This is a genomic window from Paenarthrobacter sp. NPDC018779 (genome assembly GCF_044391085.1).
GTDB lineage: Bacteria > Actinomycetota > Actinomycetes > Actinomycetales > Micrococcaceae > Arthrobacter.
On sequence record NZ_JBIRZS010000002.1, the window covers coordinates 1 to 109,834 of the forward strand.

General features: G+C 61.7%; 133 protein-coding genes and 2 tRNA genes (1 of these 135 cut by a window edge). 58 read left to right on the plus strand and 77 right to left on the minus strand.

Annotated elements, in window-relative coordinates; translation table 11 throughout:
- Window positions 1-333: 333 nt before the first annotated feature.
- Window positions 334-2,022, minus strand: a complete 1,689-nt coding sequence (locus ACH488_RS02180; protein ID WP_397321960.1) for a formate--tetrahydrofolate ligase — start codon at window positions 2,020-2,022, stop codon at window positions 334-336.
- 71 nt (window positions 2,023-2,093) lie between these two features.
- Entirely contained in the window at window positions 2,094-3,338 is a 1,245-nt protein-coding gene (gene mshA, locus ACH488_RS02185) for a D-inositol-3-phosphate glycosyltransferase (RefSeq protein WP_397321962.1), read from the minus strand.
- Window positions 3,339-3,420: 82 nt separating this feature from the next.
- Between mshA and ACH488_RS02190 the strand changes: the two genes are divergently transcribed.
- Complete coding sequence (locus ACH488_RS02190) at window positions 3,421-3,939, plus strand: GNAT family N-acetyltransferase (RefSeq protein WP_397321964.1); 519 nt, start codon at window positions 3,421-3,423, stop codon at window positions 3,937-3,939.
- Here the strand turns inward: ACH488_RS02190 and ACH488_RS02195 are convergent.
- Entirely contained in the window at window positions 3,936-5,330 is a 1,395-nt protein-coding gene (locus ACH488_RS02195; RefSeq protein WP_397321966.1) for a 6-phospho-beta-glucosidase, read from the minus strand. The genes ACH488_RS02190 and ACH488_RS02195 overlap by 4 nt on opposite strands.
- Before the next feature lie 46 nt (window positions 5,331-5,376).
- On the opposite strand from ACH488_RS02195, the gene ACH488_RS02200 reads away from it, so the two are divergent.
- The 6 genes from ACH488_RS02200 (at window position 5,377) to tsaD (ending at window position 10,637) form a co-directional block, all read left to right on the plus strand.
- On the plus strand, window positions 5,377-6,471 hold the full coding sequence (locus tag ACH488_RS02200; protein WP_397321968.1) for a carbohydrate kinase family protein: 1,095 nt from the start codon (window positions 5,377-5,379) through the stop codon (window positions 6,469-6,471).
- Window positions 6,472-6,534: 63 nt separating this feature from the next.
- The gene (alr, locus tag ACH488_RS02205) at window positions 6,535-7,776 is read left to right on the plus strand and encodes an alanine racemase (protein WP_397321970.1); all 1,242 of its coding nucleotides are present in this window, start codon (window positions 6,535-6,537) and stop codon (window positions 7,774-7,776) included.
- Window positions 7,773-8,348 (plus strand): tRNA (adenosine(37)-N6)-threonylcarbamoyltransferase complex ATPase subunit type 1 TsaE, encoded by a 576-nt coding sequence (tsaE, locus tag ACH488_RS02210; RefSeq protein WP_397321972.1) that lies wholly within the window; start codon window positions 7,773-7,775, stop codon window positions 8,346-8,348. Before alr ends, tsaE begins: the two co-directional genes overlap by 4 nt.
- Window positions 8,348-9,019, plus strand: a complete 672-nt coding sequence (gene tsaB, locus ACH488_RS02215; RefSeq protein WP_397321974.1) for a tRNA (adenosine(37)-N6)-threonylcarbamoyltransferase complex dimerization subunit type 1 TsaB — start codon at window positions 8,348-8,350, stop codon at window positions 9,017-9,019. The genes tsaE and tsaB overlap by 1 nt, the downstream gene beginning before the upstream one ends.
- Entirely contained in the window at window positions 9,019-9,522 is a 504-nt protein-coding gene (gene rimI, locus ACH488_RS02220) for a ribosomal protein S18-alanine N-acetyltransferase (RefSeq protein ID WP_397321976.1), read from the plus strand. Before tsaB ends, rimI begins: the two co-directional genes overlap by 1 nt.
- Window positions 9,519-10,637: a tRNA (adenosine(37)-N6)-threonylcarbamoyltransferase complex transferase subunit TsaD gene (gene tsaD, locus ACH488_RS02225; protein ID WP_397321978.1), complete on the plus strand. Its 1,119-nt coding sequence runs from the start codon at window positions 9,519-9,521 to the stop codon at window positions 10,635-10,637. The genes rimI and tsaD overlap by 4 nt, the downstream gene beginning before the upstream one ends.
- Here the strand turns inward: tsaD and ACH488_RS02230 are convergent.
- The gene (locus ACH488_RS02230; protein ID WP_397321980.1) at window positions 10,634-11,788 is read right to left on the minus strand and encodes a glutamate--cysteine ligase; all 1,155 of its coding nucleotides are present in this window, start codon (window positions 11,786-11,788) and stop codon (window positions 10,634-10,636) included. The genes tsaD and ACH488_RS02230 overlap by 4 nt on opposite strands.
- Window positions 11,789-11,933: 145 nt before the next feature.
- On the opposite strand from ACH488_RS02230, the gene ACH488_RS02235 reads away from it, so the two are divergent.
- From ACH488_RS02235 to ACH488_RS02260, 6 genes are all read left to right on the plus strand, one after another.
- Window positions 11,934-13,064, plus strand: a complete 1,131-nt coding sequence (locus ACH488_RS02235) for a GTP-binding protein (RefSeq protein WP_397321982.1) — start codon at window positions 11,934-11,936, stop codon at window positions 13,062-13,064.
- Window positions 13,065-13,089: 25 nt separating this feature from the next.
- The gene (gene ykgO / locus ACH488_RS02240; protein WP_021472472.1) at window positions 13,090-13,212 is read left to right on the plus strand and encodes a type B 50S ribosomal protein L36; all 123 of its coding nucleotides are present in this window, start codon (window positions 13,090-13,092) and stop codon (window positions 13,210-13,212) included.
- Window positions 13,213-13,289: 77 nt separating this feature from the next.
- A complete protein-coding gene (locus ACH488_RS02245) occupies window positions 13,290-14,102 on the plus strand; it encodes a shikimate 5-dehydrogenase (protein ID WP_397321984.1) in 813 nt (270 codons plus the stop codon).
- A 115-nt stretch (window positions 14,103-14,217) separates the two neighbouring features.
- Window positions 14,218-14,625, plus strand: coding sequence for a DUF6507 family protein (locus ACH488_RS02250; RefSeq protein ID WP_397321985.1), 408 nt, complete (start codon window positions 14,218-14,220; stop codon window positions 14,623-14,625).
- A gap of 64 nt (window positions 14,626-14,689) precedes the next feature.
- Complete coding sequence (locus ACH488_RS02255; protein ID WP_397321986.1) at window positions 14,690-16,585, plus strand: alpha/beta hydrolase; 1,896 nt, start codon at window positions 14,690-14,692, stop codon at window positions 16,583-16,585.
- Between the two features lie 152 nt (window positions 16,586-16,737).
- Window positions 16,738-17,118, plus strand: coding sequence for a hypothetical protein (locus ACH488_RS02260; RefSeq protein WP_397321988.1), 381 nt, complete (start codon window positions 16,738-16,740; stop codon window positions 17,116-17,118).
- A gap of 597 nt (window positions 17,119-17,715) precedes the next feature.
- On the opposite strand, the gene ACH488_RS02265 is transcribed toward ACH488_RS02260, so the two are convergent.
- Entirely contained in the window at window positions 17,716-18,939 is a 1,224-nt protein-coding gene (locus ACH488_RS02265; RefSeq protein WP_397321990.1) for an SAM-dependent methyltransferase, read from the minus strand.
- 67 nt (window positions 18,940-19,006) lie between these two features.
- Between ACH488_RS02265 and ACH488_RS02270 the strand changes: the two genes are divergently transcribed.
- From ACH488_RS02270 to ACH488_RS02310, 9 genes are all read left to right on the plus strand, one after another.
- Entirely contained in the window at window positions 19,007-19,429 is a 423-nt protein-coding gene (locus ACH488_RS02270; protein WP_397321991.1) for a hypothetical protein, read from the plus strand.
- Between the two features lie 197 nt (window positions 19,430-19,626).
- Entirely contained in the window at window positions 19,627-19,923 is a 297-nt protein-coding gene (gene groES, locus ACH488_RS02275) for a co-chaperone GroES (RefSeq protein WP_018776625.1), read from the plus strand.
- Between the two features lie 86 nt (window positions 19,924-20,009).
- Window positions 20,010-21,623 (plus strand): chaperonin GroEL, encoded by a 1,614-nt coding sequence (gene groL / locus ACH488_RS02280; protein ID WP_397321993.1) that lies wholly within the window; start codon window positions 20,010-20,012, stop codon window positions 21,621-21,623.
- A 168-nt stretch (window positions 21,624-21,791) separates the two neighbouring features.
- The gene (locus ACH488_RS02285; RefSeq protein ID WP_397321994.1) at window positions 21,792-23,426 is read left to right on the plus strand and encodes a LuxR C-terminal-related transcriptional regulator; all 1,635 of its coding nucleotides are present in this window, start codon (window positions 21,792-21,794) and stop codon (window positions 23,424-23,426) included.
- Window positions 23,427-23,697: 271 nt separating this feature from the next.
- Window positions 23,698-24,825 carry a flavin-containing monooxygenase gene (locus ACH488_RS02290; RefSeq protein WP_397321995.1) on the plus strand — a complete coding sequence of 376 codons (1,128 nt, stop codon included), beginning with the start codon at window positions 23,698-23,700 and terminating at the stop codon, window positions 24,823-24,825.
- A gap of 264 nt (window positions 24,826-25,089) precedes the next feature.
- A complete protein-coding gene (locus ACH488_RS02295) occupies window positions 25,090-27,153 on the plus strand; it encodes an acyltransferase family protein (protein WP_397321996.1) in 2,064 nt (687 codons plus the stop codon).
- Window positions 27,150-29,219 carry an acyltransferase family protein gene (locus tag ACH488_RS02300; protein ID WP_397321997.1) on the plus strand — a complete coding sequence of 690 codons (2,070 nt, stop codon included), beginning with the start codon at window positions 27,150-27,152 and terminating at the stop codon, window positions 29,217-29,219. The genes ACH488_RS02295 and ACH488_RS02300 overlap by 4 nt, the downstream gene beginning before the upstream one ends.
- 213 nt (window positions 29,220-29,432) lie before the next feature.
- Window positions 29,433-30,944, plus strand: coding sequence for an IMP dehydrogenase (guaB, locus tag ACH488_RS02305; protein ID WP_397321999.1), 1,512 nt, complete (start codon window positions 29,433-29,435; stop codon window positions 30,942-30,944).
- A 105-nt stretch (window positions 30,945-31,049) separates the two neighbouring features.
- Window positions 31,050-32,933, plus strand: a complete 1,884-nt coding sequence (locus ACH488_RS02310; RefSeq protein WP_397322000.1) for an ABC transporter ATP-binding protein — start codon at window positions 31,050-31,052, stop codon at window positions 32,931-32,933.
- On the opposite strand, the gene ACH488_RS02315 is transcribed toward ACH488_RS02310, so the two are convergent.
- The 3 genes from ACH488_RS02315 to ACH488_RS02325 are packed head-to-tail and all read right to left on the minus strand — an operon-like array spanning window position 32,930 to window position 35,164.
- Window positions 32,930-33,580, minus strand: a complete 651-nt coding sequence (locus ACH488_RS02315; RefSeq protein ID WP_397322001.1) for a hypothetical protein — start codon at window positions 33,578-33,580, stop codon at window positions 32,930-32,932. The two genes, ACH488_RS02310 and ACH488_RS02315, sit on opposite strands and share 4 nt — an antisense overlap.
- A gap of 5 nt (window positions 33,581-33,585) precedes the next feature.
- The gene (locus tag ACH488_RS02320; protein ID WP_397322002.1) at window positions 33,586-34,215 is read right to left on the minus strand and encodes a hypothetical protein; all 630 of its coding nucleotides are present in this window, start codon (window positions 34,213-34,215) and stop codon (window positions 33,586-33,588) included.
- Window positions 34,216-34,264: 49 nt separating this feature from the next.
- Entirely contained in the window at window positions 34,265-35,164 is a 900-nt protein-coding gene (locus ACH488_RS02325; RefSeq protein WP_397322004.1) for a WXG100 family type VII secretion target, read from the minus strand.
- A 181-nt stretch (window positions 35,165-35,345) separates the two neighbouring features.
- Here ACH488_RS02325 and ACH488_RS02330 point away from each other — a divergent pair, with 181 nt between their 5' ends.
- From ACH488_RS02330 to ACH488_RS02360, 7 genes are all read left to right on the plus strand, one after another.
- The gene (locus tag ACH488_RS02330) at window positions 35,346-36,482 is read left to right on the plus strand and encodes a GuaB3 family IMP dehydrogenase-related protein (RefSeq protein ID WP_397322005.1); all 1,137 of its coding nucleotides are present in this window, start codon (window positions 35,346-35,348) and stop codon (window positions 36,480-36,482) included.
- Between the two features lie 184 nt (window positions 36,483-36,666).
- The gene (locus ACH488_RS02335) at window positions 36,667-38,421 is read left to right on the plus strand and encodes a glycerol-3-phosphate dehydrogenase/oxidase (RefSeq protein ID WP_397322006.1); all 1,755 of its coding nucleotides are present in this window, start codon (window positions 36,667-36,669) and stop codon (window positions 38,419-38,421) included.
- Between the two features lie 63 nt (window positions 38,422-38,484).
- On the plus strand, window positions 38,485-38,973 hold the full coding sequence (locus ACH488_RS02340; protein WP_397322007.1) for a PTS sugar transporter subunit IIA: 489 nt from the start codon (window positions 38,485-38,487) through the stop codon (window positions 38,971-38,973).
- Between the two features lie 81 nt (window positions 38,974-39,054).
- A complete protein-coding gene (locus tag ACH488_RS02345) occupies window positions 39,055-39,918 on the plus strand; it encodes an SURF1 family protein (RefSeq protein ID WP_397322008.1) in 864 nt (287 codons plus the stop codon).
- A complete protein-coding gene (locus tag ACH488_RS02350) occupies window positions 39,915-40,415 on the plus strand; it encodes a DUF3817 domain-containing protein (RefSeq protein WP_397322010.1) in 501 nt (166 codons plus the stop codon). Before ACH488_RS02345 ends, ACH488_RS02350 begins: the two co-directional genes overlap by 4 nt.
- 110 nt (window positions 40,416-40,525) lie before the next feature.
- Window positions 40,526-42,115, plus strand: coding sequence for a glutamine-hydrolyzing GMP synthase (guaA, locus tag ACH488_RS02355; protein WP_397322011.1), 1,590 nt, complete (start codon window positions 40,526-40,528; stop codon window positions 42,113-42,115).
- 147 nt (window positions 42,116-42,262) lie between these two features.
- Window positions 42,263-46,582, plus strand: coding sequence for an AAA family ATPase (locus ACH488_RS02360; protein ID WP_397322012.1), 4,320 nt, complete (start codon window positions 42,263-42,265; stop codon window positions 46,580-46,582).
- 13 nt (window positions 46,583-46,595) lie between these two features.
- Here the strand turns inward: ACH488_RS02360 and ACH488_RS02365 are convergent, their stop codons facing one another.
- From ACH488_RS02365 to ACH488_RS02375, 3 genes are all read right to left on the minus strand, one after another.
- Window positions 46,596-47,171 carry an RcpC/CpaB family pilus assembly protein gene (locus ACH488_RS02365; RefSeq protein ID WP_397322014.1) on the minus strand — a complete coding sequence of 192 codons (576 nt, stop codon included), beginning with the start codon at window positions 47,169-47,171 and terminating at the stop codon, window positions 46,596-46,598.
- Window positions 47,172-47,415: 244 nt separating this feature from the next.
- Window positions 47,416-47,685 carry an FmdB family zinc ribbon protein gene (locus ACH488_RS02370; protein WP_397322015.1) on the minus strand — a complete coding sequence of 90 codons (270 nt, stop codon included), beginning with the start codon at window positions 47,683-47,685 and terminating at the stop codon, window positions 47,416-47,418.
- A 147-nt stretch (window positions 47,686-47,832) separates the two neighbouring features.
- Window positions 47,833-48,432: a 5-formyltetrahydrofolate cyclo-ligase gene (locus tag ACH488_RS02375; RefSeq protein ID WP_397322016.1), complete on the minus strand. Its 600-nt coding sequence runs from the start codon at window positions 48,430-48,432 to the stop codon at window positions 47,833-47,835.
- A gap of 104 nt (window positions 48,433-48,536) precedes the next feature.
- On the opposite strand from ACH488_RS02375, the gene galU reads away from it, so the two are divergent.
- The 10 genes from galU to ACH488_RS02425 all read left to right on the plus strand — a co-directional run bounded on the left by galU (window position 48,537) and on the right by ACH488_RS02425 (window position 55,644).
- On the plus strand, window positions 48,537-49,469 hold the full coding sequence (gene galU / locus ACH488_RS02380) for a UTP--glucose-1-phosphate uridylyltransferase GalU (protein ID WP_397322017.1): 933 nt from the start codon (window positions 48,537-48,539) through the stop codon (window positions 49,467-49,469).
- A gap of 7 nt (window positions 49,470-49,476) precedes the next feature.
- Window positions 49,477-50,103, plus strand: a complete 627-nt coding sequence (locus tag ACH488_RS02385) for a GNAT family N-acetyltransferase (protein ID WP_397322018.1) — start codon at window positions 49,477-49,479, stop codon at window positions 50,101-50,103.
- 152 nt (window positions 50,104-50,255) lie between these two features.
- Window positions 50,256-51,122 (plus strand): hypothetical protein, encoded by an 867-nt coding sequence (locus tag ACH488_RS02390; protein ID WP_397322512.1) that lies wholly within the window; start codon window positions 50,256-50,258, stop codon window positions 51,120-51,122.
- Window positions 51,123-51,128: 6 nt separating this feature from the next.
- Complete coding sequence (locus ACH488_RS02395) at window positions 51,129-51,929, plus strand: SDR family oxidoreductase (RefSeq protein ID WP_397322019.1); 801 nt, start codon at window positions 51,129-51,131, stop codon at window positions 51,927-51,929.
- Window positions 51,930-51,965: 36 nt separating this feature from the next.
- Window positions 51,966-52,038, plus strand: a tRNA-Ala gene (locus tag ACH488_RS02400).
- 147 nt (window positions 52,039-52,185) lie between these two features.
- Window positions 52,186-52,425, plus strand: coding sequence for a hypothetical protein (locus ACH488_RS02405; protein WP_397322020.1), 240 nt, complete (start codon window positions 52,186-52,188; stop codon window positions 52,423-52,425).
- Entirely contained in the window at window positions 52,418-52,843 is a 426-nt protein-coding gene (locus ACH488_RS02410; protein WP_397322021.1) for a DUF6221 family protein, read from the plus strand. Before ACH488_RS02405 ends, ACH488_RS02410 begins: the two co-directional genes overlap by 8 nt.
- On the plus strand, window positions 52,836-54,002 hold the full coding sequence (locus tag ACH488_RS02415) for a tyrosine-type recombinase/integrase (protein ID WP_397322023.1): 1,167 nt from the start codon (window positions 52,836-52,838) through the stop codon (window positions 54,000-54,002). Before ACH488_RS02410 ends, ACH488_RS02415 begins: the two co-directional genes overlap by 8 nt.
- A gap of 236 nt (window positions 54,003-54,238) precedes the next feature.
- Entirely contained in the window at window positions 54,239-54,409 is a 171-nt protein-coding gene (locus ACH488_RS02420) for a hypothetical protein (RefSeq protein ID WP_397322024.1), read from the plus strand.
- Window positions 54,409-55,644, plus strand: coding sequence for a glycosyltransferase (locus ACH488_RS02425; protein WP_397322026.1), 1,236 nt, complete (start codon window positions 54,409-54,411; stop codon window positions 55,642-55,644). Before ACH488_RS02420 ends, ACH488_RS02425 begins: the two co-directional genes overlap by 1 nt.
- Here ACH488_RS02425 and ACH488_RS02430 read toward each other — a convergent pair.
- The 10 genes from ACH488_RS02430 to ACH488_RS02475 form a co-directional block, all read right to left on the minus strand.
- Window positions 55,641-57,146, minus strand: coding sequence for a hypothetical protein (locus ACH488_RS02430; RefSeq protein ID WP_397322028.1), 1,506 nt, complete (start codon window positions 57,144-57,146; stop codon window positions 55,641-55,643). The genes ACH488_RS02425 and ACH488_RS02430 overlap by 4 nt on opposite strands.
- 9 nt (window positions 57,147-57,155) lie before the next feature.
- Window positions 57,156-57,782, minus strand: coding sequence for a hypothetical protein (locus tag ACH488_RS02435; RefSeq protein ID WP_397322030.1), 627 nt, complete (start codon window positions 57,780-57,782; stop codon window positions 57,156-57,158).
- Window positions 57,783-57,849: 67 nt separating this feature from the next.
- Complete coding sequence (locus tag ACH488_RS02440) at window positions 57,850-58,116, minus strand: hypothetical protein (RefSeq protein WP_397322031.1); 267 nt, start codon at window positions 58,114-58,116, stop codon at window positions 57,850-57,852.
- A 1-nt stretch (window position 58,117) separates the two neighbouring features.
- On the minus strand, window positions 58,118-58,825 hold the full coding sequence (locus ACH488_RS02445) for a M23 family metallopeptidase (RefSeq protein WP_397322032.1): 708 nt from the start codon (window positions 58,823-58,825) through the stop codon (window positions 58,118-58,120).
- Complete coding sequence (locus tag ACH488_RS02450) at window positions 58,822-59,157, minus strand: hypothetical protein (protein ID WP_166188055.1); 336 nt, start codon at window positions 59,155-59,157, stop codon at window positions 58,822-58,824. Before ACH488_RS02450 ends, ACH488_RS02445 begins: the two co-directional genes overlap by 4 nt.
- Window positions 59,158-59,171: 14 nt before the next feature.
- Window positions 59,172-59,774: a hypothetical protein gene (locus ACH488_RS02455; RefSeq protein ID WP_166188087.1), complete on the minus strand. Its 603-nt coding sequence runs from the start codon at window positions 59,772-59,774 to the stop codon at window positions 59,172-59,174.
- Window positions 59,774-60,808, minus strand: coding sequence for a hypothetical protein (locus tag ACH488_RS02460; RefSeq protein ID WP_397322033.1), 1,035 nt, complete (start codon window positions 60,806-60,808; stop codon window positions 59,774-59,776). Before ACH488_RS02460 ends, ACH488_RS02455 begins: the two co-directional genes overlap by 1 nt.
- The gene (locus ACH488_RS02465; protein WP_397322034.1) at window positions 60,748-62,043 is read right to left on the minus strand and encodes a hypothetical protein; all 1,296 of its coding nucleotides are present in this window, start codon (window positions 62,041-62,043) and stop codon (window positions 60,748-60,750) included. Before ACH488_RS02465 ends, ACH488_RS02460 begins: the two co-directional genes overlap by 61 nt.
- Window positions 62,044-62,052: 9 nt before the next feature.
- Complete coding sequence (locus ACH488_RS02470; protein WP_397322035.1) at window positions 62,053-62,892, minus strand: hypothetical protein; 840 nt, start codon at window positions 62,890-62,892, stop codon at window positions 62,053-62,055.
- Window positions 62,892-65,825 carry a phage tail tape measure protein gene (locus tag ACH488_RS02475; RefSeq protein WP_397322036.1) on the minus strand — a complete coding sequence of 978 codons (2,934 nt, stop codon included), beginning with the start codon at window positions 65,823-65,825 and terminating at the stop codon, window positions 62,892-62,894. The genes ACH488_RS02470 and ACH488_RS02475 overlap by 1 nt, the downstream gene beginning before the upstream one ends.
- Before the next feature lie 44 nt (window positions 65,826-65,869).
- Between ACH488_RS02475 and ACH488_RS02480 the strand changes: the two genes are divergently transcribed.
- Window positions 65,870-66,130 carry a hypothetical protein gene (locus ACH488_RS02480; protein WP_397322038.1) on the plus strand — a complete coding sequence of 87 codons (261 nt, stop codon included), beginning with the start codon at window positions 65,870-65,872 and terminating at the stop codon, window positions 66,128-66,130.
- Between the two features lie 343 nt (window positions 66,131-66,473).
- Here the strand turns inward: ACH488_RS02480 and ACH488_RS02485 are convergent, their stop codons facing one another.
- The 17 genes from ACH488_RS02485 to ACH488_RS02565 form a co-directional block, all read right to left on the minus strand.
- Entirely contained in the window at window positions 66,474-67,010 is a 537-nt protein-coding gene (locus tag ACH488_RS02485; RefSeq protein ID WP_397322039.1) for a hypothetical protein, read from the minus strand.
- Between the two features lie 636 nt (window positions 67,011-67,646).
- Complete coding sequence (locus ACH488_RS02490; RefSeq protein ID WP_397322039.1) at window positions 67,647-68,183, minus strand: hypothetical protein; 537 nt, start codon at window positions 68,181-68,183, stop codon at window positions 67,647-67,649.
- A 98-nt stretch (window positions 68,184-68,281) separates the two neighbouring features.
- Window positions 68,282-68,794, minus strand: coding sequence for a hypothetical protein (locus ACH488_RS02495; RefSeq protein ID WP_397322040.1), 513 nt, complete (start codon window positions 68,792-68,794; stop codon window positions 68,282-68,284).
- 637 nt (window positions 68,795-69,431) lie between these two features.
- Window positions 69,432-69,812: a hypothetical protein gene (locus tag ACH488_RS02500; protein WP_397322041.1), complete on the minus strand. Its 381-nt coding sequence runs from the start codon at window positions 69,810-69,812 to the stop codon at window positions 69,432-69,434.
- On the minus strand, window positions 69,812-70,204 hold the full coding sequence (locus ACH488_RS02505) for a DUF6093 family protein (protein WP_397322042.1): 393 nt from the start codon (window positions 70,202-70,204) through the stop codon (window positions 69,812-69,814). Before ACH488_RS02505 ends, ACH488_RS02500 begins: the two co-directional genes overlap by 1 nt.
- A complete protein-coding gene (locus ACH488_RS02510) occupies window positions 70,201-70,587 on the minus strand; it encodes a hypothetical protein (protein ID WP_397322043.1) in 387 nt (128 codons plus the stop codon). Before ACH488_RS02510 ends, ACH488_RS02505 begins: the two co-directional genes overlap by 4 nt.
- 14 nt (window positions 70,588-70,601) lie before the next feature.
- A complete protein-coding gene (locus ACH488_RS02515; RefSeq protein WP_397322044.1) occupies window positions 70,602-70,805 on the minus strand; it encodes a hypothetical protein in 204 nt (67 codons plus the stop codon).
- Window positions 70,806-70,823: 18 nt separating this feature from the next.
- Window positions 70,824-71,726: a phage major capsid protein gene (locus ACH488_RS02520; RefSeq protein ID WP_397322045.1), complete on the minus strand. Its 903-nt coding sequence runs from the start codon at window positions 71,724-71,726 to the stop codon at window positions 70,824-70,826.
- Between the two features lie 29 nt (window positions 71,727-71,755).
- The gene (locus ACH488_RS02525; protein ID WP_397322046.1) at window positions 71,756-72,232 is read right to left on the minus strand and encodes a DUF4355 domain-containing protein; all 477 of its coding nucleotides are present in this window, start codon (window positions 72,230-72,232) and stop codon (window positions 71,756-71,758) included.
- A gap of 66 nt (window positions 72,233-72,298) precedes the next feature.
- Complete coding sequence (locus ACH488_RS02530) at window positions 72,299-73,297, minus strand: hypothetical protein (protein ID WP_397322047.1); 999 nt, start codon at window positions 73,295-73,297, stop codon at window positions 72,299-72,301.
- Window positions 73,266-74,642, minus strand: a complete 1,377-nt coding sequence (locus ACH488_RS02535; RefSeq protein ID WP_397322049.1) for a phage portal protein — start codon at window positions 74,640-74,642, stop codon at window positions 73,266-73,268. The genes ACH488_RS02530 and ACH488_RS02535 overlap by 32 nt, the downstream gene beginning before the upstream one ends.
- A 9-nt stretch (window positions 74,643-74,651) precedes the next feature.
- Window positions 74,652-76,385, minus strand: coding sequence for a hypothetical protein (locus ACH488_RS02540; RefSeq protein WP_397322051.1), 1,734 nt, complete (start codon window positions 76,383-76,385; stop codon window positions 74,652-74,654).
- Window positions 76,375-76,932 (minus strand): hypothetical protein, encoded by a 558-nt coding sequence (locus ACH488_RS02545; protein WP_397322052.1) that lies wholly within the window; start codon window positions 76,930-76,932, stop codon window positions 76,375-76,377. The genes ACH488_RS02540 and ACH488_RS02545 overlap by 11 nt, the downstream gene beginning before the upstream one ends.
- Window positions 76,933-77,708: 776 nt before the next feature.
- Window positions 77,709-78,122, minus strand: a complete 414-nt coding sequence (locus tag ACH488_RS02550; protein ID WP_397322054.1) for a DUF3307 domain-containing protein — start codon at window positions 78,120-78,122, stop codon at window positions 77,709-77,711.
- 13 nt (window positions 78,123-78,135) lie between these two features.
- Window positions 78,136-79,452: a hypothetical protein gene (locus ACH488_RS02555; protein ID WP_397322055.1), complete on the minus strand. Its 1,317-nt coding sequence runs from the start codon at window positions 79,450-79,452 to the stop codon at window positions 78,136-78,138.
- A 124-nt stretch (window positions 79,453-79,576) separates the two neighbouring features.
- Window positions 79,577-79,651: transfer RNA gene (locus ACH488_RS02560), tRNA-Thr, on the minus strand.
- Between the two features lie 387 nt (window positions 79,652-80,038).
- Complete coding sequence (locus tag ACH488_RS02565; RefSeq protein WP_397322056.1) at window positions 80,039-80,215, minus strand: hypothetical protein; 177 nt, start codon at window positions 80,213-80,215, stop codon at window positions 80,039-80,041.
- A gap of 37 nt (window positions 80,216-80,252) precedes the next feature.
- Between ACH488_RS02565 and ACH488_RS02570 the strand changes: the two genes are divergently transcribed.
- Complete coding sequence (locus ACH488_RS02570) at window positions 80,253-80,447, plus strand: hypothetical protein (protein WP_397322057.1); 195 nt, start codon at window positions 80,253-80,255, stop codon at window positions 80,445-80,447.
- A 271-nt stretch (window positions 80,448-80,718) separates the two neighbouring features.
- Here the strand turns inward: ACH488_RS02570 and ACH488_RS02575 are convergent, their stop codons facing one another.
- From ACH488_RS02575 to ACH488_RS02725, 31 genes are all read right to left on the minus strand, one after another.
- Window positions 80,719-80,940, minus strand: a complete 222-nt coding sequence (locus ACH488_RS02575; protein WP_397322058.1) for a DUF3310 domain-containing protein — start codon at window positions 80,938-80,940, stop codon at window positions 80,719-80,721.
- Window positions 80,937-81,122, minus strand: a complete 186-nt coding sequence (locus ACH488_RS02580; protein ID WP_397322060.1) for a hypothetical protein — start codon at window positions 81,120-81,122, stop codon at window positions 80,937-80,939. The genes ACH488_RS02575 and ACH488_RS02580 overlap by 4 nt, the downstream gene beginning before the upstream one ends.
- Window positions 81,119-81,838, minus strand: coding sequence for a hypothetical protein (locus tag ACH488_RS02585; RefSeq protein WP_397322061.1), 720 nt, complete (start codon window positions 81,836-81,838; stop codon window positions 81,119-81,121). Before ACH488_RS02585 ends, ACH488_RS02580 begins: the two co-directional genes overlap by 4 nt.
- Window positions 81,835-81,993: a hypothetical protein gene (locus tag ACH488_RS02590; RefSeq protein WP_397322062.1), complete on the minus strand. Its 159-nt coding sequence runs from the start codon at window positions 81,991-81,993 to the stop codon at window positions 81,835-81,837. The genes ACH488_RS02585 and ACH488_RS02590 overlap by 4 nt, the downstream gene beginning before the upstream one ends.
- Window positions 81,990-82,238, minus strand: a complete 249-nt coding sequence (locus ACH488_RS02595) for a hypothetical protein (protein ID WP_397322064.1) — start codon at window positions 82,236-82,238, stop codon at window positions 81,990-81,992. The genes ACH488_RS02590 and ACH488_RS02595 overlap by 4 nt, the downstream gene beginning before the upstream one ends.
- A gap of 130 nt (window positions 82,239-82,368) precedes the next feature.
- Entirely contained in the window at window positions 82,369-82,572 is a 204-nt protein-coding gene (locus ACH488_RS02600) for a hypothetical protein (protein WP_397322065.1), read from the minus strand.
- Between the two features lie 100 nt (window positions 82,573-82,672).
- On the minus strand, window positions 82,673-82,879 hold the full coding sequence (locus ACH488_RS02605; RefSeq protein WP_397322066.1) for a hypothetical protein: 207 nt from the start codon (window positions 82,877-82,879) through the stop codon (window positions 82,673-82,675).
- A complete protein-coding gene (locus ACH488_RS02610; RefSeq protein ID WP_397322067.1) occupies window positions 82,876-83,016 on the minus strand; it encodes a hypothetical protein in 141 nt (46 codons plus the stop codon). Before ACH488_RS02610 ends, ACH488_RS02605 begins: the two co-directional genes overlap by 4 nt.
- Window positions 83,017-83,023: 7 nt before the next feature.
- Window positions 83,024-83,221, minus strand: coding sequence for a hypothetical protein (locus ACH488_RS02615; protein WP_397322068.1), 198 nt, complete (start codon window positions 83,219-83,221; stop codon window positions 83,024-83,026).
- Between the two features lie 3 nt (window positions 83,222-83,224).
- On the minus strand, window positions 83,225-83,461 hold the full coding sequence (locus tag ACH488_RS02620) for a hypothetical protein (RefSeq protein ID WP_397322069.1): 237 nt from the start codon (window positions 83,459-83,461) through the stop codon (window positions 83,225-83,227).
- Window positions 83,462-83,584: 123 nt separating this feature from the next.
- Complete coding sequence (locus tag ACH488_RS02625; protein ID WP_397322071.1) at window positions 83,585-83,893, minus strand: hypothetical protein; 309 nt, start codon at window positions 83,891-83,893, stop codon at window positions 83,585-83,587.
- Between the two features lie 50 nt (window positions 83,894-83,943).
- Window positions 83,944-84,315, minus strand: a complete 372-nt coding sequence (locus tag ACH488_RS02630; protein ID WP_397322072.1) for a hypothetical protein — start codon at window positions 84,313-84,315, stop codon at window positions 83,944-83,946.
- A 2-nt stretch (window positions 84,316-84,317) separates the two neighbouring features.
- Window positions 84,318-85,220 (minus strand): hypothetical protein, encoded by a 903-nt coding sequence (locus tag ACH488_RS02635; protein ID WP_397322074.1) that lies wholly within the window; start codon window positions 85,218-85,220, stop codon window positions 84,318-84,320.
- A 33-nt stretch (window positions 85,221-85,253) separates the two neighbouring features.
- The gene (locus ACH488_RS02640) at window positions 85,254-85,535 is read right to left on the minus strand and encodes a hypothetical protein (RefSeq protein WP_397322075.1); all 282 of its coding nucleotides are present in this window, start codon (window positions 85,533-85,535) and stop codon (window positions 85,254-85,256) included.
- Window positions 85,536-86,031: 496 nt separating this feature from the next.
- Window positions 86,032-86,343 carry a hypothetical protein gene (locus ACH488_RS02645; protein ID WP_397322076.1) on the minus strand — a complete coding sequence of 104 codons (312 nt, stop codon included), beginning with the start codon at window positions 86,341-86,343 and terminating at the stop codon, window positions 86,032-86,034.
- A 2-nt stretch (window positions 86,344-86,345) separates the two neighbouring features.
- Window positions 86,346-86,516 carry a hypothetical protein gene (locus tag ACH488_RS02650; RefSeq protein WP_397322077.1) on the minus strand — a complete coding sequence of 57 codons (171 nt, stop codon included), beginning with the start codon at window positions 86,514-86,516 and terminating at the stop codon, window positions 86,346-86,348.
- Between the two features lie 65 nt (window positions 86,517-86,581).
- Window positions 86,582-87,043, minus strand: coding sequence for a single-stranded DNA-binding protein (locus tag ACH488_RS02655; RefSeq protein WP_397322078.1), 462 nt, complete (start codon window positions 87,041-87,043; stop codon window positions 86,582-86,584).
- 178 nt (window positions 87,044-87,221) lie between these two features.
- The gene (locus tag ACH488_RS02660) at window positions 87,222-87,749 is read right to left on the minus strand and encodes a hypothetical protein (protein WP_397322080.1); all 528 of its coding nucleotides are present in this window, start codon (window positions 87,747-87,749) and stop codon (window positions 87,222-87,224) included.
- A gap of 3 nt (window positions 87,750-87,752) precedes the next feature.
- Window positions 87,753-88,292 carry a DNA N-6-adenine-methyltransferase gene (locus ACH488_RS02665; RefSeq protein ID WP_397322081.1) on the minus strand — a complete coding sequence of 180 codons (540 nt, stop codon included), beginning with the start codon at window positions 88,290-88,292 and terminating at the stop codon, window positions 87,753-87,755.
- Window positions 88,292-89,152: a YqaJ viral recombinase family protein gene (locus ACH488_RS02670; protein ID WP_397322083.1), complete on the minus strand. Its 861-nt coding sequence runs from the start codon at window positions 89,150-89,152 to the stop codon at window positions 88,292-88,294. Before ACH488_RS02670 ends, ACH488_RS02665 begins: the two co-directional genes overlap by 1 nt.
- Window positions 89,153-89,288: 136 nt before the next feature.
- On the minus strand, window positions 89,289-89,537 hold the full coding sequence (locus ACH488_RS02675) for a hypothetical protein (protein WP_397322084.1): 249 nt from the start codon (window positions 89,535-89,537) through the stop codon (window positions 89,289-89,291).
- Complete coding sequence (locus ACH488_RS02680) at window positions 89,534-89,716, minus strand: hypothetical protein (RefSeq protein WP_397322085.1); 183 nt, start codon at window positions 89,714-89,716, stop codon at window positions 89,534-89,536. Before ACH488_RS02680 ends, ACH488_RS02675 begins: the two co-directional genes overlap by 4 nt.
- 164 nt (window positions 89,717-89,880) lie before the next feature.
- Window positions 89,881-90,021, minus strand: a complete 141-nt coding sequence (locus ACH488_RS02685; protein ID WP_397322086.1) for a hypothetical protein — start codon at window positions 90,019-90,021, stop codon at window positions 89,881-89,883.
- A complete protein-coding gene (locus ACH488_RS02690; protein WP_397322087.1) occupies window positions 90,018-90,206 on the minus strand; it encodes a hypothetical protein in 189 nt (62 codons plus the stop codon). Before ACH488_RS02690 ends, ACH488_RS02685 begins: the two co-directional genes overlap by 4 nt.
- Window positions 90,203-90,328, minus strand: coding sequence for a hypothetical protein (locus ACH488_RS02695; protein ID WP_397322088.1), 126 nt, complete (start codon window positions 90,326-90,328; stop codon window positions 90,203-90,205). Before ACH488_RS02695 ends, ACH488_RS02690 begins: the two co-directional genes overlap by 4 nt.
- On the minus strand, window positions 90,325-90,564 hold the full coding sequence (locus ACH488_RS02700; RefSeq protein ID WP_397322089.1) for a hypothetical protein: 240 nt from the start codon (window positions 90,562-90,564) through the stop codon (window positions 90,325-90,327). The genes ACH488_RS02695 and ACH488_RS02700 overlap by 4 nt, the downstream gene beginning before the upstream one ends.
- Window positions 90,561-90,710, minus strand: a complete 150-nt coding sequence (locus ACH488_RS02705) for a hypothetical protein (RefSeq protein ID WP_397322090.1) — start codon at window positions 90,708-90,710, stop codon at window positions 90,561-90,563. The genes ACH488_RS02700 and ACH488_RS02705 overlap by 4 nt, the downstream gene beginning before the upstream one ends.
- Window positions 90,707-90,904 carry a hypothetical protein gene (locus ACH488_RS02710; RefSeq protein ID WP_397322092.1) on the minus strand — a complete coding sequence of 66 codons (198 nt, stop codon included), beginning with the start codon at window positions 90,902-90,904 and terminating at the stop codon, window positions 90,707-90,709. The genes ACH488_RS02705 and ACH488_RS02710 overlap by 4 nt, the downstream gene beginning before the upstream one ends.
- 155 nt (window positions 90,905-91,059) lie before the next feature.
- Window positions 91,060-91,395: a hypothetical protein gene (locus ACH488_RS02715; protein WP_397322093.1), complete on the minus strand. Its 336-nt coding sequence runs from the start codon at window positions 91,393-91,395 to the stop codon at window positions 91,060-91,062.
- 4 nt (window positions 91,396-91,399) lie between these two features.
- The gene (locus ACH488_RS02720; protein ID WP_397322095.1) at window positions 91,400-91,621 is read right to left on the minus strand and encodes a helix-turn-helix domain-containing protein; all 222 of its coding nucleotides are present in this window, start codon (window positions 91,619-91,621) and stop codon (window positions 91,400-91,402) included.
- Window positions 91,618-91,962 carry a helix-turn-helix domain-containing protein gene (locus ACH488_RS02725; protein WP_397322096.1) on the minus strand — a complete coding sequence of 115 codons (345 nt, stop codon included), beginning with the start codon at window positions 91,960-91,962 and terminating at the stop codon, window positions 91,618-91,620. The genes ACH488_RS02720 and ACH488_RS02725 overlap by 4 nt, the downstream gene beginning before the upstream one ends.
- A gap of 329 nt (window positions 91,963-92,291) precedes the next feature.
- Here ACH488_RS02725 and ACH488_RS02730 point away from each other — a divergent pair, with 329 nt between their 5' ends.
- The 14 genes from ACH488_RS02730 (at window position 92,292) to ACH488_RS02795 (ending at window position 99,978) form a co-directional block, all read left to right on the plus strand.
- A complete protein-coding gene (locus tag ACH488_RS02730) occupies window positions 92,292-92,840 on the plus strand; it encodes a hypothetical protein (RefSeq protein ID WP_397322097.1) in 549 nt (182 codons plus the stop codon).
- 102 nt (window positions 92,841-92,942) lie between these two features.
- On the plus strand, window positions 92,943-93,374 hold the full coding sequence (locus ACH488_RS02735) for a hypothetical protein (protein ID WP_397322098.1): 432 nt from the start codon (window positions 92,943-92,945) through the stop codon (window positions 93,372-93,374).
- Window positions 93,375-93,437: 63 nt separating this feature from the next.
- Window positions 93,438-93,830 carry a hypothetical protein gene (locus tag ACH488_RS02740; protein ID WP_397322099.1) on the plus strand — a complete coding sequence of 131 codons (393 nt, stop codon included), beginning with the start codon at window positions 93,438-93,440 and terminating at the stop codon, window positions 93,828-93,830.
- The gene (locus tag ACH488_RS02745) at window positions 93,827-94,090 is read left to right on the plus strand and encodes a hypothetical protein (protein ID WP_397322101.1); all 264 of its coding nucleotides are present in this window, start codon (window positions 93,827-93,829) and stop codon (window positions 94,088-94,090) included. Before ACH488_RS02740 ends, ACH488_RS02745 begins: the two co-directional genes overlap by 4 nt.
- Window positions 94,087-94,362 (plus strand): hypothetical protein, encoded by a 276-nt coding sequence (locus ACH488_RS02750; RefSeq protein ID WP_397322103.1) that lies wholly within the window; start codon window positions 94,087-94,089, stop codon window positions 94,360-94,362. The genes ACH488_RS02745 and ACH488_RS02750 overlap by 4 nt, the downstream gene beginning before the upstream one ends.
- A gap of 175 nt (window positions 94,363-94,537) precedes the next feature.
- On the plus strand, window positions 94,538-94,732 hold the full coding sequence (locus ACH488_RS02755) for a hypothetical protein (protein WP_397322104.1): 195 nt from the start codon (window positions 94,538-94,540) through the stop codon (window positions 94,730-94,732).
- Entirely contained in the window at window positions 94,729-94,986 is a 258-nt protein-coding gene (locus ACH488_RS02760; protein ID WP_397322106.1) for a hypothetical protein, read from the plus strand. Before ACH488_RS02755 ends, ACH488_RS02760 begins: the two co-directional genes overlap by 4 nt.
- Window positions 94,987-95,251: 265 nt before the next feature.
- Window positions 95,252-95,692: a VOC family protein gene (locus ACH488_RS02765; RefSeq protein ID WP_397322108.1), complete on the plus strand. Its 441-nt coding sequence runs from the start codon at window positions 95,252-95,254 to the stop codon at window positions 95,690-95,692.
- A gap of 88 nt (window positions 95,693-95,780) precedes the next feature.
- Entirely contained in the window at window positions 95,781-96,317 is a 537-nt protein-coding gene (locus ACH488_RS02770; protein WP_397322110.1) for a PadR family transcriptional regulator, read from the plus strand.
- 5 nt (window positions 96,318-96,322) lie between these two features.
- The gene (locus ACH488_RS02775; protein WP_397322111.1) at window positions 96,323-98,029 is read left to right on the plus strand and encodes an ABC1 kinase family protein; all 1,707 of its coding nucleotides are present in this window, start codon (window positions 96,323-96,325) and stop codon (window positions 98,027-98,029) included.
- A 37-nt stretch (window positions 98,030-98,066) separates the two neighbouring features.
- On the plus strand, window positions 98,067-98,582 hold the full coding sequence (locus ACH488_RS02780; protein WP_397322113.1) for a universal stress protein: 516 nt from the start codon (window positions 98,067-98,069) through the stop codon (window positions 98,580-98,582).
- 23 nt (window positions 98,583-98,605) lie between these two features.
- Entirely contained in the window at window positions 98,606-99,034 is a 429-nt protein-coding gene (locus ACH488_RS02785) for a fluoride efflux transporter FluC (RefSeq protein WP_397322114.1), read from the plus strand.
- Window positions 99,031-99,402: a fluoride efflux transporter CrcB gene (gene crcB / locus ACH488_RS02790; RefSeq protein ID WP_397322116.1), complete on the plus strand. Its 372-nt coding sequence runs from the start codon at window positions 99,031-99,033 to the stop codon at window positions 99,400-99,402. Before ACH488_RS02785 ends, crcB begins: the two co-directional genes overlap by 4 nt.
- 45 nt (window positions 99,403-99,447) lie before the next feature.
- Complete coding sequence (locus tag ACH488_RS02795) at window positions 99,448-99,978, plus strand: ferritin (RefSeq protein ID WP_397322117.1); 531 nt, start codon at window positions 99,448-99,450, stop codon at window positions 99,976-99,978.
- Window positions 99,979-100,011: 33 nt separating this feature from the next.
- Here ACH488_RS02795 and zapE read toward each other — a convergent pair whose 3' ends face one another.
- The 4 genes from zapE to ACH488_RS02815 form a co-directional block, all read right to left on the minus strand.
- Complete coding sequence (zapE, locus tag ACH488_RS02800; protein WP_397322119.1) at window positions 100,012-100,713, minus strand: AFG1/ZapE family ATPase; 702 nt, start codon at window positions 100,711-100,713, stop codon at window positions 100,012-100,014.
- Between the two features lie 277 nt (window positions 100,714-100,990).
- A complete protein-coding gene (gene corA, locus ACH488_RS02805; protein WP_397322121.1) occupies window positions 100,991-101,986 on the minus strand; it encodes a magnesium/cobalt transporter CorA in 996 nt (331 codons plus the stop codon).
- 10 nt (window positions 101,987-101,996) lie between these two features.
- Complete coding sequence (locus ACH488_RS02810; RefSeq protein WP_397322122.1) at window positions 101,997-102,422, minus strand: DUF1761 domain-containing protein; 426 nt, start codon at window positions 102,420-102,422, stop codon at window positions 101,997-101,999.
- A 10-nt stretch (window positions 102,423-102,432) separates the two neighbouring features.
- On the minus strand, window positions 102,433-102,948 hold the full coding sequence (locus tag ACH488_RS02815; RefSeq protein ID WP_397322124.1) for an Lrp/AsnC family transcriptional regulator: 516 nt from the start codon (window positions 102,946-102,948) through the stop codon (window positions 102,433-102,435).
- A 169-nt stretch (window positions 102,949-103,117) separates the two neighbouring features.
- Between ACH488_RS02815 and ACH488_RS02820 the strand changes: the two genes are divergently transcribed.
- Complete coding sequence (locus ACH488_RS02820) at window positions 103,118-104,350, plus strand: MFS transporter (RefSeq protein ID WP_397322125.1); 1,233 nt, start codon at window positions 103,118-103,120, stop codon at window positions 104,348-104,350.
- Window positions 104,351-104,362: 12 nt separating this feature from the next.
- Here ACH488_RS02820 and ACH488_RS02825 read toward each other — a convergent pair whose 3' ends face one another.
- From ACH488_RS02825 to ACH488_RS02835, 3 genes are read right to left on the minus strand one after another with little or no spacing between them, the layout of a single operon-like run.
- Window positions 104,363-104,869: an Lrp/AsnC family transcriptional regulator gene (locus ACH488_RS02825; protein WP_397322126.1), complete on the minus strand. Its 507-nt coding sequence runs from the start codon at window positions 104,867-104,869 to the stop codon at window positions 104,363-104,365.
- Between the two features lie 52 nt (window positions 104,870-104,921).
- Window positions 104,922-105,560, minus strand: coding sequence for a TMEM175 family protein (locus tag ACH488_RS02830; protein WP_397322128.1), 639 nt, complete (start codon window positions 105,558-105,560; stop codon window positions 104,922-104,924).
- Window positions 105,561-105,591: 31 nt separating this feature from the next.
- A complete protein-coding gene (locus ACH488_RS02835) occupies window positions 105,592-106,818 on the minus strand; it encodes an MFS transporter (protein WP_397322130.1) in 1,227 nt (408 codons plus the stop codon).
- 92 nt (window positions 106,819-106,910) lie between these two features.
- Here ACH488_RS02835 and ACH488_RS02840 point away from each other — a divergent pair, with 92 nt between their 5' ends.
- Entirely contained in the window at window positions 106,911-107,885 is a 975-nt protein-coding gene (locus ACH488_RS02840; RefSeq protein WP_397322513.1) for a LysR substrate-binding domain-containing protein, read from the plus strand.
- On the opposite strand, the gene ACH488_RS02845 is transcribed toward ACH488_RS02840, so the two are convergent.
- Complete coding sequence (locus tag ACH488_RS02845; RefSeq protein WP_397322132.1) at window positions 107,860-108,885, minus strand: nitronate monooxygenase; 1,026 nt, start codon at window positions 108,883-108,885, stop codon at window positions 107,860-107,862. The two genes, ACH488_RS02840 and ACH488_RS02845, sit on opposite strands and share 26 nt — an antisense overlap.
- A 39-nt stretch (window positions 108,886-108,924) precedes the next feature.
- Here ACH488_RS02845 and ACH488_RS02850 point away from each other — a divergent pair, with 39 nt between their 5' ends.
- Window positions 108,925-109,834, plus strand: the 5' portion of a protein-coding gene (locus ACH488_RS02850) for an N-acetylglucosamine kinase (protein WP_397322134.1). Its footprint extends 35 nt past the window's final position; 910 of the gene's 945 nt are visible here — the first part of the coding sequence; the start codon lies at window positions 108,925-108,927; the stop codon falls past the right edge of the window.

The window sequence follows — 109,834 nt, forward strand, 5'->3', positions numbered from 1 at the left end:
CTGCGACACCCTCTACGCCATGCTCCGCGACGGCACCCTCTACCAAGCCCAAACACCCAAAACCGCTTGACGAAAAACATAGGGACACTCTCACCGAACCGCCCGTTCCAGCCGACGCTCTCTCCGAATCGCCCGTTCCAGCCGACGCTCTCTCACCGCGGTGGGAGAGGGATCGGAGATGGGGGCGGTTTCGTGAGAGAGCGATCGCCAAATGGGGGCGGTTTGGTGAGAAAGGGTTCGCCAAATGGGGGCGGTTTCGTGAGAGAGGGATCGGAGATGGGGGCGGTTTGGTGAGAGAGGGTTCGCCAAATGGGGCGGTTTCGTGAGAGAGGGTCAGAAGAGGCCGGTGGGGTTGCCGTCGGGGCCGACGTCCATTCGCATGGCCGCAGGCTCCTTGGGCAGGCCCGGCATGGTCATGACGGCTCCCGTCAGCGCCACGATGAAGCCCGCACCCGTCTTGGGAATCAGATCCCGGACATGCACGCGGAAGCCCTTGGGCGCGCCCAACTGCGAGGCATCGTCGGTAAACGAGTACTGGGTCTTGGCCATGCAGACGGGCAGCCCGCTCCACCCGTTCTTCTCGATGTCCGCAAGCCTCTTCAGCGCGGGCACGGAGAACTCGACGCCGTCGGCACCATAAATCTCCTGGACGATGGTCCGGATCTTGTCCTCCACGGGCATTTCCAGCGGGTAGAGATGGTGGAAATTCGACGGCGACTCCAGCGCGGCTGCCACCTTCGCGGCGAGCTCGTCCCCGCCGTCGCCTCCGCCTCCACGGCCCCACACATCGGCGACGGCGGCCTGCACGCCTTCCGCGGCGCACCACGCAAGCAGCCAATCGATCTCTTCCGGGGTATCCGTGCCGAACTTGTTGATGGCCACCACGGGTGAGATCCCGAATTTGGCCACATTGCCCACATGCCGCTTGAGGTTCTCGACGCCGGCGGCCAGGGCTTCCACGTTGGGAACCTTGAGGTCCTCCTTGGGTACGCCGCCCTGCATCTTGAGCGCCCGGATGGTGGCCACAACCACGACGGCGGACGGCGCCACGTCCGCGATACGGGACTTGATGTCCATATACTTCTCGGCGCCGAGGTCCGCGCCGAACCCCGCTTCGGTCACGACGATATCCGCCAACTGCTGGGCGGTGCGCGTGGCGATAAGTGAGTTGCAGCCGTGGGCGATGTTGGCGAACGGTCCGCCATGGACCAGGGCCGGGGTCCCGGCGATGGTCTGCACCAGGTTCGGTTTGATGGCGTCCTTCAACAGGAGCGTCAAAGCACCTTCCACGCCGAGGTCCGCGACAGTGACGGGCTTTCGGTCGAAGGTGTAGCCAAACGTGATCCTGCCCAGTCTGGAGCGCAAGTCGTCCAGATCGGTGGCGAGGCAGAAGACAGCCATGATTTCGGAAGCGACCGTGATGTCGAAGCCGTCCTGCCGGGGCACGCCCTGGGCCGGCCCGCCGAGGCCAATGACGACGTCCCGGAGCGCGCGGTCGTTCATGTCCAGAACGCGTTTGAAGGTCATGCGCCGGGGATCGATCCCGAGCTCGTTGCCCTGGAAGATGTGGTTGTCCACCAACGCCATCAGCGCGTTGTTGGCTGAGGTGATCGCATGGAAGTCGCCGGTGAAATGCAGGTTGATATCGTCCATGGGCAGCACTTGGGAGTAGCCGCCTCCCGTCGCCCCGCCCTTCATGCCGAGGATGGGTCCCAGGGAAGGCTCACGCAAGGCGATCATCACCTTATGCCCGGCACGCGCGAGGGAGTCCGCCAAGCCTACAGTGGTGGTGGATTTGCCTTCGCCTGCCGGGGTAGGGGACATGGCCGAGACGAGGACCACCTTTCCCGCGGGCTTCGCGGTGGGGAGGGTGAGCAGGGCCGGATTGATCTTGGCCTTGTAAGGTCCGTAGAGCTCCAGCGCCTCCAGGTTGATGCCCGCTTGTTCGGCGATTTCCTCAATGGGCCTGATCCGTGCGCGCTTGGCGATCTCCAGATCTGACAGGACGTTGTTTTCAGACATCGTTGTCCTTCGACTCGGTGCTTACGCTGTGCGCGTCAATCTACCAGCCGGCATACGTTCACCAGCGGATGTCAGCGCCCGGGAACCAGCAACCCGGAGACGGACTCGCGGTAGCTTTCCAAAGTGATGGCGGCAGTGCGTTGCCAACCGAAGGATTCGGCGTGGGTTGCCGCAGCCCTGCCCATGTCCTCCCGGGTCCGGATATCGTCGTAGAGCTCTTCCAAGGCATCAGCCCAGTCGGCGGGATCATGCCCGTCCACCAGGATGCCGGTCCGGCCATCGGAGACGGCGCGGGACAAGCCGCCAACGTTGGTGGCCACCACCGGGGTACCGCACGCCTGTGCTTCCAAGGCCACCAGTCCGAAGGATTCACTGAAGGAAGGCATCACCACCACGTCCGCTGAACGGAACCAGCCAGCCAGCTCCGGTGCCACAACAGGCGGCCGGTGCGTGACGACGTCGTTCAATCCGGCCTCTTCGATGTAGTGCTGCAGGTCGAAATCCTTGGCGCCGCTGAGGGAACCCAAGATGGTCAGCTCAAGGTCGATGTCCGGGCGGCGCTGCCTCAACAGCCCCGCTGCCTTGACGAACACCTGCGGCCCCTTGAGGCGTTGGATCCGGCCGGCGAAAACCAGGTGGAAACTGTCCGGCCGCACATCCCGTTCCCTGCGGGACCTTCGCCGGAAGGAGGGCGTGAAGACGCGAAGGTCCACGCCGGGAGGTGCCACATCGATGCGGTCCATGTCCGCGCCATAGTGCGAAACCAGCTCCTCTGCCTCTGCGGGCGTATTGGCAATGAGCCGGCTGGCGCCGTCGACAATCCGCTGCTCGCCCTCTTCGCGGCGCCGGGGCTCGGGCCGTTCGCCGGATTCCAACACCAGGTTCTTGACCTTGGCCATGGTGTGCATGGTGTGGACCAGCGGAACGCCCCACAGCTGGGACAGCTCCAGGCCCGCAACTCCGGACACCCAGTAGTGCGAATGGACGGCGTCATAACGGCCACGCGGTTGTTCCTGCCGGATCCGGTCGATCTCCTCCACCATCTGGTGCAGCAACGCGGGCAGTTCTTCCTTGGGCAGTTTGCGGCGCGGACCGGCCATGACGTTGTGGACGCAGACGTTCGGACCGGGATGTTCGACGGCGGGCTGCCCGGCCTTGGTGGCACGGGTGAAGATCTCCACCTCCACGCCGGTTTCAGCCAAGGCCATGGCCAGTGCACGCACGTAGACGTTCATGCCACCTGCATCCCCCGCCCCCGGCTGCTCCATGGGGGAGGTGTGCAAGGACAGGAACGCGACCCGACGGATCAATGTCACGGTTGACTCCTGCCCTTCATCGCAAAACCGGCTTTCCCTGCAGAAAACACTACTCCTGCCCGGAACCCACAAGGCTGCTACCGTGTCCGCTGTGAGCCAAGAAAACAGCTATGACATCCGCCCAGCCACGGACAACGACTGGCCGGGCATCTGGTCCGTCCTGGAACCGGTGATCCGCGAGGGTGAAACGTTCACGTGGGACAGGGACACCGATGAAGAAACCGCGAGGGCCAAATGGATGAAGGACGCCCCCGGGCAGACGTTCGTGGCCGTGCGTTCAGCGGACGGTGCGATCCTTGGTACCGGTGAGTTCCATGCCAACCAGGCCGGCGGCGGCAGCCACGTGGCAAACGCAGGCTACATGGTGGGTGCCCAACATTCGGGCCAAGGCATTGCGCGGGCACTTTGCGCTTACTCCCTTAAGGAGGCCAAGGCAGCCGGATTCCGTTCCATGCAGTTCAACGCAGTGGTGGAAAGCAATGTCCGCGCCGTGTGGCTGTGGCAGTCCATGGGCTTCAAGATCCTTGCCACGGTTCCCGAGGCGTTCAACCACCCCGAGATTGGCTACGTGGGCCTGCACGTCATGTATCAGAAGCTCTAGCGTCCCACCCACAACTGCGCCAGCTCAGGGAATCCATCCTCGTAGCCCTCCAGGAGTTGCCGGCCCAGGTCTGTCGAACCCACCAGGGGGTGGGCCGCAAAGGCTTGCAGGGCAGCCTCCCTGTCGCCTTCCCGAACGGCCTGGATGGTGAGCCGTTCCACCTCTTTGACGTGCCGCATCAAGGTGAGGAACTGCCCAGCGGGAGGGTCCTGCGGGAGCGGCAAGGCGCCGTCGGACGTCACCTGACAGGGAACCTCGACGACGGCGTCCGCCGGCAACCCGGGCACGGCAACCTCCGCGGTGCCCACCCGGGCGTCGGGCGCCACGGGGGAGTTGGGGACGTTCAGGATCAACTCAGTGGTGGCCCCGGACGAGGAGCCGGAGAGCGCCCGCATCACTGCCAAAGCCACCCGTTCGTAGCCGCCACCGGCCAAGTCCGACTCGTCCCGCTGTTCGCCCTCTTCGCGCGACTCAGCCAAATAGCCCTTCTCGCGGGACAGCCGGGCAGCGTCCCATCGCGCATACGCATCGGGAGAACCCGCCAAGCCAGGATAGAGCGTTGCCTGCTGTCCATGGATGGAGGCTCCGCGCGTCTCGGACTGCCTGCGGATGGCCTGCGTGGCGTGATGGGTTTCGTAGTAGTAATACAGGTACTCGTTGGGGAGGCAGCCAAGCAGTTCCAGCATGTGCTGTCCAAACAGCCGGCCCTCCTCCATCGAGGCAAGCGCGTCGTGGCTGGACAGCAACCCGGGCAGCAGGTCCGTTCCTGACGGTGCCAACCGGTAGAGCCAACCGAGGTGGTTCAGCCCGTAGTAGCCCACGCCGTCGAGCCGTCCGTCCGGTAGCGGCGCCCCCGCAGCCGCCGCGGCCCTCTTCACGAGACCACCAGCCGAATCGCAGATGCCGATCACCCGCTTGCCCAGCACAGGCGCCAAGGCCTCGGTGACCATCCCGGCGGGGTTGGTGAAGTTGATGAGCCACGCATCGGGGCAGTGGAGCCGCATGGCTTCGGCGAGTTCGAGCATCCGCGGGATGGAACGCAGTGCGTAGGAGATGCCGCCCGCTCCGGTTGTTTCCTGGCCCAGCACGCCCAGGTCCAAAGCCACGCGTTCGTCGATCATCCGGCCCGCCGTCCCGCCTGGACGGATCGCCGCGAACACCATGCGCGTCCCGGCCAGCGCCTCGCCCAGGTCCGTGGAAACCACGACGGCGGGACGGGAGCCTTCCGGTACCGGCATGGCCGCCAAGACAGACTCGATTGCCACCAGGCGGGAGGCATCCACGTCGTAGAGGACCAGCTCGTCCACGAGCCCGGCAAAGGGGCCCGAACACAAGGCACGGTACACAAGGGGAACCCGGAATCCGCCGCCGCCGGCGATCATGAGCCGCATGGTCCGAGTCTATGCAGCCCGGAACGTGCAGCGTAGTCTGCCGTGCATGGATGCCATGCCCCAGCGTCGCTATGATCCCCTTGCCTCCGTTCGGTCCGATGGCGAAAACCAGTGCGATCTCCTGCTCACCGGAACGGTCTTCCAGGACATCATCTTCACGGGCCTCCCGCACGCGCCCGAACCCGGCACCGAAGTGTGGAGTGAAGGCATGGGCAGTTGCCCTGGCGGTGTGGCCAACCAGGCGATCGCTGCGGCCCGACTGGGACTGCGGACCAATCTGGCGGCGACGTTCGGGGACGACGGCTACGGGGACTACAACTGGGAGATCCTGGAAACCCAGGAGCACGTGGATCTTTCCTTATCCCGGCGCGTTCCCGGCTGGCACTCGCCGGTGACGGTGTCCATGTGCGTCAACCAGGACCGTTCCATGGTGACCCACGGGCACCCGGCACCGGTGAACGCCTCGGAACTCATCGGACGGCCACCCAAGGCGCTCGCCGCCGTCGCGGACCTCGGCGAGGAACTGGAACCGTGGATGCTCGCCGCCAAGACGGCCGGCACCAAGCTGTTCGGTGTGGTGGGCTGGGACCCCAGTGGCGAATGGTCACAGCGCAGGCTGGAGCAGTTGGAGCATTATCACGCGTTCTTGCCCAACGCGCCCGAGGCCATGGCCTTCACCGGGAAAGCCGACCCCTGGGCGGCGCTCTACTCGTTGGCGGACCGAGTTCCCGTGGCCGTGGTGACTCTCGGACCGCAGGGTGCCATGGCCGTGGACTCTGAGACCGGCGAGGAGGAATGGGTGCCCTCGTTGCCCGTGTCCGCCTCGGACCCCACGGGCGCCGGGGACTGCTTCGGGGCAGCGTTCATTGTGGGCAGCCTCGCGGGTTGGAAGCTGGGGGACCGCCTGAGGTTCGCGAACCTCTGTGCCTCCTTGGCCGTACAGCAAGTGGGCGGTTCGCTTGCGGCCCCGGGCTGGGGAGACATCGCCGACTGGTGGCAGCGGGCCAACGCACGGAAGGAGCGCCAGTCGAGCCAATGGCTGCGGCGGTTCGCTTTCCTTGAGCCGATCGTGCGGGACATCCCGGCCGAGGCCCAGCGGCGGGCCCGGGCAACCATCGCGCACCTGTCCGACGCACAGTAGCCAGGCAAGCCGGGGAAGCAGCGCAGTTAACCCGGGTTCACCCACCCCACTAGAATCTCTAGGGTGACTTACGAAGCAGCAGCAGATATCGGGATCGGTTCCAAGCCCTCCATAGCAAAGTCGGCGATGCTTGAACGCTCGGCCGTGATCGACCTCGAAGCTGTTCGGCACAACGTTCGCCAGTTCGTCGGTATCGCTTCGCCCGCCTCCGTCATGGCCGTCGTCAAGGCCGACGCCTATGGACACGGAGCGGTGCAGGTGGCCCGTGCCGCCCTTGACGCCGGGGCCACCTGGTTGGGTGTTGCCCACATTTCCGAAGCGCTCGCCCTGCGCGCAGCAGGCATCGATGCGCCCCTGCTTGCCTGGTTGCACACCCGCGAGAGCAACTTCCAAGCGGCAGTCGCCGCCGGCATCGACGTCGGAATCTCCGGCTGGGAACTGGACGCCGTGGTGGCGGCAGCCCGGGACCAGGAACGCCCTGCACGCGTGCACCTGAAAATCGATACCGGCCTGGGCCGCAACGGCTGTACCATCGCCGACTGGGACCAACTCCTGGGCCAGGCCATGGAGTACCAGGACGAGGGACTGCTGCGCGTGGTAGGGATCTTCTCCCACTTGGCAGTCGCCGATGAACCGCAGCGGCCCGAAACCGACGAACAACTTACCGTCTTCCGCGAGGCCCTGGCCATGGCCGAGGACGCCGGGGTGGACACCGAAGTCCGGCATATCGCCAACACTCCCGCCACGTTGTCCCGGCCCGATTCGCACTTCGACCTGGTCCGCGTAGGCCTGGGCGTCTACGGCCTCTCGCCCTTCCAGGGAGCTACGTCCGCCGAACTCGGCCTCCGGCCGGCCATGACCGTTCGGACCCTGTTGTCCAACTGCAAGAAAGTTCCCGAAGGCCAAGGCGTGTCCTACGGACTGAACTACCACACCACCACGGAGAGCACGCTTGGGCTGATCCCGCTGGGATACGCGGACGGTGTGCCACGTGTTGCCACGGGCGGACCGGTCCGCGTGAACGGTGTCACCTACCCCGTGGTGGGACGGATCGCCATGGACCAGATGGTCATTGACCTTGGACCCCTCACGGAGGAGGAAGCTGCCGGCCTCAAGGGCAGCGAAGCGGTGATGTTCGGCGACGGCACGGATGGTGGACCCACGGCAGACGACTGGGCTGCCGAAGCCGGCACCATCAACTACGAGATCGTCACCCGCATCAGCCCCCGCGTTCCCCGAACCTATGTCAACGAGGTTCCCTCGGCGGCCGAGGTCGCGGCTGCATCCAAGGCAGCCGCCCTGTGAACAGCACACCCGCGAATTGGGAACGCAGCGTCAAAGTCACGACGGCGGACCAGACCCACGCGCTCGCCGCATCGCTCGGTGGGGTGCTTGAAGCCGGAGACCTGCTGGTCCTGACAGGTGAACTGGGGGCCGGAAAGACCACCTTCACCCAGGGGCTCGGAGAAGGCCTCGGGGTGCGGTCCGGCATCATCTCACCCACGTTCGTGCTGGTCAGGATCCATCCAAACCTTGCCGACGGTCCGCGCCCGGGCGGTCCGGACCTGGTCCACGTGGACGCCTACCGGCTTGAGTCGTCGGGGGAGATTGACGACATCGACCTTGAAAACACCATGGACACCTCCGTGACCGTGGTCGAGTGGGGGCGCCACCGGGTGGAGCATTTGTCCGAGAGCCGGCTGGAAGTGGACCTGCACCGCGCAGTTGGCGGCGAGGCCGCGCCCGGTGGGGACGTCTTCGACTTCGACACCGAGGACGACGACGAGCCACGCACCATCGTCTTCCGTGGCTTCGGCCCACGCTGGCCGGACGCCCCGGAGCTCCTTGAAACCACACTCCCCGAAGGAGGCAACTGATGCTGATCCTGGCCATCGACACCTCAGCCGTGGCAAGCGCCGCACTGATTTCCGAGGACGCCATGGAAGGCGTGGTGGACTCCTTCGCCACGGAAGACACGCGCAGCCACGCCGAGGTCCTTGCTCCGGGAATCGAGAAGCTCCTGGCGGGCGCCGGAGTCACGGGAGCCGATATCGACGCGATCGTCACCGGTGTGGGGCCGGGCCCCTTTACGGGTCTCCGCTCCGGCATCGCCACAGCCCGGACGCTGGCCTTCGTCTGGAACAAGCCCCTGTACGGCCTGATGAGCCTCGACGCGATTGCGTTGGAAGTTGCCGAGTCCACTGCTGCTGTCCCTGAGTTCCTCGTGGCAACGGATGCCCGGCGCAAAGAGGTCTACTGGGCCCGCTACACCCTCGCCGAGGGCCAACTTCCGGAGCTGGTGGACGGACCCCATGTGGGCTTCGCGGCGGACCTCCCGGACCTTCCGGTCTTCGGGGCTGGTGCCGGGCTCTACGCAGAGGTGCTCAACGCGAACGAGGATTTTGCGGAGACGCAACCGGACGCCTCCTCCTTGGGCCAGTTCGCGCTGGCCAAACTCTCGGCAGGCCAGCCGCTGCTTGACTCAACGCCGCTGTACCTGCGGGAGTCCGATGCCCAGGTCCCCGGCCCACGGAAGCGTGCGCTCTGATGAAGCTCTCACCCAAACTTGAACTCGAGGGTGTCTCCCTGCGGGACATGACCGAGGCGGACGTCGCTGCCGTCGATGCCCTCGAACGCCGCCTGTTCCCGGTGGATGCTTGGCCGCGGCAGATGTTCTTCGATGAACTCTCCCAGCCGGAAACCCGTCGCTACGTCGTGGCCGAGGCCGCGGGCGAGATCATCGCCTACGCCGGATTGATGTGCATCGAGCCCATTGCGGATGTCCAGACGATCGCCGTCGTTCCTGAATTTGAAGGAAAGGGCATCGGCTCGGCGATCCTTACCGAACTGATCGAGGAAGCACGGCGCCGCCGCGCGGCCGACGTCCTGCTGGAGGTGCGCGCGGACAATCCCCGGGCCCAGCAGCTGTATCTGCGTTTCGGCTTCGAGCAGATCCACGTCCGGCCCCGCTACTACCGCGACGGCACGGATGCCCTGATCATGCGCTTGCCGCTGAACAACTCCACACCAACAGAAGGAGCCTCCGAGTGAGCGCCGCACTTTCCACGCAGCCGCTGGTGCTGGGCATCGAGTCCTCATGCGACGAGACCGGCGTCGGAATTGTTCGTGGAACCACGCTCCTGACCAACACGGTGTCCTCGTCCATGGACGAGCACGTGCGGTTCGGCGGTGTCATTCCCGAGATTGCCTCGCGCGCCCACTTGGACGCCTTCGTTCCCACCTTGCAGGAATCCCTCCATGAAGCGGGGGTGACGCTTGAGGACATCGACGCAATCGCCGTCACCTCAGGACCCGGCCTGGCCGGTGCGCTGATGGTGGGCGTCTGCGCGGCCAAGGCACTCGCCGTTGCTACCGGCAAGCCGCTCTACGCGATCAACCATTTGGTGGCGCACGTGGGAGTCGGGCTGCTGGATGCAAGGAACGACGCCGGTGCTGCCGCCGGCCTCGGTGCCGGGGAACTGCCGGAGAACCTCGGCGCACTCCTGGTTTCAGGAGGCCATACGGAAATCCTGCGGATCCGCAGCATCACCGACGACGTAGAGCTCCTGGGCTCCACCATCGATGACGCCGCGGGCGAGGCCTATGACAAGGTGGCCCGCATCCTCGGCCTCGGCTATCCCGGCGGTCCCGCCATCGACAAACTGGCACGGCAGGGAAATCCGAAGTCCATCCGCTTCCCGCGCGGCCTGATGCAGCCCAAATACATGGGCACTGTGGAAGAGAAAGGCCCGCACCGCTACGACTGGTCCTTCAGTGGCCTGAAGACCGCTGTTGCCCGCTGCGTGGAACAGTTCGAAGCCCGCGGCGAGGACGTTCCCGTGGCTGATATCGCTGCGGCGTTCCAGGAAGCCGTGGTGGACGTCATTACGTCCAAAGCGGTGTTGGCCTGCAGGGAACACGGAATCACGGACCTCCTGCTGGGCGGTGGCGTCGCCGCCAATTCGCGGCTTCGCGAACTGACGGGTCAGCGCTGCACCTCGGCGGGCATCAAGCTCCACGTCCCGCCCCTGAACCTGTGCACGGACAACGGTGCCATGGTTGCTGCCCTGGGAGCCCAACTGATCATGGCTGGAATCGGACCCAGTGGAGTGTCCTTCGCCCCGGATTCGTCCATGCCGGTAACTACGGTGTCGGTCCCCGCCTAGCCGGCGTCCGGTCCTTTGCGCATTTGCTTCACGAGGTCCATCACGACGGCCTGGAGGTCGCCGTTGTGCTCGGCGGCCACGCGGCGCTGGCGCTGGTAGCTCGCGCCCCGTTCGATGATCCGGGCCACGTCCGCGAGTTCCTCGGAGCAGCCGAGCTCGGCAGCGATGGGCCCCAGCCGTTCGAGGGTCTCGGTCAGGTGTTCGGTCACGAGCTTCTCGTTGCCCTCGGCGTCGAGGATGATGATCGCTTCCATCCCGTACCGGGCAGCGCGCCACTTGTTCTCCTGGACGTGCCATGGCGGCATGGTGGGGATGGTGCCGCCAGCATCGAGGATGCCGGAGAACTCATGGACCAGGCACTGCGTCAGCGCTGCGATCGCGCCCACTTCTTCAAGCGTGGCAAGGCCATCGCAAATGCGCATCTCGATGGTGCCCAGGGCGGCAACCGGGCGGATGTCCCAGCGGATCTCCGAGATCGCATCGATGACACCGGTGGTAAACATGTCCTGGACGTAGGCCTCGTACCCATCCCAGGCGTCGAACTGGAACGGAAGTCCCGCCGTCGGAAGCTGTTGGAACATCAGGGCGCGCTGTGACGCGTAACCTGTTTCTTCGCCCGCCCAATAGGGGCTGGACGCGGACAGTGCCTGGAAGTGCGGGAAGTAGTTGACCAGGCCGTCCAGGATGGGGAGGACCTTGTCCTTGCGGTCGATGCCCACATGGACGTGCACGCCGTAGATCACCATCTGGCGCCCCCACCATTGGGTGCGCTCAATCAGCTTTGCGTAGCGCTCCTTGTCCGTGACCGGCTGGAGCAGCGGAGGGCTGAAGGGGTGGCTGCCGGCGCAGAACACCTCCACGCCCATGGTGTCTGTGACTTCGCGGACGGCGGCCAGGGAGCGGCTGAGGTCTTCCTTGGCTTCCTTGACCGTTTCGCAGACCCCGGTGACGAGTTCCACGGTGTTGAGGAGGAGTTCGCGCTTGATGTGCGGGTGCTCGTCGTCCTCGTTGAGGTCGGGGTGGTTGGCGGCGACGCCCTTCAGGACATCGTTCGCGACCGAGACCAGTTCCCCTGTCCGTGCGTTGACGAGCGCCAGCTCCCATTCCACACCCAGTGTCGATTGCCTGGATGGCGCAAAATCAATCTGCACGTAGTCCCCTCGTTATGTTCGTCGCGCTTCCCCGCTGCGGGGCCGCCAGCGGTCGGCTCAAGTCTAGTGCAGCGGCCCGCCCGGAGATGTTGCAGCTACGCTTAGTGAATTGCTAATGAGAATGATTCTTAACTAGGATGGTGGCATGCACCTCTCCATCGTCAGTTCCCTGGACAGTCAATGCCGCGAAGTGGCGGCAGCCCGGCTCGGCCGGACCCACAGCAACTCCGCCGTCGTTTTCCACGACCTCCTGGATGGGTCTGTGGTCCTCCGGCGCGTGTACCGCGACGGTCAACTCTTTGAGCGCGAAACCACCGTCCTGGAACATGGGTGCCTGAGCTGCACTGTCCGGCTGGACGTTATTCCGACGGCGGAGCGGCTCGCCTCGTGCGGCTTCGACCATGCGGTCCTTGCCTTGCCGCCGGGGGTGGCCGTGGGCATGGTGGTAGCTGAACTCCGTCAACTTTCGGGGAATTCGCTGGTGATCGACAATGCGGTACTGGCCCTGGATCCGGCCGACATGGAAGACCATGTCTGGGACCGCCATACCTTGTTCGAATCCGGATTCACGTCCATGCCGCAGGATGACCGCACCAGCGGGGAATTCCTCATTGGCGAATTCGGTCAGGTGGACACTGTCATGCTCTATGCGGGCCTGGGAGCGGAGCTCGCGGGTGATCCGCGGGTGGATTCGGAGGCTTGGGGATGCGGAGTTGAATTGCTCGGTGAGCTGGCTCCGCATGCCGCTGTGGTGGGCTCCTCCGATGAGTTCAGGCCGGGATGCTATGACGATGCCGAAGCCGCCGCCCGGACCAGGCCTGGCACGGTGCGCGTTCCGTTGGACGAAGCCCCCGGGCTCTTCAGTACCGTCCTGCACAAGGCATCAAGGCCACTTCATCCTGGGCGCTTTCGGGAGGCGCTGCCCCAACTGGCGGCCGGAACCCACTGGATGCGGGGCCGTCTATGGATCGCATCAGCGGCGGGGGTCCGGATTGCCATCCAAGGCATTGGTCCCCGCGTGTGGCTGGAAAGCACGGGGCCTTGGCTGGCGGACGTGGTCGGCACCGCAGGTGCGGGAGCCGATGTCGACGCTGTCCTCGACTGGCATCCGCACCATGGTGACCGCGGTACCGTCCTGGCCATCACTGGACGCTCGGAGGACGTCGACCCCGGGGAGATTCGTCGCTTGCTGGACGATTGCCAGGTTACCGAGGCAGAAATGGTGCTGCATCCCGGGGAATGGAACGACCCCTTTGAGCTCAGTGAAACCCTCTGATCCCTACAACATAAGGAGAGCAACCATGAAAGTCCGGAACTCGCTTCGCGCGCTCAAGAAGATCCCCGGAGCACAGATCGTCCGTCGCCGCGGACGGACCTTTGTGATCAACAAGCAGAACCCGCGCATGAAGGCGCGGCAGGGCTGATGTATCCAGTGGGCAAGCCGGCAAAATAAATATGACTTATTATACCGGCTTGCCCATCGTGGTTGTTTAATGGGTGCATGCCCATCCTGAACAAAGACATGGCCCTCTGCATCTCGCTTGCTGCCCGACCCAGCAACATTGGAACCAGGTTCCACAACTATCTCTACGACCTGCTCGGCCTGAACTTTGTCTACAAGGCCTTCGCACCCGCGGACATTGCCCTCGCCGTGGCCGGAATCAGGGGCCTTCCCATTCGCGGTGCGGCGGTATCCATGCCCTACAAGGAGGCCGTCATCCCGCTGGTGGATGTGATGGACCCGTCCGCCAGGGCCATCGACTCCGTCAACACCATCGTCAACAACGATGGCGTGCTGACTGCTTACAACACCGACTACATCGCTATTGCCCGACTCTTGAAGGATCATGAAGTGCCCACAACGCACTCGGTCCTCCTGCGGGGAGCGGGCGGCATGGCCAAGGCTGTGGCCGCTGCTTTGCGGGATGCCGGCTTCACCAACGTGACCATCGTGGCCCGTAACGAAACCGCGGGCAGGGCGCTCGCTGGCCTCTACGGCTTCGGATGGCAGGATGACGTCAACGGGGCCACTGCCGATCTCATCATCAACGTCACGCCGCTGGGTATGGCCGGCGCTGACGAGACTGCCCAGTCCTTCGACGATTCCACTATCGCTGCGGCGACGGCGGTGTTCGATGTGGTGGCATTGCCCCCGGAAACGCCACTCATTGCTGCGGCGCGGGCCTTGGGTAAATCTGTGATCACGGGAGCGGAGGTCATCGCGATCCAGGCAGAGGAGCAGTTTGTCCTTTACACGGGCGTCAGGCCTACGCCGGAACAGGTCCGTGAAGCCTCGGAGTTCTCCCGTCGCTGACGTTCGGATGTCCTAGCCCGATCCAGTTGAGAGTCTGCTGTCGGTATACGCTTCTTGAGGGATTAATCATTTCGATGGATTAATCAGAATCCTTACGAAGTTGGTGGGAGAAGCAGTGACGTTCGACATTGATACGGGCAGGACTCTGGCGGTGGTGGCTGCCTCGAAGCAGCGCATGGAACAGCTCCCGGCCGTTCAGGCCAAGCTGAGGCATGTGTGTGATGACATTCGTGGCGCACTGCGGAGTGGGCCTGTTTACTCGGCGATGGAGAGTTACGAAGACTCGGTACTCACGGTGGATGTCCATGGGTTGGCGCGACGAACGGCCAACATCTTTGGTGGTACCCGCGAGGCGGTAGCTGCCTACGTGGCGTGCGACGAGGCCATGGCGGCCACGGCCCTGGCGAACGCTCGGAGCATCGTGGTGTTGCGTCCCGGAGATTTGCCGCTGGACGTGTCCTACTGGATTCCCAACTCCAGGGATTTCCCACGTGACATGTCCCCCTGGAATCCGGCGAAGTAGGGCTGTCGTGTATCAAGTTGATGCATCCGCGATGGACGGATGGCCGGACCCTGAGGCGTTGGAGATGGCGGCGAATCCTCTGACCGAGAACGCGCCGGGCATCGTGAACATTGTGCAAATGGCGGCGTCGGAGTGGTCTGCCATGGCTGATGCGTACCGGGCTCCGGAGGCACCGGAATTGTTGGCTTTGTTCAAGCCGGTAACCCAAAAGAGTGAGGGGATCCGGGCCGGTCTTGCTGTGGTGTATCGGGCGTTGATGGCGTATGCGGATGACATCCGGGACCTGAACCGGCGCAGGGGTTTGCTGTTGGATGAGATCGGGCAGTTCCATCGCGAGCAGGACCGGTATGAAGAACGAGCGGCGTTCATGGAGCAAACGGGTGATCTGATGGCTTCGTCGGGCAGTGTTGCTTTTGCTTTGCAGGCCGCAGACCTGGAACGTCGGGCGCGGTTGCTTGACTCGGAACATGAACAAGCGCAGCAGGACTGCGCCCGCCAGATCAAGCGCGTGTATTCGATCGACCCGTCAGTTCCGGTGTATTACGACGGCGGAGCGGCGAGGGAGTTCCGGGCGGACTTCACCAGGTTCCGGTTGCAAAAGTTGGAGGCCAGCGGTGGGGGCGGCATTGAAGGTGCTGTGGAGACGTTGGCCCTGCTGAAGTCCATGTCGGCCGGGGAGTTGCTGGACTACGGCTCGGCTGAGACGGATTACCTCCGCAACGGGCTCAAGGCCCAGCCAGCCGTTGCCTACGTCCAAGGCTGGTGGGCTGGGTTGTCTTCAGAGCAGCAGGCGGCGTTGTTGGTCGCGGCGCCTGGGATCATCGGAAACCTCAACGGGATCCCTTATGCGGTCAGGGCGAAGGCTAACCGTGCCAACCTTGACGCCATTTATAACGACACCCGGACGAGCGAGGGGGACAAGGCAGTGCTGCGGGTGATCTACGATTCACTCCTTCCTGCCGACGACAGGACGGATGCTCCGCCGCGAAGCATCGTGTCCTTCACGCCGGATGACAACGGCAAGCCACTGGTGGCCATCGCGATCGGGGACCTGGACACAGCAGCCAATGTGACCTGGAATGTCCCGGGCATGAAAACCACCGTGGCTGACGGCTTGGAATCATGGACGAAGTCGGCACAGGACCTCTATGACGGACAAGGGCGTGCAGTCGAGGGGACCGGGAACTTGAGTCGTGCTGTTGTCTCTTGGGTTGGCTATGACACTCCCGAGGCTCCCCCGAGTGGTGAGGTGTTGTCGACAGACTTGGCGAAGGCTGGAGGGGTGAAGCTGGCCGCGGCGTTGGATGGCTTCAGCGAGACCCGCGCCGTATTAGGGGAGAACGCCGTGAAACTGAACGTTGTGGCCCATTCCTATGGGACCACTACGGCCTCTTATGCCTTGAAGACCATCTCGCATGAGGTCGCGACGGCTACGTTCTTTGGCTCTGCTGGGATTGCAGGGCAGGATGTCGGGTCTACAGAGGATCTGCATGTTTCTAAAGACATCGACGGCGGGGCCGAGGTTTATCTGACCGCGGCGAGCGAGGACCGGGTGGCGCCCTGGGGGATCATGGGGAGTGGGATGCGGGGTCGCGAGGGGCGCCTCGATCCAACGGGTGAGTGGTTTGGGGGCAAGACCTTCTCATCCGAAGGCGGCTACGACCCCGACACGGGTAACTTTTATATGCGGACCACCGGCCACGATGCCAAAGGGTGGGCAGTGAATGGCAGCGGAAACTCATTGTTCGCCGCCACTGAACTCCACGGCTACCTCGACCCGGACACCGAGTCTGCGCGCAACATCGCCATGACCTCAACTGGACGAGGCGGCCAGATCAAGCACCTTTTACCTCTGCGCCGCGAAACACAGGCAGGCTACGGCGGCATGTACTTTTCGAATGGGTCGTGGATCGAACGTGACCTGACTCTTGAGGAACTTGCGGAGGAACGAGGCAAATGACAGCGACAAAGTTCAACCGCAAAGCGTGGTTGGTATCGGTGATGGTGGGGTGCTTCATGGTGTCAGGGTGCGGTGCAAACCAAGCGGGTGGTGGCCAAGGCGGCGGTCCGGGGCCAGGACAGCGGAGCGCGGCGGAGGTGTTCACGGACTTCATGGATGCCATGGACGACACGGTGCAGCATTCGGGAGCGACCTGGCCCAACTGGAATGCCAACGACACTTCCGGCTACTTTCCGCCACCGTGTTCGGTGAATGCACGCGATGATGGCAGGGCCTATCAGACGCAGATCGAAGGCGGCCCGGTCGTGGATCCGCAGGCTTCCGTGGAAGCCATGAAGGCCCACTGGGAGTCGAAGGGGTACAGGATTACACATGTCTTCGACAACAGGGGCCCAAACACCACGGGAATTGAGATTCATGCCGTGACTCCGCGGGGCATGCTCCTAATTTTCACGCCGACGAAAACTGTTTCGTTTATCAAAGTTGTCGGTGAATGTACATTGGACCCTGCGGCCGCCAAGAAAACGACGTAGTTATGGTTCGTGAATTCACTGTCCCCGCGCGGCCGACGCGGCAGCGCTCAAAGGTCTTCGCAGTGATGGCCGTGGTGTGTTTGATAATGGCAGGATGCAACGCAAACCCGGCGACTGGCAGTCAGGGTGGCGAGCGGGCGCCAGGCGAGCGAAGTGCGCAGAAAGTATTCACGGAGTTCATGGAGGCCATCGATGACACGGTGCAGCAGTCTGGCGCAGATTGGCCCATTTGGGATCGCAATCACACCGCAGGATTCTTCCCCGGGCCGTGCTCGGTGCATGCTCGTGAGGATGGGAGGGCCTACCAAACACAGATCGAGGGCGGCCCTGTCGAGGATCCGCGGGCTGCCGTGGACGCTATGAAGGCCCATTGGAAATCGAAGGGTTACAGGATTACACACGTCTTCGACAACATGGGTGGAAACACCACTGGCATTGAGATTCATGCTGTAGCCCCGCGAGGCATGCTCCTGATTTTCACGCCGTCGAAAGGTACGTCATTCATAAACGTGCACAGCGAATGCACCCTGGATCCGGCGGCCCGGATAAAGACGACATCATTGTGACGGGGACTGGCGGCGATGGGGCGAGCCCCGGCTAAGCGCCGACCGGCTCCACCACCACAACCACCCGCTCCTCGCCGATCCTGGTGAGCACCAGCGTGGCTGTCTTCGCCTTCCCGGACGCCTTACCGGGCAGCAGCTGTTTCCTGAGTTCCTCGGGCGTGACCGCGGTGCCGCGTTTCTTGATGTCCAGCACGGTGATGCCGTTCGCTTTGACCCACGCCTTGAGGGCCTTGACGTTGTAGGGCATCACCTCGATCACGCGGTAGGCGCGGGCGAAGGGGGTGTCATGGAGTTCGGCTGCACAGATGTAGGCGATGTGCTCGTCCACCAGGTGTCCGCCCAGCCGGTCTGCAACATCGGCCACCAGCCCTGCCCGGATGACTGCACCGTCCGGTTCGTACAGGAACCCTTCCACGGGCCCGACGGCGGCCACCGGACCGCCGTCGAAATCCTCGCCGCTGGTGATTTCGGCAGCGCCCTGGGCGCCGATCACCAGCGCTGCGCGGCGAACCCCGGGACGGGCAACGGCGTTGAACCAGAGGGTCACCTCGGTGACATCGCCACCCACGGAGACCCACTGCGCCTCGCAATCGGCCGGGACGGAATCGTGGGGCATGCCAGGGCCCATTTTGACCCCCACTGCGCGGCCGGTTGCTGCCAGGCCCTCGACGAACGAGAGCGGGGGAGAGAACGCCTCGGGGTCCCAGATCCGCTTTGTTCCGGAGGTTGAGGTGGTCCGCCGGGCAGGATCGAGCCACACGCCGTCCACTCCGGAGAGGTCCACGGACGTGGCATCGGAATGTACCACCGTGGCGTGCGGGAACGGCATCAGGTTGATGGTGGCGCAGGCGGCTGTGGTTTCGTCCATCTCCACCGCAGTGACGTTGACGTCCATGGATGCCAGCGCGAGGGAATCGGCGCCCAGCCCGCACCCCAGATCAGCCACGTGGGAGATTCCTGCCTTCACGAAGCGCTCGGCGTGCCGGGCTGCAACATTGAGTCGCGTGGCCTGTTCCAAGCCCGCCTGGGTAAACAGCATCTGGTGGGCAAACTCGCCGAATTTGGCCTCGGCCTTGGTCCGCAGGCGCGATTGCGTCAGGACGGCGGCTACAAGCTCGGGGGAGTGCCCGGCCTTGCGCAGGGACGCGTTCAGGGCCAGTGCGTCGGCTTCCCGGTAAGGTCCCAGTGAGCCAAGCAGTTCCCATCCTTCGGCGGTGAGCAAGGGCGCGAGGTGTTCCTGGGGAGCGTTGGGCATGGCATCCAGCTTAACGTTTCGCGCCCGGGGCTGAGACCGGAGCGATCAGCCCGATAGGGTTGATTTCATGGAAGACACCGCAGCTCCGCAGCCCTCCCACGCCGACAACCCGGACAATAACCAGCCCGTCCGTCCCGGAGCCGATGGACATTCCGCCGGTCGTTCCCTCACGGCGTACGCGCGGCCCGCCTTGATTGCGGGCGTCGTGATCGCCGTGATCTGCGCGGGGCTGCTCATTGTGATCTTTGCGTTGGACTCCTTCAACGCTGCCGCCTATTCGGTGACGGGCAAGAGTGTCAATGACGCTACCGACGAGGCCCGTGACATCCGGGAGTTGTACAGCGGAGTACGCGCCGGCGGGATCATCGGCCTGGTGGTTTCCGGCGTCGTGGCCGTTGCTGCGGGTGTTGTTCTCTACCTCAACCGCGGGGCCACGACAGTCGACGCTGACGACGAGGACTACGACCTGGACGACCTCAGGGACCAGTAAGCCGGGTTCACCCATGACGAAATGCTGGCACTCACCTTGACCGAGTGCTAACGCCTTACATAGAGTCGTGGTTAGCACTCTCCCTAGGTGGGTGCTAACACCACCGCCAGGCAGCTGCCGGCACCGCGACGACGGTTGCACGCCTCGGCACCCTTGTTCTTAGTCCATGAATCAGCTCATGAAAAGGAGAGATCCGAGTGTCGGTCTCGATTAAGCCTCTTGAGGATCGTATTGTTGTTCGCCCGCTCGAAGCAGAGCAGACCACGGCTTCCGGCCTGGTCATTCCGGACTCCGCACAGGAGAAGCCGCAGGAAGGCGAAGTTGTTGCAATCGGCCCCGGCCGCTTCGATGACAACGGCAACCGCGTACCGGTGGACGTAGCCGTTGGCGACGTCGTTATCTACTCCAAGTACGGTGGAACCGAAGTCAAGACCGGTGGCAGCGAGTACCTCGTTCTGTCCGCCCGCGACGTCCTCGCGATCGTCGTCAAGTAACTTCCTGGAACCCCGCACCGCAGGCATCGTTGGAATTTTCTCCAGCAGCCAGTGGTGCGGGTTTTCCGTTCTGAAAGGACACAACCATGGCAAAGCAGCTTGCGTTTAACGACGCTGCCCGCCGGTCGCTTGAGGCCGGTATCGACAAGCTCGCCAACACCGTCAAGGTGACCCTCGGCCCCCGTGGTCGCAACGTGGTGCTGGACAAGAAGTGGGGCGCCCCCACCATCACCAACGACGGCGTGACCATCGCCCGCGAAGTTGAGCTGGACGACCCCTACGAGAACCTTGGCGCACAGCTGGCCAAGGAAGTCGCCACCAAGACCAACGATGTTGCCGGTGACGGCACCACCACGGCCACCGTGCTCGCACAGGCCTTGGTCAAGGAAGGCCTGCGCAACGTCGCAGCCGGCGCCGCTCCGGGCGAGATCAAGCGCGGCATCGAGGTTTCCGTTGAAGCCATCGCCGCCCGCCTGCTGGAGAACGCCCGCGAAGTCGAAGGCACCCAGGTTGCCAACGTCGCAGCGATCTCCGCACAGAGTGATGAGGTTGGCGAACTGCTGGCCGAGGCTTTCGGCAAGGTGGGCAAGGATGGTGTCATCACCATCGAAGAGTCCTCCACCACGCAGACCGAACTGGTCCTCACCGAGGGCATGCAGTTCGACAAGGGCTACCTTTCCCCGTACTTCGTCACCGACGCAGAGCGCCAGGAAGCAGTCCTCGAAGACGCGCTGATCCTGATCAACCAGGGCAAGATCTCCTCGCTGCAGGACTTCCTGCCGCTGTTGGAGAAGGCCCTCCAGGCTTCCAAGCCGCTCTTCATCATCGCCGAAGACATTGAAGGCGAAGCCCTGTCCACGCTGATCGTCAACCGCATCCGCGGCACGCTCAACGTTGTGGCCGTCAAGGCCCCGGGCTTCGGCGACCGCCGCAAGGCCATGCTCCAGGACATCGCCACCCTCACCGGTGCGCAGGTTGTTTCCCCGGATCTCGGCCTGAGCCTGGACACCGTTGGGCTTGAGGTACTGGGTACGGCACGCCGCATCACGGTCACCAAGGACAACACCACCATCGTTGATGGTGCCGGGACCGAGCAGGACGTAGCTGACCGCGTTGCACAGCTCCGCGCCGAGCTCACCCGCACGGATTCCGACTGGGACCGCGAGAAGCTCCAGGAGCGCCTGGCCAAGCTGGCCGGCGGAATCGGCGTCATCAAGGTTGGCGCAGCCACCGAGGTTGAGCTCAAGGAAAAGAAGCACCGCATTGAGGACGCTGTCTCCTCCACGCGTGCGGCCCTTGAGGAAGGCATCGTTTCCGGCGGCGGTTCCGCCCTGATCCACGCCCTCAAGGCGCTGGATGAGGCTCCCGCCGTCAAGGCCCTCGAGGGTGACGCAGCTGCCGCTGTCGGCATCGTCCGCCGCGCCCTGACGCAGCCGCTGCGCTGGATCGCCCAGAACGCGGGCTTCGATGGCTACGTGGTGGTTTCCAAGGTCTCCGACCTGGACGCCAACCACGGCTTCAATGCCAAGTCCGGTGAATACGAGGACCTGATCGCCGCCGGGGTGATCGACCCCGTCAAGGTCACCCGCTCCGCTCTCCGCAACGCCGCTTCGATCGCTGCCCTGGTTCTCACCACCGAGACCCTGGTTGCCGAGAAGCCGGCTGAAGAAGAAGACGCACACGCAGGCCACCAGCACTAAGCTGCCTGCTCAAAGAAACCCCGGTCACACCTGCGTGGCCGGGGTTTCTTTATGTCTCCTGCGGGGTGCGGGATGGCTATTGTCCGCGTACGACGGCGGGCGGTAACCTGACGCTGGAAGCGGCGGTTGGGTACGCCAAGGGTGCCGCTTCCACCGGAGAAGTGAGACATGACAGCACCTGTCACTGCCCTGGACCTGGGTCGCTCGGCTTTCACGGAACGCCGCTGGAGCGACGCTTTGGAGTGCCTGGTCCGCGCGGATTCGGAGGGCGGGCTGCCGCCCCAGGACATGGAGCTCCTTGCCTCCGTTGCCATGTTGCTTGGGCTCAACCGTGACGGAGTGGAGTACCTCGGCCGGGCGCACGAAGAGTACCTGACCGTGGGGGACACCGACAGCGCCGCACGTTGCGCCGCGTGGCTGGTGATGTTCCTCATGGATATGGGCGAACACGCCCACGGCAGTGGATGGCTGGCGAAGGCCAAACGGCTGGTTGAGGGAATCGGACATCCTTCCGCGGGAGAAGGGTATCTGCTGATCCCGACTGGACTCGGCACCCTGCGCGGCGGTGACCCGGACACCAGTTACCGCTTCTTCAGCAGGGCTTTGGAGATTGGTGAATCGCTCGGGGAAAAGGACCTCCAAGCCATGGGGCGCCTTGGCTTGGGGACGTCCCGCCTGGCGCTCGGCTACCCCGAGGAAGGCCTGCAACTGCTGGACGAGGTAATGGTGTCGGTGACTGCCGGCGAAGTTTCGCCCATACCTACCGGGATCATCTATTGCGCCGTCCTGGGCAGTTGCCGGTTGGCCCAGGACGTAGGGAGGGCCCAGGAGTGGACGGCCGCACTGGAGCGGTGGTGTGGCGAACGCCCGGACATGGTGATGTTCGGGGCGCAATGCCAGGCCTTCCGCGCCGAGCTGCTGATCCTTCACGGTGCCTGGGACGAGGCCTTGGCCGTTGCCCGCGCCGCCGAGGGACGCATCCGCAAAGGCGATCCCGACGCGACCTTTGGTGCGTGGTACCAAGAGGGCGACGTCTTCAGGCTCCGTGGCCAGTGGGAAGAAGCTGAACAAGCCTTCAAGATGGCATCGGAGACGGGCTTCGAACCGGAACCAGGCCTTGCCTTGCTTCGGCTCGCGGCCGGCAAGACGGCAGAAGCGCGGGCACGCATTCACCGTGCCACGGCCAGCGCTGACCCGGCCAACCGGCGACGGTTGCTTCCCGCCGTCGTCGAGATTGACCTGCAGGCTGGTGACGTGGCAGCGGCGAGAACCGCCGTCGACGAATTGGCAGGCTGGCTTATTCCCGGAAGCCGGCCGTTGGAGGTGGCACTCGCCGCCCAGGCCGAGGCCGCGGTCCTGCTGGCAGAGGGGGAAGCGGAGCGTGCCTTGGGAGCGGCCCGGCGGGCTTGGCGGCTGTGGTACACCCTTGAAGCGCCCTACCACGCAGCCGGGGCCCGGGTCATGGCGGGCCAAGCGTGTGCCGCGCTGGGGGATGCCGATTCGGCAGCCATGGAATTCGAGGCAGCCCGCGCCGATTTCGCGGACCTTGGTGCGGGGCCGGCGATGGCCCGGGTCCAGGAACTCTGCGATGCGCAACCCGGAAACAAATCACTGCTCTCGCCCAGGGAGTCCGAGGTCCTGGCGTTGATCGCGGCAGGGCATTCAAACAGATCCATTGCGAGGCTGCTCTACCTCAGCGAAAAGACCGTTGCCCGCCACGTCAGCAACATCCTGGCCAAACTCGGCGTCCCCTCCAGGGCGGCAGCAACCACGTACGCCTTTGAACACCACCTCATCCCCTGAATCCCCCGCAATCCCGCTCAACACAACCCCACCCACCCCCGGACCCTCTCTCACCGAACGCCCCTTTCCGGCGATCGCTCTCTCACCGAACGCCCCTTTCCGGCGGACCCTCTCTCACCGAACGCCCCTTTCCGGCGATCGCTCTCTCACTGCGCACAAATACCCACATCCTCTCCGGCGGACTGGGCAATCCTCCCGACGCGCCGGGAATACCTAACGCCATACCTTTGCCGTATCAGTACTCGCAGCACTATTCAGGAGGACAATTGCCATGCAAGGGAACCAGCGCACTGAGGTGGACACCGTCGTGGTGGGCGGCGGGCAGGCCGGACTGGCGATGGGCTATTACCTCGCCAGCCAGCATCGGAACTTCGTCATCCTCGACGAGAACCCCAGGGCCGGAGCGGCTTGGCGAGAGCGGTGGGACTCACTCCGGCTCTTCACCCCGGCCAAATACGACGGCCTTCCGGGAATGCCGTTCCCGGGCGACCATCTGGCCTTCCCCACCAAGGATCAACTGGCGGACTTCCTGGAGGACTACTCCCGACGTTTCGAACTGCCTCTGGTCCTCGGTGCCAGGGTGGATGAGGTCCGGCAGGATGACGACGGCTTCGTCGTGGCATCGGGGGAGCGGAGGTGGCATGCGCGGAACGTTGTGGTTGCCACAGGCGGGCACCAGTTGCCCAAGCGGCCGGATTTCGCCAAGTTCCTGGACCCGGGGATCGTCCAAATGCATTCCAACGACTATCGAAACGCACAACAGCTCCAGCCCGGACCAGTGCTGGTAGTGGGACTGGGCAATTCCGGAGCGGAAATTGCTTTGGAAACCAGCCGCACCCACCCAACGGCCGTGTCCGGAAAACCAAGCGGCGAACTTCCCGTCCGCCATGGCCGGGCCGGGGCACGGTTCTTCCTTCCGGTGATCAGGTTCCTCGGTTTGTATGTCCTTACGCTGAACACCCCGATCGGACGCAGGGCAGCACCTGGATTCAAGGCCATGGCAGCACCGCTGATCCGGACCCGCAGCCAGGAGCTCCGCGCGGCGGGCGTCCAGATGGTGTCGAGGGTGGCCGGCATTGATGCAGGTAAGCCGGTGCTTGAGGACGGAACCACCCTGGACGTGGCAAATGTGGTGTGGTGCACCGGATACCGGGAAGACTTCTCATGGATCAAACTGCAGGACGCAGGCTCCTTGGACCACCCTCGCGGCGTGGTGGAATCCGTACCCGGGCTTTACTTCCTGGGCCAGGAATTCCAATTCGCTGCCGCCTCCGCCACGCTCCCCGGAGTTGGCAGGGATGCGCGGTATTTGGCTGGCGTCATGGCATCGGTTCGGCCTGCCAAGCAACGGGGAAGCACGGAGGTGCAACCCCAACCAGCGGAGAAGAAGAGCGCCTGAGGGCGCATTAATGTCCGTGGAATAGGTCACATAATTTTTCAGTACGATTGAGATAAGGCAACTGAGGATCGTTTGCCCCTGTCAGGCCCGGAATCGGCTTGGAAGGGCACAGCCAGAACACAGGTTCAACTGTGCTGTTCCATAGCGATGGATGAACTAATTGATCTCCGGAACCGGGTCCGTCCGCCCCACTTGACTGGGTTGCATGCGCGAAAACGCATATGATGGAACCTTTGTGAATGAGCCTTTGAGGAATCGCCTAACGTGACTGCACCAACGATCCAACAGCCCGCCCGTCCCAACAGGCGGGCCGCCGGACCCGTTGCAAAGTCCAAGTTCCGCCCGGAAATCCAAGGCCTTCGCTCCCTCGCAGTCCTCATGGTGGTCAGCTACCACATCTGGATTGGACGCGTCTCCGGAGGCGTGGACGTTTTTCTGCTGATCTCAGCATTCCTCATGACATTGCAGTTCACGGGCCGCTATAAACAGCGGAGGTCCATGGACCTCATCCGGCACTGGCTCCACTTGTTCCGCCGTTTGCTCCCGGCCGTGGTGGTGGTCCTCCTCAGCACCCTCGCCGCAACGTTCGTCTTCCTTCCGCCTACACGGTGGGTGGAAGTGGTGAACCAGGCGTGGGCTTCCCTCTTCTACTTCGAGAACTGGCTGCTCCAGACCCTCGCGGTCAACTACTACGCAACCGACCACAGCCTAGCAAGCCCCGTCCAGCACTTCTGGTCGCTCTCCATCCAAGGTCAGGTCTTCATTCTGTGGCCTGTCATCTTCGCCACCATGGCGGTCCTCTGCCGGAAGTTCAACCTCCGCTACCGTGCCTCCCTGGCATACATCTTCGCGATCATCTTCATCGCATCGCTGACCTACTCCATCATTTTCACCGCCAACAACCAGGCTGTGGCTTACTTCGACACCTTCGCCCGGCTGTGGGAATTCGCCCTGGGCACGCTGGTTGCCCTCATACTTCCGGCCCTCAACTTCTCAAAGCCCGTGCGCGTAGTCATGGGTTGGGTTGGCGTGGTGGCCATGCTCAGCTGCGGCATCATCCTGCAGGTGCAGACGGCCTTCCCGGGCTTCGTTGCGCTCTGGCCCACGCTCGCTGCCGTCTTCGTGATCGCGGCCGGCCAAACCGGAAGCCGCTTCGGCGTGGACCGGATCCTCAGCTCCAAGTTCCTGGTCCGCTTGGGTGACAACTCCTACGCCCTCTACCTGTGGCACTGGCCCATCCTGGTCATTGCGCTTGCCTGGAGCGGAAAGGACCACGCTGGCTGGTTGTCAGGGTCAGCGATCGTCGCTTTGGCCCTGGTCCTGGCCTTCCTGACCACCAAGTTCGTGGAGAAGCCCTTCCGTGAGTGGAAGTGGCCTGAAGTGAAGAAGTGGCGGGCTGCGGTCTCCATCGCTGCCTGCCTGGCCATTGCCTGCACGCCGCTCCTGGGCTTCCAGTACAAGCAATACCTTGACCAGAAGGCCGCCGAGACCCAGGCCTTCAACGACAACCCCGGGGCGCACGCCCTCCTTCCGGGCTACGTGGACTTGGTGGGCGACGGCGCGAAGACGCTTCCGACGGCGGAACAGTTGCCGGAGGACTGGGCGCACCTTGGAGACTCCTGCGAGGGAGATACCAAGCCGGATGACAAACTCCTGGCGGACAACTGCCAGACCAACGGTGTTGGCGACGACGCCGTGAAGAACATCGTGGTCCTGGGCGATTCGCATTCCCAGCAATGGCTGGCAGCGATTGGTCCCTTGGCCGAGGCTGAGCATTGGAAGGTCACTGCGCTCCTCCTGGGCGGGTGCCACTTCATGCCGCAGAATCCGGATGCCGAAGCGCAGTGCAACGAGTTCAATGCCGCGGCCTTCAAGTACGTGGCCTCGAAGACGCCGGATGCTGTGTTCATGGTGGGAACCATGGCTTCGCCGTCGTCGCCGGACGAGAAGCTCGTGTATGGCTTTGACCAGACGGTGACCAACTTCAACGATTTGGGGATCCAGGTTGTGGCCATCCGCGACAACCCGCGCTACGACTACAACGTCACCGAGTGCGCCCTGGCCAAGGGCGTGGACAGTTCAGAGTGCAAGTCGGATGAGCCGGACGTGCTGGCCGCCGAAAGCCCGTTTGCCGCGGTGCAGGGGACCTTCGGCAACGCCGCGTTCCTGGATATGACCGACCTCCTGTGCGACGGCGTGACGTGCCCCAGCGTCATTGGAAACGTGTTCGTCTATCTGGACGACAACCATTTGTCCAAGACGTACGTCACCAGCATGGGGGACATGTTTGACGAGAGGTGGTTTGCCGCGACGGGGTGGACGCGATGATGGCTAAAACAGTGATGGATACGGCACAAAGCACGACGGCGGAACGCGCCTTCCGTCCGGAGGTCCAGGGCCTGCGGGCCTTGGCGGTGCTGATGGTGGCCGCGTACCACATCTGGCTGGGCAGGGTGTCCGGCGGCGTGGATGTGTTCCTGCTCATCTCGGCATTCCTGCTGACCTTGTCCTTCACCCGGAAGCTGGAGAGCCACAAGCCGCTCCAACTCCTGAGGCACTGGCTGCACGTCTTCAAGCGGCTGCTGCCCGCCGTCGTCGTGGTTTTGCTCGCGGTCCTCACCGCTACCTGGACCTTTATTCCGCAAAGCCGCTGGCCGGACGTCCTCGCCGAGGCGTGGGCCTCCCTGCTGTACCGGCAGAACTGGCAGCTTGCTGAATCCGCGGTGGACTATTACGCCCAGGACCATTCGGGCGCGAGCCCGCTGCAGCACTTCTGGTCGCTGTCGGTACAGGGACAAGTCTTCATTCTTTGGCCGCTGGTGTTTGCTGCCGTGGCTCTCCTCCAGCCGCAGCTGGCCAGGCTGTTCCCGCACAACAAGGCCGTGGCCCACAGGCAGTTGCTGTTCATCGCGTTCGGGCTGATCTTTGTGGCTTCGCTCATTTTCTCGATCGACCAAACGGCCACCAATCAGGAGATTGCGTACTTCGACACCCGCACCCGGCTGTGTGAGTTCGCACTCGGCTCCTTGCTGGCCTTGGCGTTGCCCTACCTTAAACCGGGGCGCCGCCTGCGTGTGTTCCTGGGTTGGGCCGGGCTGGCCGCCATGCTGTCGTGCGGGCTGATCCTGACGGTTGACCGCTCGTTCCCGGGCTTCGTCGCTTTGTGGCCTACGCTGGCCGCCGCGGCAGTGATCGTGGCCGGCCAAAGCGGCAGCCGTTTTGGCGCGGACCGTTTCCTCAGCTCCAAGCCGCTGGTCCTGGTAGGCGACAACTCCTACGCCCTGTACCTGTGGCACTGGCCCGTGCTGGTGTTCTTCCTCCTGGTCACCGAAACCAGCACGCCCAACATCCTCCAGGGCCTGGCCATCATGGCAGTTTCCATGGTGCTGGCCGTTGCAACCACCCGCTATGTGGAACGCCCGCTGCGCCGCTGGGAGTGGCCGAACGTGCGCTCCTGGCGTGCCGCCGTCGTGATTGCGTCATGTGGTGCGCTGCTCGCCTTGCCGGTCACCGCCTGGCAGGGGGCCATTTCTTCGGAGAGCGCTGCCATCGCCGATCAGCCCATGGAGTTGACTCCCGGTGCGGCCGCACTGGCGCCGCAAAACGCCGGCCAACCAACACCAGACGCCAAGATCATCCCTGCCCCGGCAGCCATGAAGGACGAATGGGCGGATATCGACGGTCTGTGCACGGGGGACAACGTGCCGTCCGATCCCTTGTTGGAGGGTTGCCTCCAGAATGACGAGCCCGAGGTAGTTACCAAGCGGATCGTGGTCCTTGGCGATTCGCACGCCCAGCAGTACATGGCGGCCCTCGGCCCCATTGCCAAAGCGCACGGCTGGGAAGTCGTGACACTTCTGAAGGGCAGTTGCCGCTTCGGGGCGGAGTCGGAGGAACGGACCGACGAATGCAATGACTTCAACAAGGCCAGCGCCCAGTACGTCATGGAACACAAACCGGACGCGGTGTTCACCGTGGCCTCGCTGACGCATGTGACAGCACCGTTCGAGACGGAAGTGCCGGGCTACCTGGACGGGATCAAACCGTTCACGGATGCCGGAATCGACGTGGTTGGAGTCCGCGACAATCCACGCTTCAGTATCAACATGCCCGAGTGCGTCCAGAAAAAGGGCCCGGATTCACCCGATTGCAACGCGCCGCTGGAAGAGTCACTGGCCGCGTACTCGCCTCTGGATGACTACGTGGGCAAGGTGGACCGGCTCTTCCTGATGGACATGAGCGACTTCATTTGCGAGCAGGGAACTTGCCCTGCCGTGGTGGGGAACGTCTACGTCTACAAGGACGACAACCACCTCACAAAGACCTACGTTCAGAGCATGATTCCCATGTTCGAGGAGCGGTTGCTGGCGGCGACGGGCTGGTCGGCCAGCTAGCCCCACCAGCCGCTTGCGTACCAGGGGAAGCACGACGGCGGTCTGCCGCCAGTGCTGTTGCTCACACTCGGCCGCCGCGGAATATGGCGACGGGCGCTGAGGTTCTAGTATTTATCCAACACTTCTGCACAGGCCAGTCCCGTAATGACGGGCTGGTCATCAGCTGCAACCCCTACCAGTTCCAGTCCCCAAACCCAGGTAAGAGGCGCACTCATGACCCAGCCCGAACACGATCCTTTTGGCTTCATTGGCCTGACCTACGACGACGTCCTGCTGCTTCCCGGACACACCGACGTCATTCCGTCCGACGCTGACACCTCCTCCCGCCTGTCCCGGCGCATCTCCGTCCAGACGCCGCTGCTCTCCGCAGCCATGGACACCGTGACCGAGTCCCGCATGGCCATCGCCATGGCGCGCCAGGGTGGCCTCGGGGTAGTCCACCGCAACCTGTCCATCGACGACCAAGCCGAACATGTGGACCGCGTAAAGCGCAGCGAGTCCGGCATGATCACCAACCCGCTGACCATCAATCCCGAAGCCACGTTGCAGGAGCTCGACGAACTGTGCTCCCGCTACCGTGTTTCCGGCCTCCCTGTGGTGGATCCCGAAGGCCGCCTCCTGGGCATTGTCACCAACCGCGACACCCGTTTCATTCCCGAGTCCGAGTTCCCCACGCGCCGCGTCAGTGACGCTATGACCAAGATGCCCCTGGTCACCGGCCACGTGGGCATCAGCCGGGAAGAGGCTTCCCACAAGCTGGCCACCAACAAGATCGAGAAGCTCCCCCTGGTCGATGACCAGGGACGCCTTAAGGGCCTGATCACCACCAAGGACTTCACGAAGGCTGAGCAGTACCCGCTCGCCACCAAGGATGACGAGGGCCGCCTCCGCGTTGGCGCTGCCATCGGCTTCTTCGGCGACGGCTGGGAGCGCGCCATGAAGCTCATCGACGCCGGCGTTGACGCGTTGTTCGTGGATACGGCCAACGGACACTCCCAAGGTGTGCTGGACATGATCGCCCGCCTGAAGTCGGATCCCGTTGCGGCGCACGTGGACATCATCGGTGGCCAGGCAGCCACCCGCGAAGGTGCCCAGGCACTCATCGACGCAGGCGCAGACGGCATCAAGGTTGGCGTGGGCCCCGGTTCCATCTGCACCACCCGCGTGGTGGCCGGTGTGGGCGTTCCGCAGATTACGGCCATCTACGAGTCCGCCAAGGCTGCGATTCCGGCCGGCGTACCTCTGATCGCCGACGGCGGCCTGCAGTACTCGGGCGATATCGGCAAGGCCCTCGTGGCCGGTGCCGATACCGTAATGCTCGGCTCCCTGCTGGCCGGTTGTGAGGAGTCCCCGGGCGACCTTATCTTCGTCAACGGCAAGCAGTTCAAGAGCTACCGCGGCATGGGTTCCCTCGGCGCCATGCAGTCGCGCGGCAAGAACACGTCCTACTCCAAGGACCGCTACTTCCAGGCGGACGTCTCCGGCGACGACAAGCTGATCCCCGAAGGCATCGAAGGCCGCGTGGCCTACCGCGGCCCCCTGGCATCGGTTGCCTACCAATTGGTGGGCGGCCTCCGCCAGACCATGTTCTACACGGGTGCACCCACCGTTCCCGAACTCAAGGCCCGCGGCAAGTTCGTCCGCATCACGCCGGCCGGTTTGAAGGAATCGCACCCGCACGACATCCAGATGACCGTCGAAGCGCCGAACTACAACTCGCGCTGACACACTCAAGGTTCCCCGTGGTCTTCCACGGGGAACCTTTGTTTTGTGCCGGATCCGGGTTCGGCCGGCCTCCTGGCTGACAGGGGGCAGGCATAGGCTGGCAACATGTCTGAAATACCGTCGGGACCACGTCACCCGGAATCCGTCCGGGTGACCAAGGCGCCGCCCCGCAAGCTGGCACTGCGCCCGTACGCACGCGCCGTCGGGCAGGTCCTGAAAGTGAGTTTCAAGGCTTCTCCGGCAGCCGTCATCATGAAAGTGGCCGGCTCCCTGATCTCGGCCACTTTGCCGCTGGTCACCACCTATTTCGCCGCGCTCACCACTACGGCTTTGGCGGCTGGTTACGCGGGAGACCCCGACGCCGGTCCGCGGGCAGTTTTGTACGTCGTCATCACCGCTGCGCTGGGGTTGTTCTGGGGCGGGTTCAGCAGTGTGGACCGCTACATCCAGCAGCTCATGAGCTTCCGCGTGGGTGCGATCGTGGGGGACCTGATGTACCAGAGGTTCCTCGCGTTGGAGTTCTGGCGCTATGACGACAAGGAAACCGTAGACCTTTACGACCGTGCCAAGCGCTTCTCCGATTCCTACGCCCGGGTGCTGGACCGCATAGCCGCCATCTTTACGCAGCTCGTTTCCGTCATCCTGGCCATTGGTGCCCTGGTGTTGGTCAGTTGGTGGATTGCCGTGATTGTCCTGATCGCGATCGTTCCCAGCGTCTACCTGCAGTTCAAGCTCTCCCGCGAGCAGATTGCCCACTGGAACACCCAGGTTGATTCCCGTCGCCAGCGCAGGATGATCGAACAGAACCTGCTCCGGCCGCAGCACATCGCGGAGATGCGGCTCTACGGGATCGTGAATTACCTGATGGATCTCCGTTCCAGGCTGCGCGACGCAGACGAACGCCGCCGGCTCGATTTCCAGAAGCGCTACATCCCCAAGCAACTCGCCGCCGACGCCCTGCAGTATGGCGCGGAAGTTGTCTCGTTGGTCTGGGTGGTGGGCCAGATCATCGCCCGCGCCCAACCTGTGGGGCAGTTCCTCTACGTCCAGCAGATTGTGAGCCGGGCACTGTCCACGGCCAACAACCTGGTCTCTTCCCTCAGCTCCATCGACGAGGACCTGGCCAACCTCAAGGACTACGAACTGTTCATGGCACTCCCGGTTCCCAGTGGGCACGAGCCGCCGCTGACCCGGTCCCCGCAGACGGTGGAGATGCAGGACATCCGCTTCAGCTACACGGGCAGCGACATCGAAGTCATCAAGGGCATCTCGTTGACCATCAAAGCGGGCCAGCACATAGCGATCGTGGGGGAGAACGGAGCTGGTAAGTCCACCCTGATCCGTATCCTGGCCGGGCTCTACCGGCCGGATTCCGGCCGTGTACTGCTCGACGGCGTGGACCTCGCCCATGTTGACGTGACCAGTTGGCACCGGCACCTGGCCGTCCTGAGCCAGGAGTTCCTCAAATACGAGTTCGCCACAGCGGCCGAAAACATCTACCTCGGCGACGTTGAACAGCCCCGCGACGAGCAGCGCGTCCAGCGCGCGGCCTCGGATGCGGAGGCCATGGAATTCATCAGCAAATTGCCCAACGGCCTGGAGAACCACGTCAGCAACTGGATGGAGGATCCCCGCGGCCGGAAGGGCAGCGGATTGTCCGGCGGCCAGTGGCAGCGCCTTGCCATGGCCCGGAACTTCTACCGCGATGCGTCCTTCATGGTCATGGATGAGCCCACCTCGGCCATCGACGCCTTGGCCGAACACCGGATCTTCACCCGGCTGTTCGCCGACCGGAGCAGCACCATCATCGCCATCAGCCACCGGCTGGCAACCATCGAGAAGGCAGATGTGGTGTACATGCTGGAAGACGGGCGGATCGCCGAGCAGGGGACACACAAGGAACTGGTTGCCCTACGCGGACGCTACTTCCGGATGTTCGAGTCCCAGCTCACCGTGGAGGAGACCAGTCGTCACGATCCTGCGGCCTAGAGCGGGCCGTATCCGGCGTTGCCGTAGGGATCACGCCACGTTACGAGGTCCTGTTCCAGGAGCGCCCGGAAGCGGGGATCAGTCGCTGCCTTGCGGCGAAGGGATTCGCGTGAACGCCCCATGATGGTGGCCGGGACAATGATGGCGCCCACCAGAAGGCAGACGACGAACACCAGCACCATGGCCAACGTCAGCAGAACCCCGGGATCCTGCCACGTGGATGGTTTGGCCGTGAAGGCAAACAGTCCAATGAAGACGATCAGGATGAACGCCACGAAGGACAGTGCGCCCCGCAGGTTCCCGGGCCCGCGATTGACCAGGGCCCGGTCTGTCCGCGGCAAGCGATCCCGCACCCTGACGTAGAAAACGCCGCAGAGCACTGCAAGTGCCGCGCCCGGGATGCCGAAGGAGGGAAGGAGCGCGAACGTGCCGAGGCGAACGGCCAGGAGGACGCCCATAAGCACCAGGACTGTGCCGATCCCCACTCCGGCAGCCCAGGCGCCCATATAGGAGCCCCGTGCCCCGGCGATTTCGCGCAGGCGTGAGCGCGCACCCGCGGGGGTGACCGCTGCGAGTTCCGGGGAAAGCCAGTAATCCAGCGGACGGTCAGCAGGGGAGAGGGGGGACGGGCCTGTTTGGTAGCTCACCCGGGTTATCGCTCCAGCCCCGCGCGGATCAGGGAGTCAAGTTGCCCGCGCTCAAACGCCGACGACTTGAGGTTCTCGCCTTCCCCTGTGGCGATGGACAGGGCACCGTCCGCTTCCGCTTTGACGTGGACCGCGCGGGATGTTCCGTCAAGGAAGTGCTGGCGGGTTGTGGCGGCTGCGGGGAAGCCGTCCGGCGCCTGGCTCAGGTAGTAGTCCGCCATCTGCACGGCCGTGGTGATCATGCCCTCTGTGCCCGTGATGGGGTGGAGTTCGTGAACTCCGTACTTGCTCAGGTTGAGCAGCAGCGCGCCCTGCTCGGCGCCGAACATGAACGAGACGTGCTCCGACGAAGGCGTCACGAGGGCGGTTTCCAGCCACGACGTGGAATCCGCCAGGACGGCCGTCACCGTGGCGGCCGGCCCCACCGGCAAGAGTGCGTCGTTTTCGATTTTCATCAAACCGCGCTCCAGCAGCGTGGAGACACCGGCCTGTTCCAATGGTGAGCCGGCGGCGTGGTCGAGGCGGAACAGGGTTTGGCACCTCAGCGCGCCGTCGGTGCCGGCCAGCGCAATCAGGGCAATGAGCTCATGCTCGGTAATGAGCAAAGCCTGGGTTTCTTCGGTCTGGGTGGTCATTTCTGCCCTCTCTTGAGCGATTCTGTGTCCAGTCTAGGAAATGGGTGGTTCAGGTGAGCCATCCCCAGACCTTCTTCGCGCCGTCGGCTATGGATTCCCCCACGTCCTTGGCGCCTTCCCAGACATGCTTGGCGCCGTCGACCACCATGGAAGAAGCGGAGTCGTAACCCAGGTGCGTGGCCAGGAGGCCGAGGCCGCCCCACGCGATGCCGGCGACGGCGCAGGCGGGGCCGATGACGGGAACGAAGCTGCCTACGGCCAAGGCAGCGGAGATTCCGCCATCAACGGCCATTCCGGGATGTCCTGTCTGGATCCCTTGGTAGACCTGCAAACCACCGGTGACGATGCCCAGGGCTCCGGAAAGCCGGCCCAGCATCGACGTGCCGTTGAGCAATTGGGTGCCCTTGACGTATCCGGCACCGGCGGCCTGACCGTATTGGGCACTCAGCCAGGGCCACCTCGTCAGTTCCGTGACCAATCCGCCCTTGGCCATCTGGGCAAGGATGTTGTCCGCAAACAGGCCGCCGGCGGTCACCAGGCCGTTTCCGGCCCACCATCCCTCGCTGCCGGTGACGCCGAACAGTCCTTCGAGACCAGTGGTTGGAGTTGGCTGGTTTTCGCTTCCGCCGGGGATCGGCGGATGAGCCGGTCCACTTGGCCCATAGCCGACGGCACCGCCGGGGGCGCTCGCCTTGTCCTGTTCATCCGCTTGGGTGCGGAGGGTTTTGGACGCGTCATCCAACGAACGCGCCGTTTTGTGCAGGAGGGGCCGCAGGGTGCTGCTCCATTCGCGGCGGAACCGGTCTCCGTCGGTTCCCTTCCAGGCAACGCTGGAGATCAGGCCGGTGATCTGGAGTTCCTGGTTCTGGAGCCGGCTGCCGGCCTGTCCCATTTGTTTGGATAACGAGCGGAGCTGTTCAATGTCGGCTCCGTAGAATCCAGGCGCCATGGGTCCCCCTTGCATGGTGTGGTTGTGTTTTCGCAGGCTATCGGATACTTCCTGGACTCTGCCATGGGCAGCCCTGCCCATGTGGAGGGGCAGTTCCGGCGTGTTCCTTGGCGCGCTTTGTGAAGCGCTCCCTCCGATGGGCGAACCGGCGTTCCGGGAGCGGTCCAGTAAAGTAAGAGCCGTGACTTATGAGATTGAGATTGGCCGTGGCAAGCGTGGGCGTCGTGCCTACTCCCTGGATGACATCGCGATCGTCCCGAACCGCCGGACGCGCGACCCGAAGGACGTCTCGGTCTCGTGGCAGATCGACGCCTACAAGTTCGATACGCCGGTGATCGGCGCTCCCATGGACTCCGTGATGTCTCCCGAAACCGCGATAGCCCTGGGCCGCTTGGGTGGCCTCGGTGTCCTGGACCTCGAAGGCCTCTGGACCCGCTACGAAAATCCGCAGAAGGTGCTCGACGAGATCGCGGGCCTGGCGGACGAGACCAGCAGCCCGGCCGTCACCCGCCGGATGCAGGACCTGTACCAGGCTCCGGTCCAGCCGGAACTCATCAGCTCCCGCTTGGCCGAGATCCGCGCCGCCGGAGTCACCGTAGCCGGGTCCCTGACCCCGCAGCGTACCCAGGAACACTACAAGACCGTGGTGGCTGCCGGCGTCGATATCTTTGTGATCCGCGGTACCACCGTCTCCGCCGAGCATGTCTCCAAGAACCACGAGCCGCTCAACCTGAAGCAGTTCATCTACGAACTGGATGTTCCCGTCATCGTTGGCGGTGCAGCCGGTTACACGCCTGCCCTCCACTTGATGCGCACCGGCGCGGCCGGCGTCCTCGTCGGCTTCGGCGGCGGTGCCACCACCACCACCCGCCGTGCACTTGGCATCCATTCGCCCATGGCTTCCGCCATTTCCGACGTCGCTGCCGCCCGCCGCGACTACATGGATGAGTCCGGCGGACGCTACGTGCACGTCATCGCCGACGGCGGCATGGGTAGCTCCGGCGACATCGTCAAGGCCATCGCCATGGGCGCAGACGCCGTGATGCTGGGCAGTGCCCTTGCCCGCGCCGAGGAAGCCCCCGGCCGTGGCTGGCATTGGGGACCCGAAGCGCACCACCTCGAGTCCCCGCGTGGTGACCGCGTCAACGTTGGCACCGTGGGTCCGCTTGAGGAAGTGCTGTTCGGACCGGGCCACCACACCGATGGAACGTCCAACCTGATCGGTGCCCTGCGCCGGTCCATGGCCACCACGGGCTACTCCGACCTCAAGGAGTTCCAGCGCGTGGACGTAGTGGTCTCGCCCTACGCAGGCAACTAACACCGCGGTATCGAAAGCCCCCGCCGGGTCCGGAGCAATCCGGACCCGGCGGGGGCTTTGCTTTGCTTGCGAAGGCGCCGTGCCGTCCCTGCCTCGCCTTTCCGGCCGGGCCGGCACTGCCCACGACGGCGGCCAGCAAGTAGGGTAGGGGGACTACCAGCAATTGCGTTTGAGGAGGAGTCCGATGAGCAATGTCGCAGGCGGGCCACAGGTGAATCCCTCCGGAGCCCTGAGCCCGGAGTCCCGTGCCGCTTCCATCGAAGCCCTGAAAGCCACGGCGGAGTCAGGCAAGGAACTCGACATCCTGATCGTCGGTGGTGGCGTGGTGGGTGCGGGGGCTGCGCTGGATGCCGTGACACGCGGCCTGACGGTGGGCATCGTGGAAGCCCGGGACTGGGCCTCCGGAACCTCGTCGCGTTCCTCCAAGCTCATTCACGGCGGGCTTCGCTACCTGGAGATGCTGGACTTCGCGCTGGTCCAGGAAGCCCTCCAGGAACGAGGCCTCCTGATCCAGACCATCGCCCCGCACTTGGTACGCCCCGTGCCCTTCCTGTACCCGCTGACCCGGCGGGTGTGGGAGCGCCCTTATGTTGGCGCGGGCATCATGCTGTACGACACACTCGGCATCACCTCGGGCCACAGCCGTGGCGTCCCCATGCACAAGCATTTGTCCAAACGGGGCACCTTGCGGGCAGCTCCCAGCCTGAAGGACGACGCTTTTGTGGGTTCCATCCGCTACTACGACGCCCAAGTGGATGACGCCCGCCTGGTGGTGAACGTGGTCAGGACCGCGGCTCATTACGGCGCCTACGCCGCCAACCGGCTCCGGGTAGTGGATTTCCTTCGCGAGGGCGAACGCGTTGTTGGGGCCAAACTGGAGAACCAGGAAGACGGCAGCGTCTTCGAGGTCCGTGCCAAGCAGGTGGTCAATGCCACCGGCGTCTGGACCGATGAGACACAGGCCATGGTCACCGACAGGGGCCAACTGAAGGTCAGGGCGTCAAAGGGCATCCACCTGGTGGTCCCGCGGGACAGGTTCCAATCCACCGTGGGGCTGATCCTTCGCACGGAGAAGTCGGTGCTCTTCGTCATACCCTGGGGCCGGCATTGGATCATTGGCACCACGGACACCGACTGGAAGCTGGACAAAGCGCACCCGGCGGCGTCCAGCAAGGACATTGACTATGTCCTGGAACACGTCAACCGCGTCCTCAAGCGGCCACTGACCCGGGAAGACGTGGAAGGCGTCTATGCGGGGCTCCGGCCGCTGCTCGCCGGCGATAACGACTCCACCGCCAAGCTGTCCCGCGAACACGTGGTGGCACACCCGGTCCCTGGGCTCGTGGTGGTGGCTGGCGGCAAGTACACAACGTACAGGGTCATGGCCAAGGATGCTGTGGACGAGGCAACCCGGGCCATGGACGAGCGCGTTCCCCCAAGTTGCACCGAGACCATTCCGCTGCTCGGCGCCGAGGGCTTCAAAGCGGCGTGGAACCGTCGCGCCCGTTCTGCTGACGAGGCCGGAGTCCATGTGGCCAGGGTGGAGCACCTGCTCAACCGTTATGGGTCCATGGCATCGGAAGTGTTGGAACTGATCGCCCGCCAACCCGGGCTGGGAGAACCGCTGCCGGGTGCGGACGACTACCTGGCGGCCGAGGTGGTCTACGCCACCACGCACGAGGGCGCACGTCATGTTCATGACGTTTTGACGCGCAGGACGCGGATTTCCATCGAAGCATGGGACCGGGGTGTGTCCGCCGTGCCCGTAGTGGCTAAGCTGATGGGAGAAATCCTCGGCTGGAGCGAAACCCAGCGCGAAAGCGAAATCAAGCACTATCTGGCGCGGGTAGAGGCCGAACGGCTGAGCCAGGAGCAACCCGACGACGAGTCGGCAGATGCTGCGCGCATGGGAGTGGATGACATCGTGCCCCTTCGCTGACGCGTCGGGAACCATGAAGCCGGGGAGCTGCGGCCGGGAGGCCACACTGGAGGGAAACACGACTTGGCCGAACCACTTGACCGGTATGACGCGGAACTGACCACGCCGGACACCGTCATTCTTGAACTTGTTGCTGCAGACAAGAGTGATGCCGCGGCCCAGCTTGCGGAAAAGCTCTACGCCGCCGGCCGGATCTCCAACCTGGAAGGCTTCCTGGAGACCGTCAATTCGCGCGAACACCAATTGGCCACCGGCTTGCCGGGCGGCATAGGGCTCCCGCACGCCCGCAGCGAGTACGTGGACCGGATTTCCATCGCCGTGGGCGTCACCAAGTTCGGGCATTCCCTCGACTTCGGTGCCAGTGATGGTCCGGCCACGGTGGTCCTGTTGATCGCGACCCCCGCTAGCTCCTTCTCCGACCACTTGGAAGTCCTGGCCACCCTGGCCCGTTCACTGTCCAAGGAGTCCTTCCGTGAATCGCTCCGCCGGGCGCACGATCCCGAGGTCATCTCCGAACTCATCAACTCAAGCCTGGTGTTCTTCGACCACTGAAGATTGGGGCAGCAGGGACCCTGCTGCCCCACTCCAAGCCCCGTTTCGTTGTTCTACAGCCGGACGAAGTACGGTTAAGGGGTGTTGAAAACTGCGTTGAAACCCCGTTGGATCGCAGGACTGGTCTTTGCGCTCCTGCTGTCCGGGGTGTTCGTGCTGCTCAGCCAGTGGCAGCTGAGCCGCTCCACGCAGCACGAACCGCCGGAGCCGTCCAGCGTGGAGGATGTCAAACTGTTGGTGGACGTCCTCAAGCCGGGACAATTCTTCCCCGGATCGGTCCAGGACCAGATGGTCAGCGCTACCGGACACTACGACGCCGGTAAGCAGGTCCTGGTGGAAGGCAGGCTTTACAACAACCAAAAGGGCTATTGGATCGTCTCGGCGTTCGCAGTGGACAGCGCTCCCAAGCTCAGCGGCGTCGCAGCCACGCCCCAGACCTGGATTCCGGTAGCCCGCGGTTGGGTGGCCGATCCCGCCCAAGCCGACCGGCCGCCGTCGGGCGCTGTTTCGGTGACCGGCCGCCTGCTGCCGTCCGAGGCTCCGGTGCCAAATGTCGACGCCGGTCCAGGCCGTGCGTCTGCCGTCGCCGTTGCGGAACTCATCAACGACTGGGGAGTGTCCAGCTACCCCGGGTTCGTTGCCGCAACCTCCCAAACCACGGACACTGGACCCGTTGCCGTGAACGACGCCGTCAAGGCCCTGAACATTCCCGCCCAACCCCCGGCCCAACAGGTCAATTGGCTCAACCTGTTCTACTCCGTGGAGTGGGTGGTCTTCGCAGGATTCGCCCTGTACATCTGGTGGCGGATGGTGGCCGACGACTATCGCCGCGGCCTCGAAGGCGATGACGACGAGTACGACGACGAGCCGGATGACCATCCGGCCCCGAAACAACAAGCAACTGAGCCAAACAACAGTGAGCCAGAACAAAAGGTGCAACCATGATTGAGCCCAAACCGGCAATCCAGCCCGAACAGTCCGGGCCCAAGCCCAAGAAGCGGCGTTTTGGCGGAACGGAAGCCCAGATCCGTTCGGCGTTGAAGTTCTACAAGGTCATGGCCTACCTCACCGGTGCCATGCTTCTCCTCTTGTGCGCTGAACTGATCGCCCGTTACGGCTTTGGGGTGTCCCTCTTCGCCGGCGGAACAGACGCAGTGACCGGCCAGCCGTTCGCTTTCGGGTTCGCCGAGTCGGAGCCCAAGGGCGTGATTGGTGGATTCAACATTTCCACCACGGTCCTGATCGTCCACGGCTGGATGTACGTGGTGTACCTGATCTCCAACTTCCGTCTGTGGTCGCTCCTGCGCTGGCCGTTCGCCAAACTGATCCTCCTGGCGGCGGGCGGTGTTGTTCCGCTCATGTCCTTCATTGTGGAGAAGAAGTTCCACGCCCAGGTTGAGGCCGAGTTGGCCGCGAATCCCCAGGCGTCCAAGCGCTACTGACAGGCCGCGGGGCACACCCGGTGTGAGATGCCTTACGGCGACGCCGGTTTTGACCCCTCGCGGGCCGTTCCGGTGTGCACCGGGGCGGCCCGGCAAAGTAGTCTTGTTTGGTGACTACTCCCACCGCACCCCAGACTTCACAGAAGCCGGTGCTGGTTGTTGACTACGGTGCCCAGTACGCGCAGCTGATTGCCCGCCGCGTCCGTGAAGCGAATGTGTATTCGGAAATCGTTCCGCACACCTTCACCACCGAGCAGCTTCTGGCCAAGAACCCGGCAGCCATCATCCTGTCCGGCGGACCCTCCAGCGTCTACGCCGAAGGTGCTCCGAACGTCGGAGCGGACCTCTTCGAGGCAGGCGTTCCCGTTTTCGGCATCTGCTACGGATTCCAGGCCATGGCCAACGCCCTGGGTGGCAAGGTTGCCCAGACCGGCCTGCGGGAGTACGGCGCAACCGAAGCTCTCCTTGTTGGCGACGCACGCTCCATCCTTGACGGCGTCCCGGCGTCCCAGAACACCTGGATGAGCCACGGCGACTCCGTCCATGAGGCACCCGAGGGCTTCGAGGTTCTGGCAACGACTGCCGGAGCTCCGGTGGCGGCCTTCGCCAACGATGAGAAGCGCCTTTACGGTGTGCAGTGGCACCCGGAAGTGAAGCACTCCGTCCTTGGCCAGCATGTCCTCGAGAACTTCCTGTTCAAGGGCGCCGGCCTGACCCCCAACTGGACCACCGGGAACATCCTGGAGGAACAGGTTGAGCGCATCCGCGAGCAGATCGGCGACTCCAAGGTTATTTGCGGCCTTTCGGGTGGCGTTGACTCCGCCGTCGCCGCAGCACTGGTTCAGCGTGCCGTGGGGGACCAGCTGACCTGTGTGTTCGTGGACCACGGGCTCCTTCGTGAAGGCGAAGCAGAGCAGGTGGAGCGCGACTTCGTGGCTGCCACCGGCGTCAACCTTTACGTTGCCAATGAGCAGGAGCGCTTCCAGTCCGCATTGGCAGGGGTCAGCGATCCCGAGACCAAGCGCAAGATCATCGGCCGGGAATTCATCCGCGCCTTCGAGGAGGCGGAGCGGGCCATCATCGCCCAGGCCGCTGCCGAAGGCGAAAAGATCAAGTTCCTGGTCCAGGGCACGCTCTACCCGGACGTCGTCGAGTCCGGCGGCGGCGAGGGTGCAGCGAACATCAAGAGCCACCACAACGTGGGCGGGCTTCCCGAGGACCTGCAGTTCGAGCTCGTGGAGCCGCTGCGGGCACTCTTCAAGGATGAGGTCCGCGCTGTTGGCGCCCAGCTGGGCCTGCCGCAGGAAATCGTCGGACGCCAGCCCTTCCCGGGCCCCGGCCTGGGCATCCGCATCGTGGGCGAAGTTACCAAGGAACGGCTGGACCTGCTGCGGAAGGCTGACGCCATTGCCCGTGCGGAACTGACCGCCGCCGGCCTGGACAACGACGTGTGGCAGATGCCGGTAGTGCTGCTGGCCGATGTCCGCAGCGTCGGCGTGCAGGGTGATGGCCGTACTTACGGCCACCCGATCGTACTGCGTCCGGTGTCCTCCGAGGACGCCATGACGGCTGACTGGTCCCGCCTGCCCTACGACCTCCTGGCCCGGATCTCCAACCGGATCACCAACGAGGTGGACGGCGTGAACCGCGTGGTGCTGGACGTGACCAGCAAGCCGCCGGGAACCATCGAGTGGGAATAGCAGTGTGAATGGCCGGTCTCCTTGGGAGGCCGGCCATTGTGCTGCCCGCCTGAACCTTGCTTTGCGGAACTGTGAAATGACGGCGAATTTTGCCGTGTCCAGTGTTGCGGAGCGGGCTCCGGGCGTATTCCCGCTACCCTCGAAAGTATGCCGGTATGGTCCAAGGCGTCTAAAGCTAGTTCAGAAAAGAAGGCAGAAGTTGTGTCATTAGGTCAAGGCCACGAAGAGGACTCCGAAGAGCTCCGGAAATGGCTGTCTGGACTTAAGCCCGTTACCGGGGCGGACACCATGCTTCGCTTCGTCAAGACGCCGGAAGGCGCAATCGACCTCAGCACAGCGCACCCGTCCGGCCTGGCACAGCTGCTCGCAGGACGCCGCACACGCTTGTCCACGCTGATCCGGGACCGCCAGCAATACCTGGTTGCTGCCCGTGCGGCGCGCAATATCCGTTCCAAGATCTTCGAACTCGGCAATGACCGCGGCATCGAGGCCGGCTACCTTTCCGCCGGAACCGTGGTGTGGACCTCCGCCGTCGGGGGCAAGCCGCAGCGCGTTTCGGCGCCCGTCATGCTCACCGCCATCACGCTTACCGTCCGTCCTGGCGAGGACGACTTCGAGCTGCAACTGACCGAACAGGCCCGGATGAACCCTGCCTTGGTGCGGCACCTCAAGTCCGTCCATGGCATCGTGTTCGACGTCAACGCTGTAGCGCGGATGGCGTACAACACCGCGCGGCTGGACCCGCAGCCGGTGCTCGACCGCCTCGCCACGCTGGTACAACCGATCCATGGTGCGGACGTTGAGTTCAACCTGCTGGTGACCACGCTCGCGGACCTCTCCGGCAACCTTGACGATCCCTGGATCAACATGAACAACCCCACCGTGGCCGCACTGGCTACGGCGGCCAATGGCGGCGACGTGGAGCCTGAGCCCATCAAGGCCGGGCGGTTCCCCAGCCTGGACGAGCGCGATCCTGCCGATGAACTCCTGCTGCTGGACGCCGATACGGACCAGCAGTATGTGGTGGACGCTGTCCGCGCAGGGGATTCCCTGGTTGTCAGCACGCCTCCCGGCAGCGGACAAACGCAGACAGCCATCAATGCGGTTGGTGCCCTGGTGGCTGAGGGCAAGTCCGTCCTGGTGGTGGGGGAGCGCCAGTCGAGCCTTGCCGCCCTCTCTGCGCATCTGGACACCCTGGGGCTCGAATCGATGCTCTTCCGCCCCGGCAACGGCACCACGCCGCAGCAGCTGAAGGGCCAGTTGGTCCGGGCGATCATGCGGAACGAGAAAGCCCTGGAACCCCAGCTGGGCAACCTCCACGAGACCTTGACGGGGCATCGCCATGCCCTGACGGACCATGTTGCTTCGCTGCACAACGTGCGTGAACGGTGGGGCTGCTCGCCGTACCAGGCCATGCAGTCCCTCGCCGAACTGACATCCATCCACCCGGCCCCGTCCACCACCGTGAGGCTCAAGCGCAGTGTCCTGGACAACATCAAGGACCGCGAGGAACTGGCCGGCCGCCTGCGCCGCGCTGCGGAACTGGGCAGCTTCAGCCGGTCATCCACCTCCAGTCCTTGGTACGGTGCGCGTCTGGTTACGCGCAAAGAGACCGAGGAAGCGCAACAGCTTGCCCGGCTGGCGGAGGAGAAGCTTCCTGTCCTTCGCGACCGGATGAAGCAGTTGGCCGACCACGCCGAAATCCGGCTGGGGGAGACGTTCACCGAGTGGGGTACCCAGCTTGAACTCCTGATTGCCGTGCGTGAGAGCCTGGACAAGTTCACCCCGGACATTTTCGACCGTCCCGTCCACGACCTCATCTCCGCTACGGCGAGCTCGTCCTGGCGCCGTGAACGCAACCTTGAGATGCCGTCCATGCAGCGCTCCCGTTTGCGCAGGGTAGCCAAGGAATACGTGCGGCCGGGTGTCCACATCGCGGATCTCCACAGTTCCCTGGTCCTTGTCCAGGAACAGCGCGCGTTGTGGGCCGGGTACGCCACCACCCAGCGGCATCCCGCCGTGCCTTCCGGCCTTGCCGATCTTGGTGCGCTCTACCGCGAACTCGATGGCGAATTGCAGCGTCTTGGGGAGGCGCTGAAGCACACCTCCGACGGCGGTTCCCTGCACGGAACTCCCTACACGGAGCTCATGGAACGGCTGGAACGGCTTGTGGCCGATACCGCCACTTTGGAGACACTTCCTGAGCGCACCCTGCTGATAGAGCAGATGCGTGAGCACGGACTGGGCGAATTGCTCACCGACCTTGCCGCGCGTGAAGTCCCCGCCGCGTCCGTCGCGGCCGAGCTTGACCTCGCCTGGTGGCAGTCTGCGTTGGAAGCCATGATCAGCGGCGACGATTACCTTGCCATGTCCGACGGCGATTCGCTGCGCCAGCTGGAGGCCGAATTCCGGCTTGCCGACCAAGCGCACATCGCCAGTGGCGCCGCGCGGCTTCGGTGGCAGTTGGCCAGCCGGTGGCGCCAGGGAATCGTGGAACACCCGCGCCAGGCGGAACTGCTCCGCGCCTTACTCAAGGATGGCCGGGTCACACTCCCGGCACTGAGCGCCCAGGCACCCGACCTGGTGCCGCTGCTGGTCCCCGTGTGGTCGGTCAGCCCCTACCTGCTGACGGGTGTGCTTCCCGCTGAGCAGAAGTTCGATGCCGTGGTGATCATCGATGCCGAGTCGACGTCGCTCCAAGCGGTGCTCCCGGCCATCGCCCGTGCCCGCCAGGTCATTGCCTTCGGTGACGCGAAGATCGCCAACGCCCGCACTTTCAGCGTGGCCGTGGAGCCTCCGGTGGCCGGAGTGGCCAGCCACGAACCCGTGGACAGTGCATTCACTGCCTTGGCGCGTGTCCTGCCCACCTGGCAATTGAACTGGGTGTACCGGGCCGTGGACGAGGACCTGGTCCTCCAGCTCAGCAAGAACTATTACGACGGCGGGTTGCGGCGACTCCCGGACGGTAGCTCCGTGACGGGCCTGGACCGTTCCATCCTGGTGGAATACATCCCGGACGGTACCGGACTTCCCGGGGCGGACCATGAGGGTGTCGAATCCGTGACGGCGGAGGTCAACCGCGTGGTGGACCTTGTATTCGAGCACGCCCGGCTGCGTCCCCGCACGTCCTTGGCCGTGGTTACAGCTAGCCTGCGGCATGCGGCCCGCATCGGTGAAGCGATCAGGCTCCAGTTGCCCAACCACCCGTTGCTCTCTGCTTTCTTTGGCGCGGGGCCGGAGTCCTTCCGTGTGGTGGATCTGGAGCGTGCCCAGGGACTGGTGCGGGACCATGTGATCTTCTCCTTGGGATATGGCCGCACGCCGCACGGACGCGCCCTGCATTCCTTCGGGCCCTTGTCCGTGGATGGCGGACGCAACCGCTTTGCCCTGGCCATGACCCGAGCCCGCCGTTCCCTGCACGTGCTGAGCTGCTTCCGTCCTGAAGACCTGGACCTGGACCGCTTGTCGCACGGGGCCGTGGACTTCTATGAGTTGCTGGACCGGGAGCTGTCCGGGAACAGCAACCTGGGCACGCCGGCATCCCGCGCCGTGGCCAGCGAACAGGCCCTCGGCGAGGATCCGCTGGTGGCCGATCTTGGCGACCGTCTGCGGGCACGCGGAGCGCGGGTGTGGCACCTCTATGACGGTGTGCTGGACATTGCTGCCGCGGCCGATCCGGTCCACACGATTGGCCGGGAAGGTGCCGAAGTCCCAACCCCCGTGGCCATTGAATCCGACGGCACCGAGCGTTACCGGCGGATGAGCGTCCGGGAACGCAGCAGGTTGCGCCCCCAACTGCTGGAGCGGATGGGCTGGCGGTACATGTCCCTGTGGACCATCGAGGTGTTCACTGATCCCTCTTCCTGCGCTGACCGTATTGGTTCTTACTTGGGCCTTGAGAACCACGTGCCGCAAGCTACCTCCGTCCCGCACCATGGTTTCCTGGACATGGACGTAGAACAATTGGAAGTGGGCAGCGTCCAAGCCTTCGTGTCGCGCCCGTCCGCGGTTGACTCCCGGGACCGCGCGGACAACCCGGAACGTGAAGTTGTGAAAGAAGAGTCAGTGAGCACTGAGGAACCTGCCGTGGAGCCTGCACAGAAGGACGTGCAGCCCGAGGTACCGGGCCAGGAAGCACTGGCGAACGGTTCCGACGGTTCCGGGCAACCGGCCTCCGTCGATCAGGAGTCGGGTGAGGCCAACGAGACCCGTGAGGCCAACGCGACCCGTGAGGCGAACGAATCCCATGAGGGCGCTGAGTCCGAACAGAGCGCGGGGTCCGAAAAGAGCGCAGGGTCCGAAAAGAACGCGGATCCCGAAGACTCGAAGTCCGCGGCTGTGAAGCCTGCCTCCACCGGGATCCTGCCCAACAAAGCCTCGGAGGACGACCCCCGCCGGTGGGGCGACGAGTCCGGCTACGACCACGATCAGTGGCTAAAGGAGCAGCGGCCGCCTCACTGGGGCTGATCCCGGACGCTGATCAAGAGGTATTGATGAGCACGAAGAAGAGCTTGCCTTGCGTGGATGCGCCGGCAAGCTTTTCTGCTTGTTGGGCGTCTGCGGCCACCACAACCAGGCCGTCCGTATCGCTCGTTCCCAGCCAAGGCCCGGCCTTCCCGCCTTGGCCCGACGTCCAAAGCACAGGGACAGGTCCAGCAAGAGTTTGGTTCTGGCGGGATCCGTCATAGGAGTCTGCAGGGGTCAGCACCACGTTGACGAGTTGTCCGGGGGAGAGCAACTGAATGGACGAGGGATCGGCCATGCGCAGGGGAACTGCTGCGGATCCCGCGGGCGCCCCTGTGAGAAGGCCCGGTCCCAGGAGATTCGCCTCGGTAGGAATTTGTCCCTTGGCCAGGGGCGAGGCCAGTTGGCGTCCGGCCAACGATGCGGGGTCGCCAATGGCCCCCGAAATTGCCATGTCCTGCGGGACGCCCATGCCGATGAAGTCTCCTTGGCTGAGACTTGTTCCTGCGGGCAGGTCCCGGGCGGCAACCACAATGCTGATGCGGTGCTCAGGAGCGGGGGTGAGTTGCTGGACGGTGATACCTGCCGCCATGCATAGCAGAAGGACTACAAGCAGCCGGCGGTGTCGGTTAAGGCGGGAGAGGAACAGCAGGCGTGGGCGGCTGCTGGACGCGGGCGCTGACGGACGCCCGGCCGGGTAGCGTGTATGGACTCCGCCACGTGCATGGCGCGTTCGGGCAAAGCGAGGAGAGGACGGTGAGTGTGGCATGACGCCACGCTAACCACCGTCGCCGGCCGCCAGACAGCGGCCCGCAGCCTTATGTGGATAAGTGAGGCTAGCTCGCGGCAGCGGCGGGCGCCGGCGTGGCAGCCGCCGCGGGTGCCGGTGCAGCCGAAGGTGCAGCAGAAACGGTGCTGCTGCCCTTGGAATCGCGGGAATCCGTGCGGTAGAAGCCGGAGCCCTTGAAGACAACACCGACGCTGTTGAACTTCTTGCGCAGGGCGCCCTGGCATTCCGGGCACTCCGTCAGGGAACTGTCCGAAAACGACTGGATGATGTCAAAGGCATGGTCACAGTCTTTGCAGGCGTATGCGTATGTGGGCACTGAATTCCTCCTCAGGACAAACGTCAGGTCCTGTGCAGCCTCAAGCGGAGGAGTCTCCGCCTTAGCAGTCGCAGGGCCTGAGTGCCAATTCTATCATCCGGCTGTTCGACCGCCACCCTGGAGTTTGCCGGCCGTACGCCACCATAACTACCTGCCGAGCCGCACAATTCCCGACGGCGTGAGGACCTCCGTGACGGGCTGGTCAAAAGGCTCGGCCGGGATGGCACCGGAAGGCAACACATCGTCGTCGTACGTCACCGCGATGGTGCGGGGCTGCCGGCCCGAGGCGGCGAGGCCTTGGAGGAAGCGGTCGTAGTAGCCACCGCCCTGGCCGATCCGGTTGCCGTCTCCGTCCACGGCCGTGGCAGGCATGAAGATGCCGTCGGCGTGCGAGGCGGCATCCGCGCCGTGCCGCTCGCCCTCCGGTTCGTCAATCGGTGCGTATTCCGAACGGAGGAAGACTGTCTCCGGGGTCCAGAACACCCAGCTCAGTTGCCGGTCAGGCTCGCACACCGGAAGCAGGATCCGGTGCCCGTCCTGGTGCAGGGCCTCGATCAAGGGGAGGGTGGGGGGCTCGAAGGCCACACCCAGGTACACGGTGAAGGTGCCGGGCACGCCGTCTGAAACCTCTTTGGCCCACGCCGTTCCGTGCGCCGCGAGGGCGTCACCAGCGATTGCGATCTGCTCAGGAGTCAGCGTGCGACGGTGCAGCCTGCGGGCGGCGCGTATTTCTTCCTTCGAGGCCATGATTGTCCGTTCCGTCGGTGCATTGCCGGGTGGGGCGCCAGTGCCCCAACCAGCCAATTCACCGACAATTTGTGTGTCCCGGCACGGCGGGGGTTTACCTTTTGATGTGTTCCGTCCGTTACATTAGTCCGGTGACTCACCATAACAATGCTGTCCGTAAGGCCGTCATCCCCGCAGCGGGTCTTGGTACCAGGTTCCTCCCCGCCACGAAGGCGATGCCGAAGGAAATGCTGCCCGTGGTTGACAAGCCAGCCATCCAGTATGTGGTCGAAGAAGCCGTGAAAGTTGGACTGCATGACGTCCTGATGATCACCGGCCGCAGCAAGCGTGCGTTGGAGGACCACTTTGACCGTGTTCCTGCGCTTGAGGCCACTCTGGCGGAGAAGGGTGACACGTCCAAGCTCGAAGCCATCCAGTCCGCCACCAACCTCGGTGACATCCACTATGTCCGCCAAGGCGACCCGAACGGCCTGGGCCACGCTGTCCTCCGCGCAAAGCAGCACGTTGGGCACGAACCTTTCGCCGTCCTGCTCGGCGATGACCTGATCGATCCCAAGGACGATCTCCTCAGCGAAATGATCGCCGTGCAGCAGAAGACCGGCGGATCCGTGGTGGCCCTCATCGAAGTGGAACCGTCCAAGATCAGCGCCTATGGTTGCGCGGATGTCGAGGAGAACGGCGAGGAGGGGTACGTCCGCATCAAGCAGCTGGTGGAGAAGCCTTCCGCCGATGAAGCCCCGTCCAACCTTGCCGTGATCGGCCGCTACGTGCTGCACCCGGCCGTCTTCGATGTCCTTGAAAAGACAGCTCCGGGCCGCGGCGGAGAAATCCAGCTGACCGACGCTCTCGAGGTCCTGGCCCGTGGCGAGGGCGAAGGCTACGGCGTCTACGGCGTGGTCTTCCGTGGCCGCCGCTACGACACCGGTGACAAGCTGAGCTACTTGAAGGCCTGCATCGAGTTGGCCTGCGAACGCGAAGACCTGGGCCCCGAGCTCCGCGAGTGGCTGCCGGACTTCACGGCTACCCTTCCCCAGTAACACCCGGATGTACGGCTCTGCGATCTGGCCGGTGACGCTGGAAAGCGGAGACCTGGTACTCCGGCCCATCCGTTACCGGGACAAGCGGGAATGGTCCGAGGTCCGCTCGCGGAACAGTGAATGGCTGGCTCCTTGGGAGGCGTCCAACCCCGCACCGGGTGGGAGCCTCCCAAGCTACCGCCAGATGGTGGCGTCCTTGAACCAACAGGCGCGCCAGGCCACGGCCCTGCCGTTCATCATCGCCGAGTGGACCCCCGGCTTCCGCGAACCGCGCATCGTGGGCCAGTTGACGGTTTCCTCGATCGTCTGGGGTTCGGCCATGATGGCCACCCTGGGGTATTGGGTGGACAAGGACCGCGCTGGGCACGGAATCGCTCCCACCGCTGTGGCGATGGCGACCGATCACTGTTTCCGGACGCTTGGCCTGCACCGGATGGAAATCAACATCCGGCCGGAAAACGCACCCAGCCTGCGCGTGGTGGAGAAACTCGGCTTCCGGGACGAGGGCTACCGCGAAAGGTACCTGCACATCAACGGGGAATGGGCAGACCACAGATCCTTCGCGCTGACCTCCGAGGAAGTTCCGCACGGACTCCTGGAAAGCTGGCGGGAAGGAAGAACGGGCAGGTCATAGGCCCTTTTGGGGCTTCCCGGGAATCATTTAGGGACTCGCGGGCGACACACCGGCAGGAATGCCACGGCACCTGACGATTTGCTTCTACGGTTTTGAATGTGGACTTCCCTCTCAGCAGCTCAGTGATACTCGTTGTCACTGTCGCGCTCTGGATGGTGTGGGTTGCGCCCTATGTTCTTCGCAAAGGGCGGCCACAGGTCCAAACGGCCACCGGGCCGGCAGAGCCATTCGAGGACGAGCCCGACGAGACGCAGCCAGGGGTGGTCTTGGCATTGGCACCTCAGCAGGAGAAACCGATGGAGACCATGCACAGCACAGCACAGGCGTCGCCCCTGGAATCCCGCGTGGCTGATACAACTGCCCGGAAACCGTCTAGTACCCCGTTCACCATCCGGTACGCCCGCCTGACGTTGGCCTTGTCCGGCCTGATCCTCCTCCTGACCGCGGTGGTTTCCGGCATCGTCCGGCTCTTTGGGCAGGGCTCTATCTGGTTGCCGTTGGTGTCATTCCTCGGTGCCGTGCTCGCCGTCGTCGTTTTGCGGCAGCTTGCCTTGCGTGATCTCCGCGAACGGCGTGCCCGCCGTGCTGTCCAAAAGGAATCCATTCCCACTCCCGCCCGGTACCTGCCCAAGGAACCGCCCGCGGAAGCCAAGGAAACACCCGTTTTCGATGCCGAGGCAGGCGGCGAAAAGGCGAGGCTGTCCGCCGTCGAACTTCGTCAAGCGGCACTGGCCGTAGCCCTCGCCGCCGGAGATACATCCGCCGAAGCCGCGCCCGAAGACGCTGGCACCCCTTGGAAGCCCGTTGAGGTTCCCAAGCCCACCTACGTTGGGGCAGCCAAGGCAAACCGGCCTGCGCCGGAGCCGCTGGTCCTTCCCGAGGCGCCCAAGCCCGTCGGGAAGCCGGTCCTCAAGCAGGGTGCGGAGCAGGCCGACGCCGCAGCGCAGGTACGCACTCCCGCTAAAGGTCACAGCGCACTGAGCAACCTGGACGACGTCCTGCAGCGACGCCGGGCCTAGCCGTCCATGGCGGTGGTCTGCGTCGCCGGCGGCACCGGGCAGGTGGGCTGCGAAGTAGTGCGGCTTGCGCTGGGGCAGGGGCACGCCGTCAACGTCCTGAGCCGGCACGTACCGCCCGCCGGTTCGGCGAAGCATCACGACGGCGCCACCTACTTCGCGGGCGACGTCACCACTGGCGTTGGCTTGGCCGCCGCGGTGGCGGGTGCCGACGTCGTTATTGACTGCCTGGAGGGGCAATTCGGAAAGGCGAAAAAGCACTTCGCCGACGGCGGTGCGCGGCTTCTGGAGGCCGCCCGCCAGGCGGGTGTCCCCAAGGCGGTGGCGGTGTCCATCATCAATTGCGATCGAAGCACCTACTCGTTCTACGTTTCCAAGGCCGAGAAGGAGCGTGTCTATGCGGACTCGGCCCTTGAGACCGCGGTGGTGCGCGCAACGCAGTTCCACAGCTTGGTAGCCATGGTCTTCGCCGCCGGTGCCCGGCTCCGGCTGATCCCTGTGTTCAAGGGGGCAAGGTTCCAAACCATCTCACCGCAGGATGTTGCCAGGGCACTCCTGGAAGCCGCCACGGATTCCTCGTCCGCAGATAGCCACAGCGTCAGGACCGTGGGCGGTCCGGAGATACTCAGCATGCGGGACTTGGCGTCGATCTGGATGTCCGTGGCGCAGGTGCGGGGCCGCATTGTGGAGTTCCCCTTGCCCGGCTCTATGGGTCGCTACCTCCGTGCAGGGCTCAACCTGGTGCCAGGAGAAAAGTACGGGACGGAGACCTTCGTGTCGTGGTTGGAAAAGCGCCGGGAAACTTTATAGCCTAGGGACACTGGCCACGCCGTACTGCATGGTCCAGGGGCTATAGCTCAGTTGGTAGAGCGCTTCGTTCGCATCGAAGAGGTCAGGAGTTCGAATCTCCTTAGCTCCACAGATTTAGGCCCTAGAATCCGCGGAACTTTCAGCCCGCGTTGACAAAAACCTCTCAAGCGTTGACACAACAAGGTAAACTTGAGGCATAGAAGACCCCCGCGATGCCGTTACATCCGGGGGTGTGACCGAATTGATAGGAGTCGATATGCCAAGTTTACCCGCGGATGACACTGAACAGTTGGTGCTATTTGCCGCCTTGGTGCGAAAGCTTGGCGGGCAAGTCACGATCACCAAGCAGGAATTAATCGAAGCCTATGACCTCGAATTGATGAGCAGTGAAGAGATGTCGTTCGATGGCGGAATCTCATTCAAAGTTGGACCGAAGCCCGTAACTGTTCAGGGTGAAGTGATCGAAACAGGCTCGCAGGAGTTGACGCGTGACTAGCATCATCGAGTTCCTTGAAGCCAGGATCGCGGAGGACGAGGCGGCTGCCCGGGCATGCGACGTTCCGGCGTGGTCGATCCGCGATGAACCAGACGAACACCTTTGGGTAGAAGGCCTGAGCATTCACGCTGCCGATAGCAATTGGGATGCATGCATAGCAGTGGCAGATGCGCGTCATGCTGTCCGCCATAACCCCGCCCGTGTCCTTGCTGAGTGCGCGGCGAAACGAGCGATCATGAGGGAACATGAGCTTGACCTAGGGATGCGTGAACCTTATTGCGATAGCTGCGCTGAATGGTGGATGAGCGAATTGGGTGAAGGTCCTCCGATGGTCAAGTACCCATGCCCCACCGTCAAAGCCGTCGCCGCCGTGTACAAGGATCACCCGGACTACCAGCAGGAGTGGGCGATTGGCTAGCATCCACCCACGCGGCCCGAAGAAAGATGGCAGCTACAGTTACCGGTTGATGTGGCGGGATCCTGAGCATGGACCAAGCCACCAAACGCTCCACACCAAGCAAGAGGCTGAACTGTGGAAACGACTGCTCGATGCTAACGGGCAGTCTTTCTCGGTCGCTCAACGCCTCCATGATGAAAGCGACCTTGAAGGCCCTACTGTTGCCGAAGCCATTGAGCAGCACATTGAGCAGCTCGTTGATGTCACCCCATACACGATCAAACGCTACCGGGGTGCGCTCAAGAACCACTTCAACGGGCCGCTCGGATCCCTCAAGGTGAAGGGGCTCAAGAACGCGGACATCGTTGCCTGGATCAAATGGATGCAGGGTAGGGGCAAGTCACCCAAGACAATCGCGGACAAACACGGGCTACTGTCCGCCGCGTTACTCACTCAAGTTCGCGCCGGCACCATCGACCGGAACCCCTGCGACGGCGTACGACTCCCCAAAAAACGGCGGGTGGGTGATGATGGGGACGACATCAACATGGACGACTACAAAGCCATCCACGCCCGCATGGACCCGCATTTCCAGCCGTTCCTTGACTTCCTTCTAGGGTCCGGCTGTCGGTTCAGCGAAGGAACCGCGCTACTCGGCAAAGACTTTGTGCTGGACGCTAACCCGCCGCTAGTGCTCATCACCAAAGCCCACAAACTAGGCGGCGAAAACGAACCCGCCCGGTACGTTGGCGACCCGAAGTCCGAGAAGTCCCGCCGCCGCGTCTCCCTCGCGCCATCAACCGTCGCCGCAATAGCCCCCGCCGTAAAGCAAGCCCTTACCGATGGTGGTCCAGTGTTCCGCATGAAAAACGGCGGCGTCATGACCCACCAAGCCTTCTACAACAGGGCATGGTCCAAGCCGCGTGACGCTGCCGGGTTAGGTCCGGGCGGTGATCGGCATGTCACGGTTCACTCAATTCGACATCTCCATGCCGCGATCATGCTGGCGGCAGGGATGAGCATGTACGAACTATCAACACGCCTCGGTCACAACTCAATCCAGATGACCGTGGACCTCTACGCTCATTTGATGCCTGACGCGCATTTCCGCGGCGCCGAGCACGCAGCCAAAGCGTTAGGCGAGCTACCTGTAGACCCAACCGACTACGACGCAGCATAAACGAGTTAGATCGGAAAGACCCTGAAAGACAACACCTGTACTTGCATGTTCCTTCACAAGCCTATTCTGAACCGGAATGTGTTCACTAACCCCACATCCCAGTGATGGCGCGAGAGTATGGGCTTGCAATAGTGGTTACGGGACGCTTACGGGACTATTTGAATGCAACTCCGAGACGACGAAAAGCCCCCACTCTCCGTCAGTGGAGAGCAGGGGCGTTCGGTAAGGTATGGGTCATGAGCAAACTAATCGCGCTAGCCGCCGTAGCCCTCGCGGCAGGCGTAGCAGCAGACGACGCATGGGCCATTGCCCGCATCGCCGGGGAAGAAATGGACGACGAAACCGCCTACCGCGAAACTGTACGCCTCGCCTCAGACAAGGCCTACGCAAACTTCGGGCAGGCGTAGTGCTGTTCATCGGAAACACTCGCTTTAGCCTCTTCAACCCAAAGTCATCGTCCTGGAAGGCGACCAACGGGCGGTTCACTACCCCGGAAGCTTACGAGGCCTACCTGTACAGCGATTCGCGCATGGGTGTCCGCTGTAAGATCTTCATCGAGCACTCACTGCCGCAGCTTGAAGAAGCATCCCGCGGGCATGACATCTTCCACGTGGTGTCCTACTCTGCGAACCTGCCGAAGAAGTATCAGGATCAGCTTGAGGCTGCGGCGCAGCGTTACCCGTTCCTTGGGTTGGACCGGCACGAGGCTGGCAGGACGCCCACCGACTTGGACGGCATCGCGCAGGCGTACTTCGCCGAACGCCCATTCGAGGACAAGGTCTACGGCACGTACCGCCTTGACGACGATGACCTTCTCTCTGCGGACTTCTTCGACCAGATGGCCCAGCACATGCGCCCGGACAACATCGGCATGCAGGTGTCCCTCGCTGCCGGTTTCACGGCGCTCTATGAGGACGGGCACTATTCCAACGTGCGCGCCACCCACTGGCCCATGCTCGCGATCGGCCTGTTGCAGATTTGCGGGCTGGATGACACGGGGTTCCCGGTGAAGCCGATCCACGCACCGCATCACCTGTCAGATCGGTCCAACCCTGTCATCCTGGACTCGCGCAAGCCCTCCTATCTGTGGGTGCGGCACGTTGAGCAGGACACCGCTATGGACTTCACCAAGGAACTCGCCCGCGCCAACGTCCTGACGCAGATGGCGAAGTACAAAGAGCCCGGCATTGACGTGAACATCCGGGAAGTTTTCCCGCGCCTCGCCGACAGTTTCAAGCTCACAGCGCAGACAACCTTGGTGGAGAAAGCAACCCCAGTTGCCGGCGTCCTCACGTTCCCGTTTGACGCAGCCCTCCAAGAGTTCAAACTAAGTGTTGACGCGGAGTTCGGGGAAGGGGTTGTGGACGGCAACGCGCTGTTCAGCCTTGACCTGACCAGCGCGGACGGTCACCCTCTGAGCGACGCCCAAGCGTCGGCTCTCGCGTCAGCTCGGGTTGCGACTTCGACCAACGAGAGTGTTGGGCATTACCGGTATTTGGACACAAAAAAAGGCAGGGCGAAAGCCACGTATGACTTCGCCCTGCCTAATGATGTTGTTTGTCATGGTGTGCGTTTGAGGCACTGGAAAAACCCTGATACCGCTATCACTCTCCACGCCATGGCCGTGCAGACTGAGAGTTAGCCACCGAGGTAATCGGCTGAAATTCTGACACGCCCGGAAGATGTTTCAAGGGCGAGGTCCGCGCCGCTGGTCTGGCTAACCTGCACCTTGAACGTTTCGCTGCCGTTGAAGCGCCGGATGCCGGTCATGTGCATCGTTCCACGGTTTGTCGCTGACGGCTGAATCTCAGCATCATCCAAGTTGGTGCCGCCACCAATAAGGTACGCCTGGCGGCGCCCCGTGCCGTTGATCGCGAATTGGACCTTGGCGTAGATCCTCCAACGTCCTGGGCGTGGCGTGAACTCTCCGGTAGTGGAGTTGTAGGTCATGCCTCGCATGGTTGGTGATGCTGGCCATGTGTTGATGTCAGTGGTGACGTTGTTGGGGATCACTTGCCCAGCCGTGGTTGTGGTCGGGTTGAGGTAGAGGCCAGCGCTGTCATACCGGATTGACGGGGAGATGGTGCCAGTCGTGTTGTCGAACGTCTCGACAACGTTCACCAGCCCATACCCGTAGAACAGCACATTTGAGACGGATGCTGCACCCCAGCGAACGCGGATTGCTGCGTTGTTTGGGGACTCCCAGCGACCATGAATGATCGAATTGTGGGAGCCGTTGATGTACGTGCGATAGTACGCTACGTTTGGTCCTTCGAGGCAAGGGGAGTACCACACATTGTTGTTTGGCCCGCCTTCGCTATTCTGACCCAGAGCCAAGATTTCAGCGGCGTTCACATCATCGACGACAGCGCCCTTGGTGAGTGACCTTTGCCAGCGCCCACCAAAAAACTTATTCTCGTTGATGTAGCCGAGGTTCGTGCAGTCAAGTACCTGCTGTTTGTGGTTCTCCCATAGCGTGCCAAGCGTGATCTTGTTGTACGCGAATCCCGCGTCGTTACCCATGAGAACAAGGCCGTATTCGAAATCCTGAATGAAGGGCACTGTCAGGGTGCAGTCATTCAGGTTGTACGCTTTGACGCCGATGCTGGTGCCGTCCCAGCCGGTGGTGCCGCGTGATGTGTTGATGACGCGGGGAAGGTTGAAAGTTCTGCGGAAGGTTACCGACCCGGCAGTTTTCGATCCCACTGACACGGCGGTTCCAGTGCCCGCGTAGTTGAAGGTTGCACCCTCAGCGTCAAGGCCACAGCGGAAATTTATTTCGCCGCTGATCTTGTATGTGCCAGCTGGGATGTACAGCCGGGCGTTCGACCCACGGGCCACCGTTGCGGCTTCCGCGGCGATCAAAGCAGACGTGGCATCAACAACGCCTGTTGGGTCCGCGCTGTACGGGGCGTTGCCGGCACTGACAGGGATGCCGGAGTAAAGCGCCTGCGCCGTGTTCGAGGACGGATTAGTGATGAGCGCCCGAACTGTCGCGTCAGAGACATCTCCCGGCGCGATACCAGCCAGAGTTTCCAGATCATCAACGCGGGTTTCATGGTTTGCGATAAGAGCGTCCTGCGGCGCCTGGAACGCGGCAAGCGCAGCCTCAGTTACGAGGCGTCGGTTTGATGGCTGTACCAAAGTGGATCCTTAGAAGTAGGGGGCGCCGTCAGTGTCAGCGGAAGCTGACATGAATGTGATGTAGTAGGGTTCACCGTCGCCGTCAGGGATGACGTGAACCTCTGTGGAACCGGGCGAGTAGTAGGGGTTCCCGTCACTGTCTAGAGCGATATTGGACACCTTTGGGGCAACCGCTTCGAGTGCTGTTAGGCGCCCGTCTTGTTGGGTGTTCTTTGTTTCGACGTTTGTTAGGCGCACTCGGTCAGGGGCCACCTGCGCATCGGTGTAGGCTTTTGCGTCAGTTAGGGCCTGTGGGACTGTAGTGCTTTCCAGCGTTGTAAGCCGGATGCGGTCGGCTGTTACCTGCGTGTCTGTGTAGCTGTTAGCGCTCGCTAGGGTGGCGGCATCAGCGGCAGCCCAGGCAGCGCGGTTGGCAGTGTCTTTGCCATCTGCGTAGGCTTGTGCTGCTGACTGAGCAGCCGTAATAGCTGCGTCTTGGGCGGCATTCTTAGCCTCGATAGCGCTGAGCCGCGACCGGTCCTCCTGGAATCGATCTTCGGCTTTCTGTGCGTTATCAGAGATAACGTTGTCGCCGTCCCGAACTAGCTCGTTCCCGTCAGGCTTCTTGAACCCAAGAGGCGTAGTTACAACAGCCACGAACGGGCCTCCTTAAGCACGAGGGGCCGCACCACGAAACGGTGCGGCCCCGAAATTTGCGGGGTAGTCAGTTGGTCTGCTTCGGCTCGGCACCAAGACCAAGCCGGGTAAGCCACTCATTCACGAACGGGTTAGCCATGAGCCGCGTGATCGCGCCAGCGACAGTCAGCGCCGTCAGACCCGCGCCGGTGGCAGCCTCAGGGCTCTGATTAGTCACCGCCGTGTAAAGCAACGGGGCAGCCAAAGCCAGACCACCAACGAACGCAATCACCGTCCGGACAGTCGCCCGCCACGGGTAACGGGTCTGAGACGCATCAGCCACATGATCACCCATCTCAGGCCTCCTTCTTGGTGTTCGTCTCCACACGGCCAAGGGATGCCTTGACGGTGGTGAAGTTGTCGTGAATGAGATCCTTGAGGGGCTTACCCTCAGGCATGGACGTTCCACCGTTGAAAATGGCGTCATAGACAGCCTTGAGCATGCGGCGATCTTCGGGAGTCATGTCGTCTTCCTCAGGTTCAGTTGTTTTCTTGATGTCGCCGGCTGGGCCGATGGAGGCTGAGCCGAGGTAGGGGAGCGGGTTGACGCGCCCGTAGAAGCGTGCGTTCAGGTTGTACCCGTCAGGCAGCACCTCGAAGTGGAGGTGCGGGCCGGTAGAGCCGCCCGTGTTACCGGACAGTGCGATAGCGTCACCCTCATTGACCCACGCACCCTTGGGGACGATGTTGCGGGACAGGTGCCCGTAGATGCCGATGAACGTCCCGTGATCAATGACCATGCAGATCCCGGCGAAACCAGGGGCAACCCACCACGGATTGTCCGCGTAAGTACCAGCCATCCACCCGGAATGCAGCACCCTGCCGGACGCTACGGCGGAAACCTCAGTACCAACAGGACAGCTAAAGTCAATGCCAGTGTGCCCGTCTGGCTGATAGTTGCCGAACTGCTGAATGATCCAGTAATCAGGAGAGCCGGGCCGGATCCCAGCAGTTGGGTTATCTCCAAAGTTCTGCGAGATAGGCGCGTTTACTGGGTAAGTCATTGCCGCACCTCCGGGGTGTTCACGTTGATAGTGGTTTGCTGCGGCGGGGGACAGTTCGCGATGTGTTCCTTCAACGCCGCCTCAGTACGGTTCACTGCATCAGCCAACGATGATCCGTGGTTAGGGTGCAGCTCGTGGTGCATTTCATCCAACCGGGCCATCACCCCAAGACGGGCCGGAACACCCGGCCTCGCCGGTTCACCATTCCAGTCATCCAGGAAGTTCAGGACTTTCTTGACTGTGGGGCCGAACATTTTCGCCGCGAAACGAATAGCGACAGCAGCAACAAGAATGGCCCCCAACCAGGGAGCCACCGCAATCACATCACTCATCCACTGAGGCAGTGTCATGGCTTGGACCGCCAGTTGATCCCGCCAAGGCCGATGAAGAACTGCGCCTGCGAAATACCAGAGAACCCGGAAGCCGTTTCAAAAGTGATGTTCCCGTTAGACCGGACGTACAACGTGCACTTGTTACCCATCGCTGAAGACGTGCCAGGGTTGTACAGCTCATCAGCGGCAGGGGCAACAGCGCTGGGGATAGTGCCCAGCAGGTAGCCTGTGTTAGCAGTCATCGTGATCGTGGCAGTTGTGCACCCAATCAGACCTGACAGTGTTGCCCGCCCTGTTGGCAGCTTCTCATACGTGGGAGAACCGTACCCGGCACCATATGCCTGATACACTCCACTGCCGTTAAGTGTGATGTTCCCCGCCGCGTAGTCCAGCCACTTAGTGCCGTTCCACGTTTCAATAGGTTGCCCGGGCAGGTCTGTGCGGATGATGCACTGCCCAGTCATAACCCCGGCGTTTGTTAGCGTGGTCCGTTCCGAAGCGGAACCAATGGGGATGACAACGTTAGCGCCGCCGAAAGCCGTGGCAAGGTCCGCTGTCAGGTTGTATGCGTCGCTGTTAGTAGGCACGACAACCTTGTTTTTCAAAGTCTGTGTCATCAGATCTTCCAGTCAATTAGGAGCTTGCCTGAGTCAGGGTCTTTGCGGCGCCCGTTCAAACCGATATATGGATCCCCGGCGATGGAGATGCCACCACCGGCAGCGATGACCGCACCGAAACTGGTGGGCAGGTCAATCCATGCGGGGTCTTGATGTGCGGCAAGAACCACATCAAACGGGCCAACGCTGCGGCCAACGTCACCACCGGGCCTGTATTGAGACGTGTGCGCGTAAACATGCATCGTCGCCGCACTGTTATTCGAGCCGACTTCGAGGCGGTCAGGGACACGGAACTGGACCCTTGTGATCGTCTTACCCGCGAGCGCTGGCCTTGGTGCTCCGTAGAACCAGGAGCCGGTCATTGTCTGACCAGCGTAGGAGCCCGAATAGACTTGTTCGCCGCCGTTTGTGGAACCAGCCCAGCGCCCCCAACCACCAACACCCCACGTATCCGAAGCCGTGGCCACAAGGGTTTCCTGCCCCGACTGCTCCACGGGAACAGCAACAGGAGGCGGCAACGGGTCACCAGCCGGGGGCGGTGCGATCACAGGTATCTCACCAATGATCGTTGCCCGTGTCGCGTCCCAGGAGAGCATCACAGGATCCCCAGGTGCATAACCCGAGATTGGGCCTATGAACCATTTAGTTGCGTACGTGCCGCCGTCATCACCGGAAAACACAATCTCATCCACACCAACCGTCAACACGGACCCCGTAGACGGCCTTGGCTGGTCCGTGTAAGCGCCCAGAACAAGCGCCGTAGACAAGCCCATGCCGTCAGTCATGATCGCGACAACGATTTTCCCGCCCTGCTGCGGCTGGATAGGGTCCATCCAACGCGCCATCAGCAGCGAACCGCGGACGTTCGCCCACCACTCTCCACCATCCCAATACGCGGTGCCGAACTCAACCCGGAACCCATCAGGAGGGAGCGCCGCCAATGTCTTAGACAAAGCAACCAAGCGGCACCCTCCTAAAGTTGATCCCACTGAATAGCGGGCAGTGAGCCCCAGCTTGCGGGCATCATGTTCCACGTAAGTTCTGGCATGGTCCCGGTGATGTGTTTCGCCCATTCAGTGCGGTCAAGCGCGGCTATGACATCCGTGTAAGCGCACCGAACAGTCAGGCTTGTTTCGCGGGGGAGTGTGTCACCCTGCCGCCGAATCGCCGTGATATCCCCCGGCAGGTAGACAACATGCCCGGAAGGGACTGGGCAACCAATCTCTATTCGGTCGCCGGCCTGCAACTCAGGTCGTGGAATCGTCGTGACAGCCAACTCAACCGCGAGGCCATCAAGGAACTTGTCCCGCAGCTCTTGCGCGTAGGTGGTCGCCTCAGCAACCGTCGTGATCATTTCCGAGCTGTAGAAGTATGGGACGCGTCCATGGTCGCCACCATATTTAAGTGGCCCAGATTCCAGATCGGCAACACCAAACACCGGATCCCCGGTAGCGACGTTCTTACCCTCAACAACCCACCGGTTATACAGGCCGTCAATGGACTGATCCCGCGTCACGGACACAAGGCCCGCGTTCGGCTCAATCCTCAGAACCGAGGCGCCCCGTTGCGGGTAAATATGTGCCTCGCCGTCACCACCCATCCGGTAACGGGCAGATACCCGTGAGAGCAGATCCTGGCACGCTTCGAGGCGTTCTTTGTCATACACAAGCTGCCTAGACACGGCGGTATCGACAACGCCCGCGTCAACCACAGTCGGGAAATACCGGGAAGTGAACCGCTTGAACTCGCTAACAACAGTCGCGCCGGCCTTCGGTGACTCAGGAGCCTGCAAACGGTCCCGGTCAACATCCCCGGTAAGGTCAACCGCATCGAGCTTCACAACAGCGGTCTGAATGAACACGCGCCGCTTATGAGCAGGCAACGAACCATCAGGCTCTATATACCCGTACTCATCAATGACCCGCGACTCACGCGACTCAACAGGCGCATTACCGGTCACCCGGAACCACCCATAGTTGATCGCCCCGGAACCACCCACGTTATAGATGACCTGCAACCGCGTGCCACCAACACCAAGAGGGTCATCAAACCGCCAAGCCCCCAACGTGCCGTCAGGATCCGCGACCGTAAGACTGATCCGCTGACCAACCTTCACGTTGTCACCAGCAGAATCCTCAAACGACCAATCCAAAACTTGGAGAGGCTCAGGCACGACAAGCGAACCCGCCCGCCACGCCCAAACCGTCAACGAATCCCCAGGCCTCGAACCACCAAGAGCGTCCAACGTCTCAACATCAACACGACGCACAGGCTGCTCCTAGCTAAGCGGGTTCTTCAAATCATCCAAATAGGTTTTGCCTGCCATGGCTGTCTGCTTCTGCTGATACGTCGCGGTCAACAACTGCACATCCCCGTAAGTAAACGTGGCTGTCAGAACCTTGATCGTCGGAGCCGCAACAGTGTCAGCCTTGAAATTCCACCAAGTAAGCTCACCGCCCCACGCCGTATCAACAGGCACCTGAGACACGGACGGCGCACCAATGAACATGAGCGGATCCAGCATCAGGCCGTCAAGGTCAGGGCCCGGGCGGAACAAGAAACCACTACTCGACCGCAACAACTCCTTGAGCCGCTTCGACTCCACCGCCGACCGAGTACCAAGCGCCAAATCAACACCACGCTCAGCCATCCGCTCACCAAACAACCCAAGCGGCTTCTTAGAGCCCATCACGTTGAACAGGGACACATCAGCCGCGTACTCCAACTCAGCCAAAGCCTGACCACGCAAGTAAATGTCACCGTTATTCCGCGGCTCACCCAAAACAGGCACAGCAGACTGAGGAACAAACGGATCCATCAGCCAACCCGTAACCGAGCTGATTGTGATCGCCGCCGCAGTTGCACGAGCAGGCCCACCCGGACCAGACAGCACCTCAATCTCATAGGCGACAGGCCGGTTAATGGGAGCATCCCAATCCGTCACAAACCCCGCATCATTCATCACAACACGACGCGCACCACGAACCGGGCCACGCTCACCATCAACCGTCCGCCAAACAGTCACCACACTTGAACCCACGCCCAGCCCAGTAACAGTCACGCCAGCCTTCGGAGCAGGCCCACCCGGCAACGACTCCACCGAAACAGCCACAGCCATTAGCGCCCCTTCCGCATATAAGGCGAGGAAGCATCCGCGCCAGCAACAACACCCTCAGCACGCGCATCAACCTGAGCCAACAAATACTTCCCAGTGAATGGGTTCTGAACATAAACCGCAGTCGGAGTAATAGGCGCGTCAGCAGGAGCAGCAACAACAGTCCGCGCAGGAGCCGCAGCCGGCGCATACTTGTAACCCGCATCGCCACCATGGAGCTGCCTACGGAAGTCATACACCGCAGCCTGACCACCCATAGCGTCAACATCACGGTCGGAAAGCACATGCTCACCAGGAGCCAACAACCGAAGCTCCGAATCAACACCCTTCTGTCCGCGACCAATCACCGCGCCACCAACAGCCATAGGAGCAGCCTGCCCCGGACGGTTAGGATCAGGGCCACCATTGATAACCCGGTTATAGGTTTCCTGGATCGTCTGAATAGTGACCGTCGAAACCTTGCCGTTCAGCGCATCCGCTTTGCCCTTGATCGCATCAAGCTTCTCCGTGGCGAAGTCATTCACCCACGTCTTGATCGGAACATCCTTCGGGATACCCAAAGCCTTCCGCGCCATAGCATCAGCAGCGTCACCCGTGATACCGAACTGCCCAGCAGCCTTGATCAAGTCGTTGTAAGACGCTTGCAAGCTACCCTGCAAACTATCCTGCGCAGCCTTAGAACCCTGTGTTGCCAACGTCTCAGCAGCCGTAGCCTCAGCCGAAGCCATGGCAGCCTTGGCGATATTGTTGTACGCCGTCTGGTTGTTCCGGCCCGCCTCAGTCGTCACATCAAGGGTTTGACCATTCTGAGCAACCGACGCAGTAAGCGCGTCCAACGCCGCCTCATACGCGATAGTCGCATCCGAAGCGGACAAAGACAGGTTCGCCGCGTTAAACAAAGCCTGAGTGAACTTCTCAAGGCTCGTCACAGACCCATAAGCGCTAAGCCCAACATCCTCAAGGGCCTTCGCCATGTCCTCAGTAATCGGCGCCGAATCACCAGCAGCCGTCATGTACGTCTGAGTAGCCTTCTCAGCCTTCTGCAAAGACGGCGGGATCTTACCCAGCGCGAAGTCAAGCAACTCCTGATCATTCAGGGTTTCACCAGACTGATTAGCCAGCCCTTGCAGAGCGTCCTTGTACCCAGGCAGGGCATCAAGGGCGTCCTTAGCGGTCTTGCCGTTCTTCTCGAACTCCTTGGACAGCTCACGGAAGGAAGCAGCAGCAGTCTCCGCGCCGCCGTTCTTCGCTAGGTTACCCATCGTCTCGCCAAAGGACTTGAACCGGTCCTCAAGCTGCCCAATCTCACCCTTAGAACCAGTGATGAACTCACGCAAACCATCAAGCGGCTTGTTCAAGGTAACGTCCGTGAAGTCCTGATGAGTCAACCGCTTGACAGCATCAGCCGCCGAATCAATATCAGGACCGATACCAGCGATCTTGTTCCAGCCCGTGAACACCGAGTCAAGGCTAGAAAGGGATTCACCGCCGCCCTTCGCGTTTTTCTGCAACTTGAGAAGCGCCTGCCCGAAATCCTCAGCAGACTTCGTGTTCTTCTCACTAAATATTGCAGACGCCGCCTGCAACGCCACCAGCAGAGCAGTAGCACCAGCAGCGGCCTTGCCAACACCCGTGATAGCAGTCCGGGCACGTGAACCTGCCGGCGCGATCCGGTTGAAAGAAGCCGTGAACTCCACCAGCCGGGGGAGTAGCGTCAACACCGCACCGCCCAGAAGCAGCGCACCACCAGCAACACCAGCGATACCAATACCAGCGTTCAGGATCGGAGTCGGAATCTTCCCGATAGCGTCAACAAGATCCTCGGCGCCCTGCACCAGACCACGCAAAGCCTCAGCAGCCCCAGAACCACCCTTGATCAGAACAGAATCAAACGAACCGCCAAGCTTCTCAAGATCACCGCGCAGATTGTCCTGCTTGATCGAAGCCGTGACAGCCGCGTAACCAGCCTCGTTGACCTGATCAATCCAAGCCTGGATACCCTTCGCGCCCTGCTCATACAGAACATTCGCGCCACGGATAGCATCAGTACCGAAGATCTGAGCCAACGCCGCGTCACGCTGCGCCTGAGTCAAACCGCCAAGCTTTGTCTTCAACTGCTCAGCAAGGTTCGTAATACCAACGAACTTGCCCTGAGCGTCATAAGCCGAGATGCCCAACTCGTTCATGAGGCTCTGCGTTTCCTTGGCAGGGTTAGCAAGCGCCAGGAGCATTGTCTTGAACGACGTGCCAGAGTCAGAACCCACAAGGCCAGCAGAAGCAAACGCCGCCAGCGTTCCAGTCGTATCCTCAACTGACAAACCAAACTGAGACGCAACAAGACCGGACTGCTTGAGCGCGTTACCAATGTCCTCAACCGAACCCTGCGCTTTACCAGCACCAGCCGCCAGCAAATCCGCAAGGTGTGGGATGTCCTTGCCTGCCAGCTTGAACTGAGTGAGTGCCGTAGCGGCAATCTCCGCAGCGTCACCAACCTCAAGCGACCCAGCAGCAGCCAACGACAACGCGCCAGTCAAACCGCCGCTAAGAATCTCCTTCGTGGACACGCCAGCCTTAGCCAGCTCATCAATGCCCTTCGCGGCCTCCGCGGCAGAGAACGCCGTATCAGCGCCCGCATTGATAGCCGCCTCACGCAGCAACTCCATGTTGCCGGCAGTCTCATGAGTAGACGCCTGGACCTCCGACATCGCAGCGTCAAACTCCATGAAAGACTTCACAGCAAGCGCGAACCCGGCAAGCATCACCCCGCCAAGAACCATCGCACCCTTGCCAACCCGGTCCATGTGCTCTTCGTTCTCACGCGCAAAAGCAGCCGTCCGAGACGCAAAATCAGAAGCCGACTGCTGCGCCGTCCGCATCCCAGCAACAAAACCCTGAACACGAGCCTCAAGCGCAATCGAAATAGAACGATCAGCCATAAACGGGCCTCCTGAAAGAAAGCGCCATGCCCTACAATTGCGGGATGACGGAAAAGACGGCGACCACAAACAGGCGACCGGGAACAAAGCTGCTCATCATCGGGTTAGTGCTAGCCGCCATCGGGTTGCTGCTCGTCATCGTTGGCTTCTCGACAACGCACGTCACACTGCAACCAGGAACGTTCCGAACCGTCGAAACACCTGGAGCGCCAACACCATTCGCGTGGATCATGCTCATTGGCGGGCTCATCCTCGCTGCTATCGGATTCGGAAAACGAGTCCTCGCGGTAATCGAAAAGCGCTAATCCTTCAAGCGGGGCATGTACATCAGCGCGTCAGAACCGGGCAGATCACGGTAAGCCTCGGCAGCACGACCCCTCGCAGTCGTAGCATGGCACCGGATCGGTAAACCAGCCTCATACTTCATCTCGTTCGCCGGATCCGTGCACAACGAAATAGGCCCACCGCACTTCGGGCATAACGAGTTCCGGTAATGCAGTAGAGCGAGAACAGCCGTCTGCTGCGACTCATCCCACTCAGACTCAGGACGAGACGCAACAACCCGCCCTGAGTCGTCAAACTCATACGTCGTCCGCGGCTCCCACCCATGAAACCGCTTCAACGAAATACCAAGCTCAAGCGCCGCTTCTACATCTGATCTGAGGCCTGGATCGTCCTGTAGGCGCTGAGCGAAAAAGGGACTTCATTGCGCCCCTTATTCACCCGCAAAACAGCCATAACGAAATCCTCATACTGAGAATCAGTCATGTCATCAGCGAGGGGATCCCACTCCTTCGCGGGCTCGAACTCCAACGCCTCGCCGGCCTGATTCTCAACACCCACAATGCACGCCGGAATAGCCTGGATCATCAACGTCTCAAGGTTGAAGCCATAAGACTTATCCACGGCGTTACCCTCACGCGGCGCATGCTCGGCAACCAGATCATTCCAAGCCGAACGCTTCATGCCACGCACCAGGAAATCAACCGTCGCCGCTTTCATCTCAGCCTCAACCTCAGCAACCCGCTGAGCCAAAGCCTTCACCGGACTAACAAGACGCTCATCACCAAGCCCCTTATTCCGCTCAGCAACAAACGCCGCCTCAGCCGCCTCATGCGCAGCCTTCAAATCACCATCAAGGCAAAACGGAACCCGCGTCTCAGGACGCTTCACAGTCAAAGCCATTACTACTCCAAAGTCAGTAAGTGGGACGAGTGGGACGTGGAGCCTGCCTGCCCCCGGTCCCACAACACAGGGGCAGGCAGGAGTTAACACAAGCCGCGCTAGCCGCCATCGGGTTGCTGCTCGTCATCGTTGGCTTCTCGACAACGCACGTCACACTGCAACCAGGAACGTTCCGAACCGTCGAAACACCTGGAGCGCCAACACCATTCGCGTGGATCATGCTCATTGGCGGGCTCATCCTCGCTGCTATCGGATTCGGAAAACGAGTCCTCGCGGTAATCGAAAAGCGCTAATCCTTCAAGCGGGGCATGTACATCAGCGCGTCAGAACCGGGCAGATCACGGTAAGCCTCGGCAGCACGACCCCTCGCAGTCGTAGCATGGCACCGGATCGGTAAACCAGCCTCATACTTCATCTCGTTCGCCGGATCCGTGCACAACGAAATAGGCCCACCGCACTTCGGGCATAACGAGTTCCGGTAATGCAGTAGAGCGAGAACAGCCGTCTGCTGCGACTCATCCCACTCAGACTCAGGACGAGACGCAACAACCCGCCCTGAGTCGTCAAACTCATACGTCGTCCGCGGCTCCCACCCATGAAACCGCTTCAACGAAATACCAAGCTCAAGCGCCGCTTCTACATCTGATCTGAGGCCTGGATCGTCCTGTAGGCGCTGAGCGAAAAAGGGACTTCATTGCGCCCCTTATTCACCCGCAAAACAGCCATAACGAAATCCTCATACTGAGAATCAGTCATGTCATCAGCGAGGGGATCCCACTCCTTCGCGGGCTCGAACTCCAACGCCTCGCCGGCCTGATTCTCAACACCCACAATGCACGCCGGAATAGCCTGGATCATCAACGTCTCAAGGTTGAAGCCATAAGACTTATCCACGGCGTTACCCTCACGCGGCGCATGCTCGGCAACCAGATCATTCCAAGCCGAACGCTTCATGCCACGCACCAGGAAATCAACCGTCGCCGCTTTCATCTCAGCCTCAACCTCAGCAACCCGCTGAGCCAAAGCCTTCACCGGACTAACAAGACGCTCATCACCAAGCCCCTTATTCCGCTCAGCAACAAACGCCGCCTCAGCCGCCTCATGCGCAGCCTTCAAATCACCATCAAGGCAAAACGGAACCCGCGTCTCAGGACGCTTCACAGTCAAAGCCATTACTACTCCAAAGTCAGTAAGTGGGACGAGTGGGACGTGGAGCCTGCCTGCCCCCGGTCCCACAACACAGGGGCAGGCAGGAGTTAACACAAGCCGCGCTAGGCGACAGTCGCGGTGCTGATCTTGACCTTGCCAGTCACAAAAAGCTTCTGACCGATCTTGAACACCGAATTAGCCTCAGGCGGCAACTCGTTGTACTCGCCAGGAGTAACCGGGTAAACAGTCACCTTCTGACCAGCAGCCAACGCAGTCTCATACGGCAGACCCGTACGAACCACAACGAACATCGGCGTACCAGGAACCAGAGTGTCCTTCGCCTTGTTGTAAGTAGCCGCGTTCGTGGAGTTCGTGTTATCGATGTACTCCACATCAAGGCCACGCTGAGAACGGCCCTTCTGCTCATACGTCTGAGTCGTGCAAAGACGCTCATCCGTGATGACCTGCTCAGACAAGGACGGCTTCCAACCGCCAGCAGTCAGGTAGCAAGAGATATCCACGGACGACGCCGCATTCAACTCAGTAGCAACCTTCGGCGCCGACGTATCAGCGATAGCAGTAACAAGCTTGACGAGAGTGTTCCCGTCAGCCGGGGTCGAGGGAATGTCAGCCATTCGAAGGCTCCTTCTTAGATGGTGCGGCCTTCACAGGGCCGACATTGAACTTCGGAAGCCGCGCAACAGGCGACGGCGGGAATCGGTCAGACTTCACACGAACCAAATGGCCCGCCTCAATCCGCCAATCCGTTTCAGACACATCAAACTCATGCCCAGAAGTGGAGTCCTTAACACGGACAAACATGGAGAACCCCTTTCAGGGCAAGAAAAAAGGACGCCACACGAGCGTCCTAAGCGTTACGGGAACCAGTCAGGATCCAATCAAACGGCTGATACAACGGATGATCCGAAGTCCCCGGAATAGTCACATCATCGTCAAGCTGAATAGGCTGCTCATTCGGCACACCCTCAATCGCCCCAAGAGTCCAGCCCGCCACCGATGGGCGTTTACCCTCAAGGCAATCGTTGAGCTTCTGAGCAATGATCCGAACCGACGCCGCAGTGAGCCCCACAACCGTAGTCCGAGAACGCAAATGCCGCGACAACACAGCACGCGAGTTCGCGCGATCAGCAACAGTCGGAAAATTCGTACGCACAAGAACGTAGGGATAAGTTGGGCTCGCCGGCACTTTGTCCTTGTGGACAGTGAACCCAGTCATCAGAGCCTCAAAGCCAGTAGCAAGCGCATCACCAGTCACAGTTGATCAGCCCACCTAGCAGTCAAACGCTCAAGCTGCGAGATTGTCCGGGGTTCCTCGCGGCGCAGCGGCTTATCAATATCGCCACTACCACCACCACGGCTAGTACCGAAGTAATAGATATTGCCCAACGAACCACCGCGCCGGCCCTTATCAGGCCCAATCACATACCGCGCAACACCAGGAGAATAATGCGAGTCGTAACTGATCGCACCAGCCATGCCCTTGAAATGCTCCGACGCGCTAACGTCCGCAACCATCTCAGTCTTGATGTTCTGAGCGCCCTTCTTAAGGACCGCATCAACATCCTCAAGCGCAGACCCAGCGATCTTGCCAAGGTTCTGCGACAACCTACGGACTTCCTCAAGACCATCCATCAGCTCGTCACCTCCTTGACCGGCAAACGGAACGCCGTGTCAAACGAATCAGGCGTGAACCCATCCACCCTGTACACCCGCCCCACAAGCTGAGACAGTTGCGCCGCTGTCACTATGATCACGTCATCATCACGCACATCAGCCGAACCAGCCGGGATATGGACCTGACGCGAAACCACCGTGAACGAATGACCACCAGCCTCCGGCGAAGACGTGCTCGAATCCTTCGACTGCACCTTGCACTTACCCGAATAAACCGCCGCGCTGCCGTTAGTGACCTCTCCCGTATCAGGATCCGTAGTGGGCTCACCAGGGCGCGTAATAGTGCACTGATCAAGCATCAACCGTTCAGCCGCCACACGGCCACGAGACAACACCTCGCCCGCGCTCACGCCGCACCATACGGAGTAATCGTGAACGCATCACCAGAAGCGCCCGGCAACAACTTCGACCAATCATCATCCGACAGGGTAGGTGAACCAACAGCGTCAGTCTCAACCCAAGGCTGCTCAGTCACCGAATAGTCATCAATCGACTCAGTACGGGACTTCAATCCCCGCGGGTTCAGCAACGTGCGGATGATCGCACCGCACACAACCCGCTTCAACGTCCCAACAGTAGGACGCCCCGCAAGTATCAGAATTGGTAGCGTCGGGATCCGTTCAAGAATCTCAGACTCAAGATCATCAATCCACGCAGTAACCTGCGCAGACTCAGGCCCGGTAAGTGTGCGGCCAAAACGCACCTCAACATCAGCCACAGTCGCATACGCCATGACCGCACACCCCCTTACTTGACCTTGTAACCAGAATCGACCAGAGCCGCCACGATCCCATCAGGCACCGTCGAGGGAATCCCAGACGGCCCGATGACCACCGTGTAACCCTCAGCTACCGGCGCGGCTTCTTCCTTGACATCAGATGTCAGGACTACCGGCGATTCCTCCACCGGAGTTACCTCCGGACGCGGCGCGGAATTACGACGTGCAGCCATAAGGCTTGCCCCTCTCGGTTAGGAAGCGTTCTGGAACTTCACGAACGACGCCGGATCGTTGACCAGCCAGCCGTACTCAGCCTCAGCCAGGATCGCAACAAGGTTGTTCTCAAACAGAGAAACAAGCTCGCCGTTGATCGTCACCGTAGCCTCAGTGGACACACGGTAGGAGATGCCACCAACAACACCCCAAGCGGACTGCGACCAGTCACCAGCGAAACCGTACGTCTTGGTCGTGGAATCGTAAACACCGTCACCGATGAACGCCTGACGACCCAGGAGGCGACCCTGACGAACCGGGCCAGCCGTCTCCGTGAACGGGGCCTCAGTGAACAGCGGACGACCCGCAGTGTCCTTAGCGCCGTTCAGAACAGGCTCGAACCGGTTATCGAAAGCCCAGCCGGTCAGCTTCTTGCCCGCGTTCACCAGCGTAGACAGCCCCGCGTTCAGGTCGTCATACACGGCAGTGAAAGCCGGCGCGGTGCCCGTGAACTCCTGAGTGCTGGAACCCGTAGCAAGGTTCGTAGCGAACGGGGAAGCCGTGCCGTACATCGCGGCGGCGTCGAACGCCACAGCGAACGCCTCAGCGATCTGCGGACGAATCAGATCAATGTAACCGCCAGGGTTCGCACGAAGGACTTCCTCAGAGACAACCGCGATAGCGGCAATCTTCTTCGGATCCATCGTCTTGAGCGCAAGGGCACCCTTAGAAGCAGGCTTCTGTGCACCTTCCGCAACCCAGCCGGCAGACATCTTCCCAGTAACAACCGGGATGGACTTGCCAGAAGCGCCGAGCGGAACACGCGGGGCGAGCTGCTGAACCACAGAGGTCTTCGCAGCCTGATCGAAAATAGCCGCCGACTTCTCACGGTCAATGAAACCGGAAAAATCGGAAAGCTTAGTTGCGGCGGTGATCGCCATAACAGTCTCCTAAAAGAGGAAAGGCACCCTTACTGGATGCCGAGCTTGTTTTTGAGTGCGTCAAGCAGTGGATCACTGCCCAACGCCGGATCGCCCTTCGGACCCTGCGAAGGATCAGGCCTGGGGGATGTCGGCGCGTTCAACCGGGCCAACAGAAGATCAGCCTTCGCGGCTACAGCTTCTTCCGTGTCGCCGGTCAGGAACTCAACCAGATCCGCAGGCACACCCTTGCTCAGGGCTACCGTGTTGCGGATGTTCTCGCTGCGCAGCTTCGCGAGTTCCGCAGCGGATTCGTTCGCCGCATTCTGAGCCTTCTCAAGGTCAGACAGCTTCGCGTCCTCGAACGCTTTCAGCTTCGCGGCAAGGTCAGCGTTGGCTTTCTCAGCAGCTTTGCGGGCATCGCGCTCCGCTTGCAGTGCCTTGATACCGCCGTCGCCAAGTTCCTGGGTGGTAGTAGGTTCAGCCTCGGTAGTAGCCGTGGCCTCAGTGGTTGTCGCTTCCGACATGTGTTTGTCCTCCGTCGCGGATGGAAAAACCCCAGAGCATCGCGCCAAGGGGAAGAATAAGATCGGCTAGACAATCCAGCCGTACAGTTTCAGGAGCCGCTTAGCGTCAGCAGGATCCTTAGCCGTGGAATAAATCGTTTCGGGCATCAGCCGGGGCGCTTTGAGCTGCCTGTACTTCGAACCGTTGCGGGTCACGCCTTGCTCTTTGATGTACTGCGCTTGCTGCATCTGCCAGTAGGCATGACCGCGGCGCGTTGTGCCCTCAGTGGTGTACTTGATGTGCTGCCCGTGGATCTGCGCCGGCCTAACAGCACCAGCCTTGCGGTATGCGTTGATCAACTGGTTCATGTCCGCACCATCACGGAACGCCTGACCGTTCGCCTTAGAACCAAGGATGCGGTCCTGCTCCGCCTCCGAAAGGCTGTCAAGGTACGCTTTCGGATCCGTCCTAGCGTCATCGCCAGTGTCCTCAGTTGACGGCACGTTCCGGCAATCACAACCAGGGTGCCGGTCAAACGCCTCAGACTGCCAGAACGTCTTACCCGCAAGGATCACACACCGTCCACAAGACGGCGGGTTCAGCATGCGAGTCCACTTCTTCAACCGGTGAGCCCCGCCAGAAACCTTCTCAGCGGCCCGCCCAGTATCAGAAAGCAATGTCCCCGAAGCCAGCGTTAGATGCTGCCCACCTCTTGCAAGCGCCACTGCAACATCCATGCCCTGCGCAACAGCAGCCTTAGCCTGGATAACAGCCCCATACGCCAGAGACGCAACCGGTAACCCATCACCAGCCACGCCCACAAACCGGGAACCCGCAGAAGCGTACACAGGCTCAGGAGCAGCATCGCCAAGAACGTCAGGCACATAACCCAATGCCCCATCAGCAACACGCTCCTGAGCCGTGAACAACACAGCCAACAACGCCGGCTCGATACGAGCATACGACGAATCAAAATCCGAACCCATACGCCGCCACTGCCGAGCAACCGCGGAAACAGCAGCACCAATTTCCGCACGCTGGAAAGCGGAGTAGCTAAGCGCCGCCTCCGGAACCGTCTGCAACATTCACCGGCTCCTTAGAAGCAACCTGAGCAAGATACGGATCCTGCATCTCAAGAGCCCGGTACTCGCGGTCACGGTCCTTCTTAGCCTGCGACCAGCCAAGCTCATCCTGAACGGACTCGCGAGCCATAACGCCTTGGCCGTTCGCGTACAGCTTCGTGAGCGCGTCAGACTTCTGAGAGAACGTAGGCGTACCAGCGTCAAACCATTCAGTCTTGATCTGATTCGCCAACGGCCACACCCCGGTACGGAACCGCTCAGCGATACCCATCACCCAAGCCCAACCGTCACCCCAAGACGCAGCCTTACCCTCAGCGTTCAACACCAACCGCGACTCATCAGCCCGGATAGCGCCCTCAGCAGCAGGATTAACCGAAGTCTGCCCCAGATAACGGGTAGGCAGACCAGTCACAGACGCAACCATCTGCGCGTAATGGCTCACGGTTTCGTGGAAGTTCTTCATGTCCGCGCCGTCAAGCTGCCCAACCTTAGCATCCTTGTTAGCGTTAGCCCACAACGAACCAAAGTAAGCCTGCCAAACCGGCAACGGCTTACCATCAGCATCAACAAAGTCACCCTTGGTCATGCCCAACACGTACCGTTTCGGGACCGCGATAGTCTCCAACGCCAACTGCCCATCAGTCACAGCACGGGCAGCGGCGTCAACCAAGCCAATAACGTCCTTCATCTCGGACACGCCGGCCCAGTCGCCAGTACGGCGCCGGTTCAGGAACATCACGATAGGCACACGGCCCAGGTTGTGAACGTCAGGAGCGTAGTCCGGGTCAACGTCCCAAGAGCCACCGTTCTTCACCAACCAAGTCGTCTGATTCGGCTCGTACAGGGTCGCGTAAACAGGTGTCGGATCCTCAGCCGTGCCACCATACAGGCGCAATGCTGAACTAACCCGCCGTGTCCGCGGATCCACAATCACGGATAGCTCGCGCGGAGACTCAACTGTGATCAACGGATGCTCAGGATCTTCCGGGTTCACCCCGACACACACAAACCCGCGCCCGTAAATGAGCGTGTCCTTATGCAAAAGACCAGACTCGGAATCAAGGTTGTTCGCGTCCCAATGCTGACGCAGAATCTCCGAAACAGTGTTTTCGCCAGGAAGAATGAAATCCTTCACCCGGAGACGCTGCTCAACCGAATCAACAGCAACCCGCGACCAGTTGATAATCGTCTCAAAGCGCCGCAACTCAGGAGGAACAGCCAACCCGATATGCTCAAGAACCTGAGTGCCCTCGTAATACTTCCCGTACTTCTCATCCATACGGGCGAACGTCTCAGCCTTGTCCGTCAGGGACTTAACAAGAGTCGCTTGCGCAGTGTCCAAAGCCACTCTCAGCCCCTAACTAAACACGAACATACGTGAATCTGTTTCTTCGATATCGAAATCACCAGCAACCAGCGCATCCGACCACGCCTCATAGCAGAGAATGGAAGACATCGCTTGGTCGATCTTCTGGTTTTCGTTCGGCTTGCCAATGATGTAACGCTGACCAGTACGAGCCCGGACAATCGCATTCAGAACGTGAATCTTCGTCGTCGCGCAACCGTCATGCCGGAACTCGGACTCATCGCCATTCACGGCCTGCTTAAACGCCTCAAGCAACGGGTGAACCTTCGAAACACTCGAAGTCTCCCAAGCAAACACAGTCGGCTTACCGTCATCGTCCTTGTACTGCGCCTGCCACTGCTTCAACTCCAAACGCCACGAGTCATCCTCAACAACTTCCATAGCGTCAGCCTCAGCAGAAATACCACGCGCCGAACCAGCCGGATCAAAATACGCCCGCACCACCGTGTAACGCTCCTGCAACTCATCAAAAGCAGCACGAACCTCACCACGCGGAATCAACAACGACTTATCATTAGGACGCCAAACAGTAGGCACACCATGAGGCCCATAAGTCGGCGTGAACTGGTAACCATCAGCCGTCATGGCACGGAAACCAGTCCAGTCATTGTTATTCGACAAGTCGCCGGCCAAAACAATCGGCGTACCATCAGGCACCACACGAACAGCCTTCTTAGAATCCCAAGGAGTCTCAGTCAGCCACGCACCAGAACCCTGCACACGCCTATTCCCGTAAAACCGTTCAGCCTCAGCAGGATCACGCCGCATCGACTGTTTGATGTCTTCCTCAAGACCCTCAAGGTTCATCAAAACCCACGGCGCGTCCGAATAGTTGTACTTCAAAATCTTGCGCCGGTCAGCCTGACTAGACCACTTCCACCGCGACGGGGGAGGCGTCCACTGGATATAAACACCCGGCGAAGGGTTCTCCAAAAAGTCCTTGACCACATTATCCGTCGCCGGATCATCCGGGTTCGTCGTGATAAACCCGCGACCACCCATAGCAGTCAAACCACGCCGCTGAGTACGAAACACTTCCCACATAGAAGCATCCGCAAACAAACCAGCCTCATCCCACGGCACACACGTAACACGCGCACCCAAGCGAGACTTAGCCTTAGACGTAACCGGAACAATCTGATTCGCCTTACCACCAGGAAGACGAATCACCTCTTCACCAGTACGCGGAATCTGCACCGACAAAGGACCGTAATCAATCATCGGACGCAAAGCATCAAACGTGTTACCAGTCTGAGCCTCAGAGTTAGCCGTGATCTGAATCAACGGCGCCGTCCACTTACGCCCCATAGGCTCACCCGGACGGTACTCATAAACCCAGCCGCAACCACAGCCCTGCTCAGCGCAATCCCAAACCTCGCCACCAACAGCAAAACCCGTAAACAACGCCGGCCCAACAGCCTCAACACAAATCAGCGCCGCAACCAGCGGAGACTTACCCTTTTTCTGCGAATCAATCAACACAGAAAGCTGATGAACAAACGCCGAAGACTTCATGCCCGGCTCAGCGTTCTTATGAACCGCATAATGGTTCGTCACAAAGCAAAGCTGATAATCCCGCAACAAAAACGGCGGCTTATTCCCGTCAGCATCAAAATCACCATCAGGAACAACACAATGCTGCTCAATCCACTCCGGAACAATGTCAAGGCTAAGCCCAGGCCACCATTTCAGCGCCTCAGACGCAGTACGCGGCTCATCTACCATCTCCAACAGCCTTCAATCTGCGCTCACGCGCCGACAAACGACCACCAGAAGAAGAAGCACCAGGAACAGACTCACCATCCCGGCGAGCCCCAACCTCATCACGAGCAACCTGCCAGCCATTCAACCGCAAACCAGCCGGCGTCAAACCAATCTGCTCACGATAACGATGCAACTGACCAACCAAAGCAGCATTCGCCCCAGGATCCAGCTCAACAGCCACCTTCAACCGGCAATACTCACCAATAACAGGCCACCGCCACGACTCAACCGCCCACGCAGCACCCTGCGGAGAACGCCAAGCCTCAACCCAAACCACACCCTCACGGGAATGAAAATCAGCAGAAGCCTCATGGTCAACCTCGCGGACCTTCGCGCCGTCCTCGAAATGCTCCGAAAACAACACAATCGGATCCAACGGAAAATCAGGAATCTGACCCTTGTACCCCTCAGAAGGAAGCGCCTGAAAATCAAGACCACGAGCAGCAGAACGACCAGAACCAGGATCAGGAGCAGGCCCAGAACGAGCGCGCGCGCCACCGCTAGTCATTACGCCGCCCTCGTAGGCGCCTGAAACCTCAACTCAACCAGATCACGCCCAAGAACAGAATCCCAAACATCAACCAACCGAGGCATAGCAGCAACAATCCGCCGACGCTCCAAAGCCACAACATTCATAGACGCCTCAGCCTCACGAATGCACTCCTGCACATGCTCAGGATTCGACTTCAAACCCTCAGCAATAGCCTTCGAAACCACAATCGTTACGCCAACATCCATGACAAACCTCCAAGGCATCGCGCCAGTAAGAAACAGAGCAGCATCGCGCCACCCCGAAAGTTTTGAACCCTCCGCGGACTCTTTTCACCTCACCGGCGGTCTGACGCACTGCCCCTTCTAGGTCCCTCCCCCTGGGGGGTGTGGGTGCCTTTGTGGGGGCCTGTTCAGGTGTCGTTGGCGTGTGCTTTGCGTCCGCCTGCTGAGGTGTTGCAGAAGGCGTGCGAGGCGCCTCTATACCTGCCTCTGTCTTGGTCATCGTGGTCTAGGTGCCACGGTTCGCCACGCTTGATACGTTGCCCGCACCTAGCACAGTCAACGAGTCCTGCTTGCACGCGGATGTCCAGTGTTGTGCGTTTGCGTTGATGCTGCACACCGTAACCACGTTGACTGCTTGTGCCTCGTGCTTTGTCAGCGGCTCGTGTGTGCTTGGCGCATTTGCTGGCCTCGGTTACCTCGGGACATCCACGCACTGAACAGATGCGCACTGGATACTCCTAAGTGATAACGAGGGCAACGGATCTTCTCACGTATTGCATGATGTGAGAATCAAAGCCAGATGATTGATGCGCCGTTGATGATGAGGTGCATGGTGTTGTCTGCGATGATCATCAGCCATACCGCCATGAATGGTGCTTTGTCCGCGGGGTAGCCTGTGCCTTTACAGTCAGTCCATGCGGATCGGTACTCCTTTGGTGCGGCTTGGTTCTTGAGCCATGCGACATGCCGAGCTAGGCGGTAGTGGTCGATGATGATGTGTGTGCCGCCGATGACGAGCAGGGCGGGTATTGATACGGCACCCCACATGTCAGGCAGTAGGTTGATGAGCGCGTAGGGGATCGTGTAGGTGATGCCGTGCGCGACGGCTGGCCACCACTTCTTTGTCTTCTCGTTAGCCATCCAGTCTGACTGGATGAGGTAGTCACCTATGAGGTGGGCAAGGAGAATCCAAAGTACGATCACTGTTCGCTCATTCCTATGCTGCTGTGAGTTCGAGTCCGCCCATGAGTGCGACGCCGTTGCGGATGCGGTAGACGAATGGCCAGGATTCGGTTTCGTTGTAGTAGTTGAATCCGAACCCTTGTTGCCAGTTCTCTACGATGCGCGCGGGTTTGCCGTCTGATCCGATTGCACCGTGGACACTGGGCACTGCACCGTCTACCCGGCAGAGGCATCCGGGGTTAGCTGAGTACGATTCAATGGCTTCACCGCGTGCGCCTATCACTGAGTGGTAGGTGATTTCAGCCCTATGCGTGTGTCCTGCCCACGTGTTGAGGTGTGGGTGTTCGTGGACGTATTGGGCTGTGGTGGATCCTTTGGCGTTTGCTTTGGTGCCGTGGATGTTGCGGGTGGTGTCGTTGTCCCAGTCTGTTGCGGCGGGGTAGGCGTCAACGTATTCGACGTTGAGTTCATCCAGGCGCAGCAGGTAGGGCAGTGCCATGACGGGCCATGATTCGGGGAGGCCGGCGCGTTTGAGGCCGAACGCAGCAATAGCGTTGGCTTCGATGAAGTTCTGCATGCGCTTATCATGGTTGCCTTCGATGACGATTATCTGTGCATCGGGGCAGGCGGCACGGAGTTTGGCAAGGAACTCATGACCAGTGTCCAAGGCTGCTTGTGTGGTGTTCGCGAACGCTGCTTCTTGGACGAACCTGCCTTGTGAGGCGAGGTCTAGGAAGTCGCCTAGGATTTGGATCTTGTCAGGCTGGTATTGCAGGGCTGCTTGCACGAAGCATTCCATTGCGTCGGCATCGTGGAAAGGGTCCATGGTGCCGTCTGGTAGGAGCCTGTAGCCGATTTGGGTGTCTGCGCCTTTGAGTGCGAGTTTCATTTCGCGTGGCGGGTTGACTGGCCTCGTTTTGAGTTCGATGTTGACGGGTTTGGCTTGCTGAATGACAGGCCATGCGGGACCACCGTTAGTGCCCTCCGTGATTGGACGCACGTGGTTGAGTTTGTTCCAGTAGCCGGATCCTGTTGCGTTGGATGTCCAGCCCCAGGAGAAAGTGACTTTGTCAGGGTCTTGCCCAGTGGAGCGGATGAACTCGCGGTAGTCCTCATATCCCCACGGACGTAGGGAATAGCGTACATAGTTGGCGGATCCGTCCGCGTTGTGGGTTTCGGATTCGCCGCTGACCGTCTCCGCAGCGTCAGTGTTGCAGCCGCATGTGTTGTTGCGGTGGGAGTTGACTGTTGACTTGCCGACGCCGGATAGTGCTGCTGCTTCTCGTGAGCTGAGTTTGTCCCAGGAGCCGAGGGATGCGCCTGCTGCTGTTGCGTATTTGCAGGCGGTCATGGCGTCTCCTTGCTCAAGGGTTTCGTATTCATGTTGTTGTCGCTATGAATACGTGAAGGTGATGGACAGGTACTGACTCACGCCGCGTTTGCGTGTATTTGACCGACGGTGTTCGCTGTCCTCGTGCCCCGCGCAGGAATCGAACCTGCCCTATTCCGGCTCACGTGGTCCGGTGCCTCTACCTCTGGGCTAACGGGGCTGTCACGGTCCCGAAGACCCACTACCGTGACTGAGTGTGGTGCGATACCTGCTAGCCTCACAGGTCATTCACCATGCCGTTTGCGCTAGGGCAGAGACGGGAGGTCGATTCTTGCGCGCTCGATCATCCGTCCGGATGTCTGCGCTGCGTGGGCTGGCAGGAGTCGAACCTGCGCTCGTCGGACAAGACGGGATCCACAGTGCAGCCCTCCCCGCAAGCTCATGTTCAAGCGGGGCTATTCAGTTGGTGGCCGGTCCTTATAGGGGTCCGTGCCATTTTCCCGGCCCCTCAGGGTTACGGGCGTTTAACGTGCAGGGTGGCAGCGTCGTAGCTTGACCACATCGGTGATGAGCGGCACCGGTAAGGCTTCACCACCCTGCACGATTCTTATACGCGTACGGCGTATGCGTTGGGGCCGGTGAAGCGTGTCGCGTCTCCGAAGCCCTTGAAGTCGTTCATGAGCTTGTCAGCCTTGTCGTGGCTCTTGGGGTAGCGCAACGTCTTCCCCTGGTTGTTGACTACCCGCCAGTTGTGCACGTCGGCGTAGGTGAATTTACGGCTCATGGTTTGCTCATTTCCGTGTTGATGGGTGGGATGCTTCTTGGCCTTCTACCCAGTGCGAGTCCTGCACGTGTTCGAACAGGCGGTGGGTTTCGTCTACGATCAACCCGCAGAGTGGTTCGAGTTTGGGTTGGTGTTCGCGCCAATGGTGGGCGCACATGAACAACTCATCACCAACACCGGCACGTCGCTGCTCATCACTTATGTCAAGGACGGCGAGGACGTACGCTTGTGATCCGCAACGGTCGCACCTGTGGGAGCAATCAAGCATTTCGGTAACTACGCGCTTGTCCATGCTGACCGCCTCAAGGTAGGAGGACGAACAAAAGGCCCCGTCCTTGGCCAGCCTATTCATCGTCTGGCGTTACAAGGTTGGAGCCTTTTGGCTATGCGGCACTTTTGAGGGGATTGCTGCTTGTGAACCCCGCGTCACCTCACGGCGATGCAACATGTGGAGACACTTCTGCCCCGCTTCTAGGGTAACTTACCTCGTTCTACCCTGTCAACTAGGTATCTTGAAGTAGTTTCTCGCGTTTGGCTAGTTCTCGGTCTAGATACCATCGGGCCTTCTTGAGGTCTTCTATGGCATCGTTTTTGAGGTCGCACCGCCAAATGTACTTGAGCGCGTTGCCGAGGTTGAACCCCATGTGCTCTGTGATCTGGATACACTCGATCCCGCTGGGATGCTCAGTGTAGTGCTTCGGGTGGTTCACGACGTCCTGGCTCATGCGACCTCCACGAAGGTGACCTGCTGCCGGTTGATCAACACTGAAAGCCCGTCATCGCCCGTGAGGTGAGTGCTGCCGTAGCCTTCCACTTTGAGCGCTTCTATGAATCTCTTAGCGCTGTCCTCGGGCATATTCACCGAGTATGACTTACCGCCAGTGAAGTTGATGGTCACGGTTCTCATGCGTTGTTCCTTGCTGCTCGGGTGTAGATGTCTTGGAGGTTGAACAGGCGCCGGCCTTTGTCGTCTGTGTCAGTGGCGGTGAGGTGACCCCATTTGACCCAATTTTCAACGTCTTTGGTGGTGACGTTTACGCCTTTGCTGTTGAGGTAGCGGACGGCTTGCGCGGCGCGTAGGGGTGTGCCGTCGTAGCCGAGTGCTTGGGTTACTCGTTGGTGGCGTAGGTGGATGATGGAGTATTCGTAGCCGCAGACGTGGCAGCGCACTTCGGCGTCTCCTTCGCGGCCCTCAAGTTCGGTTTCGCAGCCGGTGGTGGTGCATGGGCCTAGTAGGACTTTCGGGGCTAGCCGGTCGCGTGCTGCGTCCATGCCGTCAGCGTGCGCGATGAGCCCTCGGTGGAAGTCGTCTGCCCAGAGTTGCGAGACGATCCAGGCGGCGCGGGTAAACAGGTAGTTGGTGAGTGAGTGCGGGTCACGTCCGGTCAAGGGTGCGTTGGTTTCCATGGCGACTTTGAGCGCCCGATCCATCAGGAATCGATGCGCGGCTACCTTTTTGTCGATGAGGTCAACGTCAACGGGTAGGGGCGCGTGCTCCTGTGACCCGCCACCCATGCGCGGCCCGTACGATGCGGTCATTGAGCCTCGCCCGATGTTCACGGACGCAACCACCTGATCCAACACCGTCAACGCCCGCTCCAACTGGGCCTGCGTAACCGTCATGCTTTCCTCTCGCTCTTGCCCATCTTGCCGTTCGCGTCAACCCACCATGTGATCGCGAACTTTGGCGCGAATGGGATCTGCATTACAGCAAGCTTGTATCCGTCCGGGGCGACTAGTACGAGGTCATCAGCGTCAATCAGCTCGTAAAGGCTCACGCGTCCCCCTTGAGCGCCGCGATAACAGCGAGGACTATCTCAGGGGCGTTGATAGCCGCAAGCGAGTAGACAGCGTTCTCGGCCCGTTCCACTGCTTCGTCGGAGAACATCACTGAGTCAGAGGCGGCGAGGGCTACCTGCGATTCTCCCCGCCAGTAATCTTGGAGCTTGCTTGTATCCCACGAAGATAGGTGGTGATTCTTAGCATGTAACGCTTTCGCCGCTGCGTCGATCCTGTTGCTCACTTATTCGCTCCTGGTTTCGTGTTCGCATGGTTGGTGGGTGAGGGTCGCTACGAGTTGGGGGATGTCGTATACGCCGTTGCCGCGCATGAGTTCGAGTTGGTGACGCGCACGCGCAAGCTGCTGAGCCGCCTCACACATTGGTTGCGCTCCATGTGATTGCGCCTTCAAACAGAACTGCGTCGATCCCCTGGGCTGCGAGGTGACGGATTTGCGTTTCTGCGTCCTCGCGTCGGGTGTACTTGCCGCCTCCTTTTTGCCGGTACTTGAGCTTGCCAACCGTTACGAGGTCAACCCAGTAGATCGTTTTGGGTGCCCGGTGCGATATGGCGCTCATGGTTTCTTCCTCCCGGTGATGATTGCGTGTAGTTGTGGGTTGGTGGTGGCGAGGGTGCCGAGTTTGCGGGTCAGATGCGGCGGATACGCGGGCTGGGGCTTCATGCTGCACCGTCGCCGTTCGCGTATTCCTCGGTGTACCAGTCCGGCACTTCTGCATCGCTGACATCCGGGTAGGTGTGGTCAAGGTTCATAAGGCCAGGAGTGCCTTGCGCGTAGGCTGCTTCGATGGCGGATTCATAATCGTCCGCTTCGACTTCCACGTAGTTCGTTGCAACAACGTCCATGGGTACTCGGTACTTGCTCATATCCCGTTTTCCCTGTCTTTGGCGATGGTGTGTGCGGTGAGTTTGAGTTCCCGGACGAGCGCCCATTGAGTGCCCTCATCCAGGCCGTCGATGAGCTCGAGCAGGTGCGGGAGGGAGTGATGCTCAGGATGGATCATGGCCCGGCTACCGAAAGTCGTAGGTCTTGCAGTCGGCCTGATCAAGCCAACACTCGACCTGAGCGCTGTTCTCTGCGTATTCGAGAGAGGCCAGATCACCCCTGATGTCTCGGCGGTAGCCGGGTCCGGGGGTGATGTAGTGCGCGAGTTCCTGCCGGCGTCGGGCCTGATCGGCGGTTAGGGTGTAGCCCTTGCGAGTTTTCATGGCTCACATTCCTTCATTGGATGTTGTGTATTGAGCGTCATAGGACTCGCCATATTCGGCGTACATGGCTCGAATCTCACGCGCCCTGTTGTAGCGTGCCCTGACAGTGGGGCTGTCGTAGTCTGCCCAGCCGTGGCAGTGCTCCTTGAAAGCCGCCGTGGCATTAGCCAGTTCCGCAATGGCTGACATTGCAGCGTTGTACCGGTCTGGGCCGAATACTGGGTGGTTGTAGCCGCTCATTTGTGTGTCTCGGTTCTGGTTGGGGCGGGGCTGCTCAACCCCCGCCTGCTGGTTTCTATTCTACCTTGAAATACCCGCACAAGATAGGTATTTCAAGGTAGTTTGGTGGTCAAAAAATAGGGGTTACGCGGGTCTTTTGCCGGTCAGGAGGAAAGCCAGATCAGCGAGGGTCATGGTCACGTACTGATCCCCAGGCTGACCCTTCCCGCGACGCTTATGAACCACGACACCCGCAAGTGCTTCATCGTTCACACGCTCAGTCTCAGCCTCAGCAACCCAGCCGCCAAGGTTCAGCTTCGCCACGTCCTTGCATTCGACCGTGACCCGCTGCCCGTGAGCCCTGACCCCGCCCACGTCGCCCTTATCCGCGGCCCCGGTTTTCACGCGACGGTCAATCGCATCTGACACATGAGCTGCGAGGTAGTCAGCCACCAACCGCTCAAACCTTGACCCCGCAGCCTTCGCACTAGCCCTAGACCTGCTCACGCTGCCTCCCTGCCCAACAGTTCAGCCCTGCGCTGCTCACGGCCTGCCTCGAACAACCGGTCCCATTCCTCTGGGTTCCTCGACCGCCACGACAACGGATGCGCAACCCGGTTACGTGGCGGCTCAATTGCACGCTGACCAGCCTCACGCGCCGTCTTGATATACCCGGCCCGCTTGCTAATCGCAGCCGGCGAAACAGGGATGCCCTCGTTGATCTTCACATGCTCCAACACCGCCTGCTTAGCAACCGCAGCATCCACCGAACGGAGCGCGTGATGCCACTGCTCCACCGACGAATCATTGAACGGAACACGCGGGTCGCCCTCGTTGATCCACCGCACCATCGAAATAACTTCCTGCAACTGCATGCTTAGTCCTCAATCTCAAGAAACGCTTGCTGGTCTTCCGTCGTGCGCAACCGGGCGAGCATGTCAGCTTCCTTCGCCCTCGCCCGCGCACTGTGGTCCATGTGCTGGGGTGGGCGGTGCGCGGCCTGGGCTTTGATCTTCAACGCCTCGAACTTCTCCCGCAGCTTCGGCAAGGACAAGATGTTCGACTTCCAGAACTCATCCGCCGTCGCATACCGGGCCACGTACAAGATCTGATCCACCGTGTACCCGTCTTTGTCGATCAGCAACCGGGCCGAGTCCTTCCACGCTTTCCCCGGCTTGTTGTGCTTCACGTCGTTGGCTTTCAAGAGCTGAGAGAAGCTCGCAATTACGTGCTCCACGTCGGGCCGTTCAGGCTCCGATGAGGAAGCTTTAGCTTCCTCTCTTTCTCTCTCTCTTTCTCTCTCTCTAGCCATTGCGATTTCGTCAGAATCGCATTGCGGATCGGATTGCGGATCGCTATGCGATTCGGATGCGGATCGCATGCGGTTCGCATTGGGGGTCGCATTCTTACCCCACCTACCCGCCGCGCCCTTCTTCCCCGCCTCAGCAGCACGCTTCACACCCTCAGACGTGCGGTTATGCTCCGTGTAGTCATGCACATACACCTTGCCCTCAGCGACTTCTGGGCAGTACGCGCACTCATGCCCTGGGAGGTGCCACAACCCGGACTCGATCAAGAGGCTGGTGTCAGCGTCAGTACCGCCAACCTTCCGCTGCATGGGCTTGGACGTGATCACCCCGTCAGTGAGGTGCTGCGCGCAGTACAGCACAGACGCGAAGTGCATGAAGATCGCCAACGGGGAGGCATCGAAGACTTCCATGATCTTCGGGTTATCCAGATAGCCAACATCAAACTGAGCAAACGCCCTCTTATCAGCCACGCCGCCTCCTTTGCGTTTGTTCAGCCGCCGCGCTCATTTGCGTTCCCGGTAGTTCTTGACGATGGTTTCTACCTGGGCGATAGCTAGCGTGGCGTCAAGGTTGGAGGCTTTCTTGTATCCGTGAACTTGGCATGCGAGGTAGGCAATGGCTTGGAGCAGTTCCGCTTTGGTGCCGGTGAGGTGGTCTATCTGTTGCTCTGCCTGGGTGAGTGTCCAGCCATGTTCCTGGTCTGCCGGCGCCATTGCGGGGTTCAGCTTGAATATCGCGGCTTCGGCTATGTCGATGCCTATGGGGCGTGGCTTCGCTGGGCTCATGCCGCTACCTTGCTTTCTGAATAGTGGTGCCTGAGTTGGTGGTGTGCTGGGTTTACGCAGCGGTTGTTGTCACAGGTGCGTACGAGTGTTTGGCCTTGGGGGATGGGGCCGTTTGCCCATTCCCAGGTTTGGCGGTGGGCGTAGATGGTTTTGCGGGTGGGGTGGCCTATTTGTGGGTATTGGCCTTTGCCTCCGAGGGCGGCGGTCCATTCCCAGCAGCCGGGGGTTTTGTTGACTTTGTTCCAGAAGCGTTGTTCGTAGGTGGGTTGTGGGCGTGGGTTTGTTGTGCCGTGGAAGCGTTGGCGGGTGTAGTGCTTGTGGCAGTAGCCTTTGGCTTCGTGTGGGTTGTTGCAGTGGGGGAGTGTGCAGTGAGTGGTGAATGCTCGGGCGGGCTTGGTGGGTTTGGGTACAGCTTCGCTGGGTGCTCGCGGGGTTTTTTGTCGGCGCGGTTGGGGTGGCTCGATAGTGAAGTTGTTGCCCCGGTATCGGTATCCGCTCATGCCGCGATCCTTCTGCGGCGGTCATAGTCGGATGCTTCGGCTGCTGCGGCGAGTAGGCCTTGGTGTCCGCCGTAGCGTGGTTCGGGGAGCGCCTGGATGGGGCGGAGTGTTTGGTGTGGTTTCTCTATGAGCGCGGCTGTTCGGTTCTGGGTTTGAATGATCTGGTGCTCAATCCGCTGGTTTTCTTTTTGGATGCGGAGTGCTTCTTTGTGGAGTTGGCGGGCTTCGTCTAACTCGTTTTGGAGTCGTTGTTTGCGTTCGAGAGCCGCTTGGAGGGTTTCTGTTCCGTGGTATTGGTAGCCGGCCATTGTTAGTCCTTCCTGATGTAGGGTTTGCAGTCGTGGCAGTGTTGGCGGTCTTGTTTGGTGCGGTGGCGGGTGGTGAAGGTGATGCCGCAGCGGTGGCAGGTTGCGTGTTCGCTGTCGGGCTTGCGGGGTGTGAGTCGTGTTGCGGTGTAGCGGGGTTGCGCTTGGATGCTCATGTGGTTGCCTTGCTCATTGGACGGGGCGGGCGCCGGTTGTGGGTTCCAGCGCCCGCATGGTTGGCTTAGAAAGCTGGTTCGGTGTCAGGTCCGTTGCCCCAGCCGCCCGATTGCGCTGCCGGCGTGGCCCAAGGATCGTCCTGCGGCGGGGCCTGCTGAGTGCGCGGCTGCTGCTGTTGGCGCTGCTGTCCGCCTTCGTTCTTGGCGAGCTTCCGAACAGTGGAGAGGTTCAGGACGGGTTTGGACTTCTTCTCTCCGTCACGTTCCCATGTCTGCGTTTCGATCCGCCCGACCACGTAGACCTGATCGCCTTGTGCAAGCTGATCCGCGAGACGTTCAGCGGTCTGTTCCCAGGCTTGCCCGTCAACGTAGAACGTTTTGGAGTTCACCCATTTCTGTTGTTGCTCGTCATACTTGGAATCATTGAATGCGAGGCGAACGGACATGACCGCCTTGCCTGACTGGGTGAACCGGAGTTCTGGGGTTGAGATGATGCCGGCGATGTCTGAGATGGTGGGGATTGCCATTAGTTAGGCTGCTTTCTTGTAATGGGTTTGTTTGGTGTCGCTGGTCCAGTGGAAGAAACCGAACCGGCATTCATAGAAATACGTGGCTGGATTGCCGCCGTTGCGTGCCCAGATGCGGGCGTGTAGGAGGCGTGCGGCGGGAAGGTTGGAGGACTTCACTTTCCCGCAGTTGCAGCGTTCACGAGGCATGTGCGCGGATGGAGTCAAGGACTTCCTGGGGTTCACCCGCTTGTTGCGCCGCGTACCAGAGGGCTTTGATGTTGTCCGTGTCGCCGCCTGCTTGTGCTGCTTCGGTGAGCCAGTCGCGGCGGGGTGCTGGTGCTGCGAGGGTCTGAACGGTAAAGCTTTTCTTCTTGCCGCGCGTCTCGGTCAGTGCGAGCGAGAGAGGCTTGTCAATGTGGGACATGGCTGCAATTTCGATTCCACCTACCTTCTTGCCGCCGTAGCTGACATCAGGGTTCCCCACGAGGGTAAGGCTGCGACCAACGTACGCGGCAGACTTGTCACCCCAAGCGTGAACGAGCACGCGTCTCATGCTCTTGTTGGGCTTGTACGGTCGGCCTGGGAACTCTTCAAGCTCGATATGCACAGGCTGTTCTCCCTTGATGACTTTGACGCCACTGATGGTTACAGTGCGGGGTCCGGTGAGGTAGTCGTCGTAGTTTTGCTGGTCGGACTTCGGTGCAACGGTGTCTGTGATGTCCATGGGTTACTCCCTGATTCGTAGATAGGTGCCGTCTAGGTCTGATGTTGCTAGTTGTGCCGCGTCGTTTGGCCCGTATGCAACGAGAACGCTAGGCGCTCCGCTGTTGGCGGCGGCGCGGGTGCCGTCTGGGTAGTGGAAGTGAAGACGCCCATGCAGGAACTTGACCGCAGTGGCTTTGTTCCAGACTTGCTCCACAAAGCCGGCAGTTTCGGTGCGGGCGAAGATAAGAGCAGTCCCTTGGCCGTGCGCCGCCAGCTTGTTCAGCCAGTCCCACGCATCGTTGCCGTGAGTTCCAGGTGGGCACATGCCGGGGCACGGCTCATCTTTCTTGGTTTTGTAAGGCGGGTTGAGCCATATGCGCCCGTGCCAGTCGGACATCATTCCGCATCTTGGTTGGATGATGTGGCGTTTCGCTGTTGCCCAACCAGGAGCCGCACAAGGATCGAGGTCAAACTCTCCGAGGGCCGAAACAACGTGTGGCGGGGTAAGCCAAGTCACCGTGTCAGCTCGTGCTGAATGGTGGGAACCCATTGCTCCTGCCATTAGTAAATCTCCGGGTCGAGGTAGTGGTTGATGCGTTCGGTTGCGGGCAGGTTGCTGGTGAGTTGTTGGTAGGTGGCGATCATTGCGGCGCTAGTGGTTTCGAAGGTTTGCGCGGCTTCGAGGATCGCGGCGTGCCATACCGGGTCTGGGTGTACGCGGCGTGTCCAGAGGGGCATTCCGCCGCTGTAGGAAATGAAGTCGAGCCAGTCACGGCCTGAGACGAGCAACCCGGTTTGGATTTGGGCCATGTGCTCTAGCGGGACTTCGCCGGCCAGGATGGTGGCGAGGTGTTTTTTGGGTTTGGGGGCTTTGATTTCGATGAGCCCGTCATCGCCCACTAGGCCGTCTGGGGAGTATCCGATGCTTCCCCAGTCGTATTCGCGGACCATGAACCCGACTTCGCGTGCGGGGGCGTGGTGTTCGCTGTATTTGTCGCGGGCGTAGGGCTCATCCAACGTGCCGCGTTCCATGTCACGGGACATGGGAGTTGGGTCCACGTAGCCGGTGATGCGCTCGGAAACGAGGGTGAGAGTGAGGTTGCGGGTGTATTCGTTGGCCGTGGTTTTCAGGACCGGGGGCAGCGCGTTGGCTGCGTAGGTGCGTTCGTCGTGAACGGTCTTGATAGGGGTGGGAACCTTGCGGGCGGTGCTGATGCACGCGGACCCTGCTGGAGATTCGCAGCGGGGGCAGTCCAGGGTGAGCGCATCCGGGGTTCCTTGGGTGATGAATTGCCCGGTGACGGATGCTGTGAGGATGCCGCAGCGTGCTTGCAACCATTCGTCTGATCCTTGGATGAGGTTGTTGTATACGCGGAGGTTGCCGGGTTGTTGTTGCTGGTGTTCGGTGATCGCGGCTGTCATAGCTACTCGATGTCTCCTTGCTCAAGGGGTTGTGTGTTTGGTTGGCAGTCGCATGAGGGGTTGCCGCATTGTTGGAAGGTTTGGGGTTGTGCCCAGTCGCCGGTTTGGTCCGGGTCCAACGGGTCAGGCAGGCGGGTCATTGTTGGACCGCCGCATGTAGCCGTGCGTGGTCTACGAACTCTTGAGCCGCCTGCGCCTCGGTGTACTTGTATCGAAATGGCAGGGATGTACCGGTGCCGCATGAGCACTTCCAGATCCATCCGCTTACGTAGTCCTGCGGCGTGCTACCGAAGAACTGTTCAAACAGGACGTACTTGAGTTTGTGCTGACCGTCCCAGGCTGGTTGTTGTGGCTTCTTGCGCTTGAACCACTTCCAGATGCTCATGCTGCGTCTCCGAGGATCATGGCGGTGAGGTCGTCAGCGCCGTGGCGGTTGAGGTAGCGGGCTTCGGCTCGGCGTTCGTGCTCGGTGACGTTGACGTGGTTCATGAGTTGTTCACGGTTGAAAACGGATGCGTTGTGGATGAGGTCATTCGCGGGAACAGGGGTGAGGTGACGTGACATGGCGGGTTTTCCTTACTTAGTGATGGGGCGTTGGTAGTAGTGGGTTGCTTTCCCGCTGTGCCGTCTGCCGGGTATGCCGTGTTGAATGTGTTCGCAGGCTTGTTGCTCGCACTCGCCAACCAACAACTCAAGGTCCGTCTCAGTTTCGATCCCTGCTTGGACGGTCATCGCATGATCCCGAAGGCCGCGGCGATGGGGATGATGCAAAGCGGCATGATGATGAGGATGAGGATGCCGGCGCCGATTTCTTTGAGGGTGTCGAGTGCGTCGAAGTTCCAGCGGATCGGTTCACGGTCCCGGCTCATTGTTGCGCCTTGCTATAGTCACCAGCGGCGAAATTGAGTGCGACGCTGTACGCCTCGGAGAGCGACAGTTCGCCTTTGATTTGGAAGTTGCCGCTAGGGTCGTAGGCTCGTGCACACCAGACGCCGTGGCGCTTCACGACTGTAGGTTTCAGCGGGTTGGTTCGGTGAATTTGCAGGTTGCTCATTGGTCTTCTCCTTTGCGCCTGGAATCGGCGTCGTCTTCGTACTTGGCTTGTTGTTGGGCTTCGGTTTCTTCGCGGCCTGCGTAGTAGGACCAGTCACGCGGCTCGCGGTAGAAGCGGGTCATGCGAGGCCCAGCCGGGCAGCGATCTGGTCAGCGGCCTTGGTCCAAAGCTCTTGACCCTCTTTGTTCAGCTCGTTGTTTTTCCACGACTCCCATTGCCCCTTTTCGAAGGCGATGAGGTTGGCTGTGCGCTGCTCGTAGGCAAGTGCGAGCGTGGCTTCTGCTTGAGCCCGTGCTACTTCGTTGGGGGTTCCGTTGCGCAGTCGGCTCTTGGCTTGGTCGAGGTGTGTGTTGCTCACAGTTTCTCCATTTGGTATGCGCCGACGATTTGGCTGATGTTCATGAGGACATCGACTGGTGTGGATTGGCCGCGCATGAACACGTCTATTTGTTGTTGGATGTTCGCCATGGCCCGGATCGCGGCGGCTGCTTCGTTCTGGCTCATGCTGCCTGCCCCGCTGCCAGCACGTAGTCGTCGCGTGTGAGGCGGTGTTTGCCGGTCCCTGGGTGGATGGTTCCTTGGGTGATGTAGCCCTTGTACTCGTCCGCGAAGTTCTCCAACTTGAACGGAGTTGAGTGTCTACCGAAGACATGACCTGTCTTGAAGTATTCGGACATGATGTGCGCGTTGGTGATCATGCTGCGACCGCCGTAACCGTGGTGACCGCGCCGTTCTCGGTGATGGTGACGTTGCCGCGGTAGTTGGTGCGTTCGGCGGCTTCTTGTTGCAGGCCCGGCAAGATGCTGGGGGTTGCGGCGGATGTCTGAGGTGAGTACCGAAAAACTGTGCTTGCTCATGCTGTTGCCTCCGTCGAGTCGAGCCAGTTGATGAGCTTGTTCAGGCCGTTGTCACAGTAGGAGCCTTGAAGCTCTACCGTGTGTTCACCAACCGTGATGGTGTGGTTGTAGTCGTTCTCTTGCGTGTATTCGGAGTAGCCGCCGCTGACAACTTCTTCGGTGATCATCACCGGCACGTGGCTTTCGACTCCGAGGCGTTCGCGGATCTTATTAGCGAGGTCGCCAGTGATCAGTGACTTGCTGTAGCGAGTTGGGTAGGGCCACTCGTCGGCGCCGCGTCCGTCTTCCGGGGCGTCTTGCCATTCGTGAATGATCGTGCTGCTAGTGCTCATGTGCTCATTTCCTTTTCGGGATCCGGGGCGCCCTCTTAGGCGTCTCGGGTTGGGGTTGTTGGTGATAGATCGCTTTGATAGCTGCGATGTCTTCGGCTGAGAACCTGATTTCTGAACCGAACTTGTGATGGGGCCAGTTGTCGCGTTTCTTGAGTCGGAAGATCGTTGACCGCGAAACCTTGAGAATCGCGGAGAGTTCTTCGAGGGTGTAGAGCACATCGCTCACGCCGCGAACGGCAACCCTTGTTGCTGCATCTCAGGGTCAGGGCGCTTGATCGCGATTGGGCTGACTCCGAGGTATCGGGCGATCTGGTAGAGGACCGCGTTGGTGAGGTGCTTTTCGCCGTTGCAGAGCTGGGTGATGTAGCCCCTAGATACGCCGCGGGGTGCGCGTGCTGTGCGTACCTGCCCGGCGAGTTCTGCGTGTGTGATTGGGCGGCGGATGAGGAACCCTTCTTCGGTTTCCTCGGTGCGGAACAGGAGTGCCTTGAGGGTTTCTCCTACTCGGACGTCTTCGGGGTCTGTGGTTTTGGGGGCCTCCCGAATGCCCCACTGTGCTTCGCTCATGGAAGTATCTTGTAGTACCGCGAAGTATCCTGTCAACCCCATCCGAAGTATCTCGAAGTAACTTGAGGCAGAAAACCGCGCCAATTAAAGGAAGTAGGCCCAAAACTAGAAGGTATATTCGACCCCGATTTGACCGCGAGAAACCAAGAAACTTCGCCTAAGCTACTCCGGGTACTTGTTGTGGATACCTCGCTTCTTTTGCGAACGTTCTGGGAGTGGAACCGAGTACTTGGATGAGCGAAAACGAGTACTTACGGGTATCCACAATGAGCACATTCGGGTACTTCCGAGTGTTGATTACCGTGATTAGTAGGGGGACATTGATTCGTATGAGCATCGTTTTAGAAACCGGAGAAGCTATGGAGCAGGGTAGGCAGTACGGCGAGGAAGCAATGTTGCGCCGGCTGGGCCAGCTCGCACGTCAGCGCCGTGAGGAACTTGGCCTTGGTAGGGTTCCGTTTGCGCAGCAGAATGGCATGGGCTCGAACGCGACTATGCGCGATTTTGAGTTCGGGAAGATCAGGCCAACAGCGATCACGTTGCGTCGTATCGAGAAGGGTCTTCAGTGGAAGCCTGGGGTGATTGACGAGAAGCTTGAGGCTGCTGAGAAGGTCAAGGCCGAAGACGTGCGCATGGAGGATCTTGATTCGTTCGACTCCGCGCCGAAGACTGGCCTCGATCAGTACACGACTCCCGAGCTGCTGCGTGCACTGGCTGAGCGGCTAGAGACGTTGCAGGCTGGTTTGGGTGGTGCTGTGTTGCCGAAGGATCTGGGCACGAAGGATCTGTATGGCATGGCGGCGTCTGGGCATATCCCGGAGCACCTTGAGTCTGAGTACATCGACTCTGTTTCCACAGAGGATCCTGACGCGAACTAGGTCACTTGTGGCTTTAACTGTCGGAGGCAACCCTTACCCTTAATTCCAGTCGTTAGCACAGTGCTGGCAGTGGGGGTTCTAAAAGGGGTTGGGGGTTGCCTTATGGCGATTGTGTACAAGGTTCGTATGCCTGATGGGGTTCCGTCGCGCACGGATGGGGTTGATATTTACCTTGATGACCGTCTGGATGAGGTTGCGATCCGCTGTCAGATAGTTCATGAGCAGATTCATATTGAGCGGGGGCATTCGACGTTGCAGACTGAGGCGGTTGAGATGTCCGTGAGGTATGAGACAGCTAAGCGTCTGCTGCCTCTGGACATGATTGCCGGGGTTTGCAAGCAGGGCCGTTCGTTGGCTGCTGTTGCGCGTGATTTGAATGTCACTAAGCAGGTACTCATGGACCGTGCCGCGACGTTGACTGATGATCAGGCTTTGGCTGCTGGTTGCCTGGACTGTCGCTTGTGCCCTGTGATCCAAGCCCGCTACTCAGGCCACCCATCCACATACCGGGCACGCGAACTCGTAACCGCATAAACCAGCCAGAGAATACCCTGCTATACCTAGTCGGATCGGGTATGGCAGGGTATTCTTAAGGGTATGAGCACCCCTATTGCTGCCCTGTTGCAGCCCATGAAGCAACCGCTCGAAGCGGCACTATTCCACGCCCCATACCGCGTAAACGGCGGTCAAGTAGTCCAGGCCAACCATCACCCGGACATCCGCCCCTACATCCTCAGTAGCAACTCCATGCCCATCATTGCCGAGTTCATCGCAACCGCACCCAACAACCAAGCCAAATTGATTGCCGCGGTCGAGGCGGTTGAGCAACTCGCGGCGTCATGGCAGGCCCGCGGTGAACATCTCGTGAAGTCCTCCAAGTTGGTTCCAGAGGATGTGTCAGATGCGCTTGCTGACGAGGGTTGGGGAATGATTTACAACGCCCGCAACGTACGCCATGCCCTCACTTCGGCGTTGGAGTCCGCAGCATGAGCGCCCGTGTGAAGGTTGCGCGGGAGGCAGTGTTTGACGCGATGATCGAGCATGGGCCAGATGGTCATACTGACGGTCACGACAAGATCACTGCCGCCGCCCTTGATGCCGCTGACTCCGTGATGTTCAGTGAGTCCGCGATAGAACGAGCAGCAGAAGCAGTTCGTGCAGCATCACGCGAGTGGGGGATGCCCGACAACGAGGCCATATCCCAGTACTACGCCCGCGCTGTTGTTGCGGCGCTGCGGGAGGAAGCATGAGCCTGATGGAAGAACCGATGTGCAGCCAGAAGAACGCCGATGCGCCCATGGCCCGTTTTCAGGACGCACTGGGTGACTACTGCGACGCCGGAATGATCGGTGACGCTCCACGGCTTGAGGACTTCAACCAGGCTCGTTGGGGGATCGACTTCCGCGGGCTCACTGAATACGACACCGAGGAAGAAGCCCGCCGCCAGTTTGAACTAGCGCAGATGGATGTTCCGGCGCGTTTGGTTGTGAATCATGGTGAGGGGTGGGTGGTGACAGATTGACCGCGTTCGTGACCCTGTGGCTTGTGGTGGCGGCGTATCAGGTGTTTGAGGTTGTGCGGGGTGTCCGGTCGCTGCTACAAAACCCAGGCTCCAAGGTCACGTTTCATTGGTCATTCCTCGCACTCGCCCTCGCCAACGGGCTGCTGGGCGGGCTCTACATAGTGGGGGTGATCCGATGAGTGACTGCGAGCAATTAATTGAGTGCTTGTTCCGTGGCTACAAGATACTAGGCTTCGATACGGACGGCGACGGGACCGGCATGGAGATGCTCGCCCACGCTGGACTAGGCGGTAATAACCTGAGCGCATTCATCAAGATCATGGATCAGGCATTTATTGAGGCGCGCGAAGACATGGACGGTGAATCATGAAGCTCAACGCCGCAGACTTGAACCGTACGCACCTTGGCCTCATGGTGCAGATCGAAACGAACAACCTGTTCTACCGTGACATGCTGGCTGGCGTCTCGCACGAGGCTGAGCTTGTGGAGGAACGCAAGATGTTCGATGAGGTGCCAGAGTTTATCCTTGGTCGCATCAGAACAGAGCTTAGGCTAGCTCACACCGGGACAGTCAATGTTGCCGGGAATGCCAGCATTCACATCCTGGAGCCAAAAGGATACTGAAATCGGTCACCTTTTGACACGCTGAGGCCCCCTGTTTGCAGGGGGCTTTTTCGTGTGTTGACCCGCGTTGACCTTGGCAACAGTGCCCCGAATCGTGTTGCCGCAGTCAACGCGAAATGCCACGTCCTGCTACTCTCTGACACCCAAAGATACCCGGACCTACCACGAAACCGCGTAATCTAGCGTTTTAGTCAGGAGTTCGAATCTCCTTAGCTCCACACTTCCTCCCTTACCCTTCGCCGCGGCCTGGGCTAGCCTTGGCACCATGTCTTTCGTAAAGCACTTCGACCACGTCGGCATCACGGTGGCCGATCTCGACAAAGCCATCGCGTTCTTCGAAAGCCTGGGCCTCGAAGTCGAGGGCCGGATGCACATGGAGGGCGAGTTCGTTGACACCGTGATCGGCATACCGAACTCCCGCAGCGAAATAGCCACCCTGCGTGCACCCGACGGCGGTACGGGCGTGGAGCTGTCCAGCTTCACCCACCCCGACCATGAGCCGGGTTCGCCCGCAGCGATGTCCACGGAGCTGGGCCTGCGCAACGTTGCTTTCGAAGTCAATGACCTGGATGCTGCCCTGGAGCGGTTGGCGGCCGATGGGTACGGCCTGGTGGGTGGCGTGGGCCAGTATGAAGACATCTGGCGGATGACGTACGTTCGCGGTCCGGAGGGGATCATTGTTGCCCTGGCACAGCGGATCGGATAGTCCTCAAGGATGATTGTCCATCACGGTGGCCAGGTATATCGTTTGGGCTATCGTTCAGTATCGTTCGCGATGATGTGAGGTGGGCATAATGCGTGATTCATTCCCGGCAGGCGGCTTCATGGGGAACGGTTTCGACGGCATGTGGCAGGCCATGGAGGACTTCCGGTCACGGTTCGAGAAACGCAGTGGGACGCGGGCAGGGCGCGGCGAGCTGCGCACCGCCATCCTCACGCTCCTGGCTGAGCGTCCCATGCACGGCTACCAGATCATCCGCGAAATCGAGGAGCGGAGCGGAGGCAGTTGGAAGCCCAGCGCCGGCTCCGTGTACCCGACACTCCAGCTTCTGGCGGATGAAGGATTCGTCAGTGCCGAGGAGTCCAACGGACGGAAGATCTACTCCCTGACCGAAGCGGGCCGGGAGGACGTTGAGCAGGCTGAGACCTCCGGTCTTTGGAACTCCCAGGGCGAAACCCGGGGGGTCGCATCGCTGCCGAAGGCAGGAATCGACTTGGCCCAGGCAGCGGCACAGGTGGGTCGAACCGGGACGCCCAAGCAGGTGCAGGACGCCGTGACCGTGCTTGAAGAAGCCCGCCGCCGGATCTACGCGATACTCGCCCAGGACTGAAACGGGTGGCATCGGTTCGGGGAGACCGGACGGCCTACGAGGCCCGCCCGGCGGATACCCGTGCCCGCTACCGCCGCATCCTGCGGTTTGCCGCCTGGCATTTGGCCGTCACATGGTGGTTCGAACTGCTCCTACCCAGGTTCGGCCTGCGCAGGATTGCGGACCGGCACCGCGCCAGGAGAATGCGGCACTTCGCCCGGCGGTTCCATGACCTCGCCGTGGAGTTGGGCGGGCTGATGATCAAAGTGGGCCAGTTCATGTCCTCCCGGCTGGACGTGCTCCCACCCGAGATAACGTCCGAACTCGAAGGACTCCAGGACGAGGTTCCGGCCGTCCCTTTTCCTGCCATCAAAGACCTCGCAGAAGCGGAACTCGGCGCTCCTTTGGAGGCCGTTTTCGCGTCGATCGATGAAACGCCCATCGCCGCGGCCTCGTTGGGCCAGGCACACCGCGCCACGCTGCTGGCGCCGGACCGGGAAGAAACCGGCCTCAGCAACGTGGTGTTCAAGGTTCAGCGCCCGGGCATCCAGGCGATCGTCGACGTCGACCTTGCCGCCTTGCGGAGGGTGGGCGGCTGGCTGAAGCGCATCCGTATTGTTGCGGAGCGGGCAGACGTGCCGGCCCTGGTGAAGGAGTTCGCACAGACCAGCCTCGAAGAAATCGACTACCTGAACGAGGCCGCCAACGCCGAGCGTTTTGCGGTGGAGTTCGCCGAGGATGGGAGGGTGGCCGTTCCGGGGATTGTCTGGGAAAGAACGTCCCGCCGGGTCCTCACACTGGAGGACGTCACGGCCATCAAGATCACGGATGCGGAGGCGCTCCGGGCTGCCGGGATCGACCCAGCAGCCGTGGCCCCGGTCTTTGCCTCGGTGATGTTCGAGCAGCTCTTCACCAACGGCTTCTTCCATGCTGATCCCCATCCCGGCAATATCTTCGTCACCCCGGACACTGATCCTGGGGCAGAGTACCCGTGGAAGCTGACGTTCATCGACTTTGGCATGATGGGCCAGGTTCCGCCGAAGACCCGCAGTGGGCTCCGGAAGTTGCTGATCGCGGCGGCCGCCAGGGATGGCCAGGGCCTCGTTGCTGCAATCAGCGACATCGGAGTGCTGGTGCCATCGGCGGACACCCGCAAACTGGAACAGGCCATGACCCAACTGTTCGCGCGTTTTGGCGGCATGGGTTTCGCGGAACTCCGCGAAGTGGACCCGCGGGAATTCCGTGATTTCGCGGTGGAATTCGGGGACGTGGTGCGTTCCTTGCCGTTCCAGCTGCCCGAGAACTTCCTGCTCATTATCCGGGCCATGTCGCTGACCTCGGGTGTGTGCAGCTCCTTGGACGCGAGGTTCAACCTGTGGGATTCCGTGGAGCCGTACGCGGCCCGCCTGCTCAGGGATGAGCGCGGCAACGTGGTGAAGGACGCCGCTGCCCAAGTCCTGGAGACCGCGGCCGTGGCCATGTCCTTGCCGAAGCGCCTTGACGGTCTCATCACCAGGATCGACGAAGGGTCCGTGGAAGTATCCAATCCTCGGATGGAACGGCACCTGGCCCGACTGGCCAGGACCGCCCAGCGGGCCGTGGGGGCTTTGATCTTCAGCGGCGTCCTGATCGCGGGCGCTTTGGTCCGCGCTGACGATCAGGTGCTCAGCAACCTCCTGATGGTCGCCTCGCTCCTGCCGCTGCTCTACGTGCTGAAGCCCGGACGCCGCTAGGCCGGAAACCGGAATGGCGCGTCGTAAACTTGCCCTTGTGACTGACACGCCTCCCCGCCGCCTCCACGCCATGAACGTGATGACGGGACCCGTGCTTGCAGGCGTGGCACCAAAGCAGCAGTCTGTCGTAGTGGAGCACGCCGCAGCATTCGCTGCTGCCGCACAACTGCCCTTGGTGTGTGCGTTTGTGGACGTTACGGTCTATCCCTTGGATGGCACAACGGGCGGTCCCATGGCCCCGATCGATCCGGACGGAGTGGAAGGGGACGCCGGGCTCATCCCTGCGTCCCTCGAGGCCTCCATCGGGGCGCAACTGGCTGGATCCGGCGTCGACTGGTCCTTGGTGGCACTGGCCGGCGAACCGGCCCACGCACTGGCCCGGCATGCCGGGGAAATCGGCGCATCCCTGATGGTGGTCGGCTCCAGGGAACACAAACTGGGCTCGACGCTCCGCGAACTGACCGGTGGTTCCGTTGCGAGGCAGTTGCTGCACCGGCAGGATCGTCCGGTCCTGGTGGTTCCGGTGGATCCGCGGGTTCCTGACGAGCTATGACAGCAAACACCACTAAACGCCCAGTGCACCTCCACTGGGGTTTCATCGGCTTGGTGGCTGCCGGCGGTGTCTTCGGTGCCCTCGCCCGCTATGGGTTGGGACTGTTGATCCCTGCACCCGGCGCGTGGCCGCTGCCAACGTTGCTTATCAATCTGACGGGTGCGTTGGCGCTCGGTGCGTTACTGGAAGGACTCTCGCGGAGGGGGCCCGACGCCGGTCATCGCCGTGTGCTGCGCCTCGCCTTGGGCACGGGGTTCCTTGGCGCCTACACCACCTACAGCACGCTCGCCCTGGACACCGTGCACCTGCTCATGGGCGGCTGTTCCAGCGGCGCGGCCTGGTATGTGGGCTTGAGCCTGGTGGGAGGGGCAATGGCGACGACGGCCGGCATCGCCCTGGGCGCGTGGCACCACAAGCGAACGCGCGGTTCCAACGGCGGGGGTGCATCGTGACGGTGATCCTGCTTGCCCTGGCCGGTGGCATCGGCGCAGCGTCCAGGTTCGTCGTCGATGGCCTCATCCGGGGGAGGGTCCGGACTGCGCTCCCGTGGGCCACGGTGATCATCAACGTATCGGGGTCCTTGATGCTGGGCTTCATTGCGGGATTGGTAATGCGTGGGCAGGCCCCGGAATCACTGCAAATGATCCTGGGAACCGGCTTCCTGGGCGGCTACACCACGTTCAGCACCGCCAGTTTGGAGACCATCCGGCTGGTGCAAAGCGGACGCACTGGCCTCGCCTTCGTCAACGCCCTTGGATCCTTGGTGGCGAGCGTGGCCGCCGCGGGTTTGGGTGTGTGGCTGGCCTGGTTACTGCCCTGAGCGAACAGCCCGCTGGCGTCGATCCGCGACTGTAGGATCGGTGCCATGGCTAAGAAGACTTTCAATGAGTTGTTGTCCGCCCAGGTCGCCAATGAGTTCGCGGCCTCCCAGCAGTACATCGCCGTGGCTGTGTACTTCGACGGCGAAGACTTGCCCCAGTTGGCACGTCACTTCTATCGCCAGTCCCTTGAAGAACGAAACCACGCCATGATGATGGTCCAGTACATGCTGGACCGCAACGTGCACGTCGAGATTCCAGGAATCGCCCCGGTCCGCAACAACTTCACCAATGCCAAGGAACCCATTGCCCTGGCGTTGGAGCAGGAGAAGGAAGTCACCCGGAACATTGAGGACATGTTCCGCGCCGCACGTGCCGAGGGCGATGCCCTGGGTGAGCAGTTCATGCTGTGGTTCCTGAAGGAACAGGTTGAGGAAGTCGCTTCGATGACCACGCTCTTGAACATCACCGAACGAGCCGAGAACCTGTTCGACATTGAGAACTACGTTGCCCGAGAGACCGTGGGCGACGGCGGACACGACGCCGGGGCTCCGTCGGCAGCCGGCGGCGCCATCTAACATCGAACCAAAGCCGGACGGGTCCGTCGGAAGTCAGCTTCCGGCGGGCCCTTCGTTGTCTGTGTCCGCCGCGGATCGGCCCAGGAGGGAGAGCCTGCTGGCGATCCGTGCCAGGTCGACTGGCTGGACGTCGTCGGTCCCGGCCACGTCCCAGTCGAGTGGGCCGGCACCCACCAGGAACAGGGTGATGTCCTGGTCGTACAGCACGTCCACCGCATTGCTGAACCTTTGCCAGGCGGGCGCCATGGAGGCGTCGGCATGTGCCGGCGAAGGTACGTCGTCGATCACCCAGGCCTTGTAGGCATCGGCCAGGGCCAGGTAATCCGCCGTCGATGTCAGGCCAGCGAACAGGGACCCGAAGCTGACCCAGAGGAGGTCCGGATCTGCGTTCTTCACCACCACCGGCTGGGTGGTGGGCGTGAGGACCCGGCTCCGCGAGGCCGGTGGCACGAACAGTCCCAGCCGGCCCAGTTGATGGGCAGAGCCGGGGCAGATGATCCGTCCGGAGCTGAACGCCGGGGGAGCAGCGTCCAGGGAAGAACCGGCCACAGGGTACCGCCGGAAATCCGAGGGCCCGTTGATCACCAGGATGTCCATCATGTCCTTGACGGCTTCGATGGTGGGAAGAAAGTGATCATGCCACAGGGGATTGGGCAGCAACTCGTCAGGGGCGTAGTTGGAGGTAACCAGCAGGGGCACGTGGCGTTGCGCGGCGGTGCGCAGCAGACGAGCCATGAACATCCCGTCTCCAACATCGTGGACGTGGAACTCGTCGAAGAACAGCCGTGAAGGTAGATGCTCCGCGGCGTCCTGGCCCGCGTGACCGTTGTGGGTAAAGCCCGACGCCGGCCGGTCACCGATGCGCCGAAAGCCGCCAATCGCTCAGCTGCTGCCCGCTGGCTCGGCTCGAGCGCGAAACCAGAGCGTCCGGCGTCGTGCTCTATTGCTGCCAGCAGGGCAGCGCTGACTGCCTTGGGCCTTTGGCGCTGCCAGGCCCCTGGAAGGGGTGGCGTCAAAGCCATCCCTTCCTTTTGAAGATCACGTACATCATGAGTGCCGCGCCCACCATGAGGCCCACCGCCATCGGGTAGCCGACCACCCAGTGCAATTCGGGCATGTAGTCGAAGTTCATGCCGTAGACCCCGGCCACAAACGACGGGGCGAAGAAGATTGCAGCCCAGGAGGAGATCTTCTTGACTTGCTCGTTCTGCGCTGCGCTCGCCTCGTTTTGGCGGTTGGCGGTGAGGGTGCCGTCCAGCGTGAGGGCGTTCTGAAGGAGGTCGCGGAAGGAGTTGGCCCGGGATATCACGTGCTTGACGTGGTCCTCGACGTCTCGCAGGGAGCGTTGGAGCTCAATATCCACACCGTACTTTTCAAAGCCCTTTTCGAGCAGGGTCATCATCTCCGGCAGGGGATGGATGGCGCGCTGGAACTGGATCACTTCGCGGGCGAGTTCGTAGATCCGTCGGGAGACCGTGGAGTCTCCGCTGAAGAGCTGGTCCTCGATCTCGTCGATGTCGTTTTCCAGGCCGGCCACGACGGGAGCGTAGTCGTCCACCACCTGGTCGAGGAGCGCGTAGAGCACGGCCTCGGGACCGTGGCGCAGGAGGTCCGGGCGGTCTTCCAACCGGTGCCGGACCCGCGCTACGCCCGCTGTTTCCGCGTGGCGGATGGTGACCACGAAATTGGGGCCGGTGAAGACGTGGAGTTCGCCGAACTCCACGGTTTCGGTTTCGTCCAGGTACCTCGCGGGCCGCAGGACGGTGAAGAGGTTGTTGTCGTACCGTTCCAGCTTGGGCCGCTGGTGGGCGGAGACAGCGTCTTCGACGGCGAGTTCGTGGAGGCCGAACTCCGCGGCGACGCCTGCCATTTCCTCTTGCGTGGGCCGGTACAACCCAATCCAGGCCATGCCTCCGTGCCTGGCAAGTGTCTCGAATGTTTGCTCCAGGCTCTCCGGAGTGGCGGTGCGTACGCCGTCTACGTAGACGGCGTTATCGATGATGGTCACGGGCAGAAGGCTACTGTATGGCTCCGATGATGGCGCCCGCGATTGCGAGTGCCACTACGTCGTGGCCAGAGTCGATCACTGTGACTGCCGTGGGCCGGCCGGCGAAGCCGTTGTGGATCACGTGGCCGCCGGCCCGGAAGACCAAGGCAATGATGATGCCGAAGAAGGCGCCCGCCCAGAAGGTGTTGAGGTCCAGTGCACTGATCAGGACTGCGAGGAGGATGCTGGTCAGGGCGGAGGCAAGCATCATGGGGACCCAGATGCCCACGCCGCCGTCAATGTTCTTGAGGTCTTCTTCTGTCTTGCCGATGGCCTGCATCCATCGCTTGCCCAGGACGGATGGCATGTACCAGACGAACCCCACAACCATGCTGGAAACGAATGCCAGCAGCACGGCCAGCCAGTTGATCTGTGAAATGTGTGAAAGCCAATCCATGCTAAAAATCCTAGGACCCTGGAAGGGGGTTGGAGTGCTCCTGCTTGCTGCGTGTTGACGTGGCCGTCATCCGGCTGATCAATGGCTCGGTCCGGTAGGGGATATGCGTATGGAGGGCAAGCACCGTCTCGGTCCGGATCACGCCCTTGGTCTTGAGCACCGAGCGTAGGGCCGACTGGAGATTGTGGGTGTCCGTAGCCACGACGCGGCACCACAGATCGCCGCGACCGGAGATCTCGTGCACTTCCAGGACCTGGGGGATCAGGCGGAGTGCGCCGATAACGCCGTCGAGCTCGCGGTGGGTGACCTCGATGGTCACGAAGGCCACCACGTCGTAGCCCACCTTCTCCAAGTCGACTTCCCGGCCGGCGGCCTGCAGGACCCCTGAACGCAGAAGGCGCTTGACTCGGCTTTGCGCAGTGTTCCTGGCGATGCCCAGCGAATCACTGAGTTCGGCGATCTGGACCCGAGGGTCCCTGATGAGTTCGAGCAGGATTTTCAGGTCCAGCGGGTCAAGACTGTTCATATGGTCACTCCGGCTCATTTAGGCGAGGCATCTTTGCATATTTCGCTCAATCCTGTCATGGATTCGATGCGTTGCGCTCAGTAATAGGCCATTCTGTTGCCACCAATACATGCCTCGCCAGCTGTCCCACAAGGACCCGCCGGCACGGCACTTGATCGAAGGCACGGAAATGACTGTCTTGAGTGAACTCCGCATGCGTCCGGCCACCGCCGGGCGATGGGGATGGGATGCCAGTACCACTGCGCGGCTGGTCCTCGCGGGCGTAGTGATCTTCTCGTTGCTGGTTGGTGCCAACCTCGCAACGCCGTTGTATCCCTTGCTGCAGGCCCGCTTGGGTTTGTCATCGCTGGATGTCACCGTGGCCTTTTCCAGTTACGTCCTCGCCCTGGTGGCTGTCCTGGTCCTGGCCGGCCATTGGTCGGACCACATCGGCCGTCGGGCCGCCCTGGTCCTGGCTGTCCTGGTGGGCTTGGCAGGCGGGGCTGTCTTTGCCGCTGCGGACAGCCTCCTGATGTTGTCTGCCGGCCGTGCCCTCCAAGGCGTGGCCGTGGGCCTTGCTACGGGTGCAAGCTCTGCCGCGTTGCGGGAACTGTTGCCGCACAGGCCGGACTGGGCTTCGCGCTTCACGCTTTTGTCCTCCGCTGGAGGCGTCGCTGCGGGTCCTGTGATCGGCGGCTTGCTATCCCTCCTCCCGGACCCCACGCGTACCCCGTATTATGTCCACGCCGGAATCCTCCTGGCGGCGCTGGTGCCGCTGTGGCTCCTGAAGGCCCGGCCCGCTATTGCGCCGGCTGCGGGAAAGCCGGCGTTCAAAGTGCTCGCCCCGCGGCGTCCGGCGGTTTCACGGAGTGCACGCGGTGCCTTCTGGATGGCCTCGGCTGTTGGCTTCCTGAGCTTTGCGGTCTTTGGGTTCTGCCTGTCGTTGGCACCTGGTTACTTCGCGTCCGTGGTCCATGCTGATTCCCGGCCGCTGATTGGGCTCCTTGCGGGCTTGACGTTGGGCGCTTCAGCCTTGAGCCAACTGTTGGGCACCCGCGGAAGGTACCAGGTCCCTGTTGCCTTGGCCGTCCTTGGCGTATCAGTGGTCCTGGTGGGCGCTGCCGCTGCGTGGTCCAGCCCGGCGCTGCTGGTCGCTGCCAGCATCACGGCGGGAGCCGGACAGGGTGTGGCCTTCCGCGAGGTCTTCAACGAGGTTGCAGGGAAAGTGGAAGCGGCCCGCCATGCGCAGGTCATCAGCACGGTCTACGTCATCATGTACCTGGGAAGCGCCGTCCCGGTGATGGGGCTGGGACTTGCCGTTGCGGCGGTGGGGCTACAGGCCGCCGTCGTGGGTTTCACTGTCTTGTGCGGAGTGGCAGCGCTGGCGCTCGCGGGCGTGGCGATGCGGGCAGCGCGCGCCTGAGCGGTTCCGTTGCTACTCGGGAAGCGGTCCCCGGTTCCCCGGGATGTGCTGGAACACCATGGTGGTTTCCGTGTGGCCCACCACTGGGTCCGTGGCCAGGTTGTCCAGGAGCCAGTTGCGGAGGTCGTCCGTATTGGCGACGGCGATGTGCAGCAGATAGTCGACGGAACCTGTGGTGTGGAACGTGGAAATCACGGCCGGCAACTTGGGGACACGGGCCGTGAAACGGTCGATCTGGTCGCGGTCGTGGGCGCGCAGGCGGACGGCGATCAGGGCCTGTACTGAGCGGCCAATCGCGGGCAGGCTCAACACGGCTTCGAAGCCCTCAATGATGCCGCGCTCGGAGAGTGCCCTGGTGCGCATGAGGGCTGTGGAAGGAGCAATGCCCACCAGTTCGGCGAGTTGTTTGTTGGAGATCCGGGCGTCGTCCACCAGCGCTGCGAGGATCCGTTCGTCGATGGCATCCAGTGGCTCTGCATTGCCCGATGTGGATCGAACATTCTTCGGGGTGGTGCTCACGGATCCTCCTGAAATTGCCGTCCACCCATCATAACGGTGAATTCCCTGCGATCTAGGCTGCCTTCACCTTCCGGGCGCTCCTGTTGGAGAGCCGCTGGAGGGGTTCGCTCAGCACCATCAGGACCAGGGGAAGGTTGCCGAGGTCCGGGGCGATCAGGGCTACCACGAGCGCAACCAGGAAGAGGGCGGAGACAATTGCGCCCGCCCGTAGGCCGGAAGCGGCCTCGACGTCGTCCAACGTGTGCAGGTCCGGGTGGTGGCGGAGGTAGAGCCGTGCCCCGAGCAGCGTCAGGCTGGTAGCCAGGAGGGTGCCGATGTACACCAAGGGCTGGGCCCAATCGGCGCGCATTTGCGTTGACAGGGCGGTTGCCACGGGCATGCACACGATGGTGAACATCCACGCCACGGTCCACCACAGCAAACCGGAATCGATCCGGCGGACGCTCCGGAACAGCCGGTGGTGGTGCACCCAGAACACGGCGATGAGGAGGAAGCTCAACGCGAAGCCGAGCAGCAAATAGCGTTCATGCTCAAACCATGCGGCCGTGGTGCCTTCCTCATCGGCAAGGTCGCCAACGCTCTCCATGAGCGGCAGGATCAGCAACGTCAGTGCGATGGCCACCACGGCATCCGTAAACGCCTGCAATCTTTCGGGTGAGGAAAGTTCCCGGGGCCTTGTGACCTGTGCCATGCCTCCGATTGTAGGTGGTGGGTGGCGGTTCTCAGCCTGTTGCGCCGGACCTGCCATGGATTGCGGCGGTGACTGCCGCCGTCGTAAGTCCCAAGGCGATGACGCCCAGTGCCAGGGCAGTCCAACCGTAGGCCTGGAAGGCGAGTCCGCCCGCCCAGCCGATCACGCTGGAGCCCAGGTAGTAGGACAGGTTGTACAGCGAAGCCGCCTGGGCCCGCCCCGTAGTGGCGATGGCACCTGTCCACCCCGATCCGACACTGTGCGCTGCGAAGAATCCGCCGGTGAAGACCACCAGGCCCGCCAGCGTGGCAGCGAGGTTGTCCAGGAGGGTGAATGCAAGTCCCGCGGACATGATGGCGATTCCGGCGAGGAGGACGTTCCGCCGTCCAAAGCGGGTGGTCAGTCCGGCCGCCCAGCGCGAGCTCACTGTCCCGGACAGGTACGCCAGGAAGATCAGGCTCACCAAGGTGGCGGGCAGGCCGAACGGCTCGGCGTGGAGCCTGAAGCCGAGGTAGTTGTACACGGCCACGAATCCTCCCATGAGCAGGAACGCCTGCAGATAAAGGGAGAAGAGCCGCGGATTGAGGGCATGACCGCGAAGGGTCCGCAGGGCGCCCTTGAAGCCTTGGACCGGGGCCGGCCTGAATCTGCGCTGCTTGGGGACGAGGACCAGGAACAGGATGGCGGACACTGTGGCGAGCACCGAAACGGCCAGCGCGGCGGCCCGCCATCCCCACGCCTCGCCAACAGGTCCGGCTACGAGGCGCCCGGCCAGGCCGCCCAACGTAGTGCCGGCCACGTAGCTGCCTGCAGCCAGCGCAGTGTGGATTTTGGTGACTTCCTCATTGAGGTAGGCGATGGCGATGGCCGGAATTCCGCCAAGTGCCATGCCTTCCAGGGCACGCAGGCCCAGCAGTACCGGAACGGTGGGTGCCAGCGGAACCAGCAGGCCCAGGACCGTAGCGGCCCCGATACCGAAGGCCATGGCGCGGACCCGCCCAATCCGGTCCGCGACGAAGGACCAGGGCAGCACGGTGACCGCGAGGCCGATGGTGGCAAGGGAGATGCTGAGGGCAGCATCGGCGGCTGAGATATGCAGGTCTGCCGCCATGAGGGGAAGGACTGCCTGGGTGGAGTAGAGCTGGGCAAACGTAGCCACTCCGGCCAGGGCCAAGGCGGCAAGGACCCGACGATAGCCGTTGGATCCTTTGGCGTGTCCGTCCCAGGTGTGGGGCGAAGCTGCTGCTGTATTGGTCACCCGGCCAGATTAGGCTTGGTGCAACTGCGCGTTCCAATGCATGATTTGCTGATAACTCATGCAATTTCGCATCAATGACGCTGGAGAGAACCATGGAGCCGGACCACCAGCAACTGATCCAGCTGCTGCCGCTGTTACCCGTCCTGGCCGAGTTGGGGCGAACCGAACATATGACGGAGACCGCCGAACTCCTTGGTGTTCCGCAATCCACGGTGAGCCGGGCCGTGGCCCGGGCCAGCGCCATCGTCGGGATGGACCTGCTGGTCCGCGACGGCAGGGGAATCCGGCTGACGCCCGCCGCCAAGACGCTCTTGCCTTACATCGAAGCCGCCCTCGAGGACTTCCAAGCCGGCCTGGACAGGGTCAGGCACGAGTCGGACGTGGTGCGAGGCAAGATCGGCGTCTCGTTCCAGCACACGTTCGGCGAGGCCACGTTGCCGCTGCTCATCAGCGCGTTCCGGGCACAGCACCCGAACACCGTTTTTGAGCTGCGGCAAGGCCCGCGGGACGACTGCCTTCAGGAACTGGCAAGGGGCGACGCCGACTTTGCGCTCACCGCGCCCATCGCTCCGGAAGGCAAAGGCATCCGTTCCTTTGCCCTTTACCGCGAGCCGTTGAGGGTGGTGCTCCATTACCGGCACCCCCTGGCAGGACGTACCAGCCTCCACCTTTCCCAGCTTCGCCATGAACCCTACGTCACCCTTCCCGAGGGCGTGGGCCTCCGGGCACTCGGCGAGGCACTGCTCCGGGAGGCCGGCTACCGGCCACGGATCGCCTTCGAAGTGCAGGAGTCCACCACTGTCCGCGGCCTGGTTTCGGCCGGTTTGGGATACAGCATCCTGCCTCCCGCCGGACCCGGCTATGGCACCGGGCAGTTCCTCCCGGAGGCGGAACTGGGGCTGGTGGAGGTGCCCATCGAATCCGATCTGGCCTTCCGTCAGATCGGTTTGGCCTGGAGGGAACGGAGTTTCGAACCAGAGGCGGTGCGGCGTTTCAGGGAACTGGTGGTCAACCGGGGCGGGGAGCTGTTGGCCGAACTGGTCAGAGCCCGTTCAGGAACTCCTTGACCACTGAGGAAGCCGACCCGGTACGCGCCGACCGCCATGCCTCACCCGCCCACAGATTGACCCGGTGAGGATCTGCCGCGGCGGACGCAGCGGCCCGGATGGGTGCCGTCAAATGGTGGATGGCAGGGTAGCCTTCGGGAGCATTCTGGTGATCAGTGACAAAATGGTTGACCAGGGAGCGGGCCCAGCGTCCGGTAAACGCGCGGGTCATGGCTGTCTCGGTGAAGACCGGATCGCCCAAGGCGTCCTTGTGCACCTGCCTGGCTCCGCTCTCGTCCGTGCGCACCAACGCGGTACCCACCTGGGCAGCGTCGGCCCCGGCCGCCAGGACGTCGCGCAGCACGGCGCCGTCACTGATCGAACCTGCCGCAATCAGCGGAAGCCCGACGGCGGCACGCACCTGGGCGAGCAGCCCCGCCGTCGTGCTTTCAGCCCGGGGCCCACCGCTGGTGAGGAAGGCGGCCGTGTGTCCGCCAGCCGTGTGGTGCTGAACCGCGATGGCGTCCGGGCCTTCCTCTGCGGCTGCCAAGGCTTCGTCAACACTCGTGACGCTGGAAATCACTGTTGTTCCGGCTCTTTGCAAGGCCTTGACCACTGCCGTGCCGGGAAGTCCAAAGGCGAAACTGACGAATTCCACGGGATCCGCCAGGAGGGCGTCGATCTTGCCGTGCCAAACGTCGTCATCGTCCAGGCGGAGGGGCGGTACGGTTATGCCGTAACGGGCCGCCTCGGCCTCGAGCTCCGCCCGATAGTCCTCAAGCCGGGCCCTTGCCTCAGCCCCGGGCGGGTGCTGGGCAGGATCCGGGACAAAGACGTTCATTCCGAAACGCAGGCCCGCACTGCGGGCGGCGGTGATTTCCGCCGTCATGGACTCGATGCTCTTGTATCCCGCAGCAAGGAAGCCCAAGCCCCCGCCATCCTGGACTGCCTTCACCAACGCAACAGTGGAGGTGCCACCGGCCATGGGTGCTGCAATGAACGGGGTATGGAACAGGGACATGCGGTTTCTCCTCCGGACGCTCCAAGCTAGTCTTTCACGGTGAACAATCTTGACTCGGACAAGCATTCCCCGTCGTCGCACGAAGCCGCGGCACCCCTGGCCGGAACAGTGATCGGCCTGGACATCGGCGGCACCAAAACGCGCGGCGTGCGTTTCGAGGACGGAACGCCTGTTCGTGACGAGAGCGCCGGAAGTTCCAACGTCCAGAACGTCACCCGGGACCAGGCCAAAGCCAACCTTGCCGAACTGTTCGCCAAGATCGGCGGCGGCAGTGTTGCCGAGGTCTACGCCGGTTCCGGCGGCATTGACACTGACGAGGACGCGCAGGCGCTCGCAGACCTGATCGCCCCGCACGTACCGGGCGCCCGCATCACGGTTGTCCACGATTCCAGGCTGCTCCTGGCAGCCGGTGGCGCAAGCACGGGCGTAGCGGTCATTGCGGGGACGGGTTCGGCTGCCTGGGGCAGGAACCAGGCCGGCGAGGAAGCCCGCGCCGGTGGCTGGGGGTACCTGTTGGGCGACGAAGGCAGCGGTTACTGGTTGGGCCGCGAGGCTGTCCGCCACAGCCTCCGCCGCATGAACCAGGGCCTTGAACCTGACGTGTTGAGCCGGGCCTTGCTGGAGTCGTGCGGGGTGGACGAACCCGGCAAGCTCATCGCCCTGTTCCATTCCCCAGAGACAGGCCGTCGATTCTGGGCGCAGCAAGCACGTTTGGTGGTGGAAGCCGCGGAGTCCGGTGACGAGACGTCCGTGTCCCTGGTGAACCAGGCGGGCAGGGATCTTGCCGACCTCGCCGCCCAGGCCGTGCGGCAGTTGGGCATCGATGGGCCCGTGATCCTTGGCAGCGGCCTGGGCATGAACGTGGTCCGGCTTCAGGAAGCTTTCAGGGGAAGGCTCGCCGAGGCGGGGATAGCCGACGTGCGGATCCTGCAGCAGGACCCGGTTTTCG

What these genes read in the sequence shown, in the direction of transcription:
- ACH488_RS02180 (WP_397321960.1), bottom strand. Translation starts at nt 2,022, where the DNA reads ATGTCTGAAAACAACGTCCTGTCAGATCTGGAGATCGCCAAGCGCGCA.
- ACH488_RS02195 (WP_397321966.1), bottom strand. Translation starts at nt 5,330, where the DNA reads ATGCGGCTCATGATCGCCGGCGGCGGCGGATTCCGGGTTCCCCTTGTG.
- ACH488_RS02200 (WP_397321968.1), top strand. Translation starts at nt 5,377, where the DNA reads ATGGATGCCATGCCCCAGCGTCGCTATGATCCCCTTGCCTCCGTTCGG.
- tsaB (WP_397321974.1), top strand. Translation starts at nt 8,348, where the DNA reads ATGCTGATCCTGGCCATCGACACCTCAGCCGTGGCAAGCGCCGCACTG.
- rimI (WP_397321976.1), top strand. Translation starts at nt 9,019, where the DNA reads ATGAAGCTCTCACCCAAACTTGAACTCGAGGGTGTCTCCCTGCGGGAC.
- ACH488_RS02235 (WP_397321982.1), top strand. Translation starts at nt 11,934, where the DNA reads ATGCACCTCTCCATCGTCAGTTCCCTGGACAGTCAATGCCGCGAAGTG.
- ykgO (WP_021472472.1), top strand. Translation starts at nt 13,090, where the DNA reads ATGAAAGTCCGGAACTCGCTTCGCGCGCTCAAGAAGATCCCCGGAGCA.
- ACH488_RS02245 (WP_397321984.1), top strand. Translation starts at nt 13,290, where the DNA reads ATGCCCATCCTGAACAAAGACATGGCCCTCTGCATCTCGCTTGCTGCC.
- ACH488_RS02255 (WP_397321986.1), top strand. Translation starts at nt 14,690, where the DNA reads ATGGCGGCGAATCCTCTGACCGAGAACGCGCCGGGCATCGTGAACATT.
- ACH488_RS02260 (WP_397321988.1), top strand. Translation starts at nt 16,738, where the DNA reads ATGGATGCCATGGACGACACGGTGCAGCATTCGGGAGCGACCTGGCCC.
- ACH488_RS02265 (WP_397321990.1), bottom strand. Translation starts at nt 18,939, where the DNA reads ATGCCCAACGCTCCCCAGGAACACCTCGCGCCCTTGCTCACCGCCGAA.
- ACH488_RS02270 (WP_397321991.1), top strand. Translation starts at nt 19,007, where the DNA reads ATGGAAGACACCGCAGCTCCGCAGCCCTCCCACGCCGACAACCCGGAC.
- groL (WP_397321993.1), top strand. Translation starts at nt 20,010, where the DNA reads ATGGCAAAGCAGCTTGCGTTTAACGACGCTGCCCGCCGGTCGCTTGAG.
- ACH488_RS02285 (WP_397321994.1), top strand. Translation starts at nt 21,792, where the DNA reads ATGACAGCACCTGTCACTGCCCTGGACCTGGGTCGCTCGGCTTTCACG.
- ACH488_RS02290 (WP_397321995.1), top strand. Translation starts at nt 23,698, where the DNA reads ATGCAAGGGAACCAGCGCACTGAGGTGGACACCGTCGTGGTGGGCGGC.
- ACH488_RS02300 (WP_397321997.1), top strand. Translation starts at nt 27,150, where the DNA reads ATGATGGCTAAAACAGTGATGGATACGGCACAAAGCACGACGGCGGAA.
- guaB (WP_397321999.1), top strand. Translation starts at nt 29,433, where the DNA reads ATGACCCAGCCCGAACACGATCCTTTTGGCTTCATTGGCCTGACCTAC.
- ACH488_RS02310 (WP_397322000.1), top strand. Translation starts at nt 31,050, where the DNA reads ATGTCTGAAATACCGTCGGGACCACGTCACCCGGAATCCGTCCGGGTG.
- ACH488_RS02320 (WP_397322002.1), bottom strand. Translation starts at nt 34,215, where the DNA reads ATGACCACCCAGACCGAAGAAACCCAGGCTTTGCTCATTACCGAGCAT.
- ACH488_RS02325 (WP_397322004.1), bottom strand. Translation starts at nt 35,164, where the DNA reads ATGGCGCCTGGATTCTACGGAGCCGACATTGAACAGCTCCGCTCGTTA.
- ACH488_RS02335 (WP_397322006.1), top strand. Translation starts at nt 36,667, where the DNA reads ATGAGCAATGTCGCAGGCGGGCCACAGGTGAATCCCTCCGGAGCCCTG.
- ACH488_RS02350 (WP_397322010.1), top strand. Translation starts at nt 39,915, where the DNA reads ATGATTGAGCCCAAACCGGCAATCCAGCCCGAACAGTCCGGGCCCAAG.
- ACH488_RS02360 (WP_397322012.1), top strand. Translation starts at nt 42,263, where the DNA reads ATGCCGGTATGGTCCAAGGCGTCTAAAGCTAGTTCAGAAAAGAAGGCA.
- ACH488_RS02365 (WP_397322014.1), bottom strand. Translation starts at nt 47,171, where the DNA reads ATGGCGGCAGGTATCACCGTCCAGCAACTCACCCCCGCTCCTGAGCAC.
- ACH488_RS02375 (WP_397322016.1), bottom strand. Translation starts at nt 48,432, where the DNA reads ATGGCCTCGAAGGAAGAAATACGCGCCGCCCGCAGGCTGCACCGTCGC.
- galU (WP_397322017.1), top strand. Translation starts at nt 48,537, where the DNA reads ATGTGTTCCGTCCGTTACATTAGTCCGGTGACTCACCATAACAATGCT.
- ACH488_RS02385 (WP_397322018.1), top strand. Translation starts at nt 49,477, where the DNA reads ATGTACGGCTCTGCGATCTGGCCGGTGACGCTGGAAAGCGGAGACCTG.
- ACH488_RS02390 (WP_397322512.1), top strand. Translation starts at nt 50,256, where the DNA reads ATGGTGTGGGTTGCGCCCTATGTTCTTCGCAAAGGGCGGCCACAGGTC.
- ACH488_RS02395 (WP_397322019.1), top strand. Translation starts at nt 51,129, where the DNA reads ATGGCGGTGGTCTGCGTCGCCGGCGGCACCGGGCAGGTGGGCTGCGAA.
- ACH488_RS02405 (WP_397322020.1), top strand. Translation starts at nt 52,186, where the DNA reads ATGCCAAGTTTACCCGCGGATGACACTGAACAGTTGGTGCTATTTGCC.
- ACH488_RS02420 (WP_397322024.1), top strand. Translation starts at nt 54,239, where the DNA reads ATGAGCAAACTAATCGCGCTAGCCGCCGTAGCCCTCGCGGCAGGCGTA.
- ACH488_RS02440 (WP_397322031.1), bottom strand. Translation starts at nt 58,116, where the DNA reads ATGGGTGATCATGTGGCTGATGCGTCTCAGACCCGTTACCCGTGGCGG.
- ACH488_RS02445 (WP_397322032.1), bottom strand. Translation starts at nt 58,825, where the DNA reads ATGACTTACCCAGTAAACGCGCCTATCTCGCAGAACTTTGGAGATAAC.
- ACH488_RS02450 (WP_166188055.1), bottom strand. Translation starts at nt 59,157, where the DNA reads ATGAGTGATGTGATTGCGGTGGCTCCCTGGTTGGGGGCCATTCTTGTT.
- ACH488_RS02455 (WP_166188087.1), bottom strand. Translation starts at nt 59,774, where the DNA reads ATGACACAGACTTTGAAAAACAAGGTTGTCGTGCCTACTAACAGCGAC.
- ACH488_RS02470 (WP_397322035.1), bottom strand. Translation starts at nt 62,892, where the DNA reads ATGGCTGTGGCTGTTTCGGTGGAGTCGTTGCCGGGTGGGCCTGCTCCG.
- ACH488_RS02475 (WP_397322036.1), bottom strand. Translation starts at nt 65,825, where the DNA reads ATGGCTGATCGTTCTATTTCGATTGCGCTTGAGGCTCGTGTTCAGGGT.
- ACH488_RS02480 (WP_397322038.1), top strand. Translation starts at nt 65,870, where the DNA reads ATGACGGAAAAGACGGCGACCACAAACAGGCGACCGGGAACAAAGCTG.
- ACH488_RS02485 (WP_397322039.1), bottom strand. Translation starts at nt 67,010, where the DNA reads ATGGCTTTGACTGTGAAGCGTCCTGAGACGCGGGTTCCGTTTTGCCTT.
- ACH488_RS02490 (WP_397322039.1), bottom strand. Translation starts at nt 68,183, where the DNA reads ATGGCTTTGACTGTGAAGCGTCCTGAGACGCGGGTTCCGTTTTGCCTT.
- ACH488_RS02495 (WP_397322040.1), bottom strand. Translation starts at nt 68,794, where the DNA reads ATGGCTGACATTCCCTCGACCCCGGCTGACGGGAACACTCTCGTCAAG.
- ACH488_RS02500 (WP_397322041.1), bottom strand. Translation starts at nt 69,812, where the DNA reads ATGGATGGTCTTGAGGAAGTCCGTAGGTTGTCGCAGAACCTTGGCAAG.
- ACH488_RS02510 (WP_397322043.1), bottom strand. Translation starts at nt 70,587, where the DNA reads ATGGCGTATGCGACTGTGGCTGATGTTGAGGTGCGTTTTGGCCGCACA.
- ACH488_RS02515 (WP_397322044.1), bottom strand. Translation starts at nt 70,805, where the DNA reads ATGGCTGCACGTCGTAATTCCGCGCCGCGTCCGGAGGTAACTCCGGTG.
- ACH488_RS02520 (WP_397322045.1), bottom strand. Translation starts at nt 71,726, where the DNA reads ATGGCGATCACCGCCGCAACTAAGCTTTCCGATTTTTCCGGTTTCATT.
- ACH488_RS02525 (WP_397322046.1), bottom strand. Translation starts at nt 72,232, where the DNA reads ATGTCGGAAGCGACAACCACTGAGGCCACGGCTACTACCGAGGCTGAA.
- ACH488_RS02530 (WP_397322047.1), bottom strand. Translation starts at nt 73,297, where the DNA reads ATGTTGCAGACGGTTCCGGAGGCGGCGCTTAGCTACTCCGCTTTCCAG.
- ACH488_RS02540 (WP_397322051.1), bottom strand. Translation starts at nt 76,385, where the DNA reads ATGGTAGATGAGCCGCGTACTGCGTCTGAGGCGCTGAAATGGTGGCCT.
- ACH488_RS02545 (WP_397322052.1), bottom strand. Translation starts at nt 76,932, where the DNA reads ATGACTAGCGGTGGCGCGCGCGCTCGTTCTGGGCCTGCTCCTGATCCT.
- ACH488_RS02555 (WP_397322055.1), bottom strand. Translation starts at nt 79,452, where the DNA reads ATGACCGCCTGCAAATACGCAACAGCAGCAGGCGCATCCCTCGGCTCC.
- ACH488_RS02565 (WP_397322056.1), bottom strand. Translation starts at nt 80,215, where the DNA reads ATGAGCCGTAAATTCACCTACGCCGACGTGCACAACTGGCGGGTAGTC.
- ACH488_RS02575 (WP_397322058.1), bottom strand. Translation starts at nt 80,940, where the DNA reads ATGAGCCAGGACGTCGTGAACCACCCGAAGCACTACACTGAGCATCCC.
- ACH488_RS02580 (WP_397322060.1), bottom strand. Translation starts at nt 81,122, where the DNA reads ATGAGAACCGTGACCATCAACTTCACTGGCGGTAAGTCATACTCGGTG.
- ACH488_RS02585 (WP_397322061.1), bottom strand. Translation starts at nt 81,838, where the DNA reads ATGACGGTTACGCAGGCCCAGTTGGAGCGGGCGTTGACGGTGTTGGAT.
- ACH488_RS02600 (WP_397322065.1), bottom strand. Translation starts at nt 82,572, where the DNA reads ATGAGCGCCATATCGCACCGGGCACCCAAAACGATCTACTGGGTTGAC.
- ACH488_RS02605 (WP_397322066.1), bottom strand. Translation starts at nt 82,879, where the DNA reads ATGAGCAAGTACCGAGTACCCATGGACGTTGTTGCAACGAACTACGTG.
- ACH488_RS02610 (WP_397322067.1), bottom strand. Translation starts at nt 83,016, where the DNA reads ATGATCCATCCTGAGCATCACTCCCTCCCGCACCTGCTCGAGCTCATC.
- ACH488_RS02615 (WP_397322068.1), bottom strand. Translation starts at nt 83,221, where the DNA reads ATGAAAACTCGCAAGGGCTACACCCTAACCGCCGATCAGGCCCGACGC.
- ACH488_RS02620 (WP_397322069.1), bottom strand. Translation starts at nt 83,461, where the DNA reads ATGAGCGGCTACAACCACCCAGTATTCGGCCCAGACCGGTACAACGCT.
- ACH488_RS02630 (WP_397322072.1), bottom strand. Translation starts at nt 84,315, where the DNA reads ATGCAGTTGCAGGAAGTTATTTCGATGGTGCGGTGGATCAACGAGGGC.
- ACH488_RS02640 (WP_397322075.1), bottom strand. Translation starts at nt 85,535, where the DNA reads ATGAGCCCAGCGAAGCCACGCCCCATAGGCATCGACATAGCCGAAGCC.
- ACH488_RS02645 (WP_397322076.1), bottom strand. Translation starts at nt 86,343, where the DNA reads ATGGCCGGCTACCAATACCACGGAACAGAAACCCTCCAAGCGGCTCTC.
- ACH488_RS02650 (WP_397322077.1), bottom strand. Translation starts at nt 86,516, where the DNA reads ATGAGCATCCAAGCGCAACCCCGCTACACCGCAACACGACTCACACCC.
- ACH488_RS02655 (WP_397322078.1), bottom strand. Translation starts at nt 87,043, where the DNA reads ATGGCAATCCCCACCATCTCAGACATCGCCGGCATCATCTCAACCCCA.
- ACH488_RS02660 (WP_397322080.1), bottom strand. Translation starts at nt 87,749, where the DNA reads ATGGACATCACAGACACCGTTGCACCGAAGTCCGACCAGCAAAACTAC.
- ACH488_RS02665 (WP_397322081.1), bottom strand. Translation starts at nt 88,292, where the DNA reads ATGGCAGGAGCAATGGGTTCCCACCATTCAGCACGAGCTGACACGGTG.
- ACH488_RS02670 (WP_397322083.1), bottom strand. Translation starts at nt 89,152, where the DNA reads ATGACAGCCGCGATCACCGAACACCAGCAACAACAACCCGGCAACCTC.
- ACH488_RS02675 (WP_397322084.1), bottom strand. Translation starts at nt 89,537, where the DNA reads ATGAGCATCTGGAAGTGGTTCAAGCGCAAGAAGCCACAACAACCAGCC.
- ACH488_RS02680 (WP_397322085.1), bottom strand. Translation starts at nt 89,716, where the DNA reads ATGTCACGTCACCTCACCCCTGTTCCCGCGAATGACCTCATCCACAAC.
- ACH488_RS02685 (WP_397322086.1), bottom strand. Translation starts at nt 90,021, where the DNA reads ATGAGCCGGGACCGTGAACCGATCCGCTGGAACTTCGACGCACTCGAC.
- ACH488_RS02690 (WP_397322087.1), bottom strand. Translation starts at nt 90,206, where the DNA reads ATGAGCAACCTGCAAATTCACCGAACCAACCCGCTGAAACCTACAGTC.
- ACH488_RS02695 (WP_397322088.1), bottom strand. Translation starts at nt 90,328, where the DNA reads ATGACCCGCTTCTACCGCGAGCCGCGTGACTGGTCCTACTACGCAGGC.
- ACH488_RS02705 (WP_397322090.1), bottom strand. Translation starts at nt 90,710, where the DNA reads ATGAGCCAGAACGAAGCAGCCGCCGCGATCCGGGCCATGGCGAACATC.
- ACH488_RS02710 (WP_397322092.1), bottom strand. Translation starts at nt 90,904, where the DNA reads ATGATCACCAACGCGCACATCATGTCCGAATACTTCAAGACAGGTCAT.
- ACH488_RS02715 (WP_397322093.1), bottom strand. Translation starts at nt 91,395, where the DNA reads ATGAGCACTAGCAGCACGATCATTCACGAATGGCAAGACGCCCCGGAA.
- ACH488_RS02725 (WP_397322096.1), bottom strand. Translation starts at nt 91,962, where the DNA reads ATGAGCGAAGCACAGTGGGGCATTCGGGAGGCCCCCAAAACCACAGAC.
- ACH488_RS02730 (WP_397322097.1), top strand. Translation starts at nt 92,292, where the DNA reads ATGAGCATCGTTTTAGAAACCGGAGAAGCTATGGAGCAGGGTAGGCAG.
- ACH488_RS02735 (WP_397322098.1), top strand. Translation starts at nt 92,943, where the DNA reads ATGGCGATTGTGTACAAGGTTCGTATGCCTGATGGGGTTCCGTCGCGC.
- ACH488_RS02740 (WP_397322099.1), top strand. Translation starts at nt 93,438, where the DNA reads ATGAGCACCCCTATTGCTGCCCTGTTGCAGCCCATGAAGCAACCGCTC.
- ACH488_RS02745 (WP_397322101.1), top strand. Translation starts at nt 93,827, where the DNA reads ATGAGCGCCCGTGTGAAGGTTGCGCGGGAGGCAGTGTTTGACGCGATG.
- ACH488_RS02750 (WP_397322103.1), top strand. Translation starts at nt 94,087, where the DNA reads ATGAGCCTGATGGAAGAACCGATGTGCAGCCAGAAGAACGCCGATGCG.
- ACH488_RS02755 (WP_397322104.1), top strand. Translation starts at nt 94,538, where the DNA reads ATGAGTGACTGCGAGCAATTAATTGAGTGCTTGTTCCGTGGCTACAAG.
- ACH488_RS02760 (WP_397322106.1), top strand. Translation starts at nt 94,729, where the DNA reads ATGAAGCTCAACGCCGCAGACTTGAACCGTACGCACCTTGGCCTCATG.
- ACH488_RS02765 (WP_397322108.1), top strand. Translation starts at nt 95,252, where the DNA reads ATGTCTTTCGTAAAGCACTTCGACCACGTCGGCATCACGGTGGCCGAT.
- ACH488_RS02770 (WP_397322110.1), top strand. Translation starts at nt 95,781, where the DNA reads ATGCGTGATTCATTCCCGGCAGGCGGCTTCATGGGGAACGGTTTCGAC.
- ACH488_RS02795 (WP_397322117.1), top strand. Translation starts at nt 99,448, where the DNA reads ATGGCTAAGAAGACTTTCAATGAGTTGTTGTCCGCCCAGGTCGCCAAT.
- zapE (WP_397322119.1), bottom strand. Translation starts at nt 100,713, where the DNA reads ATGGCTCGTCTGCTGCGCACCGCCGCGCAACGCCACGTGCCCCTGCTG.
- ACH488_RS02810 (WP_397322122.1), bottom strand. Translation starts at nt 102,422, where the DNA reads ATGGATTGGCTTTCACACATTTCACAGATCAACTGGCTGGCCGTGCTG.
- ACH488_RS02815 (WP_397322124.1), bottom strand. Translation starts at nt 102,948, where the DNA reads ATGAACAGTCTTGACCCGCTGGACCTGAAAATCCTGCTCGAACTCATC.
- ACH488_RS02820 (WP_397322125.1), top strand. Translation starts at nt 103,118, where the DNA reads ATGACTGTCTTGAGTGAACTCCGCATGCGTCCGGCCACCGCCGGGCGA.
- ACH488_RS02830 (WP_397322128.1), bottom strand. Translation starts at nt 105,560, where the DNA reads ATGGCACAGGTCACAAGGCCCCGGGAACTTTCCTCACCCGAAAGATTG.
- ACH488_RS02840 (WP_397322513.1), top strand. Translation starts at nt 106,911, where the DNA reads ATGGAGCCGGACCACCAGCAACTGATCCAGCTGCTGCCGCTGTTACCC.
- ACH488_RS02845 (WP_397322132.1), bottom strand. Translation starts at nt 108,885, where the DNA reads ATGTCCCTGTTCCATACCCCGTTCATTGCAGCACCCATGGCCGGTGGC.